Source organism: Bacillus sp. SJZ110 (assembly GCF_006715455.1).
In the GTDB taxonomy this organism is placed as follows: domain Bacteria; phylum Bacillota; class Bacilli; order Bacillales; family Bacillaceae; genus Bacillus; species Bacillus subtilis.
In genome coordinates this window covers 172,176-287,518 of sequence record NZ_VFNF01000002.1, presented here as the reverse complement: position 1 = coordinate 287,518, position 115,343 = coordinate 172,176, and the positions used below count along the sequence as shown (strand labels likewise).

At 44.7% G+C, this 115,343-nt stretch carries 115 protein-coding genes, 3 pseudogenes, 1 riboswitch and 1 other annotated feature (1 of these 120 only partly in view); of the genes and pseudogenes, 50 read left to right on the top strand and 68 right to left on the bottom strand.

What is annotated here, in order from left to right; all coding sequences use genetic code 11:
* Positions 1–10 precede the first annotated feature (10 nt).
* Together yjbM and FB592_RS06995 are read right to left on the bottom strand one after the other, a co-directional pair.
* A complete protein-coding gene (gene yjbM / locus FB592_RS07000) occupies positions 11–646 on the bottom strand; it encodes a GTP diphosphokinase (RefSeq protein WP_003245294.1) in 636 nt (211 codons plus the stop codon).
* Between the two features lie 28 nt (positions 647–674).
* The gene (locus FB592_RS06995; RefSeq protein ID WP_003232922.1) at positions 675–1,043 is read right to left on the bottom strand and encodes a UPF0738 family protein; all 369 of its coding nucleotides are present in this window, start codon (positions 1,041–1,043) and stop codon (positions 675–677) included.
* A 124-nt stretch (positions 1,044–1,167) separates the two neighbouring features.
* Here FB592_RS06995 and FB592_RS06990 point away from each other — a divergent pair, with 124 nt between their 5' ends.
* The 5 genes from FB592_RS06990 to FB592_RS06965 all read left to right on the top strand — a co-directional run bounded on the left by FB592_RS06990 (position 1,168) and on the right by FB592_RS06965 (position 4,519).
* Entirely contained in the window at positions 1,168–1,740 is a 573-nt protein-coding gene (locus FB592_RS06990; protein ID WP_103803610.1) for a CYTH domain-containing protein, read from the top strand.
* A 14-nt stretch (positions 1,741–1,754) separates the two neighbouring features.
* Positions 1,755–2,489, top strand: a complete 735-nt coding sequence (gene cwlQ / locus FB592_RS06985; protein WP_249848280.1) for a bifunctional muramidase/murein lytic transglycosylase — start codon at positions 1,755–1,757, stop codon at positions 2,487–2,489.
* A 254-nt stretch (positions 2,490–2,743) separates the two neighbouring features.
* The gene (locus FB592_RS06980; RefSeq protein WP_003232928.1) at positions 2,744–3,142 is read left to right on the top strand and encodes a globin domain-containing protein; all 399 of its coding nucleotides are present in this window, start codon (positions 2,744–2,746) and stop codon (positions 3,140–3,142) included.
* Positions 3,139–4,038, top strand: a complete 900-nt coding sequence (gene spxH / locus FB592_RS06975) for a protease adaptor protein SpxH (RefSeq protein ID WP_003245184.1) — start codon at positions 3,139–3,141, stop codon at positions 4,036–4,038. The genes FB592_RS06980 and spxH overlap by 4 nt, the downstream gene beginning before the upstream one ends.
* Positions 4,039–4,351: 313 nt before the next feature.
* A complete protein-coding gene (locus tag FB592_RS06965) occupies positions 4,352–4,519 on the top strand; it encodes a hypothetical protein (protein ID WP_003244944.1) in 168 nt (55 codons plus the stop codon).
* 37 nt (positions 4,520–4,556) lie between these two features.
* On the opposite strand, the gene pepF is transcribed toward FB592_RS06965, so the two are convergent.
* Both pepF and coiA read right to left on the bottom strand, forming a co-directional pair.
* Positions 4,557–6,386, bottom strand: coding sequence for an oligoendopeptidase F (gene pepF / locus FB592_RS06960; RefSeq protein WP_003245178.1), 1,830 nt, complete (start codon positions 6,384–6,386; stop codon positions 4,557–4,559).
* A 229-nt stretch (positions 6,387–6,615) separates the two neighbouring features.
* Positions 6,616–7,737 carry a competence protein CoiA gene (coiA, locus tag FB592_RS06955; RefSeq protein WP_237984014.1) on the bottom strand — a complete coding sequence of 374 codons (1,122 nt, stop codon included), beginning with the start codon at positions 7,735–7,737 and terminating at the stop codon, positions 6,616–6,618.
* Positions 7,738–7,810: 73 nt separating this feature from the next.
* Between coiA and FB592_RS06950 the strand changes: the two genes are divergently transcribed.
* Positions 7,811–7,933 carry a hypothetical protein gene (locus FB592_RS06950; protein ID WP_124059721.1) on the top strand — a complete coding sequence of 41 codons (123 nt, stop codon included), beginning with the start codon at positions 7,811–7,813 and terminating at the stop codon, positions 7,931–7,933.
* On the opposite strand, the gene mecA is transcribed toward FB592_RS06950, so the two are convergent.
* Positions 7,928–8,584, bottom strand: a complete 657-nt coding sequence (gene mecA, locus FB592_RS06945; protein WP_003245194.1) for an adaptor protein MecA — start codon at positions 8,582–8,584, stop codon at positions 7,928–7,930. The genes FB592_RS06950 and mecA overlap by 6 nt on opposite strands.
* Positions 8,551–8,691: a hypothetical protein gene (locus FB592_RS06940; RefSeq protein WP_119122854.1), complete on the bottom strand. Its 141-nt coding sequence runs from the start codon at positions 8,689–8,691 to the stop codon at positions 8,551–8,553. Before FB592_RS06940 ends, mecA begins: the two co-directional genes overlap by 34 nt.
* A 169-nt stretch (positions 8,692–8,860) precedes the next feature.
* On the opposite strand from FB592_RS06940, the gene FB592_RS06935 reads away from it, so the two are divergent.
* Positions 8,861–9,517, top strand: coding sequence for a TerC family protein (locus FB592_RS06935; protein WP_038828809.1), 657 nt, complete (start codon positions 8,861–8,863; stop codon positions 9,515–9,517).
* 45 nt (positions 9,518–9,562) lie between these two features.
* Here the strand turns inward: FB592_RS06935 and spx are convergent, their stop codons facing one another.
* The 8 genes from spx to oppA form a co-directional block, all read right to left on the bottom strand.
* Entirely contained in the window at positions 9,563–9,958 is a 396-nt protein-coding gene (spx, locus tag FB592_RS06930; RefSeq protein WP_014476435.1) for a transcriptional regulator Spx, read from the bottom strand.
* A gap of 180 nt (positions 9,959–10,138) precedes the next feature.
* On the bottom strand, positions 10,139–10,717 hold the full coding sequence (locus FB592_RS06925; protein WP_003224597.1) for a GNAT family N-acetyltransferase: 579 nt from the start codon (positions 10,715–10,717) through the stop codon (positions 10,139–10,141).
* 163 nt (positions 10,718–10,880) lie between these two features.
* Entirely contained in the window at positions 10,881–12,098 is a 1,218-nt protein-coding gene (locus FB592_RS06920) for an MFS transporter (protein ID WP_072175656.1), read from the bottom strand.
* 106 nt (positions 12,099–12,204) lie between these two features.
* Positions 12,205–13,122, bottom strand: coding sequence for an oligopeptide ABC transporter ATP-binding protein OppF (gene oppF, locus FB592_RS06915; protein ID WP_003239287.1), 918 nt, complete (start codon positions 13,120–13,122; stop codon positions 12,205–12,207).
* Position 13,123: 1 nt separating this feature from the next.
* Positions 13,124–14,200, bottom strand: a complete 1,077-nt coding sequence (gene oppD / locus FB592_RS06910; protein ID WP_015252358.1) for an oligopeptide ABC transporter ATP-binding protein OppD — start codon at positions 14,198–14,200, stop codon at positions 13,124–13,126.
* 4 nt (positions 14,201–14,204) lie between these two features.
* Positions 14,205–15,122, bottom strand: coding sequence for an oligopeptide ABC transporter permease OppC (gene oppC / locus FB592_RS06905; protein WP_038828814.1), 918 nt, complete (start codon positions 15,120–15,122; stop codon positions 14,205–14,207).
* A 3-nt stretch (positions 15,123–15,125) separates the two neighbouring features.
* Entirely contained in the window at positions 15,126–16,061 is a 936-nt protein-coding gene (gene oppB / locus FB592_RS06900) for an oligopeptide ABC transporter permease OppB (protein ID WP_014479444.1), read from the bottom strand.
* Positions 16,062–16,167: 106 nt separating this feature from the next.
* Positions 16,168–17,805: an oligopeptide ABC transporter substrate-binding protein OppA gene (oppA, locus tag FB592_RS06895; RefSeq protein ID WP_021479550.1), complete on the bottom strand. Its 1,638-nt coding sequence runs from the start codon at positions 17,803–17,805 to the stop codon at positions 16,168–16,170.
* Between the two features lie 470 nt (positions 17,806–18,275).
* Positions 18,276–18,490: a binding site (T-box leader), on the top strand.
* Positions 18,491–18,548: 58 nt separating this feature from the next.
* Here oppA and trpS point away from each other — a divergent pair.
* A complete protein-coding gene (gene trpS / locus FB592_RS06890; protein WP_038828823.1) occupies positions 18,549–19,541 on the top strand; it encodes a tryptophan--tRNA ligase in 993 nt (330 codons plus the stop codon).
* 33 nt (positions 19,542–19,574) lie between these two features.
* Here trpS and FB592_RS06885 read toward each other — a convergent pair whose 3' ends face one another.
* The 9 genes from FB592_RS06885 to fabH form a co-directional block, all read right to left on the bottom strand.
* Positions 19,575–20,327, bottom strand: coding sequence for a YjbA family protein (locus tag FB592_RS06885; protein WP_003239298.1), 753 nt, complete (start codon positions 20,325–20,327; stop codon positions 19,575–19,577).
* A 205-nt stretch (positions 20,328–20,532) separates the two neighbouring features.
* Complete coding sequence (opp4C, locus tag FB592_RS06880; protein ID WP_038828816.1) at positions 20,533–21,447, bottom strand: oligopeptide ABC transporter permease; 915 nt, start codon at positions 21,445–21,447, stop codon at positions 20,533–20,535.
* 15 nt (positions 21,448–21,462) lie between these two features.
* Complete coding sequence (locus FB592_RS06875; protein ID WP_015252362.1) at positions 21,463–22,413, bottom strand: ABC transporter permease; 951 nt, start codon at positions 22,411–22,413, stop codon at positions 21,463–21,465.
* A gap of 78 nt (positions 22,414–22,491) precedes the next feature.
* On the bottom strand, positions 22,492–24,120 hold the full coding sequence (locus FB592_RS06870; RefSeq protein WP_103804104.1) for a peptide-binding protein: 1,629 nt from the start codon (positions 24,118–24,120) through the stop codon (positions 22,492–22,494).
* An 87-nt stretch (positions 24,121–24,207) separates the two neighbouring features.
* Positions 24,208–25,197, bottom strand: coding sequence for an oligopeptide ABC transporter ATP-binding protein AppF (appF, locus tag FB592_RS06865; protein WP_049140722.1), 990 nt, complete (start codon positions 25,195–25,197; stop codon positions 24,208–24,210).
* The gene (gene appD, locus FB592_RS06860) at positions 25,194–26,180 is read right to left on the bottom strand and encodes an oligopeptide ABC transporter ATP-binding protein AppD (protein WP_049140721.1); all 987 of its coding nucleotides are present in this window, start codon (positions 26,178–26,180) and stop codon (positions 25,194–25,196) included. The genes appF and appD overlap by 4 nt, the downstream gene beginning before the upstream one ends.
* Positions 26,181–26,371: 191 nt before the next feature.
* Positions 26,372–27,157 (bottom strand): DUF2268 domain-containing putative Zn-dependent protease, encoded by a 786-nt coding sequence (locus FB592_RS06855; protein WP_049140720.1) that lies wholly within the window; start codon positions 27,155–27,157, stop codon positions 26,372–26,374.
* Positions 27,158–27,232: 75 nt separating this feature from the next.
* Positions 27,233–28,474 carry a beta-ketoacyl-ACP synthase II gene (gene fabF / locus FB592_RS06850; protein ID WP_003244890.1) on the bottom strand — a complete coding sequence of 414 codons (1,242 nt, stop codon included), beginning with the start codon at positions 28,472–28,474 and terminating at the stop codon, positions 27,233–27,235.
* A 22-nt stretch (positions 28,475–28,496) separates the two neighbouring features.
* Positions 28,497–29,435 (bottom strand): beta-ketoacyl-ACP synthase III, encoded by a 939-nt coding sequence (fabH, locus tag FB592_RS06845; RefSeq protein ID WP_003232971.1) that lies wholly within the window; start codon positions 29,433–29,435, stop codon positions 28,497–28,499.
* A 164-nt stretch (positions 29,436–29,599) separates the two neighbouring features.
* Between fabH and yjzB the strand changes: the two genes are divergently transcribed.
* Positions 29,600–29,836, top strand: coding sequence for a spore coat protein YjzB (gene yjzB / locus FB592_RS06840; protein ID WP_072173825.1), 237 nt, complete (start codon positions 29,600–29,602; stop codon positions 29,834–29,836).
* A 29-nt stretch (positions 29,837–29,865) separates the two neighbouring features.
* Here yjzB and comZ read toward each other — a convergent pair whose 3' ends face one another.
* From comZ to FB592_RS06820, 4 genes are all read right to left on the bottom strand, one after another.
* Entirely contained in the window at positions 29,866–30,057 is a 192-nt protein-coding gene (gene comZ / locus FB592_RS06835; protein ID WP_003224559.1) for a ComG operon transcriptional repressor ComZ, read from the bottom strand.
* Positions 30,058–30,071: 14 nt separating this feature from the next.
* Positions 30,072–31,025, bottom strand: coding sequence for a transcriptional regulator Med (gene med / locus FB592_RS06830; RefSeq protein WP_014476425.1), 954 nt, complete (start codon positions 31,023–31,025; stop codon positions 30,072–30,074).
* A gap of 90 nt (positions 31,026–31,115) precedes the next feature.
* A complete protein-coding gene (locus tag FB592_RS06825; protein ID WP_125121305.1) occupies positions 31,116–31,673 on the bottom strand; it encodes a hypothetical protein in 558 nt (185 codons plus the stop codon).
* An 81-nt stretch (positions 31,674–31,754) separates the two neighbouring features.
* Entirely contained in the window at positions 31,755–32,489 is a 735-nt protein-coding gene (locus FB592_RS06820) for a hypothetical protein (protein ID WP_003245223.1), read from the bottom strand.
* 248 nt (positions 32,490–32,737) lie between these two features.
* Here FB592_RS06820 and FB592_RS06815 point away from each other — a divergent pair, with 248 nt between their 5' ends.
* Positions 32,738–32,923: a YjzD family protein gene (locus tag FB592_RS06815; protein WP_003245236.1), complete on the top strand. Its 186-nt coding sequence runs from the start codon at positions 32,738–32,740 to the stop codon at positions 32,921–32,923.
* 45 nt (positions 32,924–32,968) lie between these two features.
* On the opposite strand, the gene FB592_RS06810 is transcribed toward FB592_RS06815, so the two are convergent.
* The 13 genes and pseudogenes from FB592_RS06810 to FB592_RS06750 form a co-directional block, all read right to left on the bottom strand.
* Positions 32,969–33,148, bottom strand: coding sequence for a YjzC family protein (locus FB592_RS06810; protein ID WP_003245356.1), 180 nt, complete (start codon positions 33,146–33,148; stop codon positions 32,969–32,971).
* A gap of 85 nt (positions 33,149–33,233) precedes the next feature.
* Positions 33,234–34,193, bottom strand: coding sequence for an ornithine carbamoyltransferase (argF, locus tag FB592_RS06805; RefSeq protein WP_021479560.1), 960 nt, complete (start codon positions 34,191–34,193; stop codon positions 33,234–33,236).
* Positions 34,181–37,273 (bottom strand): carbamoyl-phosphate synthase (glutamine-hydrolyzing) large subunit, encoded by a 3,093-nt coding sequence (locus FB592_RS06800; protein ID WP_141949402.1) that lies wholly within the window; start codon positions 37,271–37,273, stop codon positions 34,181–34,183. Before FB592_RS06800 ends, argF begins: the two co-directional genes overlap by 13 nt.
* Positions 37,266–38,327 (bottom strand): carbamoyl phosphate synthase small subunit, encoded by a 1,062-nt coding sequence (locus FB592_RS06795; protein ID WP_021479562.1) that lies wholly within the window; start codon positions 38,325–38,327, stop codon positions 37,266–37,268. Before FB592_RS06795 ends, FB592_RS06800 begins: the two co-directional genes overlap by 8 nt.
* A 70-nt stretch (positions 38,328–38,397) precedes the next feature.
* Entirely contained in the window at positions 38,398–39,555 is a 1,158-nt protein-coding gene (locus tag FB592_RS06790; protein WP_049140718.1) for an acetylornithine transaminase, read from the bottom strand.
* Positions 39,552–40,328, bottom strand: a complete 777-nt coding sequence (argB, locus tag FB592_RS06785) for an acetylglutamate kinase (protein ID WP_014476417.1) — start codon at positions 40,326–40,328, stop codon at positions 39,552–39,554. Before argB ends, FB592_RS06790 begins: the two co-directional genes overlap by 4 nt.
* Before the next feature lie 14 nt (positions 40,329–40,342).
* Positions 40,343–41,563: a bifunctional ornithine acetyltransferase/N-acetylglutamate synthase gene (gene argJ, locus FB592_RS06780; protein WP_064671231.1), complete on the bottom strand. Its 1,221-nt coding sequence runs from the start codon at positions 41,561–41,563 to the stop codon at positions 40,343–40,345.
* Between the two features lie 19 nt (positions 41,564–41,582).
* Complete coding sequence (gene argC, locus FB592_RS06775) at positions 41,583–42,620, bottom strand: N-acetyl-gamma-glutamyl-phosphate reductase (protein ID WP_141949401.1); 1,038 nt, start codon at positions 42,618–42,620, stop codon at positions 41,583–41,585.
* A 205-nt stretch (positions 42,621–42,825) separates the two neighbouring features.
* Positions 42,826–43,365, bottom strand: coding sequence for an MFS transporter (locus FB592_RS06770; protein WP_003232993.1), 540 nt, complete (start codon positions 43,363–43,365; stop codon positions 42,826–42,828).
* Positions 43,365–44,790, bottom strand: a pseudogene (locus FB592_RS06765) (FAD-binding protein). The gene FB592_RS06770 and the pseudogene FB592_RS06765 overlap by 1 nt, the downstream one beginning before the upstream one ends.
* 61 nt (positions 44,791–44,851) lie before the next feature.
* Positions 44,852–45,022 (bottom strand): YqaE/Pmp3 family membrane protein, encoded by a 171-nt coding sequence (locus FB592_RS06760; protein ID WP_003232996.1) that lies wholly within the window; start codon positions 45,020–45,022, stop codon positions 44,852–44,854.
* Between the two features lie 64 nt (positions 45,023–45,086).
* Positions 45,087–45,395: a metal-sulfur cluster assembly factor gene (locus FB592_RS06755; protein WP_003232998.1), complete on the bottom strand. Its 309-nt coding sequence runs from the start codon at positions 45,393–45,395 to the stop codon at positions 45,087–45,089.
* Positions 45,396–45,458: 63 nt separating this feature from the next.
* Complete coding sequence (locus tag FB592_RS06750; protein ID WP_021479569.1) at positions 45,459–46,226, bottom strand: prolyl oligopeptidase family serine peptidase; 768 nt, start codon at positions 46,224–46,226, stop codon at positions 45,459–45,461.
* Positions 46,227–46,346: 120 nt separating this feature from the next.
* Between FB592_RS06750 and yitU the strand changes: the two genes are divergently transcribed.
* From yitU to FB592_RS06740, 3 genes are all read left to right on the top strand, one after another.
* On the top strand, positions 46,347–47,159 hold the full coding sequence (yitU, locus tag FB592_RS06745; protein WP_021479570.1) for a 5-amino-6-(5-phospho-D-ribitylamino)uracil phosphatase YitU: 813 nt from the start codon (positions 46,347–46,349) through the stop codon (positions 47,157–47,159).
* 103 nt (positions 47,160–47,262) lie between these two features.
* A complete protein-coding gene (locus tag FB592_RS20930) occupies positions 47,263–47,415 on the top strand; it encodes a hypothetical protein (protein WP_003245103.1) in 153 nt (50 codons plus the stop codon).
* Positions 47,416–47,613: a DUF3813 domain-containing protein gene (locus tag FB592_RS06740; RefSeq protein WP_003245613.1), complete on the top strand. Its 198-nt coding sequence runs from the start codon at positions 47,416–47,418 to the stop codon at positions 47,611–47,613.
* 30 nt (positions 47,614–47,643) lie between these two features.
* Here the strand turns inward: FB592_RS06740 and FB592_RS06735 are convergent, their stop codons facing one another.
* Complete coding sequence (locus FB592_RS06735; RefSeq protein ID WP_021479571.1) at positions 47,644–48,099, bottom strand: BsuPI-related putative proteinase inhibitor; 456 nt, start codon at positions 48,097–48,099, stop codon at positions 47,644–47,646.
* A gap of 18 nt (positions 48,100–48,117) precedes the next feature.
* The gene (locus FB592_RS06730; RefSeq protein ID WP_003245017.1) at positions 48,118–48,960 is read right to left on the bottom strand and encodes a YitT family protein; all 843 of its coding nucleotides are present in this window, start codon (positions 48,958–48,960) and stop codon (positions 48,118–48,120) included.
* A gap of 137 nt (positions 48,961–49,097) precedes the next feature.
* On the opposite strand from FB592_RS06730, the gene FB592_RS06725 reads away from it, so the two are divergent.
* Positions 49,098–49,949: a DegV family protein gene (locus tag FB592_RS06725; RefSeq protein ID WP_021479572.1), complete on the top strand. Its 852-nt coding sequence runs from the start codon at positions 49,098–49,100 to the stop codon at positions 49,947–49,949.
* Between the two features lie 46 nt (positions 49,950–49,995).
* On the opposite strand, the gene nprB is transcribed toward FB592_RS06725, so the two are convergent.
* From nprB to FB592_RS06705, 4 genes are all read right to left on the bottom strand, one after another.
* On the bottom strand, positions 49,996–51,612 hold the full coding sequence (nprB, locus tag FB592_RS06720; protein ID WP_015715662.1) for a neutral protease NprB: 1,617 nt from the start codon (positions 51,610–51,612) through the stop codon (positions 49,996–49,998).
* 135 nt (positions 51,613–51,747) lie between these two features.
* Positions 51,748–52,041, bottom strand: coding sequence for a DUF3784 domain-containing protein (locus FB592_RS06715; protein ID WP_003233021.1), 294 nt, complete (start codon positions 52,039–52,041; stop codon positions 51,748–51,750).
* 19 nt (positions 52,042–52,060) lie between these two features.
* On the bottom strand, positions 52,061–52,648 hold the full coding sequence (locus FB592_RS06710; protein ID WP_046160269.1) for an HAAS signaling domain-containing protein: 588 nt from the start codon (positions 52,646–52,648) through the stop codon (positions 52,061–52,063).
* Entirely contained in the window at positions 52,645–52,992 is a 348-nt protein-coding gene (locus tag FB592_RS06705) for a PadR family transcriptional regulator (RefSeq protein ID WP_003245674.1), read from the bottom strand. Before FB592_RS06705 ends, FB592_RS06710 begins: the two co-directional genes overlap by 4 nt.
* Before the next feature lie 177 nt (positions 52,993–53,169).
* On the opposite strand from FB592_RS06705, the gene FB592_RS06700 reads away from it, so the two are divergent.
* From FB592_RS06700 to FB592_RS06690, 3 genes are read left to right on the top strand one after another with little or no spacing between them, the layout of a single operon-like run.
* The gene (locus FB592_RS06700; RefSeq protein ID WP_128747023.1) at positions 53,170–53,706 is read left to right on the top strand and encodes an SdpA family antimicrobial peptide system protein; all 537 of its coding nucleotides are present in this window, start codon (positions 53,170–53,172) and stop codon (positions 53,704–53,706) included.
* Positions 53,691–54,620, top strand: coding sequence for a sporulation-delaying protein SdpB family protein (locus tag FB592_RS06695; protein WP_003233028.1), 930 nt, complete (start codon positions 53,691–53,693; stop codon positions 54,618–54,620). The genes FB592_RS06700 and FB592_RS06695 overlap by 16 nt, the downstream gene beginning before the upstream one ends.
* Positions 54,617–55,201: a sporulation delaying protein family toxin gene (locus FB592_RS06690; protein ID WP_141949400.1), complete on the top strand. Its 585-nt coding sequence runs from the start codon at positions 54,617–54,619 to the stop codon at positions 55,199–55,201. The genes FB592_RS06695 and FB592_RS06690 overlap by 4 nt, the downstream gene beginning before the upstream one ends.
* Positions 55,202–55,253: 52 nt before the next feature.
* Here the strand turns inward: FB592_RS06690 and FB592_RS06685 are convergent.
* Positions 55,254–56,151: pseudogene (locus FB592_RS06685) on the bottom strand (CvfB family protein).
* A 98-nt stretch (positions 56,152–56,249) separates the two neighbouring features.
* Between FB592_RS06685 and FB592_RS06680 the strand changes: the two are divergent.
* The 7 genes from FB592_RS06680 (at position 56,250) to FB592_RS06650 (ending at position 63,516) form a co-directional block, all read left to right on the top strand.
* Positions 56,250–56,741, top strand: a complete 492-nt coding sequence (locus FB592_RS06680; RefSeq protein ID WP_014479415.1) for a YajQ family cyclic di-GMP-binding protein — start codon at positions 56,250–56,252, stop codon at positions 56,739–56,741.
* Positions 56,742–56,847: 106 nt separating this feature from the next.
* Positions 56,848–56,965, top strand: a riboswitch (SAM riboswitch).
* Between the two features lie 89 nt (positions 56,966–57,054).
* Positions 57,055–58,893 (top strand): bifunctional homocysteine S-methyltransferase/methylenetetrahydrofolate reductase, encoded by a 1,839-nt coding sequence (locus tag FB592_RS06675; protein WP_021479577.1) that lies wholly within the window; start codon positions 57,055–57,057, stop codon positions 58,891–58,893.
* A 90-nt stretch (positions 58,894–58,983) separates the two neighbouring features.
* On the top strand, positions 58,984–59,433 hold the full coding sequence (locus FB592_RS06670; RefSeq protein ID WP_021479578.1) for a GNAT family N-acetyltransferase: 450 nt from the start codon (positions 58,984–58,986) through the stop codon (positions 59,431–59,433).
* A 5-nt stretch (positions 59,434–59,438) separates the two neighbouring features.
* Entirely contained in the window at positions 59,439–60,287 is an 849-nt protein-coding gene (locus FB592_RS06665; protein WP_021479579.1) for a GNAT family N-acetyltransferase, read from the top strand.
* Positions 60,288–60,398: 111 nt separating this feature from the next.
* The gene (locus tag FB592_RS06660) at positions 60,399–61,667 is read left to right on the top strand and encodes an MFS transporter (RefSeq protein WP_014476404.1); all 1,269 of its coding nucleotides are present in this window, start codon (positions 60,399–60,401) and stop codon (positions 61,665–61,667) included.
* A gap of 8 nt (positions 61,668–61,675) precedes the next feature.
* Positions 61,676–62,791 carry a mandelate racemase/muconate lactonizing enzyme family protein gene (locus tag FB592_RS06655; protein WP_021479580.1) on the top strand — a complete coding sequence of 372 codons (1,116 nt, stop codon included), beginning with the start codon at positions 61,676–61,678 and terminating at the stop codon, positions 62,789–62,791.
* A 95-nt stretch (positions 62,792–62,886) separates the two neighbouring features.
* The gene (locus tag FB592_RS06650) at positions 62,887–63,516 is read left to right on the top strand and encodes a YitT family protein (RefSeq protein WP_009966972.1); all 630 of its coding nucleotides are present in this window, start codon (positions 62,887–62,889) and stop codon (positions 63,514–63,516) included.
* Between the two features lie 44 nt (positions 63,517–63,560).
* Here FB592_RS06650 and FB592_RS06645 read toward each other — a convergent pair whose 3' ends face one another.
* On the bottom strand, positions 63,561–64,319 hold the full coding sequence (locus tag FB592_RS06645) for a phosphosulfolactate synthase (RefSeq protein WP_021479581.1): 759 nt from the start codon (positions 64,317–64,319) through the stop codon (positions 63,561–63,563).
* Positions 64,316–65,002, bottom strand: a complete 687-nt coding sequence (locus FB592_RS06640; RefSeq protein ID WP_021479582.1) for a 2-phosphosulfolactate phosphatase — start codon at positions 65,000–65,002, stop codon at positions 64,316–64,318. Before FB592_RS06640 ends, FB592_RS06645 begins: the two co-directional genes overlap by 4 nt.
* Positions 65,003–65,188: 186 nt before the next feature.
* On the opposite strand from FB592_RS06640, the gene FB592_RS06635 reads away from it, so the two are divergent.
* From FB592_RS06635 to cysC, 3 genes are all read left to right on the top strand, one after another.
* Entirely contained in the window at positions 65,189–65,899 is a 711-nt protein-coding gene (locus FB592_RS06635; protein ID WP_077670607.1) for a phosphoadenylyl-sulfate reductase, read from the top strand.
* A 112-nt stretch (positions 65,900–66,011) separates the two neighbouring features.
* On the top strand, positions 66,012–67,181 hold the full coding sequence (gene sat / locus FB592_RS06630; protein WP_141949398.1) for a sulfate adenylyltransferase: 1,170 nt from the start codon (positions 66,012–66,014) through the stop codon (positions 67,179–67,181).
* Entirely contained in the window at positions 67,178–67,777 is a 600-nt protein-coding gene (gene cysC / locus FB592_RS06625; protein ID WP_003245829.1) for an adenylyl-sulfate kinase, read from the top strand. The genes sat and cysC overlap by 4 nt, the downstream gene beginning before the upstream one ends.
* 27 nt (positions 67,778–67,804) lie before the next feature.
* Here the strand turns inward: cysC and FB592_RS06620 are convergent, their stop codons facing one another.
* Positions 67,805–68,611 (bottom strand): alpha/beta fold hydrolase, encoded by an 807-nt coding sequence (locus FB592_RS06620; RefSeq protein ID WP_141949397.1) that lies wholly within the window; start codon positions 68,609–68,611, stop codon positions 67,805–67,807.
* Positions 68,612–68,815: 204 nt separating this feature from the next.
* Between FB592_RS06620 and FB592_RS06615 the strand changes: the two genes are divergently transcribed.
* Positions 68,816–69,454, top strand: a complete 639-nt coding sequence (locus FB592_RS06615) for a pentapeptide repeat-containing protein (protein ID WP_128740209.1) — start codon at positions 68,816–68,818, stop codon at positions 69,452–69,454.
* A gap of 7 nt (positions 69,455–69,461) precedes the next feature.
* Here the strand turns inward: FB592_RS06615 and FB592_RS06610 are convergent, their stop codons facing one another.
* Positions 69,462–70,916, bottom strand: coding sequence for an aminotransferase-like domain-containing protein (locus FB592_RS06610; protein ID WP_141949396.1), 1,455 nt, complete (start codon positions 70,914–70,916; stop codon positions 69,462–69,464).
* 68 nt (positions 70,917–70,984) lie between these two features.
* On the opposite strand from FB592_RS06610, the gene FB592_RS06605 reads away from it, so the two are divergent.
* Together FB592_RS06605 and FB592_RS06600 are read left to right on the top strand one after the other, a co-directional pair.
* Positions 70,985–71,647, top strand: coding sequence for a LysE family transporter (locus FB592_RS06605; RefSeq protein ID WP_072173836.1), 663 nt, complete (start codon positions 70,985–70,987; stop codon positions 71,645–71,647).
* A 49-nt stretch (positions 71,648–71,696) separates the two neighbouring features.
* Positions 71,697–72,206 (top strand): DinB family protein, encoded by a 510-nt coding sequence (locus FB592_RS06600; protein WP_101501979.1) that lies wholly within the window; start codon positions 71,697–71,699, stop codon positions 72,204–72,206.
* A 50-nt stretch (positions 72,207–72,256) separates the two neighbouring features.
* Here the strand turns inward: FB592_RS06600 and iolX are convergent, their stop codons facing one another.
* The 3 genes from iolX to FB592_RS06585 form a co-directional block, all read right to left on the bottom strand.
* Positions 72,257–73,285, bottom strand: a complete 1,029-nt coding sequence (gene iolX, locus FB592_RS06595) for a scyllo-inositol 2-dehydrogenase (protein ID WP_141949395.1) — start codon at positions 73,283–73,285, stop codon at positions 72,257–72,259.
* 211 nt (positions 73,286–73,496) lie between these two features.
* Positions 73,497–74,510, bottom strand: coding sequence for a transcriptional regulator DegA (gene degA / locus FB592_RS06590; RefSeq protein ID WP_085186303.1), 1,014 nt, complete (start codon positions 74,508–74,510; stop codon positions 73,497–73,499).
* Between the two features lie 17 nt (positions 74,511–74,527).
* The gene (locus FB592_RS06585) at positions 74,528–75,391 is read right to left on the bottom strand and encodes an AraC family transcriptional regulator (protein WP_003245539.1); all 864 of its coding nucleotides are present in this window, start codon (positions 75,389–75,391) and stop codon (positions 74,528–74,530) included.
* Between the two features lie 123 nt (positions 75,392–75,514).
* Between FB592_RS06585 and FB592_RS06580 the strand changes: the two genes are divergently transcribed.
* Entirely contained in the window at positions 75,515–76,882 is a 1,368-nt protein-coding gene (locus tag FB592_RS06580) for an MATE family efflux transporter (protein ID WP_003233074.1), read from the top strand.
* A gap of 29 nt (positions 76,883–76,911) precedes the next feature.
* On the opposite strand, the pseudogene farP reads toward FB592_RS06580, so the two are convergent.
* Positions 76,912–77,737 (bottom strand): annotated as a pseudogene (gene farP, locus FB592_RS06575) (farnesyl diphosphate phosphatase).
* 231 nt (positions 77,738–77,968) lie between these two features.
* On the opposite strand from farP, the gene FB592_RS06570 reads away from it, so the two are divergent.
* Complete coding sequence (locus FB592_RS06570; RefSeq protein ID WP_141949393.1) at positions 77,969–78,448, top strand: DinB family protein; 480 nt, start codon at positions 77,969–77,971, stop codon at positions 78,446–78,448.
* A gap of 128 nt (positions 78,449–78,576) precedes the next feature.
* Here the strand turns inward: FB592_RS06570 and asnB are convergent, their stop codons facing one another.
* Positions 78,577–80,421, bottom strand: coding sequence for an asparagine synthase (glutamine-hydrolyzing) (asnB, locus tag FB592_RS06565; RefSeq protein ID WP_141949392.1), 1,845 nt, complete (start codon positions 80,419–80,421; stop codon positions 78,577–78,579).
* 145 nt (positions 80,422–80,566) lie between these two features.
* Between asnB and FB592_RS06560 the strand changes: the two genes are divergently transcribed.
* Positions 80,567–81,148, top strand: a complete 582-nt coding sequence (locus tag FB592_RS06560) for a DUF2777 domain-containing protein (RefSeq protein WP_141949391.1) — start codon at positions 80,567–80,569, stop codon at positions 81,146–81,148.
* Between the two features lie 30 nt (positions 81,149–81,178).
* On the opposite strand, the gene wprA is transcribed toward FB592_RS06560, so the two are convergent.
* The 3 genes from wprA to FB592_RS06545 form a co-directional block, all read right to left on the bottom strand.
* A complete protein-coding gene (gene wprA / locus FB592_RS06555) occupies positions 81,179–83,863 on the bottom strand; it encodes a cell wall-associated protease WprA (RefSeq protein WP_141949390.1) in 2,685 nt (894 codons plus the stop codon).
* Between the two features lie 167 nt (positions 83,864–84,030).
* Positions 84,031–84,387 carry a YisL family protein gene (locus tag FB592_RS06550; RefSeq protein ID WP_003244937.1) on the bottom strand — a complete coding sequence of 119 codons (357 nt, stop codon included), beginning with the start codon at positions 84,385–84,387 and terminating at the stop codon, positions 84,031–84,033.
* A gap of 115 nt (positions 84,388–84,502) precedes the next feature.
* Positions 84,503–85,408, bottom strand: a complete 906-nt coding sequence (locus FB592_RS06545) for a fumarylacetoacetate hydrolase family protein (RefSeq protein ID WP_003245441.1) — start codon at positions 85,406–85,408, stop codon at positions 84,503–84,505.
* A 154-nt stretch (positions 85,409–85,562) separates the two neighbouring features.
* Between FB592_RS06545 and FB592_RS06540 the strand changes: the two genes are divergently transcribed.
* The 8 genes from FB592_RS06540 (at position 85,563) to FB592_RS06505 (ending at position 89,158) form a co-directional block, all read left to right on the top strand.
* The gene (locus tag FB592_RS06540) at positions 85,563–86,486 is read left to right on the top strand and encodes a CotH kinase family protein (protein WP_134991603.1); all 924 of its coding nucleotides are present in this window, start codon (positions 85,563–85,565) and stop codon (positions 86,484–86,486) included.
* 145 nt (positions 86,487–86,631) lie between these two features.
* A complete protein-coding gene (yisI, locus tag FB592_RS06535; protein WP_003233086.1) occupies positions 86,632–86,802 on the top strand; it encodes an aspartyl-phosphate phosphatase YisI in 171 nt (56 codons plus the stop codon).
* Positions 86,803–87,223: 421 nt separating this feature from the next.
* The gene (locus FB592_RS06530; RefSeq protein WP_003233088.1) at positions 87,224–87,445 is read left to right on the top strand and encodes a spore germination protein; all 222 of its coding nucleotides are present in this window, start codon (positions 87,224–87,226) and stop codon (positions 87,443–87,445) included.
* 14 nt (positions 87,446–87,459) lie between these two features.
* A complete protein-coding gene (gene gerPB, locus FB592_RS06525) occupies positions 87,460–87,693 on the top strand; it encodes a spore germination protein GerPB (RefSeq protein WP_003233090.1) in 234 nt (77 codons plus the stop codon).
* 23 nt (positions 87,694–87,716) lie between these two features.
* Positions 87,717–88,334, top strand: a complete 618-nt coding sequence (gerPC, locus tag FB592_RS06520) for a spore germination protein GerPC (protein ID WP_014476381.1) — start codon at positions 87,717–87,719, stop codon at positions 88,332–88,334.
* Positions 88,331–88,507: a spore germination protein GerPD gene (gerPD, locus tag FB592_RS06515; protein WP_021479597.1), complete on the top strand. Its 177-nt coding sequence runs from the start codon at positions 88,331–88,333 to the stop codon at positions 88,505–88,507. Before gerPC ends, gerPD begins: the two co-directional genes overlap by 4 nt.
* Positions 88,507–88,908, top strand: coding sequence for a spore germination protein GerPE (locus FB592_RS06510; RefSeq protein ID WP_141949389.1), 402 nt, complete (start codon positions 88,507–88,509; stop codon positions 88,906–88,908). Before gerPD ends, FB592_RS06510 begins: the two co-directional genes overlap by 1 nt.
* A 31-nt stretch (positions 88,909–88,939) precedes the next feature.
* Positions 88,940–89,158 carry a spore germination protein gene (locus FB592_RS06505; protein ID WP_003233096.1) on the top strand — a complete coding sequence of 73 codons (219 nt, stop codon included), beginning with the start codon at positions 88,940–88,942 and terminating at the stop codon, positions 89,156–89,158.
* 36 nt (positions 89,159–89,194) lie between these two features.
* On the opposite strand, the gene hlpB is transcribed toward FB592_RS06505, so the two are convergent.
* The 5 genes from hlpB to addB form a co-directional block, all read right to left on the bottom strand.
* On the bottom strand, positions 89,195–89,497 hold the full coding sequence (gene hlpB / locus FB592_RS06500) for an HNH nuclease-like protein HlpB (RefSeq protein ID WP_070548784.1): 303 nt from the start codon (positions 89,495–89,497) through the stop codon (positions 89,195–89,197).
* 13 nt (positions 89,498–89,510) lie between these two features.
* Positions 89,511–92,903, bottom strand: a complete 3,393-nt coding sequence (gene sbcC / locus FB592_RS06495; RefSeq protein ID WP_141949388.1) for an exonuclease subunit SbcC — start codon at positions 92,901–92,903, stop codon at positions 89,511–89,513.
* Positions 92,900–94,075, bottom strand: coding sequence for an exonuclease subunit SbcD (gene sbcD, locus FB592_RS06490; RefSeq protein WP_095252612.1), 1,176 nt, complete (start codon positions 94,073–94,075; stop codon positions 92,900–92,902). Before sbcD ends, sbcC begins: the two co-directional genes overlap by 4 nt.
* Positions 94,076–94,146: 71 nt before the next feature.
* Complete coding sequence (gene addA, locus FB592_RS06485; RefSeq protein WP_141949387.1) at positions 94,147–97,845, bottom strand: helicase-exonuclease AddAB subunit AddA; 3,699 nt, start codon at positions 97,843–97,845, stop codon at positions 94,147–94,149.
* Positions 97,832–101,332, bottom strand: a complete 3,501-nt coding sequence (gene addB, locus FB592_RS06480; protein ID WP_141949386.1) for a helicase-exonuclease AddAB subunit AddB — start codon at positions 101,330–101,332, stop codon at positions 97,832–97,834. Before addB ends, addA begins: the two co-directional genes overlap by 14 nt.
* Before the next feature lie 183 nt (positions 101,333–101,515).
* Here addB and FB592_RS06475 point away from each other — a divergent pair, with 183 nt between their 5' ends.
* Both FB592_RS06475 and FB592_RS06470 read left to right on the top strand, forming a co-directional pair.
* Positions 101,516–101,953 (top strand): ferritin family protein, encoded by a 438-nt coding sequence (locus FB592_RS06475; RefSeq protein ID WP_003245806.1) that lies wholly within the window; start codon positions 101,516–101,518, stop codon positions 101,951–101,953.
* 117 nt (positions 101,954–102,070) lie between these two features.
* A complete protein-coding gene (locus FB592_RS06470) occupies positions 102,071–102,397 on the top strand; it encodes a four-helix bundle copper-binding protein (protein ID WP_009966950.1) in 327 nt (108 codons plus the stop codon).
* Between the two features lie 29 nt (positions 102,398–102,426).
* Here the strand turns inward: FB592_RS06470 and FB592_RS06465 are convergent, their stop codons facing one another.
* Positions 102,427–104,154, bottom strand: a complete 1,728-nt coding sequence (locus FB592_RS06465; protein WP_141949385.1) for an SgrR family transcriptional regulator — start codon at positions 104,152–104,154, stop codon at positions 102,427–102,429.
* Between the two features lie 113 nt (positions 104,155–104,267).
* Here FB592_RS06465 and FB592_RS06460 point away from each other — a divergent pair, with 113 nt between their 5' ends.
* Positions 104,268–105,473 (top strand): MDR family MFS transporter, encoded by a 1,206-nt coding sequence (locus FB592_RS06460; protein WP_141949384.1) that lies wholly within the window; start codon positions 104,268–104,270, stop codon positions 105,471–105,473.
* A gap of 106 nt (positions 105,474–105,579) precedes the next feature.
* Positions 105,580–106,734, top strand: a complete 1,155-nt coding sequence (locus FB592_RS06455; RefSeq protein WP_038829166.1) for an AbrB family transcriptional regulator — start codon at positions 105,580–105,582, stop codon at positions 106,732–106,734.
* 213 nt (positions 106,735–106,947) lie between these two features.
* On the opposite strand, the gene ntdR is transcribed toward FB592_RS06455, so the two are convergent.
* Complete coding sequence (gene ntdR, locus FB592_RS06450; protein WP_014479382.1) at positions 106,948–107,937, bottom strand: NTD biosynthesis operon transcriptional regulator NtdR; 990 nt, start codon at positions 107,935–107,937, stop codon at positions 106,948–106,950.
* 103 nt (positions 107,938–108,040) lie between these two features.
* Here ntdR and ntdA point away from each other — a divergent pair, with 103 nt between their 5' ends.
* The 5 genes from ntdA to FB592_RS06425 all read left to right on the top strand — a co-directional run bounded on the left by ntdA (position 108,041) and on the right by FB592_RS06425 (position 113,406).
* The gene (ntdA, locus tag FB592_RS06445) at positions 108,041–109,366 is read left to right on the top strand and encodes a 3-dehydro-glucose-6-phosphate--glutamate transaminase (protein WP_128740187.1); all 1,326 of its coding nucleotides are present in this window, start codon (positions 108,041–108,043) and stop codon (positions 109,364–109,366) included.
* Positions 109,338–110,186, top strand: coding sequence for a kanosamine-6-phosphate phosphatase (ntdB, locus tag FB592_RS06440; protein WP_029317578.1), 849 nt, complete (start codon positions 109,338–109,340; stop codon positions 110,184–110,186). Before ntdA ends, ntdB begins: the two co-directional genes overlap by 29 nt.
* Before the next feature lie 13 nt (positions 110,187–110,199).
* The gene (gene ntdC / locus FB592_RS06435) at positions 110,200–111,252 is read left to right on the top strand and encodes a glucose-6-phosphate 3-dehydrogenase NdtC (protein WP_141949383.1); all 1,053 of its coding nucleotides are present in this window, start codon (positions 110,200–110,202) and stop codon (positions 111,250–111,252) included.
* Between the two features lie 71 nt (positions 111,253–111,323).
* Positions 111,324–112,544, top strand: a complete 1,221-nt coding sequence (glcP, locus tag FB592_RS06430; protein WP_141949382.1) for a glucose/mannose transporter GlcP — start codon at positions 111,324–111,326, stop codon at positions 112,542–112,544.
* Between the two features lie 664 nt (positions 112,545–113,208).
* On the top strand, positions 113,209–113,406 hold the full coding sequence (locus tag FB592_RS06425; protein ID WP_014479377.1) for a hypothetical protein: 198 nt from the start codon (positions 113,209–113,211) through the stop codon (positions 113,404–113,406).
* Between the two features lie 27 nt (positions 113,407–113,433).
* Here FB592_RS06425 and FB592_RS06420 read toward each other — a convergent pair whose 3' ends face one another.
* Complete coding sequence (locus tag FB592_RS06420; protein ID WP_003245853.1) at positions 113,434–113,961, bottom strand: MarR family transcriptional regulator; 528 nt, start codon at positions 113,959–113,961, stop codon at positions 113,434–113,436.
* 76 nt (positions 113,962–114,037) lie between these two features.
* A protein-coding gene (locus tag FB592_RS06415; protein WP_141949381.1) for a monooxygenase crosses the window boundary here: on the bottom strand, positions 114,038–115,343 show its 3' portion. Its footprint extends 191 nt past the window's final position; 1,306 of the gene's 1,497 nt are visible here — the last part of the coding sequence; its start codon lies off the right edge, out of view; the stop codon is at positions 114,038–114,040.

Genomic DNA, 115,343 nt, shown 5'->3' with positions numbered 1-115,343 from the left:
TCCCCTTTACCTATTGTTGCTCGCTTCCTTTTTTCTTTCTTGAAAAGGCAGCTTGAGCTTCCTGTACTTCACCCCTGATCTCCGACATCTCTTCATCAAGCCGGGAAGCCGCTTCAGAAGCGCGCTGAAGCCTTAGTTTTACTTTTTCAGGAATGTTTCCGCTGTATTTATAATTCAATGAATGCTCAATGGTCGCCCAAAAATTCATCGCCAGTGTACGGATCTGTATTTCTACGAGAACATGCTTTTCTCCGGATACCGTCTGCAAAGGGTACAGCACAACAAGATGGTATGATCGGTATCCGCTCTCTTTATGTTCCGCAATATAATCCCTCTGATCCACAACGGTGAAATCTTTTCTGGCAAAAAGCATCTCTTTTACGATTTGGATGTCATCGACAAATTGGCACATGATTCTAAGGCCAGCAATGTCCTGCATGGTTTCAATTTCATGCAGCGGTATGCTTTTCCGTCTCGCTTTTTCAAGTATGCTCGCCACAGGCTTGACGCGTCCGGTCACAAATTCGATCGGTGAATGGTCGTCCTCGTATTCATATAGTGTACGGATCCCCTTGAGCTTCACTTTCAACTCTTCGACAGCCTGGCGGTACGGCACTAAAAAACGCTCCCATTGTTTGTCATCCATCATACATCCCCCAATTCCGAACCAGTTTCTATAAAAACACGCGTTTCACTTTTTCTTCCATTTCTTCTCCATAGTTTGCATTATCTTTTATATTTTCTAAAAGATATTCCAGCTCCTCATGCAGGCCTGCCAGTTCAATTGTTTGGTCTCCTGCCTCTAAAACAACCGGTATTTTTTGTGCATGGGCCTGCTTCAGTTCCGGCCATACATGTTCCTTTATAATGACATATTCAAAAGAATCAGCTAATTCAAGTATGTATACAAAAGCAAAGTGGTCAGAATCAACAAGCATTTGACCTGACGGCTTGCGTTCCGCTTCGTTTCCTTCTGTCTGACAGGCGAGGCGAAGCTGATCATCCGATAATGTTGCATTCAAAATTTCGATTCTGTTTTGCATAATGCTCTCCTTTTTTAAACAAAGTACAGATTCATTTTATCATATCGAGCTCGATATTGATAAACCTAACATCTAAAGAGATAATAGTAAAAATAAGATTTACAGGGCGGAAAGGAAGAGCATCATGAGCCAGGAAATTGAAATCGAATTTAAAAACATGCTGACCAAACAAGAATTCAAAAACATAGCAGCGGCACTCCAGCTGACAGAAAAAGATTTTACAGATCAAAAGAATCATTATTTTGATACAGACAGCTTCGCGCTGAAACAAAAACATGCTGCGCTTCGTATCCGCAGAAAAAACGGAAAGTATGTCCTTACATTAAAGGAGCCGGCTGATGTGGGGCTTCTGGAAACGCACCAGCAGCTTTCAGAGATATCAGATCTCGCTGGATTTTCAGTTCCCGAGGGCCTCGTGAAGGACCAGCTGCACAAGCTTCAGATCGATACGGATGCCATTCAATACTTTGGATCTTTAGCAACAAACCGTGCGGAAAAAGAAACAGAAAAAGGCTTAATAGTTTTAGACCACAGCCGATATTTAAATAAAGAGGACTATGAAATTGAATTTGAGGCGGCGGATTGGCATGAGGGCAGACAAGCCTTCGAAAAGCTGCTTCAGCAATTCAGCATTCCTCAGCGCGAAACCAAAAATAAAATTCTGCGTTTTTATGAAGAAAAACGAAAGTCTATATAAGGTGGAATGACATCGTGAATGTAACGAATTGGGCAGCTTTACTTCAGCTTCAGGCACTACAGTCCATATCTAATGCACGCAGCAGCTCGGACAATCAGAATACGGAAAGCCCGCTTTCAAGTTTCAGTTCTTTGCTCAGCCAATATACAAACGGTCTGGCATCTCAGCAATCAGCACCTTCTTCATCGCCAAGCCCGCTCAGCATGCTGAACAGCGCGAATACAACAGCGCCGCCACTGCTTTCAGCGTATGGGCTTAACTCATATACAAGCAGCAATTCAGGTTCAATCACAAAAGCGGCAGAAAGCACTAAAACAGCTGCTGCAGATTCAGCTTCAAACAAACATGGAGCAAATCAGATCAGTTCGGGAGACTTTTCTATTGACAGTGCGATTAAAAAAGCCGCTGATAAATATGGCGTTGATGAAAAACTGATCCGTGTCGTCATCAAACAGGAATCAGGCTTTAATGCAAAAGCGGTCAGCGGAGCAGGTGCGATGGGCCTCATGCAGCTGATGCCGTCAACAGCAAGCTCACTTGGCGTTTCCAATCCGCTTGATCCGCAGCAAAATGTGGAGGGCGGAACGAAATATTTAAAACAAATGCTGGATAAATACGACGGCAATGTGTCTATGGCATTAGCGGCTTACAACGCCGGACCGGGGAATGTTGACCGATACGGAGGCATTCCTCCTTTCCAAGAAACGCAAAACTATGTAAAAAAAATAACTTCAGCTTATTACGCGTAACCAGAGGTGCTCTTTCCCTCTGGTTTTTTTGCGAAGTGAAATCTTACGCATTCCTGATTTTTATGTGATATGATATGAAATACAAACCCCGGCTGTCAGCCGAAATGAGTCATCAAACGCATAAAAGGCAGTTTGTTTGTAGAAATGATGCCTTGTTGCTAAAATAAATCTAGATGAAACAATGAAATACAGAAAATTACTTTTTGCAATAGGATTTATGATTCCTATTAGCCATATTTAAAGGAGTAGTCAACATGGGACAATCGTTTAACGCACCTTATGAAGCGATTGGAGAAGAACTTCTATCGCAACTTGTTGATACTTTTTATGAGCGTGTCGCGTCTCATCCTTTGCTGAAGCCGATTTTTCCAAGCGATTTGACAGAAACCGCTAGGAAACAGAAGCAATTCTTAACTCAGTATTTAGGCGGGCCTCCGCTTTATACCGAGGAGCACGGCCATCCTATGCTCAGAGCAAGGCATCTTCCCTTTCCAATTACAAACGAGAGAGCTGATGCGTGGCTCAGCTGTATGAAGGACGCAATGGACCATGTAGGGCTGGAGGGCGAAATTCGTGAGTTTTTGTTTGGCCGGCTGGAGTTGACAGCAAGGCATATGGTGAATCAAACGGAAGCGGAGGATCGATCATCTTGACAAACTATCAGCATGAGCTATACTTCGCCCATTGCCACGGTCATCCAAAAAAACCGCTTGAAATTTATATGTTTGTAGACCCTTTATGTCCAGAATGCTGGTCCTTAGAGCCCGTCATCAAAAAGCTAAAAATCAGATACGGACGTTTTTTCACCTTACGCATTATCGCTTCCGCAAGCCTTACCGCTTTAAATAAAAAGCGAAAAAAGCATCTTCTCGCAGAAGCATGGGAAAAGATCGCGAGCCGCTCTGGCATGTCATGTGACGGCAATGTCTGGTTCGAACAGGATCAGCCGCTTTCATCGCCTTATATGGCTGCTCTCGCTTTTAAAGCAGCCGAATTGCAAGGACGAAAAGCCGGCATGCAATTTCTCAGAAATATGCAGGAGAGCCTATTTGTTTCAAAGAAAAATATTACGGATGAAAACGTGCTTTTGGAGATTGCTGAAAATACAAGTCTCGATCTTGAAGAATTCAAAAAAGATCTGCATTCTCAAAGTGCGGTCAAGGCGCTTCAATGTGACATGAAAATTGCTGCTGAGATGGATGTTTCTGTTAATCCGACACTGACGTTTTTTAATACGCAGCATGAGGATGAAGGGCTTAAAGTTCCTGGCAGCTACTCATATGATGTATATGAAGAAATTTTATTTGAGATGCTTGGCGACGAGCCGAAGCCGTCGGAAACACCGCCTTTAGAATGTTTTATTGAATATTTCCGCTTCGTTGCCTCGAAGGAAATTGCTCTTGTATATGACCTGAGCCTTGAAGAGGTAGAAAAAGAAATGAAAAAACTGGCGTTTGCTAAAAAGGTTGCCAAAGTGGAAGCCAAACACGGAATGTTTTGGAAGTCTCTCAGCACTTATTCTGATGAATATCAATCATGTGAAAAATAGCCGCAGGCGTGCATATGCTTGAGGCTGTTTTTTTACGCCATAACCAAACATATGTTCTGTTTTTAGCACTAAAGAAACCGCGCCGGGATAAGCGCGGTTTCATATGTCTTAACGACAACAAAGGGGATGGGAGAAATTTTTCACGGTCAAACAAAGGGGTAATGTTTGTTTGTGATCAATTTCACATCCTTATGATAACAAAAGATGTCGACTTTTGACAACCTCTATGCTTAATGTTCATATTTTTGTCACAAAACATAACGAAGTGCATTCACTCATATCCTTATAAGGAAAAAGGACGAGGAGGACCGCCATGATGTCTACTTTGATCTCAATTGTGTGCATTGCTGTTTTTTTCTGCTTGAATATCTTAGGCATGATGCATATGCTGCCGCTTTATATTACCTCTCCTCTGCTGTTTCTGTCTATTTTGTTTACCCTCTACCGCTTGAATCACCGAAAAACCTTTAAAGGGTTTTAAAAAAGCCTGTGCGTCATTTCCGCACAGGCTTACTTTTTTAAGACTGCTTGACTTTCATCAGCAGCTCTTCCATTTCATCAAGTTTTTCTTCAAACATTTTGCACGCGGCTTCGATTGGCTCTGGAGACGTCATATCAACACCCGCTTTTTTCAGGACATCAATCGGGTATTGTGAGCTTCCCGCTTTCAGGAAGTCAATATAACGGTCAACCGCCGGCTTTCCTTCCTTCAAAATCTGGCTGCTTAATGCTTGGGCAGCGCTGTACCCTGTCGCATACTGATACACATAGTAATTGTAATAGAAGTGCGGAATACGCGACCATTCAAGGCCGATTTCCTTATCAATCACCATGCCGTCTCCAAAATACTTTTTATTCAGGTCGTAATAGACATTTGTCAGAAGCTCAGGTGTAAGCGGCTCGCCTTCTTGCGCCTTTGTATGGATCAGATGTTCAAATTCAGCGAACATCGTTTGTCTGAAGACCGTTCCCCTGAAGCCCTCAAGCATATGGTTGAGAATATATAAGCGCTGTTTTTCATCCTCTAAATTGTTCAGCAAATATTCGCCAAGGAGCGCTTCATTTGTCGTAGAGGCAACTTCCGCGACAAAGATACTGTAATTGCCATATGGATAAGGCTGGTGCTTTCTCGTATAGTAGCTGTGTACGGAATGTCCAAACTCGTGCACGAGCGTAAAGAGATTATTGACGTTATTATGCCAGTTCATCAAAATATACGGATTCGTGCCGTAAGCTCCTGATGAATAAGCCCCATTGCGTTTGCCTTTATTTTCGTAAACGTCCACCCAGCGGTTTTCCAGTCCTTCTTTTAGGATAGAGGCATATTCTTCCCCTAAAGGTGCAAGGCCTTTCAGCATGTAATCTTTGGCTTCCTCGTATGTCACCTTCATCCCAGCATCTTTCACAAGCGGTGTATACAGGTCATAGATATGCACTTCATCAAGCTCAAGCACTTTCTTTCTTAGCGCGATATAGCGGTGCAGGAGCGGCAAATGCTTATTAATCGTCTTAACAAGGTTATCGTAGACTTCCTCAGGAATACTGTTGTTAGAAAGCGCAGCCTCACGCGCTGACTTGTACTTTTTCACTCTCGCGTAGAAGTTGTCCTTTTTCACAGTGCCGCTAAGCGTCGTGGCCATTGTGTTTTTATATTGTCCGTACGTTTTATACACTGCGTCAAACGCATTTTTGCGGACTTCACGGTTTTCACTTTCCAAGAAATTAATAAAGTTACCGTGAGTGATCTGTTTTTCATTCCCATCTTCGTCTTTAATGGACGGGAACGTAATATCTGCGTTATTTAACACGCTGAATGTATTTGAAGATGACCCAAGTACCTCGGAAGCTTCAGCAAGCAGCGCCTCTTCCTTCTCGCTCAGCACATGCGGACGTTCCTTTGTAATCTCCTCAATCGCATGAGAGTACAGCTTCAACTCTTCTTTTTCAAGAATGAACTGCTGCAGTTTGTCTTCTTCTATGGATAAAATCTCCGGAACCAAATAAGCTGTCGCGCTTGCAGCCTGTGTATACAGGTTTCCCGCCTTGTCATTCAGCCCCTGGTAAAAGGAGTTCCCAGTATCCTGGTCTGAGCGCATATGCGCATATGTGTACAGCCTACCTAGCCGCTCCATCACTTTATCTTGATACGTAAGAGCCTCGTATAAATGATCAGCTGAATCTGCCAGCTTTCCTTTATACTTAGATAAATTCGGAATTAATTCTTTTACAGCTTGAAATTCTTTATTCCAGGCCTCATCACTAGGAAAAATATCCTCAAGTCTCCATGTGTCTTCTGCCTTTACCTCACTTCTGTCAGGCAGTTGGTTTGCTTTTTTTTCCTCAGCCATGGTGATCCCCCTCGTCTTCTTTGATTCAAGCCAATTGAAAAAACAGCTGTTTCTCAATAAACTTGTGTTGTGAATATCTTCCGGTTTTTCACTGCCTTTTGTCAAATCATATGCAGTAATGAAGAGAACGAATGCCAAAAAAGCAGTAAAAACACGAAAAACCTTTCCTTTTGTGCCTTTCACAGCCTGCCCACCACCTTTGTCTTAGGGTGAGCCAAATAAGACAAACTCATTCTATAAAACAGCTGCGGTCTCTTTCTATGAGATCCTGCATGGAGTGTATGCCGCCTGCAGGCTGATTCAGCACATATACTTCTTTCTGAGTCTCCCTTAAAAATCCCTTCTTGCACAAAAAATCAATATACTGTTTAACCGCTTCTGAAAGACACTCTTCGCTGCATTCAAACCTGAGTGCAATGTTCTTATTATGAATGTGCAGTTTGCACTGCTGCAAAACGGCTGAAAAACGAATTGGCGCACGTTTACCTCCAAGATCCGTCATAAACAAATAAAGAAACCCCTGCCACACAAAAACCGGACTCTTAAAAACTGCCCCTTTTCTAACAGGAACAAACACTTCAGTCGGCAGAAAAGAAAAAGGCGTCTGCCGTTTCTCATAAAACAGCAGCCTAAGGCGATTTATTTCCTTTGAGTTAAACCGATGGGGTTTATGGCGAAAACGGTGAATCGCTTTCGTCCAGCCTGAATATTGAATTGAGGGTTTCGGTTCAGTGAAAAAAAGATCGTCTGCACCTGCCCGATGGATAGGGATCGTTTGGACTGAGGAATAAGAATGGTTTGTGTAGAATGGAATGATGTGGCTGAGCCGGAGAAAAGAACGCCTTTCAGGACAATAACATATCAGCTCTCTGTATGGACTTGCATTGATAAACTGCCAATGAAAAGCTGAAAGCTGATAAAAGGACGAAGCAGTCCGTTTTAAGCGGCTGTATCCCATAATCCACTGCGGGATGATTCCTTCTTGTTTGAAGCCCTCTGTCCGCTTTTGAAAGACATCTGGAGCGATAGTGGCGCATTGATATTCAACAGCAAGCATATGCTCCTTGATCCTTGCCATGACGTCCGGTCTTTGGTTGATTGTCCTTATATACGGCTCCAATATTGGCGAAGCCCGTTGTGTTTTCAGCCATACATACAGCTGTCTTTTTCCTTCTAAGTGGTAGGCGCTTTCCGGTTCGATGTCTATGGAGCAGGACTTGTTCTGTTTATGGGCAAAATGCGGCGCTTTTTGAAGTCCGAGCTTCACAGCTAGCTCTCCCCCGCATACCGGACAGAAGAACCGTCTCCGCTTTAATTTCTGGTTTTGCTGAGCGCCTAGAAGGTGAAACAGTTGGCCGTCTTCAGTCACAGCACTAAACAATTGTCATCTCTCCTTTCCAGATGAAGTATACTTTCTGGAAAAGATGATCAACTCCTGTTCGCTGTATTTTCTGCTTGTCTATATGTTTTTGACTTTTCACATCTCTAAAATGGCATTTTCGTGCATAAAAAAAACCGATTTCCGGAAGGAAATCGGTTTGCTATGATGCAAAGTGTTTTTTTATCGTTTCTAGAGCATGCTCTGAAATAATCAGCTTGCCGTACTCTTCAAGACGGTGTATGCTGATTGAGGATTCAGTTGCGTACTCCAGCAGGATGCTTAGCTGATTTTCAACCTCTTCATCAGTCATATTGCAAAAATCTACATATAAATAATATCGGTTCTCAAACGAATATAAAGTCGTTTTGCTTCCGTTAACGTTCAATTTAGATAGAGAAATAACATCCTCAAAATCGCCAAATCGCAAGACAAATTGAAGCTTTTGCTCCTTCTCTTCCTGATTGACGGCTTGCTCTTCTTTCTGGAAATCATCCAGCAAGGCGTCAAGATCCTCAGATGCTGGTTCTTGCTTTTTATCCTCAGGAATCGGCAGTTCGAGCTTTTGTCCGTCTTTGGAAAGCTGGGCTTTTGTGACGATGATTTCTAATCCTTTGTCCAGTGCCTGAACTTGAATCCAAAGTGGGCCTTCCACAGCGAATTCCTCTTCTTCATGAACTTCATCCATGACTTCCCAGAAAAGTTCTTCACTGCGCTCACGGTTATACCAAATTTCTTCTCTGTCAAAACCGCGATCTTCAATATCTCCGTAAGACATATAAAATTTTACTGTATGCTCGTTAATTCTTTCAATTTCCATTTGCCAACCTTCCCTTCTATATAAGATGTTGAAGGGACATCTAAGCTCCCGATTAATTGTACTTTACTACACTTTACCCATTCCGTCCACATCTTAACCTTAACCAAGGCCAGTGTGAATTCCTTTGTATTTCTATTTTATGATAAAACAGTCACAAAAGAAATAAAAATGCACCTTTGCCTAAAAAACGGCAGATCAGGCGGCTGATATCATAAAATATGACCTGTCTCATATAGTAGTAGTACAAGCGAAGGACTGAAAGCGAGGTGCCGCTTCATGGAGCATGACTATCTGATTTCTCTGCTTGTCATTGTTGGGATTGACCTGATCCTCGGCGGAGATAACGCGGTTGTTATTGCCATGGCCAGCAGACATTTGCCGGACAAGCAAAGACAGCAAGCCATTATTCTCGGAACATTTATTGCCGTTGCCATGAGAATCGGATTAACAAGTGCAGCAGTATATCTTTTGAACATTCCGTTCTTGCAGTGCGCCGGCGGAATTTTCCTGCTGTATTTAGGATATCAGCTGCTGATTGAAAAAAAAGACACGAAACACATTAAAAGCAGCACCTCCCTGTGGAGAGCGATACGAACGATTGTGCTTGCAGATCTCTTTATGTCGCTGGACAACGTCATCGCAGTTGCGGGAGCATCACACGGTGAGTTTTCTCTCGTTGTTATAGGTTTGTGTGTATCGGTTCCGGTTATTATTTGGGGCAGCAAACTCATCCATATTGCACTAGAGAAAATACCGCTTCTGATTTACGCGGGAAGCGGGCTGCTTGCTTATACTGGCGGAGAAATGATTGTCAGAGACAAAAAGCTGTCGCTTTTTATGGCGCAGCACGACACAGTTGAAACGCTCCTCCCCATTTTGACGGTTGCGTTTGTCATTCTTGCGAGCATTTATTACCAGCAGGTTGAAAAATAATAAAAGAAGGCTGATGACTCAGCCTTCTTTTGATGATACGATCTATTAGTTTGCCAAACGCTGTGCTTCTCTTAATTGGAAAGAGCGAACTTTTCTTGGCAGGAAACGTCTGATTTCGTCTTCGTTATATCCGACCTGCAAACGTTTTTCGTCAATGATGATCGGACGGCGAAGCAACCCTGGATGCTCGTTGATCAAGCGGTACAAATCTTGCAGCGGCATAGATTCAACGTTCACATTCAGTTTTTGGAATACTTTTGAACGGGTTGAGATGATTTCATCTGTTCCATCCTCAGTCATTCGAAGAATTTGTTTTATTTCATCAATTGATAAAGGTTCAGAGAAAATGTTTCTTTCTACAAATGGAATATCGTGCTCCTCGAGCCACGCTCTCGCCTTTCTGCATGAAGTACAGCTTGGTGATGTGTATAGTGTAACCATTCATCTTCACTCCTCTAATTAGTAGGATGAACATCTATTTTATTCTTAAATTGAAATTACTCTAAAAAAGGAATCTTTACAGGTATTATACTATAAAAAAGTAAGTGTGAACAGTATCCTAAGAAAAAAATGTGTCAATCCAGCAAATTTTTAATGTTCATGATATGTTCTAATTCTCAATTAGCTTAACTGATCGAAAATATTTTTTTGTTTTTCTTCATCAATGAGTTTCAGGACTTCATCCGTTTTTTCGTACGATTCCCCGTACCATTTCTCGTCTTTATAAGTATGAATGTTTTCATATGTTTGTTTCATGGCTTCAAGAATTTCTTCTTCTGATTCTGTTTTTGGTGACCAGTACAGAATCTCCATCTTGTTTACTTCATTCGTAGCCAATGACCGGCGCCGGTACCCAATTGACTGAGCATGCTTGAAATGCTCTCTTTGATAAAACCTCAGGCGTTTTTCTGTATCAGTATCATCTTCATCCACAGGTTCCACCTCGAGCAATATGGGCTTATTTTTCTTTTTCAGCTTCGCGATCAATTTGCCGCCAAGCCCCTGCCCTCTTGCATCCTTAGACACATACAGATAATCAACGAAGATAAAAGAATCGAATTCCGCAAACATTAAAATATGATGTTTGCCTTCATCTTTATGATAAATATCGCTTCGCTCTTTCAGAAGAGCTTCCATATGCGCTTTTGATTTCATTTCTTCAATTGGAAAGTACTCGCTAAGCTTTTCATACCAGTTCATTGATTTGCTCCTTATGAGTTCGTTGTCTTCATACTTTTAGATATACCCCATTTCTTCTTGTTTAAACAGCCTTACATCTATAAAGACGTGCGAACTTCCGCCATGGTTTCATTTTTTTTCAGCAAAAACGGAGCCAGCTGCTCCGTTCATTTTGAAGTGTATCTCATTGAACTCGGTTTTCCCGCCTGTAATGAATCAGGCGGGGCTGCGCCAGTGCAATCAGAAATGTCATGATATATAATGCAGCAGCCGCGATAAAAGCTATTTTCGCACCAGCAGCATCAGCCACTAGCCCCATAATGGAGTAGGTGACGCCTGACCAAGGAGTCAAAATCGCATTTTTTGCAGCCATGATTCCGATTCGTTTCTGCTCGGGAATAACCTCCTGCAGCATGGTTTCCTGGCAAATATCACGCACCTGATAAAAAGGCCCCATTGCAGCACAAGCCAGAGCGCATAAAAATGGGACTGGAGAAAATGAAAACAAAAGGGTCAGCGCCGACATTACAAGCGAGCTGAACATAATGGCATAGCCCATATTCCGCTCAAAAAAAGAAGAAAAACGAATGGCAATCACACTGCCGACAATTGCGCCTATAAAATAGGAAGCGTTAAACATCCCCCACCACACCTCTGTTTCATGCAAAACAGCCGCAGTAAATGCGAGGAGAATAGCAGATGACCATACGGAACCCGCCAAAGCTTCTATCATGTCCATTACAGTAATGTCTCTTACAATAGGAATGATCATTAAATCCTTCCATATACTTCTGACAGATGCTGTTTCAGCAGTTCCTGCATCCTCTTCTTCATTAACATGCAGCACACTGATGGAAGCTCCCGATAGAACAAACAGGCAAATGGCAGCGCCGACAACGAGTTCAAAAGGGATGGCGTACGTCAGAAGGCCTCCAAGGCCCCAGCCTGCTGTTAAGAACAATTGATTCGAGAGGGAGATCACACCATTCGCTTTTACATATTGCTTCTTTGGAACAATAATCGGCAGCAGCGCAAATCTTGCCGGCTGAAAAAAAGCGCCCGCGAAGGAAAAACAAAACACAAACAGCAGCGTAATCCAAAAGAATGCCTGTCCGTGATGAGTGACGCTGTATGCCATCAGGGTTGTAAAGACCGCTCTCAGCAGATTCGCTCCCGCAAGCACCTTTTTAAAACCGAGAATGCGAAGCACCGGAGAGACGCAAAAGCTTGCTGCTATACTCGCAAACGACATGAACGATAAAATAAGGCCCGCCAAAAAAACGGAGTCAGTCATTTGATAGACCCGGACCATTAAAACGATTGTGGCGAGGACTCCTGCTAGAGATTGAAAAGATTGAGACAGCAATAGCGCAAAAACATTTTTGTTATGCAGAAATTGAATCGTATTTCGCCTCCGCTTTTTCCTCTAATTGTAAATGTTATCATTCTCACTTTCTATGAGGACGCAAAAAAATCCTTCAAGAGAAATCTCTTGAAGGATTGATGAATCATGAAAAAGCTTTAAATTCGGCTTCCGTGCACATCACAAAATGTCCCGGTTTGACTTCACGGAATTCCATCGTTTCCCCATCCTTTAATTGATGGACAGATGGATCATATTTCTGGCGAACGCGATTTCTCTCATAGTCCGGATCAGGAAGCGGAATCGCAGAAAGCAATGATTTTGTATATGGGTGAAGCGGATTTTCATAAAGCTCATCTGCCGGCGCAAGCTCAACCAGTTTCCCGAAATACATGACGCCAATGCGGTCACTGATGTATTTGACCATCGATAAATCGTGGGCAATAAACAGGTATGTGAGCCCTTTTTCTTTTTGCAGTTCTTTCATTAAATTCACGACCTGCGCTTGAATGGATACATCCAAAGCGGAAATCGGCTCATCCGCGATAATGAATTCCGGATCAACAGCAAGCGCTCTGGCAATCCCGATTCTTTGGCGCTGGCCGCCGGAAAATTCATGAGGATAGCGGTTCGCGTGTTCCTTGTTCAATCCCACTGTTTCCAATAGTTCATGAACTCGCTGCATCCGCTCTTTTTTCGTTTTTGCCAGCTTATGAATATCAAGGCCTTCAGCAATAATATCAGCAACTGTCATTCTCGGATTCAGGGATGCATATGGGTCTTGGAAAATCATCTGCATTTTGCGGTTGAATTCCAGCAGCTTTTTCCGCGATTTTTTCCCGTGCACATTTTCACCGTTAAACAGCACCTCACCATCGGTTGCTTCGTACAGCCTGATAATGCTTCGGCCTGTTGTCGATTTACCGCAGCCAGATTCACCAACCAGCCCTAATGTTTCACCTTTATAGATATCAAATGATAAATCATCTACAGCCTTAACGGTTCCTCTCGGCGTGACAAAGTGCTGTTTTAAATGTTTGATTTCTAATAGTTTTTCAGTCAATTCATTCACCTTCTCTCACTAAGACAGGTTTTTCATACGTATTTGCCAGTTTACGCATTTTCGCTTTTACCGCTTCTGGCGGCTCTACCTTTGGCGCGTCGGGATGAAGCAGCCACGATTTGACATAATGAGTATCAGATACCTTAAACATTGGCGGCTCCTGTTCAAAATCGATTTTCATCGCATAAGGGCTCCGCAGGGCAAAAGCATCTCCTTTTGGCGGGTTTGTCAAATCAGGCGGCGTGCCCGGAATTGCAGTCAGCTCTTCCTCTCCTGAACTTTCCAGTGTCGGCATGGATGCAAGAAGCCCCCAAGTGTACGGATGTCTCGGATCGTAGAAGATTTCGTCTACCGTACCGGTTTCTACAATCTGTCCCGCGTACATGACAGCGACCCGGTCAGCAACGTTAGCCACAACACCAAGATCGTGTGTGATAAAGATGATGGACGTGTCAATTTTCTTTTGCAAATCCTTCATTAATTCCAAAATTTGCGCTTGAATCGTTACATCAAGAGCAGTTGTCGGCTCATCGGCGATCAGAAGTTTCGGATTCGCTGCAAGCGCCATGGCAATGACAACCCTCTGTCTCATCCCGCCTGAAAATTCATGCGGAAATTGGTTCACCCGCTTTTCCGGCATTGGGATACCGACTAATTCCAGCAGTTCAACCGCGCGTTTTTTAGCCGCTTCCTTCGAGATCTTTTCGTGTTTAAAAAGCACTTCCGTAATTTGTTTACCGACCTTCATCGTTGGATTTAAAGAGGTCATCGGATCTTGGAATATCATGCCGATCTCTTTTCCCCGGACATTTTGCATTTCTTTTTCAGACAGCGGCACCAGATCCTTTCCTTCAAACAGGATCTCACCGCGTTTGAAATAACCCGGAGGCATTGGAATCAGCTTCATAATCGCTTGAGAGGTTACACTTTTTCCGGAACCTGATTCGCCGACGATAGCCAGCGTCTCCCCTTTATCCAGATGGAAATTCACTCCGCGGATCGCCTGGACCTCTCCGCCATATGTTTTAAATGAAATTGCTAAATCTTTTACTTCTAATAGGCGTGTCACCCGTATCACTCCCTTATTTACGTAACTTAGGATCCAATGCGTCTCTTAATCCGTCGCCGACAACGTTGAAACCAAACATTGTAATGCAGATAAATCCGGCAGGGAAGAATAAACGCCACGGATAATAGGTCAATGCAGGCAATCCGTCAGAAGCCATCGTTCCCCAGCTTGCCAGCGGAGCCGGAACACCAAGTCCCAAATAGCTTAAAAAGGCTTCTGTGAAAATTGCAGTAGGAACTGTCAGTGTCATCGTGACCAAAATAGAACCCATTGCGTTTGGCACGATATGTTTAAACAGAAGACGGGATGTTTTTGCACCCAGTGTCTGTGATGCAAGCACATACTCCTGATTCTTCAGCTGCAGCACTTGTCCGCGCACGATTCTGGCCATATTAATCCAGCCTGTAATCGTCATGGCAATAATAATCGTAAATAGACCTTTCGGAAGAACAACCATCAGTAAGATAACCATTAATAATGAAGGAACTGCCCAAAGGATATCAGCGATACGCATCATGATTTCATCCGTTCTGCCTCCGCGGAAGCCTGAAATGCTCCCCCAAATGACACCGATCAGCAAATCAAGAACAGCGGCTGCGACACCGATAAAGATTGAGATTCGCGCTCCTACCCATGTACGGACGAAAATGTCCCGTCCAAGATCATCTGTGCCGAACCAGTGATCTTTTGAAGGCGGCTTATCCGCATTTAAGAGATTAGTAGTTGAATAATCATACCTTGAGAACATCGGCGCAAAAATTGCCATAAGGACAATGAGCACGATAATGATAAGCCCGACCATTGCAAGCTTATTGCTGCGGAAGCGAAGCATCGCATCTTTCCAGAGGGAAAGGCTCTTTTTACTTATTTTTTCTGCATCGCCGGCATTCGCTGCGGCTGGTTCAAACATGTTTTTCGGAATGTTCTGCATGGCCTAGGCTCCTTTCTTTGCTTTGGAAAGCTTGATTCTCGGATCAATAATGCCGTAAAGCACGTCTACGATTAATACACACAATAGCAGGATGACACTGAAGAACACCGTTACACCCATAATGACTGTATAATCACGGTTTGTAATACTGTTGACGAAGTGTGAACCAAGACCCGGGATCCCAAAAATCGTTTCAATGATAAAACTTCCCGTTAAGACCTGGGCGGCCATCGGGCCCATGTATGTAACAACCGGCAAAAGCGCGTTTCGAATGGCGTGCCGCACAGTAACTGCTGGACGAGACAGCCCTTTCGCTTTCGCAGTGCGGATATAATCACTGTTTAACACTTCGATCATGCTTGAACGGGAAAGTCTGGCAATGAACGCCATCGGCATGGAAGCAAGTGCGATTGAAGGCAAAAAGGTGTATGCCCAGGACTCCCACCCCGCGACCGGAAACAGCCCAAGCTTCATGGAGAACACATATTGCAGAACAGCCGCCATGATAAAGCTCGGAACTGAAATACCAAATATCGTTAAAATCGCGACGGTATAATCCTGCCACTTATTATGGTAAAGAGCTGCAATGACTCCAAACAATACACCTAACGCTAAAGCGAGGAGAATAGCTTCTGCTCCAAGAGTGAATGAAACGGGGAAACCTGAATTGATCAGGTCGTTAACACTCTGACCTTTATATTTAAATGATGGTCCGAAATCCCACATTGCAACTGATTTCAAATAACTGACGTATTGTACAAACAGCGGCTTGTCCAAGCCATAGTGCGTATTTAAGTTTGCTTCAATTTCAGGCGGAAGCTTTTTCTCACCTGAAAATGGCCCGCCCGGTGCTGCTTGCATTAAGAAGAATGTCACAGTTACAATCACAAATAGTGTGATAATCATATAGACTAAGCGTCTTCCGATATATTTTAGCAAGGGGGAACACCTCCATGGTTTTTACTTTTTTATATTCCTCAGTAAGAAAGGTATATGGGAAATAGGTCCCCATATACCTTGAGGTTATTGTTTTCACAAATAAGACTTATTGAAAGTACGCGTTTCTGAAGTAAATTTCTCCAGTTCCAGTAATAATAGTTCCTTTCAGATTTTCGTCTTGTACCCAAGGAATCGTATAAAAATAAATTGGAGCTACCGGCATTTCATCAATGAAAATACCTTCCGCTTTTTTCAGCAGCTCTGCACGTTTGTTTTGATCTGTTTCAGTTTGTGACTGATTCAGCAATTTTTTGAATTCTGGGTTTTCCCAGCCTGTATCGTTATTTCCTCCGTCTTTGTCACGGAACAATTCTAGGAAGTTGATAGGATCGTTAAAGTCCCCAAGCCAGCCCATACGGCCGATTTGATAATCTTGGCTGTGGAGCTTATCAATATAGACATTCCATTCTGAGTTATCAAGCTCAACATCAACGCCTAAATTTTTCTTCCACATTTCTTGTACAGCTTGAGCGATTTTCGCATGTGCATCATCAGTGTTATAAGACAATTTGATTTTCGGAAGGTCAGATGCCTTGCTTAATCCCATTTCTTTTAGGCCTTTTTCAAGGTATTCTTTTGCTGTTTTGACATCGTTGTCTTTGTAGTAGCCTTCTTTGTTATCCTCAAATCCCTTCATTGTCGGCGGCACCGCAGCCATAGCCGGGATTTGTTCACCTTGCGTAATGTTTTTAACAATCGATTGACGGTCAATCGCATAAGATAATGCTTTACGGATATTGACGTTGTCTAACGGCTTAGCTTCAGTGTTGAATTTGTACCAATACACACCTGCCATCGGCTCAACATGTAAAGAACCGTCTTTTTTCAAGGAAGGGAGAGATTCTGTCGGAAGCTGCCCGAGCGGCAAACCGGCCCAATCAAGTTCGCCAGCTTGGAATTTTTTCAGTTCCGTATTGTTATTGTTGATCATAACCATATCGATTTTCTTCAGTTTGACTTTGTCTTTATCCCAATACTGATCATTTTTTTCGAGAGTAATAGAACCGCTGTGTTTCCATGCCGTCATTTTGAACGGCCCGTTTGATACATAATCATCTCCGGCATTTGTATTCCACTTTTTATTTTTCTCTGCAATTTTTTTATTGATCGGCATATACGTATAGAACGCAGTTAATTCAGTGAAATATGGCGTCGGGTTATTTAATTCAACCTTCAGCGTTTTGTCATTCACAGCTTTTACTGCCACATCATCTAGGCTGCCTTTGCCGGTATTCGCCGCTTCAGCACCTTTTATGTAGTAGAGCTGGTAAGCGTATTGTGATTCATTATTAGGGTCAAGCGCCCATTTCCAAGCATATTCAAAATCTTGTGCTGTTACAGGGTCTCCATTAGACCATTTCACACCATCACGAATAGTGAATGTATATGTTTTACCGTCCTTGCTTGTTTCGATTTTGGATGCCATGCCTTCTTCAGGCTCCCCATCTGCATTGATGCGTGTCAATCCTTCAAAAGTCTGACGGATGACACCGCCTGATACTGAATCATTTGCCAATCCCGGATGTAAGGAGAACGGCTCAGTTTTAATATTAATGTTAAGTGTCGTCTTTCCTTTACTGTCCTTTTTCCCTTCACCGTTTGATCCGCTGCCGCCAAAGCCGCACGCGCTCAGCACGAGAGTGAAAATGAGCATCAACGTGACAATCGACCAACGTTTTTTCATATTCGCAAACCCCCTAATAATAATTTTCAGCTCCTTACGGCTAAATCCTCAGAAATATCAGACAAATGAACCTGAGTTTCCACAACTTTTATTCTGTTCCGTCTTTTCTGATTATTTTTGTAAAAAAGCTGTAACAATAGAGTGAACAAGTTCATTATAATGAAACAAATAATTTATTGCAATATTATTTTATCAATTTAAAATATTTAAACTTCGTTAGTTTTTCTTCCATGAACATAATATCCTTCTACCATTTAAAGCATAAATTGATTAAAAACTTTTTCATGTGTTTTCTGCCCATATTGCTTTTTACATATAATATCTGCCTGTTTTTACGCTGATAGCAGTTATCATTTAAGGATTTTACAGCACCCGTGTTATTTATATTATTACAATTTTACTGGAAAAAAGAATGTTTTTTCATGATGACAATTGGTTATAATTGATTTATAATGAAGCAATCAAAAGAAAAGCGTGCTATGAAAAAGAGTAGTACACATTTCACCTGTTTGAAGAGAGTCTGCGGTGCTGGGAGCAGATAACGGGCAATGTGGAATGGACTTTGGAGCAGCTGACCGAACTGGAAAAAAGTAGGCTCAGCCGGAGCAGTCTCCGTTACAAACGTCAGAGTGATTTCATTTTAATGGAATAATCAGGGTGGTACCACGGTTCATTCGTCCCTTTTTTACAGGGGAAGAATGAGCCTTTTTTATTATGTTTTAAGAAATGAGGTTGATGTTTTCATGAAACAAACGATTTTTTCAGGCATTCAGCCAAGCGGCTCAGTGACGCTCGGCAACTATATCGGTGCAATGAAGCAGTTTGTCGAACTGCAGCATGATTATAATAGCTATTTTTGCATCGTGGACCAGCATGCGATAACTGTTCCTCAAGACCGGCTTGAGCTTAGAAAGAATATCCGCAATCTCGCAGCGCTTTACTTAGCTGTCGGACTTGATCCAGAAAAAGCAACATTGTTTATTCAATCAGAGGTCCCCGCGCATGCGCAGGCCGGATGGATGATGCAGTGTGTCGCATATATCGGCGAGCTTGAGCGGATGACTCAATTTAAGGACAAATCCAAAGGCAATGAAGCTGTCGTCTCCGGCCTGTTAACATATCCGCCGCTAATGGCCGCTGATATTCTGCTGTACGGAACGGATCTTGTGCCTGTCGGTGAGGATCAAAAGCAGCACCTTGAGCTGACGCGGAATCTCGCAGAACGCTTCAACAAAAAATACAACGACATCTTCACGATTCCGGAAGTGAAAATTCCAAAAGTCGGTGCACGCATCATGTCTCTGAATGATCCGCTGAAGAAGATGAGCAAATCTGATCCGAACCAGAAAGCTTATATTACCCTGCTGGATGAGCCGAAGCAGCTTGAAAAGAAAATCAAAAGCGCTGTAACGGATTCTGAAGGCATTGTCAAATTTGATAAGGAAAACAAACCGGGCGTTTCCAACCTTCTTACAATTTATTCAATCCTCGGCAATACGACCATTGAAGAGCTTGAAGCAAAGTACGAAGGAAAAGGCTACGGCGAGTTTAAAGGTGATTTGGCAGAAGTCGTGGTGAACGCATTAAAACCGATCCAGGACCGCTATTACGAGCTGATAGAATCTGAAGAATTAGACCGGATTCTTGATGAAGGTGCGGAACGAGCGAACCGGACAGCAAACAAAATGCTGAAAAAAATGGAGAATGCCATGGGTCTTGGAAGAAAAAAACGCTAATCAAAAAACCGCTCTTTGCAAAGAGCGGTTTTTTTAGTTGACCTTTGATTCGTTTTCCATTTCCCAAAGCTTTTCGAAAAAAGGCTGTCCTTTTATTAGGTTTTCGCAAAAAGCTAGGTGCTTGTCCGACCAGCCTTCAATTGTTTCGTTATACAGCATGTCCCAAATCTCTTCAAAGCTCATCCTTTTGATTTGTTCATACATATGCGGATTCCACTCTGTGTACCAGTAGCCAATTTCCGCTCGGTTTTTCAGCCCTTTTAATTGGTCAAGCGCCATAAACATCAGCTGCTTAATTTGCCGTTCTTTTCTTGTCAGTCCTCTGACATGTTCTGGTGCTAATGATAAGATGTGATATTCCTTGGAGGATTCCAGCTTCTTTGGCTCAAATTCATATGTTTCAGGCTCTACATCTTTTACCATTTCATAAACGAGCTGCTCCTGTCTTGGGATCAGACGGCTTTTTCTGACAGGGATCGTGTAGCCGATCGTGTCGACAGCTAAAATGCCGATTCCGTCTGTTACGACAAAACAATACTCAAGCTTTGTCCGCTCATGATTTTTCCGAATGTACGATTTCTGATGTACGTCTTCAAGCAAACCTTTCGGAAGCTCTGACAAATCGTTTTCTATGTAATGAAACAGTACTGACGGCACCCTTAACAGCGGCACCTGATCCAAAAGCTCAACCGTATCTTCCTTGCGCCATTCGTGAAAGTGGCATACATTGTAGCCATTTTCTTCCCCTTCAAACCAATTGACCCACACATCATGAAGAAATAACATCTCTAACCCCTCACTTTTATAAAAACTGTTGTCCACAGTATAGGCAAGGGATAGAGAAATTATTCCAAAGAGATTGAGGAAATCTGGAATCACTGGTTTTATGCAAGAATCACAAAAAGCAGATCTCTTTGTATATTTTCTGACAAAAGGAGACCTGCTTTTTTTCTGATTTGGTGATATTTTATAACAGATATGATATTCATTTTTATTTAATATTTTTCGGGTCAAGCGCATCCCGCAGGCCATCACCGACAAAGTTGAAGCATAAAACGGTCATTAAAATAAATAGCCCGGGAAATAACGGGTACCACCATGCTTGAATCATTAATGTAAAGTTTTGAGCATCCTGAAGCATGTTTCCCCAGCTAGCGATTGGCGGCTGGATACCGAAACCCAAATAGCTTAGCGTTGATTCAGCTAGAATGACACTCCCTACTTTTAGAGTAGCGGAGACAATAATTGGTCCAATACAATTCGGTAATATATGCGAAAAAATAATTTTGTGATTTTTTGTGCCTATTGTTTTAGCAGCCAATACAAATTCCCTTGACCTTAGAGATAAAAACTCACCTCTGACTAGTCTCGCTGTTGTAGTCCAACCCGTCAAAGAAAAAATCAAAATTAACTTATCCATTCCGGGTTGAAAAATTGTAACCAAGGTAATAAGCAGAAAAATATCAGGAATAGATAAGACTACGTCGACAGCCCTCATTAATACAGCGTCTACTATTCCTTTAAAGTACCCTGCTACAGCTCCAACAACCGTACCTATAGTAATCGCACCAATTACTGAAGCAAAACCGACTAATAAAGACACACGAGCTCCATATAACACCCTTGTAAATATATCTCGCCCAAACTTATCCGTCCCCATTAGATTTTGAGTGCTTGGCGGCTTCAGTTTGTTTAAAAGTGATTGACTCTCAGGCGAGTAAGGCGCAATAAAAGGAGCAAAGACCGCCATTAAGATGATAACTGTTAAAATTATACCCCCAACAACAGCAAGCTTATTTTTGAAAAATTTCTCAAAAAAGATCCTAGTCATTGTTTCTGGTTTTTTTCTAATATTTTCTTTTAGCTTTACCTCATTAGAGGGAGCCGCAGTGTTTGGATGTGCCATATGTGTCTCCCCCTTTTAATATTCAATTCTCGGATCAACTAATGCATACAAAATATCTGCAATCAAGTTCCCCAGTACAACCAAAACAGCAGAAATTACAGTCATGGCCATAATAACCGGATAATCTCGAGAGAATGCCGAATCAATAAATAACTTCCCTAATCCCGGCCAAGTAAAAATCTGTTCAACTACTACAGCACCACCAATAAATGAAGGGATCATCAATCCGAAAATTGTAATAACAGGAAGAAGGCCATTTCTCAAACCATGTTTGAAAATCACTTTATTTTCTTTAAATCCTTTGGCTCGAGCTGTTCTTATATAATCTTGCTTTAATACATCAAGCATACTTGATCTTGTATAACGAGTAATACCTGCCATATCCGCAGTTGCTAAAACAAATGCAGGCAAAATTAAATGATGGAGCCTGTCAAAAATGTTAAAGTCAGCGTTTAAAGTGCCGACACCTCCCGTAGGAAACCAGCCGAGATTTACGGAAAGAACCATAATAAGAATTAATCCGAACCAGAAATTTGGTATTGCCAGCCCTAAAAATGACGTGACAGTTATACCATAGTCAAGCTTAGAATAAGGGCGTTTTGCAGAAAGAACACCGAAAGGAATTGAAATCAGAAGAGCAACAAGAGTTGAAAAAACCATAAGCACCAGAGTATTCGGTAAACGTGAAAGGATTAGATCGGAAACTGGTGTCCCCTTTTTTACAATAGATGTCCCAAAGTCGCCTTGGAGCATATTTCCTAGCCATTTTAAGTATTGAACAGGTTCTGGATCATTGAGTCCGTACTTCTCAATAAATTTCGCTCTGTCAGCTTGGCTGATTGTCGGATCCATCATAAGTGACATCGGATCACCTGGCGCCGCTTTCATTATCGCAAATGATAAAATTGTAATGCCCAAAAGAATTGGCAGAGACATTAATGTTCGACGAACAATATATGTAACCATATTCTTGTCCCCTTTTCTAAAATAGGATAAAGAGGAAAGGATGCTTGCTTGATCCTCCCCTCTCTAGGGATTTAATTATTATTGTTCAAGCCACCATTTTTCAATATGATATAAGTCATTTTTCGGATGGAATACATAGCCATTCATGTTTGTCGGGATTGCCCTATGATAATTGTAATAAAACAGGAATGAATAAGGCTGATCCTCAGCAATCAATTTATAGATTTCTTCATATTTTTTCTGATATTCTTTTCTGTCTGTAATAGACTTAGCTTCTTCTAAAAGTTTATCGACTTTAGGATTCTTATACCATATGTTGTTTAATCCGTTCTTAGATTGACTGGAGTGGAAAATCGAAAATTGATCTGGGAATGTAGCCAAACTCCAACCGAGCAGTAGTGCATCATAATCCCAATTCGGTGCGCTTGTTTGTTCAATAAGAGCACTAAATTCCACAATTTGCGGTTTTGCTTCAATTCCTACTTCTTTAAGTTGCTGCTGAACAACAACTGCTAAATCCTCCCGAATCTTATTACCCTGGTTAGTTTTAATGGTAAATGAAAATTTCTTTCCGTCCTTATCAAGGTAACCGTCTCCATCTGTATCCTTCCATCCTGCTTCTTCCAAGAGCTTTTTAGCCTTTTTAGGATTGTAATCAAATGTAGGTACATCACCTTTTGGATAGTTCCAAGAAAGCGGACTTTCAGGAACATTTGCAACTTTACCATCACCGTTTAACACCTGATCTACCATTGCTTTTCGATCAAGTGCATACGTAAGAGCTTGGCGGACTTTTTTGTCTTTAAATAATTCGTTTTTTTCATTCCATCCAATATAGCTGTAGTTCAAACCAAGATCTGATTTAACTTGCACATTATCAAATGTTTTAACTGTCTCAAAGTCTGTGCCTGGTACAACAAAGAAGTCAATATCTCCAGCTTTTAATTGTGCAACAGCTGCATTAGAATCAGGAATCGTCTTAACTGTCACTGTATCTAAATACGGTCTTCCGCCATAATAGTCATCATTTGCTTCAAGTTTTACATAATCGCCCTTCTTCCATTCAACAAACTTGAATGGACCCGAACCAATTGGATTCTTCCTGTTAAATTCATTTTCTCCTAAATCTGCAACTGGCACTTTCCCTAAAATGTGTTTAGGCAGAATACCGTAACTGTCTAAAACAACATTGTAAAAATACGCATCCTTTTTCTTTAATTTAAATTCAACTTCATAATCACCTTTTTTTGTAACAGATTTTAGTGATTCAAAACCAGAACCGCGTTCACCATTATAGTCCTTGTTTAAAGGGATGCTATAAGTGAAAACAACGTCATCGGCTGTAAGTTCTTTTCCATCATGGAATTTTACACCTTTTCTAATTTTGACATCATAAGTCAGGCCATCTTTGGATTCCGTTACTTTCTCAGCTAAAGCAGGTTTCACATTTAGTTTTTCATCCGTTTCTAATAATGTACTATAGATCATCCCTTCAATATCTGAACTGGAAACGTCTGTAGAATAGAGTGGATTAAATAACGTTGGCTCTCCAGTTGAACCAACAACCAAATCCCCGCCTTGCTGCGGTTTGCCTGCTGATTTTTTCGCGCTGCTGTTGCTTGATTTTGATCCCGAGCAGGCTGATAAAAAGATGGCCAGAACCATCAATACACTTAGCATCATTAGTGCGGTTTTCCGTCTTTTCATTAGATATTCCCCCTCTTGAAATGTTCGTTCTTCTCAGCTGTTGTTTATGTAGTGTGCATACCCCCTCTCAAAGCTGTGCGGGCAACATTAGCTATAAAGGTGACAAGCCACAAAGTGGCTGGGAGCAGCTTCCTTAAATTCTGGTATTTGTTCCTTGCATATCGATTTTGCAACAGGACATCTTGTGTGGAATACGCAGCCTTTTGGCGGGTTGGCCGGACTAGGCAGTTCTCCCTTCAGGACAATGCGTTCACGTTTGACAGATCCTCTTTTTCTTGTAACCGGAACGGAGGATAAAAGCGCTTGGGTATATGGGTGAAGCGGGTTGTCATAAAGCTCATGCTTGCCAGTCAGTTCCATCATTTTGCCAAGATACATTACTCCGACTCTGTCGCTGATATGGCGTACGACACTCAGATCATGAGAGATAAATAGATACGTAAGATTAAATTCTTCCTGTAATTCCTCCATCAAGTTAATCACTTGGGCCTGAATGGATACATCAAGTGCGGAAACCGGCTCATCTGCAATGATCAGCTCTGGATTCAATGTGAGTGCTCTGGCAATGCCGATCCGCTGGCGCTGGCCGCCGGAAAATTCATGGGGATAACGGCCGGCAAACGACGGGTGAAGCCCTACTCTTGCAAGCAGCTCTTCAACTTTTTCGTTTCGTTCACGCATGGTATACATGTTGTGCGTATTAAACGGCTCCTTTATGATGGAACGCAGGGTCTTTCTCGGGTTTAACGAAGCAAATGGATCTTGGAAAACCATTTGAATATTTTTGCGGACATTCTTCCGCAGCTTCTCCTCTGACAGATTGGAAATATCCTGCCCTTTAAAAAGAATTTGGCCCTCTGTCGGTTTGTACAGTCTGATCATCGTTCTGCCGGCAGTCGATTTTCCGCAGCCCGACTCTCCAACGATTCCGAGTGTTTCTCCTTTTTTTAACGAAAATGAAACACCATCCACCGCTTTTACATCACCGACTTTTCTTTGAAAAAGGCCTGACCGGATCGGAAAGTATTTTTTTACGTCACGAAGCTCTAAGATTGTTTCTTGATTAGCTGCTGTCATGATTGTTCGGCACCCTCTTCCTCATATAAAAAGCATCTCACCGTTCTTCCGCTTTTGTGTGTCAAAAGCGAAGGCTGATTTGTCCAGCACTTATCCATAGCTTTCGGGCACCTTGGGGCAAAACGGCATCCCGGCGGCAGATTATCCGGTGTAGGCACACTGCCTTTAATCGCATTTAATTTATCAATCTCTCCATCTATAACAGGAATTGACGTAAGCAGGCCTTCTGTATACGGATGAAGCGGTTCTAAAAATAAGTCATCAACGGTAGCGTTTTCTACGACTTGTCCGCAGTACATGACAATTACTCTATCGGCAGCCTCAGACACGACACCTAAGTCGTGTGTGATCAGAAGAATCGATGTATTGAACTTCTGACAGAGATCTTTCATGAGCTCCAGCACTTGGGCTTGTATTGTCACGTCCAGCGCTGTCGTTGGTTCATCAGCAATGAGCAGTTTAGGATTACAGCTCAGTGCGATGGCAATCATCACCCTCTGTCTCATACCGCCGGACAGCCGATGCGGGTACTCTTTCATAATTTGCTCCGCCCGGGAAAAACCGACCAGCTGCAAGAGTTCAACAGCTCGTTGACGGGCTTCTTTTTTATTCATGTTTTTATGGTAAATCAGCACTTCGGTAATTTGTTCTCCGATTGTTAACACCGGATTAAGGGAGGTCATTGGTTCCTGAAAGATCATGGATACTTCGTTACCGCGGATTTTGCAATAATCGTTTTCAGTGAATGAGGTGAGGTCTTTGTCTTCGAGTTTAATAGAGCCGTCCATGATTTTTCCGCCTGAGCTTTGGACGAGGCCCATAATTGATAAAGAAGTAATGCTTTTTCCGGAGCCCGATTCACCTACAAGCGCGACGGTTTCGCCTTTGCTGATGTGAAAATCGACTCCGTCAACCGCAGGGATCGGCTCCTTTTTCCTGAAAAAATAAGTCTTTAAATTATTCACTTCTAAAAGTGTGCTCATGCTAGCTCCCCTTTCCCCCCTCTTGTTGTCAAACGTTTTCAAGAGAAAGCAATCCCTTTATTCAGAAATAATAAATAATATTGAATTATCGAAAAATTTTATAGTTGTATATTATTACAATCATTTTGCAAAATCAAGAATTTTTTAGGATAAATGTAATATTATTAATGAAATTCCATTATTTTATCCTTTTAAAGCATTGCATCCAAAAAGGTCTCAGCAGGAATGGACAGCCCGTCTGCGGCGCTTGCCTTGCTGGCGGTTAAATATTTTTTTACAATATTGAATCCAACTGCGTATCCAAGCATTTTTGGCTGATATCCTTTGCCGAATAACAGCTGGGGAAATAATCGATTATCCCGTTTGATATCCCGATGGGGCGCAATCTTTTTTTCATATAAAGCCTGAAGCTGCTCCGGTGTATACCAAGTCGTCCATTCAGCCGTTTGACTTCGGCCGAACCTCTCATAAACAGCATATTCCGCCAGCCCTTCCATGATGATTGTATCAAGTAATGTGACATCCTTTTCCTCTTTTGTCAGATGACCTAACCGGCAAACGTGATGATACTCATGCGTCATAAGGGCAGATACTGACCCAAAATCTAAATCTGACGAAAGAAAAAGGAACATTTTGTCTTGAAAGGCGAGTCCTGATTTTGATCCGAACTCTAAACGGATTCTCCTGTTTCGTTCATCAACCGGCAGCGTGACAATTGGTACATCAGGACCTTGCCATTTGTTTTTGAGGTACTGTTCTTCCTTTTGGATATGTCCGTAAAAACCTTTTTCCTTCAGCTTGGAAACAGTCTGAATACCCTCTTTTATGTTTTTAAACATCCCATGATGCTGAAGGTGTCCCAGAATGCCCTTCCAGTTCTTTTTCTCCGCACCTGAAAAAAGCGGGATAATGTAATGCGCCAAATCATCTATTGAATCAGCCTTCCTGAGCCAGCTATATGTTTGTTCTACACTCATGTGATCGCCTCCTCTTTTAATCCTATGCACACAAAAAAAACCGGCTACCCTTTAAGGGCAGCCGGTTTGGCTTGATTATGATTGATATTTCTTAAAGATTAATGTTGCGTTGTGTCCGCCGAATCCTAATGAGTTGCTGAGAACATAATTAAGTTCCTGTCTGCGGGCTTCATCAGGCACATAATCCAAATCACATTCTTCGTCAGGTGTTTGAATATTGATTGTCGGCGGAATCACGCCTTCTTTAATGGCCAGGATAGAGAAAATGGCTTCAATACCGCCGGCTGCTCCTAAGAGGTGGCCTGTCATCGATTTTGTAGAGCTTACCGCAAGTTTATGCGCATGCTCGCCAAAAACAGTCTTAATCGCCATTGTTTCGTATTTGTCGTTGTAATACGTGCTTGTTCCGTGAGCATTGATGTAATCAATTTCCTCAGGTGCAATGCCTGCATCTTTAATGGCTTCTTGCATCGCTCTCGCTCCGCCTTCACCGTCTTGGGCCGGCGCTGTGATATGATAAGCGTCTCCGGTTGAGCCGTAGCCGACAATTTCTCCGTAAATTTTAGCGCCGCGGGCCAGGGCATGCTCAAGTTCTTCAAGAACGATAATCCCTGCACCTTCCCCCATGACAAAGCCATCACGGTTTTTATCAAACGGGCGGCTCGCTGTTTTCGGATCTGGATTAGTAGACAGCGCTTTGTTGGCACTAAAGCCGGCGAATGACATTCTTGTCAGCGGCGCTTCTGTTCCGCCTGTGACCATCACGTCTGCATCCCCGCGCTGAATAACCTTAAACGCGTCACCGATGGAGTTCGTTCCTGTAGCACATGCTGTAACCGTACAAGAGTTCACCCCTTTTGCTCCTAATGCAATAGAAATCTGGCCTGTCGCCATGTCAGGAATCATCATTGGCACGAAAAACGGGCTTACCCGTCTTGGGCCTTTTGTTAAGAAGATTTCAAATTGAGACTCTAGTGTTTCAAGTCCTCCGATACCGGAGCCTACCCAAACACCGACTCTCGGTGCGATCTCATCGGTAATGTTAAGATCTGCGTCTTCAACCGCCATTTTCGCAGCCACAACCGCATATTGTGTAAAGCGGTCCATTTTTCTGGCTTCTTTTTTATCCATATAATCTTCAACATTAAAATCTTTTAATTCAGCGGCAACTTTTGCCGGATATTCTTCAGCGTCAACACGAGTGATCGGACCGATTCCGGACACACCGTTGATTGCGTTATTCCAACTTGTATCGACGTCGTTGCCAAGTGGAGATAATGCTCCAAGTCCTGTAACAACTACTCTTTTTTTAGTCATCTTGTGTGCACCTCACCTTTTTTTATCGGCCCCAGCGGATTGCAATGGCGCCCCATGTTAGTCCTCCGCCGAACCCTACCATAACGACCACATCGCCGTCTTTGATTTTACCGGCTTCCAATTCTTCTACAAGAGAGATCGGAATGGATGCGGCAGAAGTATTTCCATATTTATGAACAGTTTTAGACATCTTTTCGACAGGAAGCTCTAAACGCTCGCGAGCAGCTTCCATGATACGGATGTTCGCCTGATGCGGAATCAAAAAGTCGACATCCTCTTTTGAAAGTCCGGCTTTTTCAATGACATTTACGCATGATTCTCCCATTTGGCGGACTGCAAATTTGAAAACTTCTCGTCCATTCATGATTGTATGTCGTTTTTCATTCAGATACAAGTGCTGACCGCCTGTGCCGTCGGCTCCTAGTTCAAATGAAAGGATTCCTCTGTCATCACTGACTGGCCCGACTACCGCAGCGCCTGCTCCGTCTCCAAACAGAACGGCTGTATTGCGGTCTTCCCAGTCGGTAATGCTTGAGAGCTTCTCTACACCGACAACTAGAACATGCTTGTAGGTTCCGGATTCAATAAATTGTTTACCGGTTACAACCCCGTACATGAAGCCCGCACAAGCTGCGCTGATATCCATAGCACACGCTTTCTTCGCGCCGAGCTGTTCTTGAATCATACAAGAGACCGTAGGAAATGACTGATCAGGTGTAACAGTTGCAACCAAGATCATATCCAGATCCTCAGCAGCCACTTCAGCTTGTTCCAGCGCATTTTTCGCTGCTGCAACAGCCATATGTGATGAAAACACATCATCTGCTGCGATTCTTCTTTCTTCTATTCCTGTTCTTGTACGAATCCACTCGTCAGAAGTTTCAACCATTTTTTCAAGATCATGATTTGTTAAAACCTTCTCAGGAATGTAACGTCCAACACCAAGTATTCCAGCTTTCATAAGGGAAGACTCCTTTATATCTTAAATTTAGAAGATCAATCAGGTTGTGATCAATTATTAGTATCAGGTACTAATTCTATCCTATTTTTTTTCACATGGCAATATATTCGTCTAAACTATCAGTTCATCTTACTCATAGAGTATGGTATATGGAAAGGAGGCGTATGCAGTTGGATGTGTTTTCAAGAATGATGTTCGGCGATGCAGCAAAACCAACAGAAGAGAAGGAGGAACAGCAAGAGGAGGTTTCTCAGGTTTCTCAGACAAACGACGAAGAGACGATTCATTACATGCATATTATGGACCAAATCGGTTCAATTATGAACTCTCTTGATCAAATCAAGCCCGCTTTAAAGGAGCTTGCGCCCATGCTCTCCGCTATTAAAAAGAAAATCATGTGAAAAGCCACTTTCAAAAAAGTGGCTTCTTCTTATTCTGTTTCAGATTTAGCGTCAGACTTGCCAAGCTCATAAGCTTCCGCCATTACCGTTGTAAATAGATTCATAAACGGCTGGATGGCCTCCATTGAGAGCTCAATGCCTGATTTCTCAAGCTGTTCTTTCGCTTCAGGGAGATATTTCATGGCAATTTGCAAGAATTCAAGTGATTTTTCGTGCTGCATGTGACGTCACTCCATTATTCGTTTTTTGGCAGCTCGCCTGTTTTGTTGTATGTTTTGATCAGCTTGGCGATTCTTTGCTGAAAGTCTTTATCGACGAGCGGGCTGAATGTCCCCATCTCAACGACTCCCGTATTCAGGTCGTAGTAATGGTCGCCGCCCTCAAGGGTGCCTTTGTTAAATTGTTCAGCAATGATTTCATAGGCCTTGTCCACATTTTGCACCGTGCTGGTTAATACGGTATTCTCGCCCAGATCCGATTGATCTGTGACGTAGCCAATGGCATAAAGACCGTCTTTTTTGATTTGCTGAATAACAGGAACATTATACCCGTCTCCGGCGGGATACACAACATCCGCGCCTTCGTTCTTCATTTTCTGATAAAGCTTTACTGCTGTTGTATCATCATCCCAATGATCCGTATATTTCGTATTTACCTCTATATCCGGATTTTCATACTTGGCCCCTTTGATAAAACCATCAACCTCAGGCTGCCACGTAAAGGAGGCAATTACACCGACCTGATTCGTTTTCGACATATGGGCAGCAGTCATTCCTCCAAAAAAGCCCATTGCTTCCCCGCTAAAATGGACACTCGTTACATTATCAGCTTTCGCTTTCGCATTGGAAATGACGAATTCCATATCTGGATAATCTTCGCCGACCAAGTTAAACACCTCAGCATATTCACTCCCATGGCCGTAGAGCAGATTGACGCCCCTCTTATGAAAATCCTCAATCGCATTTATGATATCTTCTTCTGTTTTAACGCCTTCTTTATAATAGACGTCCACATTGTATTTGGATTGTATATTCAATAATCCTTTATACCCTTTTGTGCCCCATACGAGGTCATTAATCGTATCAGGAAAGAGCATGCCGACCTTCTCAATTTTTCCTTTGAACGGAGTTTGTCCACATCCACTCAATAAAAGGAGGACAGAAAAGATCATGACAAGCCTTGTGATCAAGTCATGTTCAACTCCTTTTGACAAGCTATAACATGTATTATTTTTATACGTTTATTGTATCTAGAAAACTCGAAACATGGAAGGTTTTTCTTAATATTTGTCGAAAATTGATGAAAATTGTCTTTTCCACTCGATAATTTTTGTTTTTGCTTCTTCTTTTGAGGTTTTCTCTGTGACTTGCAATTCAAAAAGCTGATCTTTGCTATGACGGTTTGGTTCTAACAGGAATCTCAGCAACTCGTCAGCCACGTCGTTTGTGTAATAGCCTTTTCCCTCTGTTTCTTCTTTCCATGGCCCATACATTTTCGGCAGGATCACGGTTTTTTCCGAGCCTGTTTTTTCACGTTTTTCCCATTCTTTTCGGTCTTCTTCATATACTAAAATATAAGGAGAATCACATTGGTCTAAAGGCAAAAAACTTCCGAACTGGATACAAATTGTATCATACTTTTGATCTCCAATGTGCTCAAGCTGGCGAAAGAGTTCATTTCTCCCAAGCCACATGAGTCTTTCTTCTAAGTACATTTGTCTCATTTTATCTTCTGTTTCCGCCAGAACAACGTCAACATGTATGCCTTCATCCATCATTCGCTCACATAATGAAAGGCCGAAAAATTCGTCCGCACCTACAATCAGCGTTGATTCCATTGCATCTGCCGCCCTTCCGGTTTTTCATTTCCCAAAACAAAACAGCCTCCGCAAAAGAGAAGGCTGTTGTCATTATATTCTCTATAATTCTTTTTCATGACTGTGAAAGAATTTGCAAATTGATGCATAAATTCTGCTTGGATGCTCAAATAAATGAAATGTCATGTCGACCGGTGAGCCTTGCTTTTGCTGTTTTTCCTTGAAAACTTCCGCATGTACACTGTAGGGATATGGAGCTCCGGTCATACGCTGCCATATATGAACCGGTACGCCGCTCGGGTAGCTTTGAATTGTTTTATAACGAATCGCTTCCGCTTCTTTTTCAGAAATTCCGTAGCTTTTCGATACTTCTTTCAAAAATTGCTTATAGAAAAATTTATTTTCTTTTTCCGATTCATAATGTGCCTGAAGATCGAGACAAGGATTCAACATTGCGGCTGAGCGGATATGATCCGGGGAAAAACGAAGCAGTTCATCGGCCACGAGAGCACCCATGCCTTCTGCTAAAATATGAATCTTCGGATTGAGGATTTCCTGCTTCAGCACAGAATGTATCAGCTGTTTGGCATAGGTGACTGCTTTTTCCGCCCCCCAATGCCTTCCGAACAGATTGCTGTTAAAAAGAGTGTATCCTTCATTCATCAACATGCTCAGAAGCTGATTTCTGCCATAATGCTGCTGCCAAAAGCTTGAATCATGTCCGACAAAGTGGGTTCTGTCCCCCAAGATAAAGATGCCGAAGCCGTTCGGGCGATAGGGCAGATGAATGACATTATGCTCCGTTCCCAGTTGAAAGTATCTTTCCGTTATTCCCATCGCTTGCCCGCCTCCTTTCACACTTCATCTCACGCTATCTTATGTAAATAGAAAAGAAACGAATAAGGTAAAGTCCTAGCCTTTTACATTTTTGGCTATTATACTGATTGACGTTTTATATTTTACCATTAAAGTGTGACGAATCAGACTCTTTTGTCACCTCACTTTCTGCTAAAATTGGATTCCCCCTTCGCTTTTTGTATGGTATGATAACTTTTAGAATAGAATGAGAAGGACGAGGTGGAAACGTGCGATATATTATTGCCTTTATTTGGACGTTCCTTTTATCACATATGGCATGCTACTTGGTTGCAAGCATGAACAGCGTTACGTATAATTTCAAAACATCATCTGTCATTGCTGTTGTACTGTATGTCTTAATCATGGTTTTAGCAGAAATCATGCCTATGAACAAAAATGCAAGCCAGCATTAAAAAGCCAAAAACCCAAAACATTTATTGTTTTGGGTTTTTTAGTGGTCACGGCTTTCTTTTGTAGGTCCACAGCCGGTTGTGGTTTGATGTTTCGGGAAACATTTCCCCTGCTGACAGATGGACCTTTTGAGGGTTTTTAACCATGCTCCCTGTCTCGCCGATTTCTACGTAGACACCGTTATTAGGCGCTTTCTGTCCGGGCCGGAATTGGTGCTGCTGTCCCACTGTTTTTCCTCCTTTTCCTTTTTGCTGTAGTATGCGCCTAAGCGGCTGTGAATATGTTGCCATCAAAAAAACTGCTGAGTTTGGCTCAGCAGTTTTTTGATGATTCCCCTTTGTATAAAATGGCCTTCAGCAGTGCTTTTTGCACATGAAGACGGTTTTCCGCCTGCTGGAACACTGCAGAGTTCGGCCCGTCAATAATCTCCGCAGTCACTTCTTCCTCACGATGCGCAGGGAGACAATGTAAAAATGTATAGTCAGGCTTGGCATGGCTGACAAGCGCCGCATTCACCTGATAAGGCGCAAAGACAGCAAGACGTTCTTGCTCTTCCGCTTCCTGCCCCATGCTTGTAAACACATCAGAATAAATCACGTCTGCGTCTTTTACAGCTTCAATCGGATCATCTGTCAGCGTGATAGAAGAGCCGGATTGAAGTGCATATGTTTTTGCCGCTTCAGCTGCTTCATCTAACACTTCATATCCCTTTGGCGAAGCGATCGAGATATCACAGCCCATTTTCGCGCAGCCGATCATCAAGGAGTGCGCCACGTTATTTCCGTCACCGATGTATGCGACTTTTACGCCTTTAAGCTTCCCTTTTATCTCCTTAATCGTCAAGAGATCCGCCAGCGCCTGGCATGGGTGGTATTTATCGGTAAGTCCATTGATCACCGGAATGTCAGCTTCTTTGGCAAGTTCCTCCACCTTTTCATGTTCAAAGGTCCGGATCATGATGGCATCCACATAGCCTGACAGCACTTTTGCCGTATCAGCGACAGTCTCACCGCGCCCCAGCTGCAGATCTTTCTGGCTTAGAAAGAGGGCGTTCCCGCCAAGCTGCGCCATGCCCGCTTCAAAAGAAACACGTGTCCGCGTTGATGATTTTTCAAAAATCATCGCCAAGGTTTTGCCATGGAATATAGGCTGAATTTTGTTTTGTTTCAGCTCACCGGCCTCTGCGAGCAAGGCGCTTATATCCTCTTCACTAAGGTCCTTTAACGTTAATAAATCTTTTCCGTATAAACTGGTTTGCGTCACTGTGTGCATGATGCCACTTCCTTTTTATAGAGGTCTTTGAGAGATACAGGCTGCGGATGGCCAGAACCGCTTTGTAAAAACGCCCGCACAGTTTCTTCTTCTGTAAAGACGGGGATGCCGTGCGTCATGGCTTCCAAACGTTCTTTGCGTGCTTCTTCAGAACCGCTCAGATTAATGTGGAGCGATTTTCCTTCCTGTTCCATCCATGAGGCAAATGTTCCTTCATGTATTGTAAAACCTGCGTTTTCTGCTAACTCCTTCACATCTTCCGGAACGTTTTGCAAATAAATGCTGCCTTTTTGACTCCAGACTCTTGTATAGATTTTTTTCAAGGCACTGTTAGCATCATATGCGACACACATGCCTTCTCCCGTTGATTTCATTTCCGGCCCAAGCTTGACATCCACATCCTGGATCGCATGAGAAGAAAAAACAGGGAACTTCACGGCAACTCCATGATGATTTTGAACTGCCGGATTTAGATCTTTTAAGGACGCTCCCGCTAGCAGTCGTGTGGCGAGCGGAATCATCGGAACGCCCATTACTTTGCTGACGACAGGAACCGTGCGGCTCGCTCTCGGATTCACTTCAAGAACGAGTATGTTTCCATTGTCGATCACAAATTGAATGTTCATGATGCCTTTAAATGAAAGTTTTCGGGCAATTTTTTGTGCCGCATCTTTCATGCCCTGCTGCAGCCCGCTCGTGATGGACGGTCCCGGAAGAATGGCAAAGCTGTCCCCCGAATGGACACCCGCCCGTTCAATATGCTCGGTATATGTCGGGATAAAGACATCCTCGCCGTCGGAAATCAAATCAATTTCGACTTCCTTTCCAGATACATACTGATCAATCAAAATCGGGTATGGCATGCTGTCCTCATCATTCAGCAGCTGAGAAAGCTGGGCTTGCGAGTCAACAATGATCATGCCCATTCCGCCGATAACATAAGATGGGCGGATTAACACCGGATAGCCGATCTCACTCGCTTTTGAAGCGGCTTCTTCTTTTGTATAGGCAATTTCTCCTTTTGCGTGCTTCAATCCCAGCTCATCAAGAAGCTGATAGAATTGATCCCGATCCTCTAACACATCGAGCGTTTCAAACGAAGTGCCGAGAAGGGTAATGCCGGCTTTTTCGAGTGCTTCAGCAGCATTGATTGCAGTTTGGCCGCCGAATTGCACGATTGCAAAATCAATATTCTCCTGCTCCGCCACGTTTACAATATGCTCCGTTGTCATCGGTTCAAAATACAGGCGATCCGCAATTTCATAATCGGTGCTGACCGTTTCCGGGTTATTGTTAATCATGATGGTTTCGAACCCAAGCTCTTGCAGTGTCAGCACACCGTGAACAGCACTGTAATCAAATTCAACGCCTTGGCCGATCCGAATCGGGCCTGATCCGATAATGAGCGCGCGTTTTTTCTCTTTGCGGCTGATGTCTCCATCGGTCTCTCCGAAATATGTGGAGTAAAAATAGTTTGTTTTCGCATCAAACTCAGCCGCGCATGTATCTACGATTTTAAAGGAAGGCGTAATGCCCATCTCCTTGCGAAGCGCGCGCACCTCTTCTTCTGTTTTGCCGATCAGCGAGGCAATGGTTGTGTCTGAGAATCCCTTTTCCTTTGCTTTCTTCAATAATTCAAAAGAGAGATCGCTCCCTGCTTCCATCAGGCGGTTTTCCAATTTGATGATGTTGTCAAAGGTATGAAGGAAAAACGGATCAATTTTTGTTTTTTCATGAATGTCATCAATCGAGACGCTGCGGCTCAACAGCTCCATGACAACGAAAAATCTGCGGTCATCCGGAGTGATTGCCAAATCCCATAGCGTATCAATTGAGAAGCCGCTGAGCTCTGGAAGGTGTGTCCCGATATTTTTTAATTCAAGCGACGCGGCTGCCTTTTGTATTGCCGCTTCTAAATTCCGTTCAATCGCCATCACTTCACCGGTGGCTTTCATTTTTGTGCCAAGCTTGCGGTCTGCATTTTTGAATTTATCAAACGGCCAGCGCGGAAATTTGACGATCACATAGTCCAGTGCCGGTTCAAAGCTTGCGTAAGTCGACCCTGTGAGCGGATTTTTCAGCTCGTCAAGGGTGTATCCGACTGCCAGTTTCGCAGCCATCTTCGCAATCGGATAACCGGTCGCTTTAGATGCGAGAGCCGATGACCGGCTTACACGCGGATTCACTTCAATGACGTAATATTGCTTGCTGAATGGATCAAGCGCGAATTGAATGTTGCAGCCGCCTACAACATCAAGTGCTGAGATGATCGTCAGACTTGCTGTCCGCAGCATTTGATAGTCTTCGTCTGTCAATGTTTGTGACGGCGCCACAACGATAGAGTCACCTGTATGCACGCCGACCGGATCGATATTTTCCATATTGCAGACGGTAATGCATGTGTTATTGCTGTCACGCATGACTTCATATTCAATTTCTTTAAAACCGGCAATGCTTTTTTCGACAAGGCATTGATTGATCGGGCTTGCTAATAGCGCCTGTTTAATCATAGCTGTAAAGGCTTCTTTATCAGGGGCGATTCCTCCGCCCTTTCCGCCTAATGTGTAAGCCGGTCTGATAATAACAGGAAAACCGATGGATTCCGCAAAATGGAGGGCATCAGCCTCGTTATCAACAATTTCACTCTCCGGCACGGGCTGTTTTAATTCATTCATTAACGAACGGAATTTTTCCCGGTCCTCTCCTTTTTGTATCGTTTCAACGGATGTGCCGAGGAGTTTGACGCCGTGCTCTTTTAAAACACCCGTTTCGTCAAGCTCCACCGCTAAATTCAACGCGGTCTGACCGCCTAAATTGGCAAGAAGCCCATCAGGCCGTTCTTTCTTAATGATGGCTGTCAGGCTTTCTGCTGTCAGAGGCTCAAAATAAATTTCATCAGCGAAGGCTTCATCAGTCATAATTGTCGCCGGATTGCTGTTGACGAGAATGACCCGGTAGCCCTCCTCCTTCAGCGCGATGCACCCTTGAGTGCCTGAATAATCAAATTCTGCCGCCTGCCCGATGATGATCGGGCCTGAGCCGATTACTAATATGCTTGAAATACTGGTGTCTTTAGGCATGCGCGATTTCTCTCCTTGCTGGTATCACATTCTTTAGATAATCATCAAAAATCCATTCGCTTTCCGCAGGTCCGGGATGGGCTTCCGGGTGGAATTGAACACTCATGACAGGCAGTTTTTTATGGGCAAGCCCTTCAACTGACGTATCATTGACATGATGAAACCTGATGGTGAGCTCTTCTTCATTAATCGACTGTTCATCAACCACATAGCTGTGGTTTTGGCTTGTCATAAAGACCCGTTTCGTCTCACGGTCGATGACCGGATGATTAGCTCCCCTGTGCCCGAATGGCAGCTTAAAAGTATTCCCTCCAAACGCGAGCGCGATCAGCTGATGTCCGAGACAAATGCCTAGAGTCGGAAAGCGGCTGATGATGCTTTTGATCTTTCCTAAATATGGATGGATTGCTTTCGGATCTCCAGGTCCGTTCGATAGCACAATGCCATCGGGTTTGATGTTGTATACGGCCTCCATTTGCTGGTATGGCACCACGGTAACCTTGCAGCCTCGTTTGACAAGTGATGATGCGATTGACTTTTTATAGCCAAAATCAATGAGAGCGATATGTTTATTCCCGTCGCCAAATGTGCTGATTTCCTGGGCGGAAGCCTGCTCTGCCACATTCTCTGGTTGAAGGGCAATCTCAGCTCCTTCTTTAGAGGCTGTGACTGTCGCACCCATCGTCCCGTTTGCCCGGATTTTCTTCACGACAGCCCTCGTATCAACATGGGTTAACAGCGGAATGTTCCATTTCTGTAGATACTCCTTGAGGCTGTATACCGCTTCATAATGAGAAAAGTGATCACACGCCTCATAGACAACCGCGGCTTTTACTTGCGGTTTCTTGCTTTCAAAATCCTTTTCATTTATGCCGTAGTTGCCAATCAGCGGGTAGGTAAATACAATAATCTGTCCCTTATATGATGGATCTGTCAGCACTTCCTGGTAGCCTGTCATTCCTGTGAAAAAAACAGCTTCTCCCGTACAGTTTTCATGACCGTCCAGCTCGCCGCTGAACGATGTCCCATCTTCTAACACTAAATAACCTTCCATCTAACAGCCCACCTCTTGATGAATAATTAATTATAAAAATGAATTTTTATGCCTTTATATCGAAAAAAAATCACTGGTTTACAGCGGAATGATGAGCGATTGCCTGTTTCAGCTTGCTGACGGCTTCTGCTATTTCATCCTTAGTCACGGTGAGCGGCGGCAGCAGCCGAATCACGTTCGGGCCGGCCGGCAATACAAGCAAGCCTAATGTCTGCAATTCAGAAATAATGTCAGCAACCGGGCCATCACACTCAATTCCAAGCATTAATCCTTTACCGCGGATTTGTTTAACAAAAGGGCTCTTTAGCTCTGCCTCAAGCTGTTCTTTTAAAAACGCCCCTTTGTCAGCAGCCTCTTGCAGAAAGTCAGGCTGGAATACAATTTGCAATGTGGCATTCACAGCAGCCATCGCCAGCATGTTTCCTCCGAAAGTCGTTCCGTGAGAACCAGGGGTAAACGCTTCTCCAAGCTGTTTCTTTCCGATGACAGCGCCGACCGGAAAGCCGTTTCCCAATCCTTTGGCGACTGTAATGATATCCGGTGAGAGTCCGAAGTGCTCATATGCAAAGCCTTTTCCCGTCCGTCCGATGCCGGTCTGAATTTCATCAATAATGAGAAGAGCTTGCTTTTCCTTGCAAAACGACTGTACGGCTGATAAAAATTCAGCGCTCGCCGGATTGACTCCTCCTTCTCCCTGCACTGTTTCAAGCATCACCGCGGCAATATCGCCTTCCTCCCCAAGAGCTTTAAAAGCAGAAGGATCATTGTATGGCAGGTAGTGAAAGCCTTCAAGCATCGGGCCGAAGCCTGTTTTGATTTTATCCTGTCCGGTCGCAGCCATCCCTGCATACGTGCGGCCATGGAACGACTGAAGAAAAGTGATGATTTTTGTTTTTCCAGTTGCTTTTCTGGCAAGCTTTATCGCACCTTCATTCGCCTCCGCGCCGCTGTTGCAGAAAAAGACAAGATCTCCCGCACTATGCGCTGCCAGCTTCTGCGCCGCTTGCTCTTGGATACTGTTTTGAAACAGGTTGGATACGTGCCATACGCTGTCAAGCTGTTTTTTGACTGCCTCTGTCACCGCTTCATGGCAGTGTCCTAGATTTGATACCGCAATCCCCTGAATGAAATCAAGGTACGTTTTGCCGTTTTGATCCTCAACGTACGTTCCCTTTGCTTTTTTGATGTCAATATCCCAACGGCCGTAGGTTTGAAACAAGCTGCTCATGAAACAGCCTCCTTTGCTTTGACGATTTTTGTCCCTTGAAAGGTTTGTTCTGCGAAGAATGATCCTTTTCCGTTTACGATCATGACTTCAGACACCTGATCTGATAAAGCTGACAAGGCTGAATTGACCTTCGGGATCATCCCTCCTGTGATCACTTCCTGCTTGATCAGCATCTGAATCTCCTTAGGGGTCAGGACGTCCAGACGCTGCTTTTCCTTCATGATTCCATCGACATCCGTGACGAACATCAGCTTATCGGCTTCAAGCGCTCCGGCGACTGCTGAAGCAGCCAGATCAGCATTTACATTCAGCGTTTTGCAGTCGCTTGTCATAGACAGCGGCGCAATAACGGGGATGATGCCATTTTCCATCAGCGCGTTCACCATGGACGCATCGACTTTTTTGATTTCTCCCACTTCTCCGTATGTTTCCGGATCTAGATAATCAGCCTCCAAAAGACCTCCATCCTTACCAGAAATGCCTGCGGCTCGCAGTCCGTGTTTGGCAAGCTCAGCAACGAAAAATTTATTGACAGAACCGGATAAAACCATTTCCGCCACTTCCAGCACCGGCTTCGTTGTTTTCCTCTGTCCGCCCGAAAACTCTGTCTTGATATTTAACCGTTTCAGCATATTCGTGATTTCCGGTCCCCCGCCATGTACGATCGCCAGCTTCCAGCCTGACGCCATCAGCTCTTTCAGATTTTGAAAAAATTCCTCCGACAGCTCACGGATGACGCTTCCCCCGCATTTAAAAACGATTGTTTTCTTCATTTCGCTCCCCTTTATTACGTGCGATAGCTCGCGTTAATTTTGATATAGTCATAGGTCAGGTCACAGCCCCACGCTCTCCCGTTTCCGTCCCCTTCATCCATCTTGATGACAATGGTGATTTCATCTCCTTCAAGGTATTCCTTGGCGAGAGATTCAGAGAATGGCTGAGGCTCGTTATTCTTAAACAGGCATTGGCCGCCAAGATAAACCTCTACTTCTTCTGCCGTCACTTGAGCTGCGGAGTGTCCAATGGCTCCGATGATCCGCCCCCAGTTGGCATCTGTTCCGTATACTGCCGTTTTCACGAGACTTGAGCCGACAATCTTTTTGGCAATGACGTTTGCATCAAGATTGTTTTTCGCTCCCTGTACTTGTGCTTCAATTAGTTTTGTCGCGCCTTCTCCGTCTCTGGCAATCTCTTTAGCCAGATCCTCACAAGTGAGCAAGAGCGCTTTTTTAAAGACCGGCCAGTCTGGGTGGTCTTCTGTCAGGCACTCGTTTTCAGCGCAGCCATTCGCCATAACTAATACCATGTCGTTCGTGGATGTTTCTCCGTCAACTGTGATTTGGTTAAATGAAACGTCAGTGATTTCCCGAAGCGCCTTTTGCAGCGCTTTTTCTTCAATTGCCGCGTCAGTTGTCACAAATCCCAGCATCGTGGCCATGTTCGGGTGTATCATCCCTGAGCCTTTGGCCGCTCCGCCGATCGTGACTGTTTTGCCGCCGATTGCCAGTTCATAGCACGTCTGCTTGATCACCGTATCAGTTGTTAAAATCGCTTCCTCAAAATCGCCTGATCCCGCAGGTGTTTCTTTCAGCAGCTCGATCCCCGCGTGGATTTTTTCCATGTCTAAATGCTCGCCGATGACACCCGTTGATGAAACAGCGACAAGCTCCGGCTCAATGCCAAGCTGTGAAGCAAAGCTCTCCCGCATTGTGTATGCGTCCTTTAGGCCTTGTTCTCCCGTGCAGGCATTGGCAATGGCACTGTTGACGATGACGGCTTTCAGTGTCGGTCCGTGCTTTAAGCTGTCTTGTGTCACTTTGATCGGAGCAGCCTGAAAGTGGCTTTGGGTATAAACTGCTGCGCTCACAGCCGGTGTCTCGCTGATAATGACGCCGAGGTCTTTTTTCGAGTAGCGCAGCCCGCAATGCACACCCTTTGCCTGAAACCCTTTTGGCGAGGATACATCCCCTGTTACTTTAACAATTTGATCTTCACTTAACTGAATCATGGTTCGATTCTCTCCCGTTCTATGGATAAATTGGCGTGATAGTGAGTCCAGTTTCTTCATTCCAGCCATTCATCAAATTAAAGTTTTGCACTGCCTGACCGGCGGCACCCTTCATTAAATTATCGATTACCGAGACGATCGTGACTCTGTTCGTTCTCTCATCGAGGGTCACGGCGATATCACAGAAATTGCTGCCGTACACTTCTTTCGTTTGCGGGTACTGACCTTTTGGCCTCACTCTCACAAAATATGAATCTTGGTAAAATTTCGAATATAAATCATGCAGGTCATCTGCTGATAGATCACAGGTTAATCTGGTATACATCGTCGCCATGATGCCCCTTGTCATCGGAACCAAGTGAGCCGAAAATGTAATGGGCCCGAGGCCTGGCTGCCATTCATTCAGCGCCTGCTCAATTTCCGGCGTGTGCTGATGTTCATTGACTTTGTAAATTTTAAAATTGTCGTTCAGCTCAGAAAAATGGGTTCCCATGGATGCTTTTCTTCCCGCTCCGGAAACACCCGTCTTCGCGTCAACGATAACGAAAGATTCATCGAGCAGTTTCTTTTGAGCCAATGGCGCGAGGCCAAGCAAAACAGCTGTTGGAAAACAGCCTGGATTGGCAATGAGTTTCGCCTGTTGAATTTGCTGTTGATTCAGTTCTGCCAGACCGTATACCGCCTCTTGAATCACCGCCTTCGGTGCCGCTGTCCGTTTATACCATTTTTCATATTCAGCCGGTTCTTGTATCCTCAGATCACCTGACAGATCAATAACCGGAATTCCCGCGTCTGCCAGCTTTGGAGTCAATTCACTTGATACTCCGGGCGGCGCAGCGAGAAACATGATATCTATTTCGTGTTTGATCGTATTCATATCAATCGGCTTCAGCTGCTGATCCGCTAAGCCGGTAAGATGAGGATAACCCTCGCTATAGACATTCCCTTCTCCGCTGGATGAATAAAGTATGCATTCCTCTGCATGAGGATGTTGCGAAAGAATCCTGACAAGTTCGGTGCCTCCATATCCGGTAGCACCTACAATTCCTATTTTCAAAACAAGTTCACCCTCTTGGTCTTTGTGAAATTATTTAACATTATAACATGAATAAAAATTAATTCAATCGTATATTTAATATTTTTATTCATTTATAAATTTTCTGTTCAATGGAAATTCCGCTCAAAAAAATCAGCATGACTTCAGCACAAAAACGTTGATGCGGCGCCGCATTTCAGCCGCATAAAAAAACAGGCTGACCGCGTCAGCCTGTTTTCATCATCATCAATCCACTCAAAAAATATAGAATAGAGCTTGCATAAAAAATCATTTGCACTGTAAAAAAGTCAGCGAGAAAGCCCCCGAGCATAATGGCTGCTGCTGAAAAGACAGCTGTCCAAAAATGGTAATTCCCAATCTTCTTTCCACGCTCTCCGCTGTCTGTAAAATTAGCGATCAGCACTTTTTCTCCATGCTTTTGCATCGCTCCAAAGAGCCCTAACAGCACTTGGACGATGTACACTTGAACGACGCTTCCGATATGCGGGACATATAAAAGCAGAACAGCCATCCCCCACGAGTTCAGAAGCAGAAAATAACGGCTGTCAAACCTTTCAGACAGCCGTCCGAGGAGCGGGTAAATGAGCGCTCCGCTCAACCCGAACAATCCGTAGGAAAAACCGAACTGTGTGTAGCTTGAGCCGATATTTTTCACAAACAGAATATAAAACGGAAAGATTAAGCTGCTTGCGAAAAACACGCTGCTTTGTGATAATGTCAGCCATTTTAATTTGTTTTTCCCCATTATTTATACCTCTGATAAAAGTAATTCATAAAGCGCTCATCCGGGTCATAGGTTCGTTTTTTCTGAAAAAACGCTTCACTTTTCGGATATGCCTGTCTCATTTGCGCTTTTGTCTGGTAGGTCATATAAGGCAGATAATAGCTGCCGCCGTGCTTGATGGCAACTTCTGTCATGCGCCTGATGATTCGGGCAGTATCTGCCTGGTCTTCTTTTGAAAAGCCCTCGTTTATTAATAGTACGAGCGAAAACATATCGTCCTTCGCATAGGAAAGGTCGGCCTTTTCATTTTTCTGCACGTAGCGGATCGTAATGTTCAGCAGGTTCAGATCTTCGTCCGACAGCGTTTGTCTCAGGTCATCAATATAGGACCCATACTCCTTCACGGGCACAAAGTATTCTTGCAAAACATCTGTGTTGTCATTGTTTTCATACTCAAGAAACTTTGATTCGGACCGCATGACGTTATTGCGTGAAATCTCTGTGCCGTTTTGGCTCAGGAAATAGGATTGCTGTGTGTCCCACAGCCAATTCCTGCCCCATTCATACCGTCTTGACAAACCGAGTGCAAACTTTGTGGCTCCCGTATACTCATCTTCTTTGAGATCGCTGTATGATGGCAGTTGATCCTGATGATCAGCCAATACGTAATTCGTGACATACATGTCTTTCAGAAATCCTTTTTTCGCTGTTGAAATTCGCGCCAGATGCATTCGGACATCTGGATTTCCTTTTACATGCTTTGAAAAATAGTCTGAGTATGTGCTGTAATTTTTCTGTCTTCATGACATACAGCTCATCATCTGTCAGCTCAAGCGTTACATCAAGAATCACGCCAAAAAGGCCGTACCCTCCGATGACCGCCGTAAACAAATCATCTTTTGGAGTGACAGTGATAATCGTCCCGTCAGCTTTTAAAAGCCGAAATGATTTGACTGTATCAATCAGCGAGCCGTAGCGAATATCACGTCCGTGTGCATTTGCGCTGAGAGATCCGCCGATTGTAAAAATGTTTTGTGACTGCATGACTTTTACCGCGAGTCCGTATGGATTCACGTATTTCTGGATATCATTCCACGTTGCACCGCTTTGCACCCTGATGGTTTTCTTCTCTTGATCGAGTGACAGGATTTTGTTGTAGCCCGTCATGTCGAGAACGATGCCGTCCTCATAATATGTATGGCCGCCCATGGAGTGCTGGGCACCGGCGATTGAAATTTTTATGTTTTTTCGATTTGCCTCTTTGACTGTGTCAATGAGCGTTTCCTCTTCCTGCCCTTTCACTGTCTGCTTTATTTTTACAGGCATCAGGCGGCTGACATCCGTCATCTCGCTTGTGGCTGTTTTTTGCTCTGGGTTCACAGAGTACGCAAACAGGGCCGCATACGCGCCAGTACAAAGCGCGAATGCAAGCAATTTCTTTTTCATAGTGCTCTCCCTGCTGTTTTTTATGACCATTATACCATGACTGCGTCCTCATTTTTCCAAATTATCTTCTTGCCCGTTTTTCGGCACGGCGGTCGGCGACGATAAAGCAGGCGTGAATCGCGCCCGGCAGCCAAAAGATACAGGTCAATATGAGATTCAGCAAGGCCTGAAACGGTTTTCCCGAAAACAAAACAGCAAGCGGCGGGCATAAAACTGCCAGCAGGTACATCATTTCCTTTCACTCCTTTCAGCTGTAAAAAAGGACAGCCTCACATATCAGGCTGTCCTCTTTTGTTTTATTGAATGCCAAGCGCAATTTTTGCGTATCTGGACATTTTATCCCTAGTCCAAGGCGGATTCCATACAATGTGAACCTCTGTGTCTTTCACTTCAGGAAGGTCCGCTAATGCTTTTTTGACCTCATCCACGATAATCGGCGCTAAAGGGCATCCCATTGATGTTAGCGTCATGGTGATGTGCGTCAAGCCATCTTCATCCATATCAACGTCATATACCAAGCCGAGGTTCACGATATCAACGCCAAGCTCAGGATCGACAACCTGTTCCAGGGCGCCCATGATGTTTTCTTTTAATGCTTCTTCCACGTTCCCTCACTCCTTTTTTCTACAGTATAACGTAAATTCAGCTCTTGTTAATAACTTCGTGCTTTATAAGTACGTTTCAAACCATTCAATCGTTTTTAACACAGCTGCCCGCGGGACTTTATGGTCAGCGTTTTCATCTCCGATAAATTGCAGGCGTTCCGGCTGCTCGCTGTAATGGGATTTAATCGTGTCATAAAATTTCCGGGTCGGCGCGTAAGGCACAACTTTATCTTTTGCGCCGTGCCAAAATAAAAGCGGGCGCTGTTGCAGTTTCTCCGGCTGAAGGCTGAGATCCCGCAATTCGAGACGTTTCATCAGCTGCTGTACCTTCTCTTCCGGCACATCGATTTCAATGCCCTGAGATTGAATATGGTCAATCTGCTGCTGAAACAGCTCCACGTAATTGGGGCTTCCCATCAGGCTGACGCCGGCTTTTATCCAATCATATGCAGTCAAAGCGCCAAGCGTTGTGATGCCGCCCATTGACGTGCCTGCGAGACCGATGCGGCCGCCGTCTACCAGGCCTACTTTTTCAAAATGGTTTTTAAGCACGCCGATCTCTTCAATCTCGTTTAGGACGATGTCCCAAAAATGGCCCGCCAGCTCTTCGACAGCCATTTCTTCTCCCCGTTCCCCATGGTGCAAAGCCTCCGGTAGAACGGCTCTAAAACCCTTCTCCGCAAGCAGGTAAGCAATATGAAGGTTGTGTTCCTTCGCGCTTGTAAAACCATGGATAAAGATCACGAGAGGAACAGCGCGGTGCCTGTTCTCTTCCTTTACAATATGTAAAAATGGAATACCGGAAACGGTTTGATTCTCAATTTGTATCACAATGTGCCCCTCCTTAGGATAACCATAATCATAAGTGTAACATGTAGACAATAAAGATGGTAAAAAGCTACACTGTAAGTAAGGCAAAACAAGCAAAATCTAAGGTTAAAGGAGCTTTTCATGGAGACAAAACCCTATTTAATCGCATTAGATTTAGATGGAACATTATTAAAGGATGATAAAACCATATCTGAAAACACCCTTCAGACGATACAGCGCCTAAAAGATGACGGGCATCATGTCTGCATCTCAACAGGCCGTCCGTATCGTTCAAGTTCCATGTACTACCAGCAGATGGAGCTGACAACGCCAATTGTCAATTTTAACGGAGCATTTGTCCATCATCCGCAAGACGACAGCTGGGGACGGTATCATACGTCACTGCCGCTTGATGTTGTCAAACAGCTCGTGGATATCAGCGAGAGCTACAACGTACATAACGTGCTTGCTGAAGTGATTGACGACGTATACTTTCATTACCATGATGAGCACCTGATAGATGCCTTTAACATGAACACAACAAATGTAACGGTCGGAGACTTGCGGGAAAATCTCGGTGAAGATGTGACGTCCGTACTCATACATGCAAAGGAAGAGGATGTGCCGGCAATACGCTCATATTTATCGGATGTGCATGCCGAGGTGATCGACCATAGAAGATGGGCCGCTCCGTGGCATGTCATTGAAATTATCAAAAGCGGCATGAATAAAGCGGTCGGCCTGCAGAAAATCAGCGATTATTACGGCGTGCCTAGGGAGCGGATCATTGCTTTTGGAGATGAGGATAACGATTTGGAAATGCTTGAATTTGCAGGCTGCGGCGTTGCAATGGGAAATGGAATTGACGCGGTCAAGCAGATTGCCAACCGAACTACGGCCACAAATGAAGAGGACGGCGTGGCAAGGTTTTTGAAAGAATATTTCTCACTTTAAAGAAGGTCCGTATTAATTTTTCCCACTCATAAACCTTACTTTACCCCACCATACTATTGAAGACGACTCATCTCGTCAAAGTATGGAAGGGGGCAGTCTCAAAATGGGTAAACGAAGCAAATCCAGAAGGTTTATTCAGCAGGGTAAAGACTCCATCGGGCTACACGCCGCAAGATTTCCATATCGGTCTACTTTAGAAGAAGCTCACCAGCATGCCGCGGCACGAGACTCGGCTGAAAGGCAGTATGAATATTAAATGAGAAATGAACTGTTTCAGCAGGCAAAATCATTTGTTCAACAGGCGGTCATGGTGACAAACGGCTTTGAGGAAGGCGATCAGGAGCAAGCGATTCTGAGAGCCAAAAATGCTGTATCTTCTGCGTATGCCAATTCGACAGATGCGGAACGTCAACAGTTGCATCAATTTCAAAATCAGCTGGACAAACTGCAATAAAAAAAGGCTATGGCGACTCGCCATAGCCTCTTATTTGACTTCAAACTGCTGAAAAGCCTGAACCTGCTTGAGATTTTCCGCCCTGCCCTTAAATGTCACCTTGACCTCATAGGTTCCGGGCTCAGGGACTTCCTTCCACACATCAGAGAAATCATATGTTTCTCCAGATTCAAGCGTCAGGTTTTGAAAAGCCTGCGTAAACATTTTGTCTTTCGAATAACGGTATCTTTCTTTGTGCTCAGAATCATACACGACAAGTTCAAATTTTTGCCCTGTGCTGAATTGAAACTCAATAGCACGTTCGCTTTGGTTCTTCAGCGACATGTTAAACTTGATTTGTTCAGGCTCCTGAATTGCGTCAATAGATAAAACAACCTCTTGATTCTCCATTCCGCCTGATACCTCCTTATCGGGTTCTGTCTGCTCATCTTTCCCGCAGCCTATCAAAAGCAGCACGGGGAGGAGCATCACAAGCAGCCGTTTCACGACTTCCACCTGCTTTCGTCAGTCTTTTCTAAAGAAACCAAAAATCCCTGTCGTTTGAACGATGTTCGTAAATGCTTTTGGATCAACTTCTTTGACGATCTTTTCTAAATCGTACAGTTCATACCTCGTGATGACGATAATCATCATTTCTTTCTGTTCGTTCGTAAAAGCTCCTTTTGCCGGAACAGTTGTGATGCCGCGCACCATTTTTCCGTAAATGGCTTCCTTGATTTCGTCCGCTTTTTTCGTCACAATCATTGCCGTAAGCTTCATGTGGCGAGTGTGAATGGCGTCGATCACCCTCGTTGTCACATATAGTGTAACCAGGGTATATAATGCTTTCTCCCAACCTTGCAATAATCCTGCCGTCAAGATGATAATCCCGTTCAGAATGAAGAAATACGTGCCGACGGGTTTATCCTTCCACTTTGCAAGTACCATGGCGACGATATCAAGCCCGCCTGTCGAAGCTCCGTATTTTAATGTTAAGCCGATACCGACTGCGGAAATGACGCCGCCGAACACCGCGTTCAGCAAAATGTCATGTGACAGGCTTGTTTCCGGCAGGATCCCCATAAACAGAGTAGTGAGTGCGACACTTAAAATGCTGTACACTGTAAACGATTTGCCGACCTTCAGCCATCCTAAAATACCGACCGGAATGTTTAAGAGGAACAAGAGCGTTCCCGTCGATATGTAAAAGGGGGCATATTGATCAACGACGCTTGATAAAAGCTGGGCAACACCTGTAAATCCGCTGGCATATACATCTGCAGGTATCAAAAATAAGTTCAGCCCGGCAGCATTGAGTAAAGCGCCGATGATGACGATGAGTAATTTTTTTGTTTGATCTAGTACCATGGCATGTTCCTCCGCTCTTTCTTCTTTATTATGTTTTCCCTTAAAACAAATATTTGAACACGATTTTGGCAAATTAATATGATATAGTTGGCTTAACTCTCTTGATAACGAGCGATAACGGAAAGAAGGGAAGCAATATGACAGTTCATCTCATCGCTGACAGCGCTACTGATTTGCCTCGTTCTTATTTTGAAGAAAAAGGCATTGGCTTTATTCCGCTCAGGGTTTCTCTCGGCGATAAAGAATTCGAAGATGCAGTCACAATTCATGCGGATCAAATATTTGAAGCGATGCAAAATGGAGAAACCCCTAAGACGTCCCAAGCCTCACCGCAAACGATTAAAAATGTGTTTTTGCAATATGCCGAAACAGGTGATCCCGCTCTTTACATTGCCTTTTCCTCAGGTCTCTCCGGCACGTATCAGACAGCTGTAATGATCGCCAATGAATTGAAGGAGGAATTCCCCGATTTTGATTTGCGGGTCATTGATTCCAAATGCGCTTCATTAGGATACGGTCTGGCTGTCCGGCATGCTGCCGATCTCTGTATCAACGGGAATACAATACAAGAAATTGAAACGTCTGTAAAGAACTTTTGCAGCCAGCTTGAACACATTTTTACCGTTGATGATTTAACATATCTCGCGAGGGGCGGCCGGATATCCAAAACGTCCGCTTTTGTCGGCGGCCTGTTGAATATTAAACCGCTGCTTCAGATGGAGGACGGCAAGCTTGTGCCTCTGGAAAAAATCCGCGGACAGAAGAAACTTTTCAAACGGATCATCGAGCTTATGAAAGAGCGCGGGGATGATTGGAGCGATCAAACCGTCGGGATCAGCTACGCCGCGAACAAAGAAAAAGCCACGGACATGAAACACCTGATTGAGGAAGCGTTCAAGCCGAAAGAAATCATTATGCATCCAATCAGTTCAGCAATCGGCTCGCATGCCGGTCCAGGTACATTGGCGATATTTTTTTTAAGAAAATGAGCAAACAAAAACAGTCAGGACACAGAGTCTGACTGTTTTTGTTTGCTCATAGAATTCCGACAGCCTCATACGCCTTTTCGACTGAAGCTGATTGCTTCGAGCCTTCACCGTATAAATCATTGGCAGCTTCAATCGCCGCTTGCTTCATCATGCTGAAATCTGTAGATGCCGTTACATAATATGTTAAAGCCCGATAGTAAATTTGTTCACTTGCTTCACGCCCAATCCCTTCAACCTGTACACCGTGGTGCACGCCTCCTTCTGCAAGAAGATAAGCTGCTTTATTGTGAATGGACGAATTGATATGGACTCCGCCATAATCCTCTGTTCCTGTGTAGCGGTTCGAGTAATGATCTGGATTTCCCTGCTTAGATGGGTCCTCCAATGACCGCAATGAATCTCCTGCAATACCAGGAGTATAGACATCTTCGCCGATCTCCCAATCATCACGGTCAGCCATCGCGCCCATAATGTCAGAAATGGACTCATTTAATGCACCGGGTTCTCCTTGATATAAAAGACCGGCGGAATACTGTGTGACTGCGTGTGTGATTTCATGCGCGACAATGTCGAGCGATCCAGACAGCGGCTTAAATTTCGAACCGTCTCCATCCCCGTATACCATCTGGACACCGTTCCACGCAGCATTGTTCCATTGTTTGCCGACATGCACGGTAGACGTAATCCTTGCTCCGTTTTGATCAAAAGAATCACGGCCAAATGTCTTGCTGTAATAATCGTAAACGGCTTGCGCATTTGCGTGTGCGTCTACAGCCGCAGGTTCATTAAATACGGACGTGCCGCTGACTATTTCTTTGCCCGTATACCCGATTAGTTGAGACAAAAGCGTAAACAAGGTTTCGTTCAGGTTCTTCGCGTCAAATGTATTGATCCCTTTTCCCCTTGTTTCGTCAGCCAAATAAAAGCGCCCATTTTGTTCTGTGACGTCAAAGCTTTTTTCATCACCTGATACGCCGATTCCTGTACCTGCCGCTTCATGAATGGCATTAAAGGACTCAATGACCTTTCCGTTTTTGGCATCGATGAAATAATGCCAATAGCCAGGATCAGGTTCAGATGTCGAGAGTCTCACAAGGTAGGCGAGATCATATTCACCGTCGTGTGGATAGATATATAATTCGCCTTTTGGTTCCCCATCAAGATATTCGATTTTTCCAATGGAAGCCTCGAGCTCACGCCTTGCTGTATGTATTGCTTTTTTCTCAGAAATAGACGGTGTGATGGAGACGTCCTTGATTTGCGGATGCACCTTTCCAAAGAAACTTTTCACTTGTTTGTTTTCCTTCATCGCGACCGCTTGTTCAAAGCCGTAAATCGGAATTCCTTTGTAAACCTCCGTTAATTTAAAAAACGTTTGTTTTGTTTTTGGATCCTTTATGGTTTTCGAAATGCGAAAATGACTGTTCGCATTCCCTTTGAGCTTAAACTGCGTTTGATGCTTGTCAAGATAGGAAAATAGCGATTCTTTCTGGGTTGTGTTTTGTACCGGCTTCTGCGATGACTTTTCGATGATGTATGAAGGGGTTTGATACGTATGGTCGTATTTGATGCTTTGATCAGCTGAGGCATGTGTTACAAAAACCATTTGGGCCGCCGTGCATAAGCCGGCCAGTAATAGAGATGTCTTGGTCAGGTTGCGCAAAACACCACATCCTTCCTATTTTGGAATCTACCATTTTTCTTCATCCTATCAAAAATACAAAAACTTGTATGTGGTGCTTCGTTCTTATTTTCCCAAAAAAGAAGGGCGGAGATATTTCGCTCTGCCCTTCTTTTTCTACTCTACTAATTTTTTATTGACATAAATAATAACCCCTGCTCCATATGCCAGTATAAGCGGAGGTATGAGCTGCTCCTGACCTTGAAATGAGATAAAACTATTCAGCAAAATGAACAAACCGGAATTCAAGAAAAAGTAGCCTGCTATTCTGGCCAGCCGGTCTTTATCCCGTATACGCGCCTCGTTAAACCCAGCCAGCATCCAGGTTTGTTTTTTGATTCCGACAAAATAGGCAACCACAAAGAATAAAAGCGCGATGACAATTAATAGATAATTGATGCTGATTTCCATCTTACAGCCTCCTACAAGATTACTTGATGTTAAGAAAAAGAAAAAAAGCGGCGCAGCTTACTGCAATCAGCAGCAGGACGACAAGCGCATTGAGGAACGGGCTCAAAAGAAGCAGCACTGCTAAAAACAGCAGATAAACCGCACCGACTCGCGAAATCGTAACAATCTCCTTTTGAGAGCGCATTTTGTTTTTTCTGACACCTGCAAACATCATCAATTTTTTTCGCTTCCATACATATCCGGCGAGCACCATTAAATAAACAGCCAGCGGCAGCTGTCTGAAGTCGGACGGCAGCAGCGGCAGGGCGATAATCGTGACAATGAGAAGGACCGAAAGCCAGCTTTTGCCCAATAAAGACCTCCTCCTTTTCGTCTCTCCCCCATCACCCATCATCAATTCGGCAAGCTCCTTCGGATGAGAAAATTCAGATTCAACAGCTTCCTGCAGTTCCTCTTCACTAAGGCCGGCTTTGATTCTGTCTTGAACGAAAGCGGTGATATGCCCCTTTAATTCGTCGATAGCGTTTTCTCTCTCTACATCAGGCATATTCGCCAGCTCTGCATTTAGTTCCTCCATGTATCGGTCAATGATAAGCTGTCCATTCATAGCAAATCCCCCGATAAAGACAGTAAGGCTTGATGGGTTTCCAGGTATTTCTCCAGCCGTTCTTTTAACATTTCTTCTCCTTTTTGCGTCATTTTGTAATACTTTCTTTTCGGGCCGTCCAGTGAATCTTCCCAAAAAAATTCGATCCATCCCTTCTCGGTCATACGTTTCAAAATCGGATAAATCGCTCCCTCTGAAATAGCCAGCGCCGAGGTGGTTTTTAAGGATGACGTCAGCTCATAACCGTACATCGGTTTAGAACGCAGAAGGGATAGGATGGCCAGCTCGAAAATCCCTTTTCGAAATTGAACAATCCAGCGGTCATTAACTTGATTCGTTTTCATGGTTTAAATATATCGAAAAAACCACTATATATCAATCACATATAGCAGTGTAAAATGTCCTGTTTTTTCTTTTAACAAAAATGGAATTTCTCATACTTTTTAACCTTTTTATTACATAAATGTTTTTATATTATGAAAAGTGTAAAAACGATTCTTCAGGTTAAAAGGAGCAGTCGAATGCAGAAATCGATATCATTTTTTGTCATTTTTTCAATCCTTTGGGGTTCGCTATTTCTGTTTTCTATTATTGGCAGCTTAGGGACAACCCCGATTCCGCTGACAAAGGACTCCAAATTTCTCATGTCCAGCATCCTCCCTCAGGGCTGGGGCTTTTTTAGCAAAAATCCGCGTGATACTGCAATCGGCTTATATGAGGCTGAAAATGCCAGCGCCAAGGTCAGATGGCCCAATATGAGGGCTGACAACCTATTCGGCCTGTATCGGTATGGGCGGTCACAAGGCGTTGAAATGGGCGTGATCTACAGCCAAGTCGGCAAGGAACAGTGGACAGCATGTAAAGAAAAGGACCTCGGCGCATGCAAAAGCAAAGCCAAAACCGTGCAATTAAAAACACCCTCTCCCCGCCCGCTGCTTTGTGGCAGCTACTATTTGACGAAAGAGGATATTGTTCCTTGGAGCTATTCTAAATACACCCCTTCGTCTTATCAGGTAAAAAGCATAGTCAAGGTTGTGATCTCATGCTCGAAAACATAAAACAGACCATCACCAGATGGGACGAAAGAAACCCGTGGACAAATGTATACGGCCTCGCGCGAAGCATCATTGCGCTATCCAGCCTGCTGACGCTGCTCATCAATCACCCGAGCCTCATTATGAAGCCAGCCAGCGGGATCAGCAGCTATCCAGCTTGTAAAATGAATCTCAGTCTCTTTTGCCTCGGCGAAAATAACTATATGATGTTAAATCTTTTCAGATGGGTCTGCATTGCCATTCTGGTGCTTGTTGTCATTGGCTGGCGCCCCAGAATCACCGGGGTTCTGCATTGGTATGTCAGTTACAGCCTGCAGTCATCGCTGATCGTCATCGACGGAGGCGAGCAGGCAGCAGCCGTCATGACCTTTTTATTGCTTCCCATCACGCTGACCGATCCGAGAAAATGGCATTGGAGTACGAGACCTATAGAGGGCAAAAGAACACTTGGAAAAATAACAGCTTTTATTTCTTATTTTGTGATCAGAATCCAAGTGGCGGTGCTTTATTTTCACTCTACCGTCGCTAAGCTGTCTCAGCAGGAATGGGTGGACGGAACGGCCGTCTATTATTTTGCCCAGGAAAAAACCATTGGCTTCAACGGCTTTTTTCAGGCGTTAACGAAGCCAATTGTAACAAGTCCGTTCGTGGTGATTCCGACATGGGGGACGCTGCTGGTTCAAATTGTCATCTTCGCGGCGCTGTTTGCGCCGAAGAAGCATTGGAGATTGATTTTGATCATCGCTGTTTTTATGCATGAGATTTTTGCAGTCATGCTGGGCCTCATCAGTTTTTCCATTATCATGGCCGGCATTTTGATATTGTATCTCACTCCTATCGATTCCACGATTCAATTTACATATATTCGCAGACTGTTGTGGAATAAAAAACACAAGAAGGGAGAGGTTTCAGTTTGAAGAAGGCGTTTCTAGTATTTTTGTCGGTTGTATTGGTGACGACTGTGTTTTTGGTGAAGCAGCAAGAAAGTGTGGCACAGGCAAAGCAGCTTGAGTATTCAGGTGAGGAAATTTTTAAAGGCTTTGTGTTTGCCCAAGGGGAAGTTGGCAAACAGCTTCCAGAGATCTTTAATAAAGCGATGACAGACAAACTCAACACAAAACAGGCAAAGGCTTTTGCCAATCAGGTTGTCGCTGATATTAAAAAAGAGGATGCTGACTTTTTTGATAACCTGAAGAAAGCTGTTTACAGCAAAGATGCATTGAAAGTGGATGAACTGCTGAAAAAAGCAGGTCAAATCGTTGAAGAAAAAGTAGAAGCAGCAAAGGAAATCGCCGCTTCCAAGGATGATACATCCAGAGTTCAGGCCGAGCTTGTCAACACTGTTGATACCGCTAACTATTTCTATTATGTTTCTTATGTTGCTGCAGCAGGTGCCCTGATTCTGATCATTCTCGCCATTGATATTACGCCGATTGCGATTTCAGACAATGTGGATCGCGAAATGGCAATCAGAACGCTGGTTGATGAATTAAACTAGACATAAAAAAACGGCTCGCTCCGCAGTCTGCTGCAGGCGAGCCGTTTTCATGCTATTTTTTCTCGTATGTCCATCCATTTTCCTGATACACTTTTCCGTTTTTCATCAAATGGCCCAGCGCGCGTTTAAAGGCGGCTTTGCTCATATTAAAACGTTCTCTGATATCATCAGGCTGGCTTTTGTCACTGTACGGCATGGCACCGTTTCTCATTCTCATATACGTTAGAATGCACTCAGCATCAACAGACATTGCATCCTGTTTTCTCGGAAGCAGCGACAAGTTGACTGAACCGTCTTCTTTCACTTGAATCACCCGGCCTGTGACTCTTGAACCCAGTCTTGGCTCCTCTTTTCTTTCTGACGGGTGAATAAAACAGCGGGTACCGTCATCCGTGATCACGAATGAACCCGATGCGATCAGCCTGTACACCGTACCTGTCAGCTCTTTATTCATCAGATCTTCTGAAGCGTCGGTAAACAGTTCGCTGATGATATCTTCCGGCGCTGGTTTCGCAAACATGCGCCCCCGGTTCGTCACCTTCAGCATACAGTAAAGTTTGTCCCCTTTTTGCGGCCAGACATCTTCGTACGGCGGCAAATGCTCAGTTGCGACTAGTGCGTCCTTCGATAAACCGACATCAACGAAAACGCCCATATCTTCCACTTTATCCACCACTTCAACCCAGCCATATTCATCCGCGCTGATGACCGGAATTTTCATCGTGGCCGCAAGCCTTTCCTGCTGGTCGACGTATATAAAGACTTCTACTTCGTCTCTGTCCTCGATATCCTCAGTCATTTCACTGTTATGTAAGAGAATCGTATCTTCCCCATCGGTTAAAAAGTAACCGAAGTCGGTTTGGTGATCTATACTCAAGGTTAATTGCTGCCCTGGTCTCATGCTATCGTCCTTCCTGTTCCGCTTATTCCTCTGCGGATTTTGTTAACATTTTTTCCAATCATCACAAATTGATTCTTTGTTCTGTTGGAAGTTTCTCTTTATTCTACTATAATCAACACATAAGTTAAATGTTATGGAGGTTTTCATATGGCAAAAGAAAGCTCATTTGATATTGTATCCAAGGTGGAATTGCCTGAAGTGCAAAACGCAATCCAAATCGCACTGAAGGAAATCAGTACCCGATATGACTTTAAAGGCAGCAAAAGCGACATTTCTTTAGATAAAGAGGAGCTGGTCCTCGTTTCCGATGACGAATTCAAATTAAGCCAGCTGAAAGATGTGCTGGTCAGCAAATTGATTAAACGAAACGTACCGACAAAAAACATTGAGTACGGCAAGGTTGAAAACGCGTCAGGCGGAACGGTGCGCCAGCGTGCAAAGCTTGTTCAAGGCATTGACAAGGACAACGCAAAAAAAATCAATACGATCATCAAAAACTCCGGACTGAAAGTAAAGTCTCAGGTGCAGGATGATCAAGTGCGTGTCACCGGAAAAAACAAAGATGACCTGCAGCAGATTATCTCAGCTGTGCGGGGAGCAGATCTGCCAATTGACGTTCAATTTATAAATTTCAGATAAATTTTCTGATTCCTATTGATTATTGTCTTTATTTTCGGTAAATTTGGAGAAAGGGAAAAACGCCAGGTATCTTTTGGCACTTCCTGACACGAAAATTTCATATCCGTTCTTATCAAGAGAAGCAGAGGGACTGGCCCGACGAAGCTTCAGCAACCGGTGTAATGGCGATCAGCCATGACCAAGGTGCTAAATCCAGCAAGCTCGAACAGCTTGGAAGATAAGAAGAGACAAAATCACTGACAAAGTCTTCTTCTTAAGAGGACTTTTTTTATTTCTCTTTTTTCCTTGCTGACGTGAATAAAGGAGGCAGACAATGGGACTTTTAGAAGATTTGCAAAGACAGGTGTTAATCGGTGACGGCGCCATGGGGACACTCCTCTACTCCTATGGCATTGACAGGTGTTTTGAGGAGCTCAATATTTCAAAGCCGGAGGAAATTCAGCGCATACATAAAGCGTATGTTGAAGCGGGAGCCAACATTATTCAAACGAATACGTACGGGGCCAACTATATTAAATTATCCAGACACGGTCTTGAGGATGACATCAAAAAAATGAATCAGGAGGCCGTAAAGATCGCGCGGGCTTCAGCAGGCGATGCATACGTGCTTGGAACGATGGGCGGCATACGGACATTTAATAAAAACGCGTACAGTCTTGACGAAATTAAGCGCAGCTTCCGCGAGCAGTTGTATCTGCTGCTGCATGAAGAGCCGGATGGCTTGCTGTTAGAAACATATTATGATTTGGAAGAAGCCCGTGAAGTGCTGAAAATCGCGCGCAAAGAGACTGATCTTCCGATTATGCTCAATGTCTCCATGCACGAGCAAGGCGTATTGCAGGACGGAACGCCGCTTTCTGACGCATTGCGCTCGATTGCGGATCTCGGAGCTGATATCGTCGGCATTAACTGCCGCCTCGGCCCTTATCACATGATTGAAGCGCTCAGCGAAGTGCCGATTTTTGATGACGTATTCTTATCCGTTTATCCGAACAGCAGTCTCCCTTCGCTTGAAGAGGGACGGCTCGTCTATGAAACAGACGACACGTATTTTCAAAACAGCGCGTCAGAATTCCGTAAGCAAGGCGCGCGGATTATCGGCGGCTGCTGCGGGACAACGCCGAATCACATCAGGGCGATGGCGGAAGCGGTTGGCGGGCTGGTTCCGATTACAGAAAAAGAAGTCAAAACCCGGGCGAAAGAATTCATTTCTGTTCATCACGAGCGAACCGAGCCCGGCCTGGATGAGATCGCAGCGAAAAAACGCTCTATTATCGTAGAGCTGGACCCGCCGAAAAAACTAAGCTTTGACAAATTTCTATCGGCGGCTGCTGAATTAAAAGAAGCGGGAATCGATGCCCTGACACTCGCCGACAATTCTCTGGCGACCCCGCGGATCAGCAATGTTGCCTGCGGTGCCCTTGTCAAGCAACAGCTCGATATGCGTTCCCTTGTCCATATTACGTGCCGTGACCGTAACATTATCGGCTTACAGTCACATTTAATGGGCCTTGATACGTTAGGGCTGAATGACGTGCTTGCTATTACAGGTGACCCTTCTAAAATCGGGGATTTTCCTGGTGCGACGTCTGTATATGATTTAACATCTTTTGATTTAATCAGGCTGATCAAACAATTCAATGAAGGTCTGTCTCTGTCTGGAAAACCGCTCGGCAAGAAAACGAATTTCTCAGTTGCCGCCGCATTTAATCCTAACGTCCGCCATCTGGATAAAGCGGTAAAACGGCTTGAGAAAAAAATAGATTGCGGCGCAGATTATTTTGTTTCTCAGCCTGTCTATTCCGTGCATCAGCTTGTCGATATCCATAACGAAACAAAACATCTGAAGACGCCGATCTATATCGGCATCATGCCGCTGACAAGCAGCCGGAATGCCGAATTCATCCATAATGAAATTCCCGGCATTAAGCTGTCTGATACGATTCGCGAAAAAATGGCCCATGCCGGTGAAGATAAAGAAAAGCAAAAGGCGGAAGGCCTTGCGATTGCACGCTCCCTGCTGGATACGGCATGCGAGCTGTTTAACGGCATCTACTTGATAACGCCTTTCCTCAGATCTGACTTAACCGCCGAGCTCACTTCCTATATTCAGCAAAAAGATGAGCAGCGCCAAAATATCTTTTTGCATTAATCCCTTAAAAGACTGTCTGATCCAATCGGGCGGTCTTTTTCAACGGGATTCGTGTTACGATATAGAAAAACAGTCATGAGGAGGAACATTATGCTCGAAGTCAAAACCATTTCCGCGGAAGATACATATGAAATCCGGCACCGCATTCTGCGTCCCCATCAATCCATTGAACAATGCAAATATGAAGAGGATCATGCAAAAGGCTCCTTTCATCTCGGCGCATTTTTTGAAGGAAAGCTGATCAGCATCGCTTCTTTTTCCCCGCAAAATCAGCCATTAATAACAGAATCCCCAGCATATCGGCTGAGAGGCATGGCAACGCTTGAAGGATATCGCGATCAAAAAGGCGGGAGCACGCTGATCAAACACGCGGAAGAGAAACTGGCAAAGAACGGCGTTCAGGCAGTCTGGTGCAATGCCAGAAGCCATGTGAAAGGCTACTATTCAAAGCTTGGGTGGGAAGTACTCGGCGAACCGTTTGAGATTCCCGGCATAGGCACTCATATCATCATGTATAAAAAACTCGAAACAAGCAGGTGATCTGTATGAGGGTAATCGATAAGCTGATTAAGCTTCATGAAGAACATATCCCTAGTCTATTGCGGCTTTGCAGGCAAGCCGGGTGGCCGGATTACGGCGAACAAGAGCTGGCACTGCTTGTCCAGCAAGGACGCTTTTTCGGCTATCAAAATGTCAGCGGTGATATTATTTCCTGCATCGGCTTGTTTTTGTTTGGCCGGCTTGCTTCTATCGGCCTCGTGATCGTGGACAAAGAATATCAACGGCTCGGCCTCGGCCGGCGTATGGTAAACGCCTGTATCCCCCAAGCGGGTGAAAACACCGCCATCAGGCTTTGCGCCACAAAAGAAGGTTTGCCGCTTTATGAAAAAGCAGGTTTTCATACGGCAGGTTCAGTGCGAAAGTACAGCTGTCACAGTTTTCAACCTTATACAAAAAAGCTTGATGCTGAACTGACATCCTTTAGAGAACAAGACTTTCACGACTTAACCGCGGCGGATCTGGAAGCCTTTGGCGGAGATCGATCAAATCTTTTGCAGCAGCTTATTTCTGCTTCATGCGAATGTATCATCGCCAGAAATCATGACGGACAGCTAATTGGCTACGGACTTTCTGTACAGACACCGGCCAATTTGAAATTCGGCCCTATCATCGCTCCATCATCAGATGTTGCAGCACAAATAATTAACAGGCTGGCGGCCGGCAAACAAGGGCCGATGCGAATCGATATACCGAGTGAACACACGTCTCTGCATGACAGCCTGATAGAAATGGGATTTCGTAAAGATGATGAACCTCCGCTTTTGTTCTTTCAGAAAAAAGCGCCTATTCAAAATGGACACTTATATGCTTTGATTTCACAGGCTCTCGGTTAACCCTCTTTTTTCCCGAACAGGTATCTTCTGTTCGGTTTTTTGCTGTCTGATCGCTGAATAAACGAAGCCATCAGGGACATTCTAAGCAGAAGAAAAGGAGTGTGCTCTGAGATGGAATCATCAAAACAAAATAATGGAATGACGGTTGTAGCAATCGGTTCAATCCCTTTAATATTAACCCTAGGAAACTCGATGCTTATTCCGATTTTGCCAAAAATGAAATCTGAACTTCATTTATCACAATTTCAAGTCAGTCTCGTGATCACAGTATTTTCCTTGATTGCAGCATTTGCGATTCCGATTGTCGGTTATCTCGCAGACCGATTCTCAAGGAAAGTCATCATTATTCCCTGCTTAATTTTGTATGGTGCCGGCGGTTTGTTAGCCGGGTTTGCGGCAGGTTTTTTTGACAATGCCTATCCTTGGGTCATGGCAGGACGAGCGTTACAGGGAATCGGGGCAGCCGGAACCGGCCCAATTGCCATGGCACTGACGGGAGATCTGTTTAAAGGCGCCCAGGAGAGCAAGGTGCTCGGCCTTGTTGAAGCTTCAAACGGCATGGGGAAAGTGCTATCGCCGATCATTGGCTCGCTGATCGCCCTGCTTGTCTGGTATGGCGCGTTTTTTGCCTTTCCTGTGTTTTGTATCATTTCGATCGTACTGACTTGGATTTTTATTAAAGAAAAGAAAAAGGAAAAAGAACCGCCACCAATCGGAAAATATGCAAAAGGGCTGTTAAGTGTCTTTAAACATGAAGGCAGATGGCTGTTTACCGCTTATTTAGCCGGTGCGACCTGTTTGTTTACTTTATTCGGCATCCTGTTTTATCTCTCAGATGTTCTTGAAAAAACATACGACACCGACGGCGTGAAAAAAGGCTTGATTTTAGCGATCCCGCTTTTGGTTATGTGTGTGACGTCCTATACAACAGGAAGCAAAATCGGGCAAAAGCAATCGTTAATGAAAAAGCTGATCGTACTTGGATTGGCGTTCATGACCGTATCCTACGCGGCACTGTCATTCATTGAAAATCTTGTCCTTTTTATCAGTGTTCTTGTACTGAGCAGTATAGGCTCAGGTCTTGTCCTTCCTTGTGTGAACAGTTTTATTACCGGGGCTGTCGGCAAAGAAAGACGGGGATTTGTCACCTCGCTGTACGGCTCTGTACGTTTCTTAGGGGTAGCGATCGGTCCTCCGATTTTCGGCCGCCTGATGCAATGGTCCAGACCCGGCATGTTTTTAAGCATCGCGGGATTGACTCTCGTTGTCGGGATTCTTGTGATGATGCTCATCCATGTGAAGCAAAACAATGAAGAAACAAAAGAAAAAGAAGACCCTAAAATGGCTGGCAATCGGCTCCAGCCCGCTGAGGAAAGGTAGCACCCAGTGTGAAAATTGTACGGATTGAAACCTTTCCGCTATTTCACCGATTAGAAAAGCCATACGGAGATGCCAATGGGTTTAAACGATATCGGACTTGTTATCTCATCAGGATTATCACCGAAAGCGGGATAGACGGCTGGGGAGAATGCGTTGATTGGCTCCCTGCTCTCCATGTCGGTTTTACGAAGCGGATCATCCCATTTCTATTAGGAAAACAGGCTGGCAGCCGCCTGTCATTAGTGCGCACGATTCAAAAATGGCACCAGCGGGCGGCCTCCGCTGTAAGCATGGCGCTGACAGAGATTGCAGCCAAAGCTGCGGATTGTTCGGTATGCGAATTATGGGGCGGGCGATACAGAGAGGAGATTCCTGTGTACGCGTCTTTTCAATCGTACTCAGACTCCCCGCAATGGATCAGCCGCTCAGTCTCCAATGTTGAAGCCCAGTTGAAAAAAGGTTTTGAGCAAATCAAAGTCAAAATTGGCGGGACTTCATTCAAGGAGGATGTCCGGCACATCAATGCGCTGCAGCATACAGCAGGCAGCTCCATTACGATGATTCTGGACGCAAACCAAAGCTACGATGCCGCTGCGGCTTTTAAATGGGAGCGCTATTTCTCCGAATGGACGAACATTGGCTGGCTTGAGGAGCCTTTGCCCTTTGATCACCCGCAGGATTACGCTATGCTTCGAAGCCGTTTGTCTGTTCCTGTTGCCGGTGGAGAAAACATGAAAGGCCCGGCGCAATATGTGCCTCTCCTTTCACAGCGCTGTTTGGATATCATTCAGCCCGATGTCATGCATGTCAACGGAATTGATGAGTTTCGGGACTGCCTCCAGCTCGCGCGTTATTTCGGCGTCAGAGCATCCGCCCATGCATATGACGGATCGCTCTCACGACTCTATGCTTTATTTGCACAAGCCTGTCTGCCCCCATGGTCTAAAATGAAGAACGATCACATTGAACCGATCGAGTGGGACGTCATGGAGAATCCTTTTACAGATCTCGTCAGCCTGCAGCCTTCAAAAGGAATGGTCCACATCCCGAAAGGAAAAGGCATTGGAACAGAGATCAATATGGAGATCGTCAATCGCTACAAGTGGGATGGCTCAGCATATTAAGCTGGGCCATTTCTTTATTTTGAGACATAAATAATGGACAGCCTCATAAAATGAAAACAGCGGACAAGTCTTTTCATAAAGGAGCAAATGACTTAATGGCTGAACTGCTGATGAAAGCAAAACTTACGTTTATGATTGTCGTAGGCGGCGTACTACAGGGACTCGGCATGTCCTTGTTTTTATTTCCGCATGATATTCCAACAGGCGGTGCAGCAGGTATTGCGGTGCTATTGCATTATCTGTTTCAAATCCCCCACGGATTTTCAGTGTGGGCTGTGAATGTATCAATGCTTTTTACCGCTTTAAAATGGCTGGAGATGAGAACATTCACCGGCACCCTCGCTTCTATCACCGTCACCTCTGTCTCGGTATTGATCTTTGATGCGGTTTTTCCGGATATCACATCTAATCTGTGGCTTGATCTGGCAAGCGGCGCAGTGTTATTGGGACTCGGCATCGGACTTTTATACAAATATAAAATTTCAAACGGAGGGTTCGGAGCACTTGCTCTGATGATTTCTATCTACCGCGGCGGGAATCCCGGAACGATCCTGCTCATCATGAATTGCATCATTTTTATGGTCACCGCGTCTATTATTGACTGGGGCATCGTCATTCAAGCCCTCATATGCCAAGTGATATCGACAAGAGTCATCGACTTCATCTACAACATCCGTCTGACCTCACTTCCCTATCTCACGCCTATGTACCGCCATAAAAAATAATAGGCAGAGGCTCTCTTCACGACGAGAGCCCCGCAGCCGCTGTTTTACAGAAAAAAGGTATCGGATCTTAGCCCTAAACGCAGCGTCTCCAAAGCGATAGCATCATGAAATGGAATATTGGCCAGATTCACATTCGGCCCGATTTTTTGAATAAACCCTTGCTGAAGCGTTTTGTTAGGCGCTTCAAAAATCAGCCTGTTGATATCAATATCCGAGGAAATGATGTCGTCAACAATTTGAAACCTGACATCGCCGCTGCTGGAACAGATCCCTCCCGTTCCGCTTTCTCTGGCTTCTGTAATCACTTTTTCCGCGCCCGCTTCCATATCCTCAACGATATATTCAAGCCATTCCTCAGAGCTTTGCCGGCTTGCTAATTCCGCATCCTTGCTGCCCACCTCACTGAGCACAAGAAATTCATCAGAAAAATCGGCAATGAAAGCCGCTTTCTCTTTATTTGTCATCGGGAGCGTACCGTTTGAAATCTCAATATATTCACAGCCGAAATAGGTGCAGTACCGATGAAATTCATTCACTTTTTTCTGGCTTACGTACTTTTCGAACAGTGTGCCGCCAAAGAAAAATGTAATGTCATGTTCTTTCAGTGTGCTGATTTTTTCTTCAAGATCTTTCGTAAGTAATGATGTGCCCCAGCCGAATTTCACAAAATCAATATAGTCGGACGCTCCGGCTATGACATCTTTGAAAAATTGCAAGGGATAGCCGTTATCAATTAAAATGGACTGCCCGGTTTCTCTCGGCTTGTTTGTTCTCACTGGCAATTCTAGTGAAAAATCATTCATATTATGACCCTCTCTATCGTTGGAACTTCTCCATCTTGTTTCACTTTCATCACGAAATCGCCCGTCAGTTCTTTTGTACAGTAAACGATGTCTTCCGAATCAAACAATGGCTGGCGGCTGTCAAAAAACTTCTCCGCAACAGAAGAGCGTTTTATTCTTTGAATCGCCTCCTCAGCCGTTACCGCATTTGTCCCTTCAATGATGCCTTTGATATACTCCGCACACGCCATATCGTCATCACCGGATGGATGGGAAGCCACTATGTTTATGACACAATCGTTTGCGGCCAGCTTTTTCACATGCTCTGCCGTTGTTTTGGCATTGGAAAATCCAGTTACGAACAGATGCTTTGCGTTCAGCGCCCCCAATGCTGCTGTGACGCCGTTTGTTGTTTTCTGGATTAGGCGCTTATCCGCCATATCCTGCCCAGCCATACGTTTTGGAGAATTATCTAAATCAAATCCGCTGATACCGACCCCCTTTTCCTCTCCCGTCAAAACATAATCCGGATAGGTGTCTTTCAGCGCAAAGGCTTCATCAGCTGTTCTGACCAACAAAATCTCTTTCGCCCCGCCAATAAACGCATAATGGGCGACCGTAAAAGCTCTGATGACATCAATGACGATGTTAATGTCCGCCGGGGCAAGCGAATGATGATGCCCCTGATAAATGGCAATCGGCATACTACCTCTCCTTGGGCATAAAACCATTTTGCTAAAAAGCATATTCAGCCGGGCTCTTAATGGTTCCGCACCTCATTTTAGGCGGGCGCGGCACGTAAAAACCCTGAACCTTTATGCAAAAAATGAATAGTCTGCCTATAACTCGATCAATAGATAAAAAAAGCAGATGCAAACGGGGGGAAAACATTGAACGAAACCATCACATATGACACTTGGAACGACATGCTGTCCAAACAGATAACGGATCAATTGATCGATGAGCTCGATGTGTTGAAGTGGGCTTACCGAACGTACGGAGAAAAGATTGTGTACGCATGCAGCTTTGGCGCAGAAGGAATGGTGCTTCTAGACTTAATATCAAAAATCAACAAAAACGCACACATCATCTTTTTGGATACCGGGCTTCATTTTCAGGAAACATATGAGCTGATCGAGACCGTCAAAGAGCGATATCCGGGATTTGCAATCCAGATGCTCGAACCCGATCTGAGCTTAACAGAACAGGAGACGAAGTACGGCGGAGAGCTGTGGAAGCATAACCCGAACCTCTGCTGCCAATTGCGGAAAATTGAACCGCTCAATAAGCACCTGTCCGGCATGACAGCTTGGATTTCAGGACTGCGCCGGGAGCAGTCGCCAACGAGAAAGCATATTCAATACGTAAACCTGGACCAGAAGTTTAAGCTCATCAAAATTTGCCCGCTCATCCACTGGACATGGGATGACGTTTGGACGTACATCCGCCTGCACAATTTGCCTTATAACAAACTGCACGATCAACATTATCCGAGCATAGGCTGTGAAATGTGTACATTGCCTTCCCCGGACCCGAACGATGAGAGGGCTGGAAGATGGGCCGGACGGGAGAAAACAGAATGCGGCCTGCATCAAGAATAGCGGACGGCAGGTTCTTGATGTGAGAATCGAAATGATGTTGAGACGCTGATGTCAAACTTTCATTAACTGCAGAAAAGAAAACAAGGAAACGTATAAATGGAGGTTGAACACGTTGAATGGAAACGAACCCCACGGAGGGGTATTAATCAACCGCTGTGATCCCGCATGCCATTTTGAAGGGTGCGCGTGCCAAGCAGAGCTGGATCAGCTTGCACTGAGTGATCTGGAGCTTATCGCGATCGGCGGATACAGCCCGTTAACAGGTTTTTTGGGAGAAAAAGATTATCATCGTGTTGTGAAGGAAATGAGGCTGGCAAACGGCTTGCCGTGGAGCCTGCCGATTACGCTGCCTGTCGGAGAAAAAACAGCAAAACAGCTGTCTGCCGGAGATCACGTCAAGCTTACAAAAGACGGTGTTACCTACGGCATGATCACAGTCACCGATATATACCAGCCTGATAAAACACAAGAAGCACTGTCTGTTTTTAAAACAAACGATCCTGCCCACCCAGGCGTAAAAAAATTGCTGGCGCGCCCGGATTACTATATCGGAGGGCCTATCACGGTCAGCCGCCTGCCTGACAAATCTTTCGAACAGTTTTATGCAACGCCCGCAGAAACAAGAGCGGCCTTTCAAAAACTCGGCTGGAAAACGATTGTCGGCTTTCAAACCAGGAACCCTGTTCACAGAGCGCATGAATACATTCAAAAAACAGCGTTAGAAACGGTCGACGGTCTGCTGCTTCACCCGCTTGTCGGAGAAACAAAGTCAGACGATATCCCAAGCGATATCAGAATGGAGAGCTACCAGGCTTTGCTTAATCACTATTATCCAAAGGATCGTGTCATGTTATCAGTTTTCCCTGCCGCCATGCGTTATGCAGGTCCGCGGGAAGCGATTTTCCATGCGCTCGTCCGAAAAAATTACGGCTGCACCCATTTTATTGTAGGCCGTGATCACGCGGGTGTCGGCAGCTACTATGGAACATACGACGCCCAAAATATTTTTCAATCATTCACAGAGGAAGAGCTGGGCATCAAGCCGATGTTTTTTGAGCACAGCTTTTATTGCCGAAAATGCGGAAACATGGGCACCTCCAAAACATGTCCGCACAGCTCAAGAGACCACATCCACTTATCAGGCACAAAAGTGAGAGAGCTTCTCCGCCAAGGCAAAAAGCCGCCTAAAGAATTCAGCCGGCCTGAGATCGCAGCCGTGCTGATCAAGGGACTTCACCAACAGCCTGTTGCCATCAAGCAAAACAGCGGGGAATTGCAATGACACACAATCCGAACATCATTTGGCATCCCGCTGCCATCTCAAAGTCTGACAGACAGTCCTTAAACGGACACAAAAGCTGCGTCCTCTGGTTTACAGGTTTGTCCGGCTCCGGAAAATCGGTGCTGGCCAATGCAGTCGATGAAAAGCTTTACCGCAAGGGCATTCAGAGCTACGTACTTGACGGTGATAATATCCGCCACGGCTTAAACAAAGACCTTGGATTTCAGACTGGTGACAGGATTGAAAACATCCGCCGGATCGGAGAAGTGGCGAAGCTGTTTGTCGACAGCGGGCAAATGATTTTAACGGCTTTTATTTCACCATTCAGAGAGGATCGGGACATGGTTAGAGCACTCTTTCCTAAAGGTGAGTTCTTCGAAATTTATGTGAAGTGCCCGCTGCATGTTTGTGAACAGCGCGATCCAAAAGGGCTTTATAAAAAAGCGCGAAACGGAGAGATCAAACATTTCACCGGGATCGATTCTCCGTATGAAGCGCCGCTTTCACCCGATTTCATCATTGAGTCAGACCAGACCTCTATTTCCGATGGAGCTGATCTCATCATTAACGCACTGCAAAACAGGGGAATTATATAAAAAACCCGATCAATGTCGGGTTTTTTCTTATGAGTTGGAGAACTGCGCAATCAAACTGTTGATCTTCTCTTTTTCCTCATAAAATGCTCCGTGCCCGCTGTTTGCAAACGGAACCAATTCCGACTGTTTGATGCCGCGCTTCAATTCTTTCGCAAAATCAAACGGCGCAATTCTATCCTTTCTCCCGTGCAGGATCAGCGTCGGCACCTTGATTGCAGCAAGTTCCTTTCTGAGATCTTCATCTCTTAATGCGATGCCCGAGTGGATCGTCCCGTAGGAGGAGGCCTCCAGCATCAGATTGAGAAACCACTGTATAAGCTCTGGAGACACTTTTTTCTCAAAAAACTGTTTTCCTAAATCAGCAAGCGTTTTTGGCCGATCACTTTTGAATAGTTCAATCATGTCGTCAATATCCTGCTTCCTCATCCCGTACGGATATCCCGGACGTTTTGTAAATGCGGGCGCCGCTGCAGACAATAAAATCAGCTTATCAACATCGGCTCCTTCATGCCTTGCCATATAACGGATTGCAATGGCGCCGCCCATTGAAAAACCGGCAAGAATCGCATTCTCAAGCTGCAGCGTATAAATGACTGCTTTCACATCATCAGCCATCGTGTCATAATCGTAGCCTTCCCAAGGGCGGTCAGATTGCCCATATCCCCGTAAATCAACGCCGATAAAACGAAATCCCCTTTTCGGAAGCTCATTCATTTGATATTCAAATATCTTATGATTCAACGGCCACCCGTGCAAAAAGATGATCGGCCTTCCATGTCCGATATCCTCTACAAACAGTGTCACATGCTCCTCGGTTTTGACGTAATGCCCCATTACGCATTCCTCCTGTTCCCTTTGGCTTTTTCGGCCTGTAAACGCCTTGACGTATAGGAAGCTTTCCATTTATGCTTACAAAACAAGCGGGCTGCTGTACCAAGAAAAGGCTCTTCACGATTTACTATATGTATCAATTTCCTTAACGATCTATTAAATTGAACCCGGAAGCCTCGTTTTTCGGGCAGCAAAGGATGTCATCACATGAATAAAATCGCAATTCAAAAACCGAACATACCGGAAAACCTGCAAACCACAGATTTTCATGATGCCGTGACGCAGGATGATGTAATCAGCATGCATTTGTTTGAAGATTGTACAATCTGCGGAGAAGATATCGAAAGACTCTGTGTTGAAAAAACGGTATTCAGAAATGTCGTCTTTATCGATGTGTCTTTTCGGCATATTGAACTGACCGATGTGATCTTTGAAAAATGCGATTTATCAAACGCCGATTTCAGCGGGGCTGTCATTCACAGAACTTCTGTTAAGCAGTCAAAAATGGTTGGAATGAATGTGGCGGAAGCAACGCTGCGGAATGTTTCATTCGAGGAATGCCACGGACATTTCAGCTCATTTTCGTACTCAAATATGAAACAAGTTCGATTTGATCACTGTGCTCTTATGCAAAGTGAATGCAGCAATACGGTGCTCCAGCAGACACACTTTGACGGATGCGAATTGGAAGGCGCCAGCTTTACCGGCACGTCCCTTCAAAACATGGACATCAGCACGTGCCGTTTTGAACAGCTTCATGTCTCCCTCGACAAATTGAAAGGCTGCAAAATCGCACCTGAGCATGCGATTGCCTTCGCCAGGGCACTGGGAGCTGTCATCGTATAACCAAAGCTTAGAACATCATCAGGCGGCGTGCTGTTTCAGCTGCCGCTTTAATGCCAGTTTCCAAATCTCCAAGAGATGCATAGGAATATGACAGCCTGATGCTGTTTCGGTCTTCACCGTTATAAATGTAGCCGGGATTCACAAGCACCTGCCGTTTCAGCAATCCATAAAAGAAACGGCTGACAGGCAGGTTTTTGTGAAATGTCACCCAAATATAAAAGCCGCCTGCGGGAATCCGCCACGTGGCAATGTCCCCGGCATACCGCTCGAGAAAATGAACGGCGGCGTCTCTCCTTTCTTTAAGCTTCCTGCGTACCCAAGTCAGATGCTCTTCATAATATCCCTGTGACAGCCACTCGGCAGCCGCCCACTGGGACAGGCCGCTTGATCCGTAGTCTGTCTGCATTTTAATGTCCGCCAGCCTTTCAATAACCGGCTCCGGACCGGCAAGCCAGCCGATTCGCAGACCGGGGCTAACCGTTTTTGAAAACGTGCCCAGATACAGAATATTGCCCTCATGATCCATTGCTTTCATCGGCTGCGGCGGTTTTTCTTCAAACCATAAATCACCGTACGCATCATCCTCAATGATGGGCAGCTGCTCTTTTTTTGACAGGCTGATGATCTCTTTCCTTCGCTGCTCTGACATGACTGTGCCTGTCGGATTATGAAACGACGGAATCGTGTAAAGCAGCTGTCCTCCATATTGTTTTCGATTAGAAGAAACAAGCCCCGCTTTGACCCCTTCATCATCCATCGGCCAGCCGCGAAGCCGCATCCCAGCTGATTGAAATACATGCAAGGATTGAAGGTAGGACGGCTTCTCCGTCAAAATGACAGAATCTCGTTTTAAAAGTCCAATTGAGATGAGCTGAAGTGCCTGAAGTGCACCGGACACAATTAAAATTGCAGACGGTGACACATGGATCTTCTTTCCTTTTAAATGGTCGGCCACTGCCTCCCGCAGCTGACGGTTTCCTTTCGGCTGCTCATATCCTAAAGACAGGACGCCCGGATTGATTTGCTGAAACATCCGTCCAATTGTGTCAGCAGGCACAAGATCCGGTGAAAGTTCTCCAGTTCCTAATCTGATGATATCCGCTCTTGGTTCGTTCTGATTAATAGCTTGAATGATGGAAGAATTGGCGCGATGAATGCCCGAACGGACGTAATCGCTCCAATCAAGCGGAGGCTCAGCCGCCAGCACGCTCCAAGTACTGTTTACAACCTTCGTACCGCCGCCTCTTCTTCCCTCTAACAAGCCTTGAGACGTGAGTTCATCTATGGCTGCTGTGACTGTGCTGCGGTTGACTTGAAACATGTCGGCCAGCGTTCTCTGTGAGGGGATTTTCGTCCCTACAGCCCACTCTCCGTGAAGAATCTTGTCTTTCATATATTGTTCGATCTGCCGATGCAGCGGAACATCCGACTTTCGGCTTGGCTGCCATTGCGACAAGGTCATGCCCCCCCCTTTTTTACACATTATACATTTGGCTGGTTCCTAACCCAACCAAATGGCTGGAGACTTTAGTGACAATCTCTCTTATGATTGAAAAAAAATGTGAAGGGAGCTTTTTCAGCATGAATGCAATCATTCACGGAATTGTGCTCGCGTTTGGCTTAATTTTGCCGCTGGGAGTGCAGAATGTGTATATTTTTCAGCAAGGCGCGTGGCAAAAGCATATTTGGCGGGCTCTCCCAGCTGTCATCAGTGCTTCAGTCTGCGATACCCTGTTAATCGTATTAGCCGTTGCGGGCGTGTCTGTCATTGTGCAGGAGCTGCCTGTGTTTGAGACAGTCATGATGGCCGGCGGATTTTTATTTTTGCTCTATATGGGCTGGGTGACTTGGAACAGCCGTCCGAACACAAGCCAAAACGAGAAACATACGTTCACACCAAAAAAGCAAGTTGCATTTGCGGCCGCTGTTTCTCTTTTAAACCCGCATGCCATTCTGGACACGATCGGCGTCATCGGCACGAGCTCTCTTCAATATTCGGGGCTTGAGAAATGGCTCTTTATGGCCGCCTGCATCGCTGTGTCTTGGATTTGGTTTATCAGCCTTGCAATAGCGGGCCGGTTGTTTCAGACGATAGATACGAGCGGCAGGCTTATGCTGATCGTAAACAAATGCTCTGCAGCGGTAATGTGGGCAGCGGCAGGATATTTTGGGGTGTCACTCTTTTGCAATTGAAGGAGAAACAGATGAAAAAAACGAATTTCTTAGAAAAGGGGGCATGCTTATGACTGATGCAAAACAGTTTTATGACTATCATTCTTGGGCAAACAAGAAAATATTTACCCATATCGAAAACCTGCCGGAGGAAACTGCCTATCAAGAAGTAAAGAGCGTATTTCCTTCTGTCAGCGACGTGCTGCTTCATATGTGCAGGGCTGACTACATTTGGCTGAATGTTCTTTCTGGAGTGGCCTACCAAGAGATTATAGACAGCGCAGGCAAATTAGAGTCCGCGCAAGGTAATATGGCAGCGATTAAACAGCACGCTGCCGAGCTGGAGTCACAGTATCATGATTTCTTCAGCCGCCAGACGGACTTAGAACAGACCTTCACAATGCAGCATCCGAAACTAGGTACACTGGAATCAACCTATGCAGACACCATCCTGCATGTCGTCAATCACGGCACTTACCACAGAGGGAACGTAACCGCCATGCTGAGACAGCTGGGCCATTTAGGCGTACCTACTGATTATATGTACTATTTATATGAGAAAAGAGAAAGCAAGGGCTAAAATGTCCTTGCTTTTTTTTGCGGAAAGCCTCAAATGCAACATATTAGCTTTTACATACCTGTATAAGCGCGCTTCACATCTAGCTGTACCGGCCTGCCGCTTCGAAAGGAATTGGTTGCGGCGATACCCACTTCTAAATTGATCGTCGCATCAATATCTGTCACAATCGGTGTTTTTCGATCACGGACACACTCGGCAAAATGCTGAAGCTCCAAGCAGTAGGCTTCATGAAAACGAGTTTGAAAGTCTGGAATGATATCATAACTGCTCCCTTTAGCCGATAGGATGGTCACATGTTGATTTCTCAATGTCCCTATGAAAATACTGCCCTCTGTCCCGATCACCTCCGCCCGGATGTCATGTCCGTATGGAGAGGTTCTGCTTGCCTCGACGTCCCCCGCTGCGCCGGAGTCAAATTCAATATACGTCAGCGCCTGATCCACATCACCATACTGCTCCATAAACGGATTGTTCAGAATCCTGCCGTGTCCTGAAACAGAAGTGATTTCCGCCCCTAGCAAATAACGGGCAATATCATAGTCATGGATGGAACAGTCAATAAAAATTCCACCGCTGTGTTTGATAAATTCTGCGGGAGGCGCGCCTTGGTCGCGCGTAAAGCCTTTATAATAGATAGGTTTGCCGATTTCTCCAGCGTCGATCCGCCGTTTGGCATCTGCGTATGCTGGATCGAACCGTCTCATAAAGCCGACTTGGCAGATGACACTTGTCTCTTTCACTTTTTCAGAAACTGCTCTTGATTCCTCAAGGCTTAATGTCAGCGGTTTTTCAACGAAGATCTGTTTGCCGTTCTCGGCTGCTTTGATGATCATATCACCATGTGTGCTTGTCGGCGTTACGATAATGACAGCGTCAATGCCGGGATCTTCTAACACTTCATACGGGTCCTCTGACCATTTTTTGATACCGAGTTCTCTGGCAACCTGCTCCGCTCTCCCTTTTAACAGATCACCGACACTAACCAGCTTTGCCCCCGGCACACTGGTGACGAGATTTTTCGCATGATAATAACCGAGCCTTCCTAATCCCAATACTGCACATCTTACTTGATGTTCCACGTCCCATCCTCTCCTTTATCTCATTTCAGGCTCGCTTTGAGAAAGCGCTTTCTCTTAACAGCTAAAAAAACAGCGGTTCAATCCGCTCTGCCATTTTGCGCAAGCGCTTTCTCAAAAGATGGTTTCATTTTACACTGCCATTGGTTTACACGCAATATGTTTTTTTTTTTGCTTCAACTGTCATAATGAAAAAACCCGCTCATTAGCGGGCTCATGTGTTGAGCGGTGATGTAGAATGTCTGACTACAAGCTCAGGCGGGAGCACTATTTTTTGTTTCGCCTTTCGTTTTCCCTCTATTGCTTCTGCCAGCAGTTCGATGACGCTCCGCCCCATTCCTTTTATCGGCTGGGCTACGGTTGTCAGGGGCGGAGCCGCCATTTCTGCGAGTATCGTATTATCAAAACCAATGATGGAAAGATCATCCGGCACTTTTATGCCTCTTATTCTCGCAGCTTGTATGGCGGCACAAGCCAATACGTCGTTGAAGGCAAAAATAGCAGTCGGAGCGTTTCTGTCGAGCAATTTTCCCGCTTCTTCCTTGCCGCTTTCCAAGGAAAACCGCGTCTGGATGATAAGTGATTCATCAATGGGCACGCCCGCTTCCTCCATCGCCTGACGGAAGCCTTTGATTCTATTTTTTTCGCCTGTCGTTGACCCGTCTCCGATAATGCAGGCGATGTTCGTGTGGCCGAGTGACAGAAGATGCTTGGCAGCCTCATATCCGCCACGAACGTCATCTATCACAACAATATCCATCGGAAGAAGCGGCTTATCCTGAGAAATCATGGCAATCGGAATTTGTTCACTGGCGATTTCCTCCAAAGCAGACATACTGTCATGGCTTTCAATCCCTGTTGCAAAAATAATGCCATCCACCTTTTTCTGTTTCAGCACAGAAAAATACTTTGTTTCTTTTTTTGGATCGTAATCGGTGCTGCAAATCAACATTTGAAAACCGAGCTCATCCGCTCTTTCCTCAATGCTTTTGGCCAGTTCGCCGTAAAACGGATTTGAAATATCAGGCGCCACGAGAGCAATCATATTCGTTCGTTTTCCCGTTAACGCCGCGGCGTGGACATTGGGCGTGTATGCCATTTCATTCATGACATTCATGACCTTCTGCCGTGTTTTATCGCTGATTCTCCCCGTATTGTTTATCACACGGGACACAGTTGTGATCGAGACACCCGCCGCCTTTGCCACATCGTAAATTGTTGTTTTCATGTTCATCCCTCGTCTGGTTATTGAACTTTCCGGCTGACAATTTTCCGGTATTCAATTGGTGAAATGCCTTCTATCTGCTTAAAGAGTTTTGAAAAGTATGTCGGATCTTCCATTCCGACCGTTTCCGCAATAACGCCCATTTTATCATTTGTAGAGGATAAAAGACGCTTCGCTTCCGTCATTCTCACCCGGTTCGTGTATTGTGCCGGAGTTACGCCGAGCACCTGCTGCATGCAGCGGCTCACATAATCCTGATGATAGTGAAGGGCGAGCGACAGATCCTTGATTGTCGTCTTTTCCTTATAGTGCTCCTGTAAGTACCGGGCCGCCTCCCAGGCTACCCGCTCTTTCGCAGACGGTATTTGGAACGCTTCTTTTTGAAGATGCAGCATCAGCTCCTCAAATAAAATTTGCTTTCTGAGCGGCAAATCAGAGTTTTCCGCGGAGTAATCGATCAGCTTTTCAAACTGCTGCGCCATAAACTGCGGGCGCTGCACCTTGCCTTTTCTCGGCAAGGCCAATCCGTAGCGGGCCGGCTCTTCGAAGCTCCCTTTTTCCTGCTGAAGCTCAGACCAGTTGCTGCCTCCCTTTGCCGTAAATTCATATCGATGTTCATCGAAGTGAAGCCAATAGTAGGAGGTTGCTTCATCACTGCCCTTCGTCCCGTAGTGTTCAAGACCGGGAGAAAGCAAGATGTACTCGCCGCCTTCAACAGAAAACGATGTTTCATTTTCCGTTATATATAACGTTCCCTGTTTGACATATATCAGATCAAACACGGAGAATACACGTTTCACATGGGTTTCTCCTTTTTTAAAAACCCCTTCCCCAGCTGCGATAAATACCGGAAAAGGCGGGACTGTAAACAGGATGCGAGGCATTTGAATCATCCTCCTTTTTAAGTCGGATTTTTACAAGAAGTATCGTTTCTATCCCTTTTTATTATAAGGAAATGGAGGTACACTTTAAAACGTTGATTTTATTTACGAAAGGGGTTAGACACTATGAAACAAGCTGTCTTCAAATCAACTGCTTTGAAAAAACCCGCTGACAAAACGTTCTCATTATTTTCGCTTACTTGGCCGATCTTTATTGAGGTCTCATTATATATGTTTATGGGTAATGCCGATACACTGATGCTCAGCCAATACTCGGATAACAGCGTGGCAGCAGTCGGCGTCAGCAACCAGATTTTAAATTTAATTATCGTGATGTTCAGCTTTATCGCAACAGGAACGACCGTTATCATTTCACAATTTCTAGGCTCACGGCAAAAGAAAGAAGCCATGGAAGTCGCTTATGTGTCAATCGGCGCCAACTTCTTCATCAGCCTGGCCATCAGCGCCGTCGTCTTTTTCGCGGCTGTCCCTCTGCTTCATATGATGGGATTATCAGACGCACTGATGCCTGATGCGAAAGTCTTTTTACAAGTTGTCGGAGGTCTGTCCTTTATTCAGGCTTTAATCATGACATTCAGCGCGATCTTAAAAAGCTACGGCTACACAAAAGATACAATGTTTGTCACTATCGGCATGAACATTTTAAACATTGCCGGAAACTTTGTTGTGATTTTCGGTTTGTTCGGCTTTCCTGTTCTCGGCGTTGCCGGTGTGGCCATGTCCACATCTATCGCCCGCGTCATCGGATTAATCGCGATGATTGTGATTGTCAACAAACGCATCCAGCTGAAGATGTCGCTGAAAAAAGTCTTTCATATGCATAAAGAGCATTTGCGCAAGCTGCTGAAAATCGGCATTCCTTCTGCGGGAGAGCAGCTTTCATACAACCTTTCGCAAATGATTGTCACGTATTTTATCGCCATCATGGGCGCGCAGGCGTTGACAACAAAAGTGTATACGCAAAATATTACGATGTTTATTTTGCTGTTCGGCACTGCGATCAGCCAGGGTACACAAATCTTAATCGGCCGTTATATCGGCGGCAAACAATTTGATGCCGCTTATGAGCGCTGCATGAAGAGCTTATATTGGGCACTCGGAATTGCTGCGGCTACCTCTGTTTTGATGACGATCTTTTCAAAAGACCTGATCGGACTCTTCACACAAAGCCCTGACATTATAGCAACTGCAAGCCTATTGATTGCCATGACCATTATCCTTGAACCAGGCCGCTCGTTTAATGTCATTATCATTAACTCTCTGCGGGCTGCGGGGGATGCGAAATTCCCGGTTTACATGGCAATGATTTCAATGTGGGGCATCGGCCTCCCGCTTGCTTATCTTTTCGGCATCCACCTCGGTTTCGGTCTTGCCGGCATTTGGATTTCTTTTATCGCGGATGAATGGGTCCGGGGAATCTTAATGTACAGAAGATGGCGCTCACGTATCTGGATACAAAAAGGTATGGCGTAACACCCGGCTCAATCAAGGCCGGGTGTTTTTTAGATATCAGACAGAATCTGCTTCACTTCGGTCTCTGTGAGAGCGAAGTGATGTTGAAATACATCGTGCTTGTTCGCCCGGATTTTTTCTAAAACAGCCCGGTGCAAATGAAGGGCGGCTTTCACCGTTTTTTGAGAATACTGCGGAAATAGCGGCAAGGCATCCTGACACTCTTCAAGGTAGGCTTCTGCTTCAAAAGCGATATACTCCCACGTCATTGTGAACGCCTTATTCACGACGCCCTTTTGAAGGTCAGCCTCTGTATAGCCGAATTGCTGCATTACCTGACGGGGAATGCGGTTTTTTTGCTGATCTGTGCCAAGATCACTTAAGAAGCGAACCAGCTGTATGGCCAAGCCGAGAGAGACGGCTGCTTGTTTGAGCTGATCTTGTTTTCGGCGTGTCAGTATCGGCAGCAGCATCAATCCGGCAGAACCGCCCGTCCGATATGCGTACATGAGCAGTTCATCAAGGTCATCATACGGCTTGGCGTCTTCTTTTTGTGCGGCAATAAACTCCCGAAAAGGTTCGCTTTCCAATGTAAAGGTCCGATACGCATGATCAAAAGCCTTCCATAGATGTTGATTACCGTTATTTGTCCTTTGGTAAACATGATCAGCTTTAGCTTCAAATGCGGGCAATACCTTTTCGTCTGCACTGGCCACCGTGTGGCAAAACGACAATACTGCCCAAGAGGCTTGTCTTTGCTTTAGCGGGAGATATGATAATGCTTTGAAACAGGCTGGCGCGTATTCGCCAACAATCTGTCCGCATTGCTGGTAAGCTTCTTTTATCTCTTTCATTTTTCTCACTCCTATGTATCACTGCTTCTTCAAGTCTAGTATGTTTTTTCCTAATTGTATATGAAGAAAATGCCGATTCTTACTTTGTAAAAGTAACAAGACGTACAGCATCATCGACGAGATATGCATTATTATTTTTAATGCCATACAACAGGTAGAATGTAAACATTTCTCAATCATCACTTCAATAATAGAGGAATCACGGAAAAAAGGGCTAATTGTTATGATACATGATAGTATTGGAGTGAGTTCAGTGATAAAATTTTTTGAATATAACTGGCAGGTTAGAGATCAATGGTTTACTTGGTGTCATCAACTAACCACTGAAGAATTACTTAATAACCGTCTTGGCGGAGTAGAGAATATTTTATATACCCTTTTTCATATTATTGATGTGGAATATAGTTGGATTCGTGCTATCCAAGGAAAAGAAGATATCGCTGTTCAGTTCGCTGATTATAAAACACTCAATAAAGTGAAATCTCTCTCAAATACATTCCGAACTGAAATAATTGATGTTTTACAAACACATTCAGATCAAATAAAAGATGAACTTGTAAGCGTTCCTTGGGAGACAGGTGTTTTATATACGCGAGATGAAATATTACACCATATCATCGCTCACGAAATTCACCATATTGGTCAACTTTCTGTATGGGCTAGGGAATTAAAGTTAAGCCCGGTATCAGCTAGTTTTATCGGCAGAACATTAAAACCTATTCATTCTTATTGAAGGAATGCGGGGGCAATTCGATAGTGCGTTGTACAAAAAAGGATAGATAGAGCATATATTTCCCTGCTCATCTATCCTTCTTATTTAAATCTATACATCTCTGGATTTTAATCACATTTGCATTGAACCTACCTCTCGTCAATATCAATGCGATACGCTTCAAACCATGTATGAATTTGAGCAAGATGGGCGATTAGCTGAGGCCCCTTCATGAGCTGCCCGAACCACGGCACCTTGAAGGAGGAGCCTTCCGTTTCTAAAAGCTGATCTAATTGTTTTCTGTCTAGCAAGGTATGGAGCACGGAGTCCTTTTGGCTTCTGATCGTTTTCAGCCATTCGCTGACGCCTTTTGTATATTCCGGATGATGGGTTTTCGGATACGGGCTTTTTTTGCGATACAGAATGTCATCAGGCAAAATACCTTCAAGCGCTTTGCGTAAAATGCCTTTTTCCCGATTATCATGCATTTTCATTTCCCACGGAATATTCCAAACATATTCCACAAGCCGGTGATCGGCGAACGGCACCCGCACTTCCAGGCTCGCCCCCATGCTCATGCGATCCTTCCGATCCAAAAGGTTCGTCATAAACCAAAGCATATTTAAATAGAACAGCTGTCTTCTTGCTTTATCCACACCCGTTTCACCATCTAATAATGGCGTTTCTGCCAAGGTTTCTTCATATTTGCCATTTACGTATTCTTTCAGATTCAATTTTTTCTGCCATGAGTCAGAAAGCAGCTTGATCCGCTCCTCCGTTGATCTCATCCATGGAAAGCCAGACTCAACATCTGCCGTATGGAACCACGGGTACCCGCCGAAAATCTCATCCGCGCACTCTCCCGATAGGCTGACGACAAAGTCCTTTTTGATTTCCCGGCAAAACCACAGCAGGGATGAGTCGACATCCGCCATTCCCGGCAAGTCTTTGACCAGTACAGCTTCCTCCAAATGATCAACGAGATCTTTTTGGCTGATGACGCATTTGTGGTGCGTCGTGCCGAAAGTCTCTGTCATTTTTTCAATCCATGGTCCGTCATCATTCGGCTGAAATGCGCTTGCTTGAAAAAATTTATCGTTCTCTTCGTAATCAATCGAATAAGTATGAAGCGGTGCTTTTCCTTCCTTTTCAAAATGGCCCGCCGCAATCGCTGTAATCGCGCTTGAGTCCAGACCGCCTGATAGGAATGTGCAAACAGGCACATCCGACACAAGCTGCCGCGTCACCGCGTCCTGAAATAACGATCTGACATTGGCAACCGTGTCATTAAAACTGTCCGTATGTTTTTCGCTTTCAACATTCCAATAACGCCAAATATTAAGTCCGTCTTTGGAAAATGTCAGCGCATGAGCCGGGCGGATTTCTTTTATGCCTTTAAATATGCCAGTGCCCGGGGTTCTGGACGGTCCAAGACCGAAAATTTCAGAAAGTCCCGTTCTGTCCACTCGCGCTTTTATATCAGGGTGCGCGAGGATTGCTTTGATTTCCGACCCGAAGAGAAATGAAGAGCCTTCCTTCGTGTAAAAAAACGGCTTTACGCCGAGACGGTCTCTCGCGGCAAACAGCAGATTACGCTTTTCATCCCACACAGCGAAAGCGAATATGCCATTGAGATGGTCGACACAGTCTTCCTGCCATTCGATGTAGCTGTGCAGAAGCACCTCGGTATCTGACGTACGTTCGAATTGATGGCCCCGCGCCCGCAATTCTTTGCGCAAATCTTCCGTATTATAAAGCTCGCCATTGTAAATAATGGTGTACGTATCCCCTTTATAGGTACACGCCATCGGCTGGCGTCCGCCTTCAATATCAACAACCGCAAGTCTTTTATGTCCGAATAAAACATGGTGCTCCCCCCAAACGTTTGAATCATCAGGCCCTCGTTTGGAAAGAGTGTCTGTCATTCTGTCCATCGTTTGTTTTTCCTGGACGAGCTGCTTTTTAAAATCGACCCAACCCGTAATTCCACACATGTGATATCAGCTCCAATCCCGTTTCTGTCGTAACAATTTCGTTTCTTTCAGCACCTTAGTAAGTTTATGCATCTATAGGCAGATAGTTGATTTGTCCATAAAAGAGTTGTATGGGACAGGCTTGAATTGGAAAGAAAAGAGAGGAATGAAGAAAAAGGAGACAGCATGGATGAAACGGAAACAATTGATATATACAGAGGAACGAAAATGGGAATACGGCACCATCCTCATCGAAGACGGCATCTGTTTAATCGAAAACGGAGAAGGTGATATACTTTTGGCGGACACTCTCCAACACAGCCCAATCTGGGTCCATCATAAAGGAAAGTGGGAGCAAGCCGGCTTCCAGGATCAATTGGTTCTGGCATGCGGTGAAGAAAACATCTCCCTTTCCGGGGGAGAACGCATCCGCTATGAGAAATCAGTCAAGCGGCCGCTTATGGCGCTTTTGGATTCGCTTGACGACGAAACCTTTCTCGCATTTCTGCAGCACTTGCACAGCTTCGGCTTATCGGTATTCGATTGCGTCTTTTCTTATAATAAAGGAGTCTTTTCGAATACTTCGGCGGGGCAGGGTGTGTCCTTTTATCACTTTTCAAATGACACCGCACAATGCGCGATGCAGCATCACTACAGCAACGAAGGGACAGGAGACCGTTTTGAATGGACGGATTCAAACGGAAAGCGATCCATTATGTATTCAGCAGTCCAACGGGGGCGCAAATAAAAAAGCGGTGCATCGAGCACCGCTTTTTGGTTACTTTTCAACAACAACTTTTGCTTCCTTGCTTTCTTTTTTATCTGTATCCGCAGCCGTGACGTACAGCACCGTTCCGGCTTTTTGTTTTTTGATTTTCACCGAAAACGTTCCTTTTGCGTCAGCTTTGGCAGAAGCAATGACTTTCTTTGATTTGTTTTTCACTCTGATCATCGCTTTGCTGTTTGCCTTCCCTTTTACTGCCGTATCCTTCGTTTTCACCGCGTTTACTTTCGGTGTGCCGGAAGGTTTTCCTTTGACGACGACAACTTTATACGATGTTTTCGCATCGCCTTTTGTTGCTTTCACATACAGTACTTGATCCTGTTTTTGAGGCGCGATATTAACCTTGAACGCATTGTCTTTTCCGGCTTTGGCGCTGCCGAGTTTCTTTTTGCCGTTCATCACCTCGATAAGTGTGCCTTCCTTCGCGTTTCCTCTGACAGCTGTTTGAGTGCTTTCCAGCTTGTTGACCTTAAGCTGTAAATCAGCTGCGCTGACAGCCTTCATGACGTTCAGCCGCCCGTAGCCTGAATGCCAGTCTACACCAGGTGTCTTCGGAATTTCAATCGGATCGCCATAATCGTCATACAACTCTTCTTCTCCGCCATCGACACTTTCAAAGGAAATATCATCTGCCGTCTTTTTCAACATATCCTCAACTTCTGTTCTTTTCAGCTTAGGATTTTGAGCAAACAGCAATCCTGCAGCAGCGGCAGCATACGGCGTCGCCATAGACGTTCCGCTCATGTACGTGACATTTCCGTTCGGCACTAAGCTCGGGATATCAGACCCTGGAGCAGAGATGTCCAGACCTTTTCCATAGTTAGAGAAATCAGCGGTCATATCCATGCGGTTCGTTGCGCCGACTGACATCACATATTTAGAAGATGCAGGATAAGATAAGGCATTTTCTCCATCATTCCCGCTGGCTGCGGCAATCAAGACATTTTTGTCAGCTGCGTACTTCAAAGCAAATTCAAGCACGCGGCTGTAGCCTCCGCCTAAACTTAAATTAATCACCTTTGCTCCTTTGTCAGCAGCATATTTGATGCCGAGAGCAATTTGTTCAGTATCTCCGGAACCTGCGGAATCAAGCACTTTTACAGGGATGATTTTTGCTTTGGCATTCAATCCAGTCATTGAATAGCCGTTATCGCTTTGGGCCGCAATAATGCCTGCGACATGCGTCCCATGCCCCTGATCATCCATTGCATTGTTATTCCGTCCGACAAAATTGTGTCCGAGATCTGTTCTTACTTTTCCTTTTAAATCAGCAAGCGTGCTGTCTACGCCTGTGTCTACTACTGCAATGAGTGTATCGTTAAGCTTGCGTTTGGACAGCAATGTGTTGGCAGGCTCATATTTCACATCCGCATTTTTGACACCGCCGTTTTCACCGTTGTTTTTAAGCGGCCATTGATAAGGGTACTGAATATCGTTTGCCAGGCTTTTGTATTCCTGCACGGGTTCCGCAAACTCTACATTGGACATCTTGGATAGTGTCGCAGCAGCGCTTTTGACCCTTTTGGCGCTTGCCGTATATGCGCCGTTCTGTTTCTCGTCTTTCGGAAGTTCAAATGAATACAGATTGTCAAACAGTTTCTTTGCCTTTTTCACATTGGATATGTCTTTTTTCGATTGCGCGCTTGCAGAAAAGCCCTTCATTTCATTATGTACGGATGAGAGGCTTTTATTGTCCTTCACCTTGAAAATAACCTTTGTTGTCTGAATTTCACTTTTTGCTGCAATATTGTTTTCTGTTAAAATGGCTCCGGCTGTTTTGCCTTGCAGCTGCTTCATATTTAGTCGGTCCGCTTGTTTCTTTATCTCCTCTTTAAGGAATGACGGGACTGATTGTAAAGCTTTATCATATAGCCGGTTGATTGCTTTTTGATCCTTTTCAGTGACCTTATACGAAGATGATGCTCCGTTTTCTGACACATCGTCAAATAACGGCTTTAATGTCACAAGATCCTGATAGATTTCATTTCTTGCTGTTTTATTGAGTGCGAGTTTTGCAACGATAAACGGTGCTGCTTTGTAATAAAGACTTGTCAGTTCTTTGCCTTCTGCTGTTTGGCTCAGCTGCTCATCACGAATCGCTCTCAACTTATCCAGGATGCCTTTTCCTGATTTCTTCTGATCGACACTCATTTCAACCGGACAAGCTTCTTCCTCTTCTAAATCTGACGGCTGTTTTTTGGTGCCTTTATACCCAATCGTATACTTGGCTTCTGCAGCTGCTTCTGCCGTTCCGTCGTCCTCTGGCTCTTCTTCTCCGAGGTATTCAACTTTTACATAGTAAGGGCCGCTCCACGCGTATGGAAAGATGACTTCGCTTTTTCCATCCTCCGCTGTGAAAGAACGGTACATCTCAAACGTCTCATCTTTAAGCGCTTTTTCCTTACTTGGATATACAGATACATTCAGTACTGAATCACTCTTTACGGTCAGTGCCATATGTGAGTTTTTCTGAATATCCGTTGCTCCCGGGGTCACTTTGTACCATTTCACCTGTTCCGGCTCCTTCATGGCGCCTGTCTGCTCTTTGCCGTTTTCCAGAGCAGCCGCCTGATCGATCGCGCCGGCCGCTGCAGCTTTGGTTCCCGGAGAAAAAAGGCTGAAAATCAGTGCAAAAATAAGCACTGCCGCCACAACCGAGCTGAATTTTCTGCGTTTCATGTTATCCCTCCTGCAAAATAATGAATCTCCTTGAAGGTATCATAATTTCATAGGACGAGATACCGCTTACAGGGAATTTTAAGGTTATTTTAAATGATTTGGAATATGAGGGGATAAATATAAAAAAACCCAGCTCTATCAAAGAGCCGGGTTCATAGGTTTTTCTATTAAAACAATTGAAAACCAATTGGCAAATGCAGACCGAGCAGCACTGTCAGCAAAAGGACAATGACGAAGCCGACCCACAGGCCTCCTGTTGATTTTTCTTTTTTCTTGCGGATGAGGAGCATTTCCATCAGGCCGATGGTGATAATGCCCAGAATCATTTTGCCGGCGTATTCTCCGTTCCAGTTGGCGAAACGGACAAACAGCTCAGCTCCTGTCAAAATAATAAGGATATAGAATAACCGCAGAATCATATGAGTGATTTTTGCGCCCTTTGCACTTCCTGACGAATACAGCGAGTAGCTGACGAAAAGCAGAATCAGCGCTACCACCCATGTCGTAATATGTAGGTGTGTCATATATGTTCCCCCTATCAGATAAATTACCCCACTTATAGTACCATGAACTTGTCCTCTGTCACAAAGATGATTATCAGAAAAAACGGGCGGGTCCGGGTCCGCCCTCCAGTTTTATTCAGCCAATTTGGTTTGACAGCGTTCCGATCGGATCAATTGTAATATCAATTTTGTCACCTGACCGCAAGAATTTTGGAGGCGTAAACCCCTTGCCGACACCAGACGGCGTACCGGTGGCAATAATGTCGCCCGCTTCAAGCGTCATCCCCTTTGAGAGGGTTTCAATTAATTCCGGAATGGAAAAGATCATATCGCTTGCCGAACCGGATTGGCGCAGCTCGCCGTTGACTCTTGTTTCAACCTTGAGGCGCTCTGGCTCCTGAATCGATGATTTATGTACAAGCACGGGCCCCATCGGACATGTCGTATCCAAGCTTTTTCCGATAAAAAACTGCTTATGCCTTTTTTGCAGATCACGCGCCGTGATATCATTCACAATCGTATATCCGAAAACATGGTCATATGCATCTTCTTTTGAAATGCGAGTCCCGCTTTTTCCGATCACGACAGCAAGTTCTCCCTCATAATCAAGCTGAGAGGTAACCTCTTCATGGCTCTTTACGATATCACCATGCCCCGTAACCGTTACCGGCGATTTTGTAAATACCATCGGATGCTCCGGAATATCAGCCTCGCTCCCCATTTCAATCGCGTGATCCCGGTAGTTTTTGCCGATGCAGATGATATTTTTTGATGGCTTCGGAATGGGTGCATGGAGCTTCACCTCAGATAATGAATACATAAATGATCCCAGCTCATCATTCGGTTTCTTTGCCCACTCGGCCAGCTGCCTTGCATGCGCAACGAATTTATCCCCTTCTGCGATACATTCAATCAGCGATCCCGGAATCGTCTCAAGTTCAAACAGTTTTTTTTCAGCCTTCTGCAAATCCATAATTTTCTCATCGTCAATGATCAGGCCGACAAACATTCGGTTGTAAAGTTCCCCTGTCGCAAATTTCATGTTATTCCTCCATCATCTTTTAAATCAGAATGCTCCTTCATGTATTCTCTGTCGAATGCTGAAATCCCTTTTTCTCAATTCCGTTTTCATTTCGTTTCAGGACGGGCTTGCTCTACATATCATACAAATGTCGTTTTGAGAAGGAGGAAAGAATATGGAGCGCGTGCATTTATTTTTTCATCGGGAGCAGCTGAAAAGGAAAGGTACAGCCAAGGGGCTTTTCGTAACAGATCGATCTGTTTCTCCCATTCTTCTCACACAGCGTGACAGAGCGGAAAAGGCATCCTATGAAATCAGCTGGGAAAAGTCTCTGCTTGGTGAAAGGACACTTTTTTTGAATGCAGAACAGGATGATCCGTCCCTGATGCGGCGCAGACTCGCCTATTGTTTTTTTGACCAGATCGGCGTACCTGCTCCCGTTGCCTCGTACAGCTTTCTGACCATCAATGGCCAGCCTGAAGGCATTTATTTGAACATCAAGAACCATCAGCCAGCCGGTAAAAGGAGTTACGGAGTGAAGACGGCCGATCCAAGGGTTCCATTGTCCCTTTTTAACAATGATTCCTCGGCATTCTTACATGAATTTTTCATACTGATCCGCACAGCCGGAGATGACGAATTGGCTGAAAGGATTAAATTGTATCTGGATGTCAAGCTGTTTTTTTTGTGGCTGATCGGCAACGCCTGCACCAATCAAGGCTTTTACTACACATTTTGTTTAAACGAATCCGGTCGGCTTTACGTTTCCCCGATGGAGACAAGATCGCTTGCCGTACAAGAATGGTATGAAGAAGACCCGCTTCTGACAAAAGGAAAGACGCTTTCGTCAAGGCTTCTATCCATTCCCGCCTTCAGGTCGCAATATCACACCTTAATGAAAAACGTGCTGAAGCGGTCGTTTACTATTGAACGATTATCTCCTCTCATCAACGAATGGCACCTTGACATTTGTCAAAGTGCTGCTGATGATCCTTTTATCAAAAAAAGCCCCTTTCAGATCGAAAAGGAGCAGACCAACATACTTAGAGAAATTGAGGAACGGCAGGACTTTTTGCAAGCACACTTAGCAAGACTTTAGTCCTTTCTCCATTAAAAAAGGCCGCAGCAAAAATTGTCGCTTTTTTAGTCAAATTGACGAAAGGCAACCTTTTGAGCCAAAATAGGTTATACTAACGATATCCTGTATTTATATCAAAATAAAATCTAGAATTGGAGATAGCGTAATGAACAGTAAAATTGAAGAAATGAGGATCACACTAATTGAAACCGCACAAAAATACGGCATGAATTCAAAAGAAACGATTCAATGCAGCCAAGAGCTGGATATCCTGCTGAATACCCGGATTAAAGAAGAAATGATTTTTGGGAGATATCTTGAAAACTCCCGTATGTAAATCATTTTCTATAACAATTAGAATACACCACATGTAACTCCGATTTTTGCTCAGCACTTCTGAGATATACCTCAGGGCGAGAATGTGCCCGCCCAAAAATCGAATACCGCAGCACGACATACTCCAAAAAGCATTCTACACGCAAAAACACCAAAGAAATAAACAAAAATCACCATAGGCGGATAGCGGCATCCTTCGCCGCATTTCCGCTCAATTTATACCCAACATCCTCTTTTACCATGTTTAAACATAACGGCCCAAAAAATAAAACGCTTTCATCAAAAGCCGATATATCCCCTTTAAATTTCTCTCACACATATGTGCGTTTGTCATAAGCTATCGTGAATAGCCCAATTGAAATCAGAATTGTCATTTCACTTTACCTGTCTTTTTTCAATTTTTCAACAAAGGATGTGCTCGTATGCCGGCCATTGTCGGAGCGTTTAAAATTAATGCGATTGGTACGAGCGGAGTCGTTCACATCGGGGACTGCATTACGATTTCTCCTCAGGCTCAGGTCAGAACGTTTGCCGGTGCTGGCAGCTTTAATACCGGCGACAGCCTCAAGGTGATGAATTATCAAAACGCGACGAATGTGTATGACAATGATGCGGTTGATCAGCCGATCGTGGCCAATGCGTAAAAGGAGTGAGGCTCATGAACTTCTATATTAATCAAACCATTCAAATCAACTATCTCCGGCTGGAATCAATCAGCAACTCCTCCATTCTGCAAATCGGGAGCGCCGGATCAATCAAGTCTCTGTCAAATTTGTATAATACAGGGAGTTATGTAGAACCGGCACCAGAAGTTTCTGGCTCAGGGCAACCGCTCCAACTGCAGGAGCCCGACACAGGTTCATTGGTCCCGCTCCAGCCTCCTGGCCGTTAATCATATGAAAGAGGTGAAAGAACATGTATGATCAATCTGTTTCCTCTTACCTGCAAAACTTGAATTCCTTCGTTCAGCAGCAGGCGATTCACATTCAGCAGCTCGAACGTCAGCTGAAAGAGATTCAAACTGAAATGAATACGATGAAACAGCGGCCGGCCACTACCATTGAGCGTGTGGAGTATAAATTTGATCAGCTGAAAATTGAAAGGCTCGACGGGACTTTGAATATCGGCTTAAATCCGACTGACCCGAACAGCGTCCAAAACTTTGAAGTCAGCCAGTCGACACCGCAAATCGGGATGATGCAGCAGGAAGAGAGCGCTCAGCTCATGCAGCAGATCCGCCAGAATGTCGACATGTACTTAACCGAAGAAATCCCAGATATTTTGGAACAGCTTGAAAACCAATATGACAGCAGACTTGACGATACAAACAGACATCATGTTATTGAAGACATCAGAAAACAAATGGACAGCCGGATTCACTATTATATGTCCCATATCAAAAAAGAAGAAAATACACCGCCTGCACAATATGCAGAACATATCGCTGAGCATGTGAAGCGTGATGTCATCCGCGCTGTAGAACACTTTCTGGAGCATATTCCATCAGAAATGAAAGGAGATGAGCAAGCATGATCTTTACAGTCATCAACCGCAGCTTGGAAGTCGGGGACATCCGGATGAACGGTGTGTCCAGTTCCTCCGTTTTCCACATCGGAGACACTGAATCCATCTACCTGTCTTCTATTTTTGATACACCGCCTGAATCTCTTATTATCGGGCCGTTTGCTCCGATTACGCCAGAATAATGCTTAAACGCATATCACGCATCAGACTAGTTAAGTGTAATTCCCTCGGGATCGCAAGTGTGTTTCAAGTTGGCGACACAAATGAAATCGATATGAGTGTAAAAGTATTTGCTGTTCAGCGTTCTCTGTCCACGTTTTACAATAATGAAGGCTCATTTAACAAAAAGGAGTACCAAATCTTTCAGCAGCAGGCAGTGAAGCCGATTCGCGAAACAGGTGTACAAAGCGCATTTTGCCACGAGGTGCCGGCTATTTATGTTCGCAGCATCAAAATTCAAGGGGTGTCCGCCTCTTCTGTTTTACATGCTGGTTCAGCTTCGCTTATCTGCGGTGATGCGAGAATCAAACATATCAGACAGATTCAGTCTCCGCGCTCACAATCGCCCGCCAAGAACATATAATAAACAGAGACTTCGATAAAGGGTGTCGTTTATGCCAGCAATTGTCGGGCCTATAGCTATCAATTCCATATCGGGCGGAGTCGTAAACTTTGGTGATTCCTTTTACCTTTCTCCGAAAAGCTCTTCAAAATCTGCGCTCGGTTCGGGAGCAGGAAACACGGGAGATTTCCTTCTATTAAATAATGCAGTCAACGCGACAAATTATATAGACCCCGATGTCAACGATCAGGATATGGTTGGAAACGGATAAAAGCAGCCGCTCTGCAAAGAGAGGGCTGCTTTTTAGTCATTTTTTCTTTTTTCGTTCATTTGATTTCTTAGTTTTGATCAGCTTCTCAGGCGGCTGTTTTCTGATCCATTTGACAAACCGGGCAAGCTCTGGATCGCTTCTGAGTTCAGCCATTTTGTTTAAACGTACAGCGAGCTCTTGATTGGTATATAAGGCATGAATCTGTTTATGACAAGGAATACAGAGCATCGCTGTCGGCAAAAACGTTCCGCCTTCCTCTTTCGGTGTGAGATGATGCTCTGTCAGCTGGACATTGCTCCGGCCGCACAGCTCACATATTCCGGCAGTCTGCTTTGCCATATCCGCTCCTCCCTTACATCAACTCAAGTGATACCCGCGTACCGCGGCCGCTCGGTTCAGCCGGATGGACAATCAGCTTTTTCGGAAGCCGTGCACGCAGTTCCTGCACATGGCTGATGACACCGACAGCCAGATTGTCTGACTGAAGTTTTTCCAAGGCCGTTACAACCGTATCAAGCAGATCTTGATCCAGTGTGCCGAAGCCTTCGTCTAAGAAAAAGAACTGAAGCGGGTATTCCCCGCGAAGCTGGATCTGCGCAGACAGCGCAAGAGCAAGTGAAAGCGAGGTGAGGAAGGTCTCTCCTCCAGACAAACTGGAAACCGGGCGTCTTACGCCTCCATTCGCGTCATCCCGCATCACGAAGCCGCCTTCTGAATCTACTTCGATGGCATAGCGCTGTCTTGTCAGCATACTGAGTCTTGCTGAGGCGTCCCTCGCAACGCTTTCAAGCTGCTCCTCAGCTAAAAATTCGACGAAGGTATTGCCTTTAAACACAGCTTGCAGCTTATCCAGCCTGTCGATATGCGTCTGCCATTTTTTCAGTTCAGCTTCAATTTCATTAAACCGTTTATGATGGTCGCGAATGACAGCCAGTGCTTTTGCGGCCGCGCCTTTTTCCTCTATAGCAGCGCCAAATGCGTCCTCAGCTTCTTGTAATGCTGCAACGGTTTCGTTCCATTCGCTCTCTGATAATGCTCTGCCGGCAAGTATCTCTGCTACTCGTTTTAAGTTTGCAGCATTTTGCTTCAGTTTATCCATAAACTGGTCTATGCCGGTTTTCATCTTTTCAAGTTCATCGGCTGGGATGAGACTTTGTTCAACCTCCTCAGTCCGGGTAATGGAGGTGTTTTTTGTATGCTCAAGCCAAGCAGCTTTTGCTTTTTCCAATCTGCCCTTCGCCTCTTGAAGAGTGAGCTCGCTTGCCGAAGCGCGGCTTTTCGCCTGGTTGAGCTTCATTTGGGCGCTTTGCAGTTCTTCATATAAAGATTGTTCTTTTTCCTTTAACAGCTTTAGATCCTGCTGGACAGAGCGGAGTTTGATTTGAATCGAATCTCCTTTTGCATAATCTCCGAGTTCGTGCTCATAATCAGCTATCACGCTCTTGATGCGTTCAGCCGCATAATGAAGCTCCAGCTTTTCCCGCTCAAGCCGGTGTCCCAATTCCCGCAGTTTTTCCTTTTGTGCTTCATGCTCAGCAAGAAACGCGATACTCTTCTCAATTCGTTTTTCACATTCTTCTGCAGCCCGGTCCTTTTCTTCAATGGCTTGCTGCCATTTTTCTGCTTCGTCCACAGATTGATTCTGAAATGCTTCTTTAAACATGTTCAGACTGCTGTCCATTGAGGATTGAAGCTCGCTGATGATGCTTTCAATACGGTCAGCTTCTCTTTTTTCAAAACCGATTTTTTCATTAAGCTGCTCGGCCTTTTTTAAAGACTCCTGATAGGCGCCGATCATTTGTGCCATTCGTGTCTTAACAGAAAGAATGTCCTGCTTGATTCGTTTCCATTCGAATTTGGCAGTTTCAAATGCTTCATACACCGGCTGATGTTCGAAGGAAGCTGCCGCTTCAAGGTTCTGCGCTTGAATTGTCTGCAAAAACGGACACTGTTCAATAAAGCGCGCGGACTGTTCTTCAAGCGTAATTTTGGCTGAAAGAATCTCCTGGCTGAGAACTGCAGCTTCCGTCAATAACACATCTGTCCGTTTGATGTCCTCTTCAAGATGGCTGTCGGCTTCATATGTTTCATGTACTGAGGCAGATGGATCATGATCGGTTGAACCGCATACCGGGCAAGGCTTTCCGGCAGTCAGCTTTTGGGCTAACTCTTTTGTCAGCAGTGCCACCCTTGCTTTTTCACGCTGTAAATGAAGCGTGTGTTGACTCTTTCTAGCCTCTTCCGTCATACGTGTTAATGAGCGTTCCGTTTCGCACACCAAATGATACACAGTTTGAACTGCCTCATATGCCTGAATGATGTTGTTTTCTTCCGCTTCCGTCTTTTGAACGAGTGTATTCTTCTCTTCATTCATCTTCTGCAGCACGAGGTTCAATTCTTCACTTCGTTTTTTCTCTTTTTTGATTTGCTCCTCGGTTTGTCTGATGCGCAATACCATTTCTGCGGCCTGATGGCAGCTTTTTCGCTCATTGGATGTCACCTGCAGGGATTTGAGCTGCTGTTTCAATTCTGTCTGTCTGTTTTGTCCCCGCGTCAGGCGGTCTGTTACCGTCTCCAATTCATTCATGACAGATTGAAGAGCCTCTTCTTTCTGCTGGAGTTCAGTCTTTTTGCGCTCTTTCTCTTGCTTGGCCTCACTCAGTTTGATTTCGATTTCCTGCAAGCGTGAAAGCTGTTCCTGCTCAGTTAAAAGCTCAGGCTCTTTCTCGCTTTTATGCTGGCGCCACGCTTCATACTCTTCATGTTTTTGCTGAAAGAAAGCTGTCCGGTCTGCTAAATCCTTTTGGGCTAGCGTTTGTTCCTTTTCAGCTTGTTCCTCATGCTGGATCGCTTCTGCGTACCGGTCCGCATAGGGCTTAAGAGCTGCTGCTGTTTCTGCTTCCAGCAGGCGTTTTTGCATGCTGTCTATATGCGGCTGTTCTTCTGCGAGACGTTTTTCCTCTTCTTCATAAGCGGATTTTTCCTTTTGGACATTCCATATCTCCTGATGCTCTGTAAACCGCTCCTTCGCCTGATCACGGTTCTTCCTCATCGCTTCCAGCCGGGCTTCAGCTTGTTCGAGAGCCTTTTCAGCCTGCTCAACTGCCTCTGAGCTCGCCTCACCGAGACCGGACTGTTCAGCAAGCATTTCATTTTTTCTCGCATTGGCTTCCTGCGCCTGCCGTCTCAGCTTTTTCACAAGCCTGTCTCCATATTGCTCCAAATTAAATAAACGCTGAAGCATATGCCTGCGCTCTGCCCCTTTTAAAGACAGAAATTCAGCAAATTTCCCTTGGGGCAACACCACCGCTCTCGTAAAATCGTCGATCGTCAGCCCTAAGAGCTCCTCAACTCTTTTATTCACTTCGCTGGCTTTATCAGCCAGCACCGTATGCTCGTCCTTGATTTCGATGAAGCGGCAAAGTGCCGTTTTTACCTTCATTTCATCCGTTCTCTTAAACACACGCTCGACTTTGTATGAGATTTGGTGATTCGTCTGAAGCGCAAAGGTAAAGGAAACAGACAGCGTATCTTCCGCCTGGTTTAAGATACCGTGCGTATTATTCGCCGCCCGTTCCACCTTTCCGTATAAAGCAAGCGTCATTGCGTCGAGAATAGAGGATTTACCGCTTCCTGTCGGGCCGAAAATGCCGAAAACACCAGCACCGGAAAGGCCTTCAAAATCTATCGTCTGCTCCTCTCTAAAGCTGTGGAGCCCCTTAATGCTTAAGGCGATCGGCTTCATTTCGCATCCTCCTCTTCAACGCCTGATGCAAGCTCTAAAAACAGCTTCACCATTTCTTCATCCGGCACCGCACCGCCAGTTTGTTTTTCATAAAATTTCTTAAAGCGGTCCTCGATTGAGACATGTTTAACCTCGATCCGTTCCCGGTCTTTGTTCCGTTCTTCAAAAACCGGCCTGATATGGATAAAGCCCGGGTGCGCCTTCCGCAGCCTGTGAATCTCTTCAAGTGACAGCTGGTCCGCGACACGGATTTCCAGGTCAATCCAAGCATTCTGATCTCTGTCTTCATCCAGCCAGCTGTACACCTCACTCAATCCATTTGCCGCTTTCCACTTCACAAGTGGCTTGCCGCTTGATAATAACACCTCTTGCCAAGTGGCCTCTTCCCCAGGCTTTGCGTCCACAATCGTCACTGATTTAGCGTAGCCCGCTTCAGAAAAGCTGTAGGCGAGCGGAGATCCTGAATAACGCGCAAGCGTCCGCGCCCGCTTGATCGTTTGCGGGCGATGCAAATGGCCGAGCGCAACGTAAGCGGCATCTGCCGGCAGGCTTTCAGCAGCCACCGTGTATGCACCGCCGACTTCAATCGGCCGCTCTGAATCGGTTTGGTTTCCGCCTGCCACATAAATATGGCTGGCGGCAATCTTCACTGCATCGTTCCGGAACCGGCTTGTCATATGCTCAAACGCCTGCCTGATTTTCACATCATAGTGATCACGGAGCAGCTTTTCATCAAACGTATCGGATAGCACTTCATTTAACCGCGCTTCAGATGGGTACGCCAGTGCTCCAACCGCCAAAAGCTCTCCTGCTGAAGGCACTTCAATATGAATCGGCTCTGTTGTCGGATAACCGATTAAATGAATGCCGTTTTCATGTGTCAGCGGTGAAGCGGCGGACAAACGGTCAGGATTATCGTGGTTTCCGGCAATGACAACGATCGGGCGCTTTCCTCTGTCGCTAAGCGCAGACAGGCTTTCATAAAACAGCTGCTCGGCTAAAGCTGGCGGGTTTACGGTGTCAAATGCATCCCCCGCCATTACAATGGCATCGATCTGCTCATCCTTTACAATCGTATTCAGTTCATCCAGCACATCGGCCTGTTCACTCAGCCTGCTTCTTCCTTCAAGCGTTTTTCCAAGATGCCAGTCAGCCGTATGTAAAATCCGCAAATACTTTCACCTCTCTTTTATATAGAAAACGAGACCCGCTCCGCCTGAAATTCCGGAGCTTATGGATCTCGCTATAATGTCAGAATGTGCCCTCCGTCAAAGAAATAAAGCGCACATCCCTTTACCTTTGTTTTTGCAATTTGCTCCACTGCCTTCGTGTACAGCTGAATTTGCGTTTCATATCGTTTCTTCAAGATCGGGGCCGCTCCTTCAAATCCATGCTGGAATTTGCCCTCAATCCGGTCCGACTTATAATCCAATAGATATAATCCGTCCTCAGTTTCATAGAGACAGTCAATGATACCCTGCACTAAAAGCGGCTCATCTGCCTCCTGTGCATCAGGATAGATCTCCTTGGCCGGAAGCGCTAAGCTGAATGGTATTTCCCGGTCCTTCCACTTAGCACCGATCAGCTGTCCGCCGATTTCTGTATGGAAAAATTGCACGATTTCTTCTATATCAATAGCGTCTTTTTGTTCTTCAGAGAGAAGCTCTTTTTCATAAAGCCTGTGAACCGTCTGCTCAGCTTCTTCTATCGACGGCACATGTGACAGCGGGATATGCTGCATAACCGTATGCATGGCAGTCCCTTTCTCTGCCGCTGTCAGGCCTTTTTTCATCATAAAAGCGGGACGTCTGTACAGAATGCTTCCATCAGCCGGTTTTACAGGGGCCCTGCCGCTGTATTCATCCTCGTACTCTCTTTTTCTTTTGATCTCAGAAACCGATTGCTTTGTCCGAATTTGCGTCACCTCGTGATGCGGGTATGTCCAGCTCAGCTGCTCGCGGGCTTTTTCATCAAACGCAAACGAGCCAGGAACTGGTTCACCTCGGCGGATCGCTTCTAGGCGCTCGCTTTTTTCTTCCATTCTTTCTTCCAGATCATCATCAAGCAAATCATAGGAATGGATCATTTGAACGGCAAAACGAGCCGGGTGGCCTGAGATGTCAGCGTGTGCTGGCACACCAGCCAAATCCCCCAAGTCTCTGTGCCTGGCAAGAGCCGGGCCGATGAAATCTAGATACGTTTTCGCCTGATAGCGGTCAAATTCCGGCAGAAGCCAATCAGTTTGGGACGCGGATGCCTGCCATTTTGCAAGCTGTTTCTGATGATCCTTACATGAGCCAATCAGAAACAGCTTTTCCTTCGCTCTCGTTAATGCAACATAGAGCACACGCAATTCCTCTGACAGCAGCTCCCTGCGCATTTTTTTCTTCATCGCAATGAGCGGAAGTGTCGGATAGCTGATGCGTAATTGCGGATGAATATACTTCGTGCCAAATCCGAGCTCCTTATCCAGCAGGTACGATTTATTTAAATCCATCATGTTGAAATTCCGGCCGAGACCTGCTGCAAACACGACTGGAAATTCGAGCCCTTTGCTGCTGTGGATCGTCATTAAGCGGACAACATCCTCCTGCTCGCTGAGCGCTCTCGCCGTACCAAGATCATCGCCCCGCTCCTGCATGCGTTCGATAAACCGCAGGAAACGGAACAAGCCGCGAAATGCCGTTGATTCATATTGACGCGCCCTGTCATAAAGAACACGCAAATTGGCCTGGCGCTGTTTTCCGCCCGGCATGCCGCCGACATAATCCATATATTTGGTGTCGCGGTACACTTCCCAAATCAGCTCAGATACTGAGTGGTTTTTCGAAAACGCGCGCCATTTTTGCAGATGTCCGTAAAACGTATTTAACTTTTGATAAAGCTCATCGTTCCGGTCACCAGCAGCCAGGTAGTCTTTCATCGCCTCATAGTACGGCGCTTTTTTATTTTCAAGCCGGATCAAAGACAGCTCGTTTTCATCTGCTCCGACAATCGGTGAGCGCAGCACAGAGGCAAGCGGTATATCCTGATACGGATTATCGATTACCTTCAGCACAGAAAGCGCGACGGCGACTTCGACCGCTTCGAAATAGCCTGACGTTAAATTGGCGTAAACCGGTATGCCCTGTGCTCTCAGCTCCTCCATGATTTGCGGAGCCCACGGCATCGAACGGAGCAAAATCACGATATCTCGGTATTGAATATTGCGATGTGTTTTCTTTTTTCCGTCATACACCTTAAACGGCGATGAAATCAGCTTACGAATTTCCTTAGCGATGGCTTTTGCCTCAAACTGCACCGTTTCAAGCTCTTCTGCTTCCTCGCTTGCATCCGTATCTTCTGCGTTGTCGATCAGCAGCAGCTCTGTTTCCGTCTCGTCATTGTCCGGATACGCTGCACCAAGCTTCAGCTCAGCCTGCTCGTCATAATCGACCTCACCGATTTTGCCGCCCATCAGCTGTTTAAATAAAAAGTTTGTGCTGTCTAAAATATCAGCCCGGCTTCGGAAATTTTTATTTAAATCGATTTTCCGCCCCGTGCCTTCTCCGCTCTCTGTAAACCGTTTGTATTTAGAGAGGAAAAGAAGCGGCTCGGCAAGCCTGAATCGATAAATCGACTGTTTGACATCTCCTACCATAAACAGGTTACCAGTCTCCTCCGGCCCGCTTGTGACGAGCTGCAGAATCGATTCCTGCACGAGGTTGGTATCCTGATATTCGTCAACGAGCACCTCATAAAACTGTTCCTGATAAAACCTCGCAGCCTCGCTCGGCCCACGTTCACCTTTGTCATTCTCAGCTGTCAAAATCGCTAAACAGTAATGCTCCAAATCAGAAAAATCAATGATTGATTTTTCCTGTTTCGCAGCTTCGAATCGTTTTCCATAGCTGATGACAAGCTGTACGAGCGTTTCAATGACAGGCTTCATCTCGGCTAGGCTTTTCAAGTGCTGTTCAGGACTTCGCGTGAAGTAGTCGTTTTTGAGCTTTTCAAGCAGTTTTTTTGCACCGTTTCTCAAATCTGTCGCCTCATCAAGGAGCGCTGGATCGAACTCATCCCCTTTTACTGCTTTGGCACGCTTAAAAGAGACGGCGGGCACCCGCTTATATAGTTCACTGAAATCGTCCTGATGCTGAATCAGTTCATCAATCTGCGCAAGATCATCAAGAAAATTGTCAGCACGCGGCGCCGGGCCGCCCGGCGCTTTCGTCAGCTCAAGCGCGCGCAAGAGCTTTTCCTTCGCCCCGTTAAGCACCATTGCAATATCTTCTTTGACATATTGATAAAACGGCAGCTCCTCGATGGCGCTCTTTTCTGATACATCATACAAATGAACAAAACTTTCCAGCCACGCCTCCGGGTTGGGATGGGATCGGGAATACTCGTACACCTGTTTAACGAGAAATTGCAGATCCAGATCGTGCCGGTCTGTCGTATAGCGGTCAACAAGCTCAAAAAATGCCTTTTCACCCTTTGCATATTCGTCTTCAAACAGCTCGTCAAGCACTTCATCACCGAGCAGCTCGCCTTCCGTCTGATCAGCTATCCGAAAGCCCGGATCAAGATCGATCAAGTAGTAATATTTCTTCAGCACTTGCAGGCAAAAGGAATGAAGCGTCGAAATGCTGGCCCGGTTTAAAAGAGACAGCTGGCGTCTGATATGCAGCGAGCCGGGGCGCTGTACAAGCTCTTTTTCCAAGGCTTCTGCGATTCGGTGCTTCATCTCTGCCGCTGAGGCGTTTGTAAATGTCACAACGAGAAGACGGTCTACATCTATTGGGTTTTCCTCCGCGGTGATTTTCCGAATCATTCGTTCAACGAGCACAGCAGTTTTACCAGAGCCCGCAGCCGCTGCCACAAGAATATCCTGGCCGGTTGAAACAATGGCATTCCATTGGTCATCTGTCCATGTGCTGTCTACCGGTTTAGGAATGTTCATTGCCATCCGCCTCCTTTTTTATCCACTCAAGTATCGTCTTGTCCTTTTCAGCCTTTAATGGGCGATACTCGTTTTCTTCCAGTGATTCATCAAATTGGCATACTGATTTGAACGCACAGTATGTGCACGGCGTCTTGTTCTTCATTTTGTACGGCTCAATGGATACGCGTCCGTCGGTGATTTGTTCGCCCGCTTCCTGGAAGGTGCGGCGCACATGCTTTGTCAAAAGATCAAATTCCTTTTCACCGACTGCGGCCGAGTCTGATCTAAGAGATCCGTCTTTTTTCAAGCCGGCGTTTATGATATTTGAACGTCCCTCTTGAAGGGTTGTATCCATGAGGCGAACCACTTCCTGATCACCGAGGAGCAAGCCCTTCATTTTAAATTTCTTAAAGATCTCCTGTTCAATCTCGTCAAGCCCAAGCGGGAGATTAGATTGAATCATCGGGTCATGAATATGGAAATACAGCACTCCGGCAGGCGTCGCCCTCATCCCGAGCCAGTCAGCTGAATGTGTAATCGATAAATCAAGGTACGTCAGCATTTGCAGTGCCAATCCGTAATATACTTCCGCTAAGTCAAGGCCTTTGTCGCTTGATTTATAATCGACAATCCTGAGGAGCAGGCCTTTTGAGCTTTCAGCCTTATCAACACGGTCAATTCGCCCGACGAGTTCCATCGTACAGCCGTTTTTCAGTTGAAAGGTCAGCGGCGGAAGCGGCCCTTTTCCTCCAAAGCCCAGTTCAAGCCCGATCGGTACGAATCCGCTCGCTTTCGCATGCACGCTTAAAATGCCGGACACACGTGTCACAATTTTTTGCAGTTTTTCCTTCACATAATAATGCCGGTTTGAGCTGAGCAGAATTTCCTTTTGCAGTTTCGGTGCCAGCCGTTCTACCGCATCATAGGAAAACAGCTCGCACTGCTCCTTCGTTAAATCGCGCCAATCCAGCTTTTGCTCACGCAGCCTGTCAGAAATCAGCTTTAAGCTGGAATGAAACAGCTGGCCGATATCCGGTGCTTCAAGCTTGAAGAATTGCCGTTCCTTCAAATGCAGCCCGTGTGACGCAAAATGGGAAAACGGGCATGCGTTAAAGGTTTCCATTCTCGATACACTGCCCTGAATGCGTTCACCATAGAGCTGTCTCGACACGCTGCGTTCAAGCTGCTTCACTTCATTCCGGAAAAACAGGCTTGAGAACAGCTTTTTCGATTGCAGCCTGTCCGGCTCACTCATCAGCACATTGTACGTGCTCCACCAGACGTCGCTGATGTCGTATTCCCGGGTCCATAACCTGAGCTGGCTCGCGGTAAAGGACTGTGCCACGCTTTTATTCACGACATACATCAGCTGTTCCTCATCGCTGACCTGTTCAGGTTCATTTGTTAACAGGCGCTCCTTATGATGCGGAAACAGTTCTTCCAGCCGCTTAACGATCATCGACGGCAAAAGCGTTTTTCCTTCCGCATCAGCAATCGGATACGATACGTAAAGCCGGTCAGACGGACTTGAAAACGCCATGTAGATGAGGAAATGCTCATCAAGCAAACGCTCCCGTCCGCCTGAGGATAGCTCAACCCCAATCGTTTTCAGCCATTCCCGGTCATCATCCGACAGGACCCCGTTTTCATCAGGGCGTGCCGGCAGAACGCCGTCGTTTGCCCCGAGCACAAAGGTGCAGGAGGTGCCATACATTCTGGACAAATCCATATTGCCGACAAACACCTGGTCAAGCGCAGGCGGAATTAGAGAAAATGTAAGCGACTCCGCGCCGGCTTCTATCATTTGCTGAAACAAATCAAGAGAAATCTCATCATCTCCCATCATTTCAACAAACTCCTCAAGCAGCTGAATGACTGCGTCCCACGCCTGCTGATGCTGCTGCGCTTCAATGATTCTGCCGCCATCCTCAGCACGCTGCCTTTCCTGATCCAGCTTCAGCGGCACATCCGTCTCTTCTAAATAACGATAGAGCGCCTCCGCCTTCTCTTGAACCGTCTTCGCTTTTTTCATGCGTTTTTGAAGCTGAAAAAGCGGCGGAACAATCCAATCGCGGGTGTCATTCAACATGTTTTCCATTTCGATTTCCTGATCAGTCTGCGCAAAATCATCATCCAATGACACAAAACGCCTGTATTGGAAACGATCGCCCTTTGTCCAGCGGTCGCCTTTAATACCATAGGCGATACAGTAATTTTCGAGCTGATCGACCTGTTCTCTCACTTTGGCCTTCGGTTCATTGAGCGGGAATAGCAGTTCGGTTTTCACGCAGCGAAACACCGCTTCATAACGCCAATTCCCTTTCAGAACATCAAGGCTTGACCGGATAAATTCAATTAACGGATGGTTCAGCATAGATGCTTTTCCGTCAATGAAATAAGGAATCTCGTAATCTGCGAAAACTTCCTTCACCATATCCTTGTAGTCTTCCGGCTGGCGCGCAAGAATGGCTACATCCTTATAGCGATATCCCTTCTCTCTGACTAGGGCGTGAATTTCCCGGGCAATGCCTTCCAGCTCAGCCCGTCTGTTTGCGGCCTGCATCACAGTAAGGGCTTCTTGTTTTTCTGCGTATGGAACGGCCGGACGCGCTTCATACTGTGCCTCTAGATGCGCCAATTCCGGCGTCTTTGTATGCCGCTCAGTCCCGCTCAGCTCTTTATACGTAATGTCCAAATTCAGTTCCTTCGCCTTCTGATACAGGCGGTAATAGGTTTTCCCCGTCATTCTGAACAATTCCAGTTCATGCGGCTCCCGCTCATATGACGGCTTGTCCGCTGTGAGCGAAAACGTGATATGCTCCGCATGAACCATAAGCTGCTCCAACACCCTGAATTCCTGCGGGGTAAACTGATAAAAGCCATCCACATAGATATGGGCGCCTTTTATATCTTCCGCAAGCGGGATATGCTCTGCCAGCAATGTCAAATAATCCTCAGAGTGAAGATATTGATCTGCGAGGCTTTTTTCCATTTGCTGATACAGAATTGATAAGTCATGGAGCTTTTCAGATAAAACTCGTTCTCCGCGATACTCAGAAGCCGTTCCGCTTTCCGCCATCCGGCGGATATCCTCCGGTTCCAGACAATAGCGCTTAAACTCTGTCAGCATCCGCTCAACCTGTGCGGTAAACCCGCTTTTGTCACTCGCTTTTTGATAGACTTTGAACTCCTGTTTATGCTCCTCAATGAGCTTCCGCAGGAGCATTTGTACGCCGGTGCTCGTCAGAAACGGCCTGCTCATTCCTCCCGTATGCTGGAGGATGCGCCAGGCCAATCGTGAAAAACTGAACACTTGAGCGCGTATCATCCCGCCCATATCTGGCGTTTTAGCAAGCTCGTATTCCATTAAAAACGTCATTTGATCCGGGACTAGAAAAATGATCGGCTTCCCGAATGGAGCCCGGCGCAATTCATCCTGAATGCTGTCGATGATCAGCTTCGTTTTTCCACTCCCGGACCTGCCTACTAAAAACTCTGCTCCCAAATTAGAAGACCCCTCTCTTTTTATCTCTATATATTTTATCGAATGTTGACGAAAATGACCAATCTGATCTATTGGTAAAAACGGCCTTTTCACATATAAAAAGCTGATTATCTCCGCACATCTCTCCCTGCCCAACATATACTTTTACAGAAGCCCAATTCCTAAGAATGGAGTTGAATCCCCTTGCATTACAGCTACTATCCCTATCCGGTGCCATACAGGGAAGATCCTGTTTTGATTCGGAATTTGCAGAAGGCCATCAACGGAGAATTCAGTGCCATTCAATGCTACCGCAAGCTTGCCGAACTCGCCCACAGCGATGAGGTCAGAAAACAGATTGAAGAAATCAGGCGTGACGAGATTCGCCACCTCCGTGAATTTTCCACACTGTATGGTTCAATTACCGGCAAACACATCATGCCGAAACAAACGGAAGAATGCCCGGACAATTTCACAAGAGGACTGGACGCCGCTTTTAAAGATGAACAAGAAACCGTCGACTTTTACTTGCGTGCGGCCGAGGAAACGTCAAACTTAAAAGCGAAAGGCGTCTTTACGCGCGCAGCACGTGATGAACAAAATCACGCTGTCTGGTTCCTATACTATCTGATGGAACGTTAGATATACCCATTCAGGGTATATGTACATATCCCCTTAGCTAAAAACACACTCCCCTGTTTTTTTCAAATGCAGCCGGGAAACATAAAACCATATACTGTCATACAGGGGGAATCAACCATGGAGCAATATTCTGAAGCTTGTATTGAGGCTTGCATCGATTGCATGAAAGCTTGCAATCATTGTTTCACTAAATGCTTGGAAGAAAGCGTGCAGCATCATCTCAGCGGATGCATCCGGCTTGACAGGGAATGCGCGGATATTTGCGCGCTGGCGGTCAAAGCCATGCAAACGGACAGCCCGTTTATGAAAGAAATTTGTGCACTTTGCGCCGATATTTGTGAAGCATGCGGCACTGAATGCGGAAAGCACGATCATGATCATTGCCAAGCATGTGCGAAAGCCTGCTTCACCTGTGCTGAACAATGCCGCAGCATGGCAGCGTAAAAAAGAGGGTTCAAAATAGAACCCTCTTTTTATTTGGACAGCCATACGGAGTACAAATCAATCCATCCCTCTTCATCAAGCACCAGGCCTTTTACATTTTTACTTGATGTCACCTGGAGCACATTTTGATACAGCGGGATCGCGTTCAGCTCCTGTATCATCTGCCGGTCAATGTCACGCAGGATGTTGATTCTCGAACAGCGATCAGGCATGGAAAACATCCGCTCTGTCATTCCTGAGCAAATCTGTGTCAGCTTTTCAGATAGATGCTGATACAAGAAACTGTTCTCCGACAGCAGCAAATGCAGAAAACCAAACTCGCTGTCTTGATAAAACGTCGCACTGTCATGAATGATATCCGCCATCTGCACGGTTTCCGGCCGTCGCAGATCAGCAGCATCACAGAATTGAAGTGTAAGCCTGATACCGTGCTGGGCGCAAATATTTTGAATCCATTCGGCGTCCTCACGATGATCCGTTTCCGAAAAGGTATAAAGCACGATTGTTTCGCCCTCGTATCCGCTTTTCTTCAACAATTCAGATGGCGAAACGCCCTCCCACTCAAAAGAACTCGGATGCAAAAAGGACGTAACCGGGATTCTTCGGTGCCCTCCCGCTTCACGAACGAGCCGTTCAGAGGAAATCAGCAGCCGGAGCGCTTTTCTAAAGCTTCGGTGCTGAAGAGGCCCCTTCTTTTTCAGATTAAGCGACAAATACTGAACATGCCGCTCATCAAAGACAGTTTGCTGCTCAGGACTTGTTTGTTTTTCTTGAATGGTAAAACCGTTCATCTCTCCGGCTTGCTCAGAAAACACAAACTCAACGCGATCCAAATAGGGGCGTCCCTTGAAGTAGCGCTCATTGGCTTCAAGCACAAGCATCCCGCTGTGTTGCTGATTCACCTGAAAAGGCCCTGTTCCATTTTTCCCGCCGCCCTGTTCTGCCGGCAGTATGGACAGCCGTTCATCACAAAGAGCATACGGCAAAAGCGCATTCGGCCTATCGAGTATGAGCGCCACACAATAAGGGCCCTTTTCTAAGACTTGTTTCACTCCGTGCAGAAGCCATTTATACGGGTTGTCACCCAGTTCCAAAAAGCGCTGAAACGTAAACGCAACGTCCCGCGATGTCAGCGGCTGTCCATTATGAAATGACACACCTTTTCGAAGAAAAAATCTCCATTGTTTTTTTCCGGCCTCTTCCCATCCATGAACCAAATGAGGCTTTGGCTCCTGCATATCCGAATCAAACGTGAAGAGTGTATCAAATATCTGTTTGACGAAATGGCCCTCAGACCGCAAAAATATGTGGCATGGATCCAAACTGCTGACAGATTCGGGCGTAATGAACAGCCGCAGAACATCCTTCGCCCCATTCTCGCCTGTCTCCGTCACAAATCCGAATACCTCTGAAAGCCACATGTTATATTCGTTTTGAAGCCCCGGAAACGCGGACTGATACTGCTGAAGCAGCTCCTTTGCCTTTTTAAGCTTTCCTGACATGGTATATTCCTTTGCAGTTTGAAGAAGCAGTTCCTCAGGCCTCCGAAGAAACGCGATTTTAGATTTGCGGCCGCGCCCCGCCCCGCTTTCCCGGATAATCCAATTGCTGTTCTCCAGCTTATGTAAAATGAGCTTTGCATTTCTTTCTGTACAAAATAAACAGTCGGCAATCTCAGTGAGCGTCATTTCGTTCATTTGTCCATACTCGGCGCAGCCTGTTTTTACAAGCGCCACGTAGTGCTCTATCAGCTTCAATCCCCGCACCTCCCGACAAAAGGGGAACTTTTACCTCTTCTTTTCTTCACTTTTTGGGCCGCCGCCCCTTCTATACACTACTACTATATCAAACAGCGAAAGGCGGCGATCACATGTTGACCAGTTTTCACTCTATAAAATCGAGATATACCGCTCCCGTTCGGCTCCGCTTTTTCGGCGAATTGCTGACAAGCCTGACAGGTGCAATGATGGGACCTTTTATGGTGCTGTATCTGCATGAACAATTAAACGGCAGTATCATGATGCCAATGCTGATCATCAGCCTTCAGCCATTTGCTGATATTTTCCTGACGCTCGCTGCAGGAAAGGCGGCGGACCGGATTGGGCGGCGCACAGCGATTTTGACCGCATTGCTTCTTCAATCAGCGGCAATGACAGGGTTTATATTTGCTGAGCATGCGTATGTTTTCGCTATTCTCTATGTCATGAATGGCATCGGAAGATCGTTGTACATTCCCGCTTCCCGCGCCCAAATCGCTGAAAGCACGCCGGAAAGCAGACGTTCGGAAGTGTTTGCGGTCATCAATGCGATCTATTCAGCGGGTCTGACGGCAGGACCGCTAGTGGGGATGCTGCTGTACAATCATAACCCCGTGTGGATATTCGCATTAGATGCTGCGGCATTGTTTATCTACTTTCTGATCGCTGCACTGAAACTGCCTGAGACAAAGCCGCTACACCCAGCTGTTACCCCGAAAATGTCCGCGAGCTTTACGATATACAGGCCTGTCCTGCTTCTTTTGGTGCTTTCTCTCCCCATCAGCATGTTATATGCACAATCAGAAACAACATACAGGCTGTTCAGCAAAAACATGTTTTCTGATTATCTGTCCATGCTGACCATCTATTCAGCAGCAAAAGCTTTATTCAGCTGTGTTCTTCAAGTACCTCTTGTCAAAGGGACCGAAAAGCTTTCAATGAAAACAATCCTTTTCATTACTTATATTTGCTACTCCCTTGCGGCTGCCGGTTTTGCATGCTCAACCTCCCTGACAATGCTTTTAGTGACGGCAGCGGTAATGACGGTTGGCGAAAGCATCGGGCTAACCCACATCCAGACCTTCATATCGAAATTGGCGCCGCCTCATTTGCTGGGCCGGTTTTATGCTGTCTATGGTCTGCATTGGGATATATCCCGCTCAATCGGACCGCTGGCAGGCGGGCTGATCCTGACATCATTTGGCGGAGAAGTGATTTTTTACGCTCTTGCCGTGTGTCTGCTGACAGCGGGTTTATCTCTGACTTACACAATAGAAAAGCTCGAACACAAGGTCATAAGAAAAGTGAATCGCTTATAGAAAATAATTCATAATTTCTTTATCAACAAAAATATACTATAGTAATAAATACATTCACTACGTGAACAATTGGAGTGTTACGTGAAAAAGGAAGAAGGGTTTTACATTGAAGAAAGACGAAAATCTCCTCAAAGATCTATGGTTTATCGCAATCAGTGCAGCCGGGGGGTTTATTCTTTCATTAACCGGAATATCAATTGGATGGATGATCGGAACACTGATTGTCGCCTGCTGCCTCGCCATGATACGGCCGGCATGGCTGATGATGGCACCAGACCAAAAAGGAATTAACCGACGATGGCTCGCCCTCGGGCAGATGATCCTCGGCATCGAATTGGGCCAAAAGCTGAATTTATCCGTTCTCTCTGTTCTCAAAGACCATTGGTTTTCAGTCGGCGTTATGCTGATATTGTCTATCCTGCTGGCCATGCTGTCAGGATATGTGCTTTGGCGTTTCAGCAAAACGGATATGATGACTAGCTTTGTCGGCACCGCTCCCGGCGGACTTTCCGCCATGCCGAGCATCGCACAGGAAGTAGGCGCCAATACCGCTATAGTCAGCCTCGTTCAAATGATGCGTGTGCTGCTCGTGGTGCTTTCCATTCCGTTTTTAGTCATTCTGATCTATACAAAACAAGATCGTACCGCAAGTGCCGCAGCAGAGACAATTTCTTCTGCAACGACAGATTTTAGGCTCGCTCCCGTTTTGTGGACCGTCATTCTTATTCTCGCTGCCTGGGGAGCTTGCAAAGCTGCGAAATTTTTAAAATTTCCAGCTCCATGGCTGCTCGGCAGCATGCTCGGTGTAGCAATTGTACATGTTGGCGGAGCTGCGGTGACAGGGCACGACATGATGGCATGGTGGCCGTCACAAGCTAACCATGTATCACAAGTATTTCTCGGGGCAACGATCGGCTCTAAGATGTACAAAAGCATGTTTGCCGGCGTCACCCGTATTATCATCGTCGGGTTTGTCTCTTCCGTCGGTTTAATCGCAGCAATGTTTTTGAGCGCCGTGATCGTTTCTGAGCTGACAGGAATTTCGCTCATCACTTCTGTACTGGCATTTGCGCCCGGCGGGATTGCAGAGATGGCGACGACGTCAGTTACCTTACATGCTGATTCCACCTTTGTCGTTGCGGTTCAGGTCATTCGCGTCATTCTGGTTATTGCCCTGCTGCCGCCGTTTTATCGCCTGCTTCACCATCTTCATGGTGAAAAAAAAGACAAAAAGAGCTCAATCAGCGGCAGTAGTGCCTAGTTGAAAAAAGGGTTCAAGAACTTTTAATTCGCAAACCATCGAGATGAGGAAATATAAGCGGATATTTCGTTGTTAATGGATCAGGTTTGAAGTGAGTGCTGCCAGAGGGTGAAATGAAAGAAATAATTGACGACTTACGATTGAAAAAGAGGTTAAAATGAATAACCTCTTTTTCTTATATAAAGATATAAAATGATAAAGGGAAATCTATCGTTACGTTGATTCTCTTATAATAAGCTTTGTTGGCAGTTTAATAATTCTTCTGTTTAAAGTGGCATTACCCGAAATGGACTCGATGATTTTCAACACAGCCTGTTGACCTAATTCTATTACGGGGATATCAATTGTTGTTATGGTCGGAGTAACGACTTGGCAAATCAATTGGTTGTCAAAACCAATTACAGCTAAGTCTTCTGGAACTTTAAAGCCATTTTTCATCGCCTGTTTAATAATCCCTGCGGCGACTTGATCATTTCCTGTAAATATTGCTGAGGGTCTGTCCTTTAGATCCTTTATCTTATGAAAAACACGAAAGCCATCCTCGATATTAAACATTTCGCCGAATATCCATTCGCTTCTATGATGTAAATCGTAATCTTGTAAAGCTTTCAAATAACCCTCTTTCCTCTGACATTGAGCTTCGCTATATGGAGTATCAAAACAAAACCCAATTTTTTTATGCCCTCTTTCAATTAAATGTACTACCCCCATGTATGTAGCTTCAAATTCATCATACCCAATTATCGTTATGTCCGCTGAGTGATGATATTCATTACATAATAAGATAGGACCATACTTTAAGAAAGGGGATATCTGATCCCATTCATTTTCTAAAGTTCCAAGAATAATACCATCCACTTCTTTATGCTTCAATAACTCTAACAATTCTAGCTCTGTCTGTTTGTCATAAAAGGTCTGAAATACAATTACCTTGTAATTCTTAAACAGTGCTTCATGTGAGACCCCTTTTATTAATTGAGCAAAAAATGGATGGTCAATACTCGGAACCGATAAAGCTATCGTTTGTGTCTTATTTCTCCTAAAATTCCGAGCTAAATAATTGGGAGTGTAGTCAAGTTCGTTAATTGCCTTTAAGATCATATCTCTTTTTTCTTTCGACACATACGGATGATTATTCAATACTCTTGACACTGTGGTTTTAGACACATTGCATAATTTTGCTATTTCATCAATTGTAGGCATATTTTCCCTTCCTTAAAAAAGTTGTTGACATGTTACCGATTTCAGAAATTAGGATAAATTTGTAATAAATTTTTAGATTATAAAATCATTGGAGGTACTGTTCATGCAAAAACAGGTTAAGATTTCAGGTAAAAGCAAAGAAAACATGTCACTATTAAAACACTTAAAAGGTGACGTACAAGGAAAAGAACTTGTTATTGAAGACAGTATTGTAAACGAGCGGTGGAAACAAGTATTAAAGGAAAAGATAGATATTGAACATGATCTTTTCAACTATCAAAAAAATCGTGAAATCAGTAAAGTCCCTTTTTTGCCTGTAGACAGATTAATAACCAATGATGAAGTGGAAGATATCTTAAATACATTAACTGAAGTTTTGCCAACTGGAAAATTTACGAGTGGTCCCTATTTAGAGCAATTCGAAAAAGTTTTATCTACATATTTACATAAAAGGTATGTAATTGCAACCAGCAGTGGAACCGATGCTATTATGATAGGTTTATTGGCTTTAGGGTTAAACCCAGGGGATGAAGTTATCATGCCGGCTAATAGCTTTTCAGCTACTGAAAATGCTGTGTTAGCTTTGGGAGGCGTTCCTATCTATGTAGATATTAACCCACAAACATTCTGCATCGATCCTGACAAAATTGAAGAAGCAATAACTTCTTATACAAAGTTTATTCTACCTGTGCATTTATACGGAAAACATTCAGACATGCAGCATATCCGTCAAATCGCAAATCGTTATAAATTAAAAGTAATTGAAGATGCCTGCCAAGGAATTGGACTGACAGACTTAGGAAAGTATGCAGACATCACTACATTAAGTTTTAATCCCTATAAGAATTTTGGTGTATGTGGCAAGGCTGGGGCAATAGCAACTGATAATGAAGAACTCGCTAAAAAATGCATTCAATTTAGTTATCATGGTTTTGAAGTAAATGTAAAAAATAAGAAAGTCATCAATTTTGGATTTAATTCAAAAATGGACAATTTACAGGCAGCAATTGGTTTAGAGAGAATGAAGTACCTTTCATTAAACAACTTCAAAAGACTGTTCTTGGCGGATAGATACATTACCCAATTAGCAGAGTTGCAGAATAAAGGCTTTATTGAATTACCAGAATTAAGTGAAGATCATGTATGGCATCTGTTTCCTATTAAGGTGAGAACAGAAGATAGAGCAGATATCATGACTAAATTAAATGAAGATTTTGGTGTTCAAACAGATGTATATTATCCAATACTGTCTCATATGCAAAAAACTCCTTTAGTACAGGACAAGTATGCAGGACTCCCATTGGTTCATACGGAAAAGGCTCATAGTCAGGTACTGCATTTGCCTTTATATCCGTCATTTACTTTAGAAGAACAAGACAGAGTAATGGAGGGACTGTTTCATGTTATTAAGCAAGAAATCGGAGTATAAAACGTTATCCACGGTTGAACATCCTCAGTATATTGTTTTTTGTGATTTTGATGAAACGTATTTTCCGCATACAATCGACGAACAAAAACAACAAGACATTTATGAACTCGAAGACTATCTAGAACAAAAAAGTAAAGATGGGGAACTAATAATCGGATGGGTTACAGGGAGCAGTATAGAATCTATTATCGATAAAATGGGACGAGGAAAATTTAGATATTTTCCGCATTTTATAGCTAGTGATCTTGGAACTGAAATTACGTACTTTTCAGAGCATAACTTCGGTCAGCAAGATAACAAGTGGAACAGTCGCATAAATGAAGGGTTTAGTAAAGAAAAGGTTGAAAAACTTGTGAAACAGCTGCATGAAAATCATAACATTCTTTTGAATCCTCAAACTCAATTAGGAAAGTCACGGTATAAGCATAACTTCTACTATCAGGAACAAGATGAAATAAACGACAAGAAAAACCTATTAGCAATTGAAAAAATCTGCGAGGAATATGGCGTTTCAGTAAATATAAATCGGTGTAATCCCTTAGCAGGCGATCCAGAAGACAGCTATGATGTAGATTTTATCCCCATAGGGACAGGAAAGAATGAAATTGTAACGTTTATGTTAGAGAAATACAACCTAAATACCGAAAGAGCTATCGCATTTGGGGATAGTGGAAATGATGTTCGTATGTTACAGACAGTAGGGAATGGATATCTGCTAAAAAATGCAACACAGGAAGCCAAAAACTTGCACAACCTTATAACTGATAGTGAGTACTCAAAAGGAATTACTAATACCTTAAAAAAATTAATTGGATCATGAGGAGGAAATTAAAATGAAGAAGATCGGCATCATAGGTGCAGGTGGTATTGCAAGAGCGCATGCAACTGCTTTATCTACAATAAAAAATGCAGAGTTAGTAGGGGTATATGACATAAATCAACAAAATGCAGAAAGCTTTGTGAAAACTTTCGGCGGGAAGTCATTTGAAAACGCAGATGAACTAATTGATGCCTCAGAAGGTTTAATTGTAGCATCACCAAACTTTTGCCATAAAGAACATGCTTTGCAAGCATTAGGAAAACATAAGCATGTATTGTGTGAAAAGCCTATGGCTATTTCTCTTGAAGAAGCAAGCATAATGAAAGATACCGCTGAAAGGTTGAGCGTAAGAGCCAGTATGGGATTTAATTATAGATATTTATCTTACGTAAATATCTTAAAAAGCTTAATTATCAATAATGAACTAGGTAACATCCTGTCCATAAAAGTACACTTCAAGAAAAATAGTGCACTTAGACGCAAGAAATTTACTTGGAGAGATGACGCTAACAGTAAGAAGACGAGTGGTTCATTGGGGGATCTGGGTATTCACCTTATCGACATGGTATGGTATTTGTTTGAGAGTGATTTCATCACAGAATCAGTAAGGGCAAAGATGAACACAAATGTAAAAACAAAAGAGGATAAACAGGTACTAGTAGATGACTATGCAGAAATTTATGGCCAGCTGAAGAACAAGGTATTTGTAAATATCATCACATCAAAATGTTCTGCACCTGAAGACTGTGGTTTTAGCATTGAGGTAGTTGGACACAAAAAAGAGTTTAAATACCACACAGGTAATCCTCACGTTTACAAGCTCATAGATGGCTTGAACGTGGTAGACTGCCCAGTACCGCAAAGCCTATTAAACGATCCGCCAAACGAGTTTTATGGATGGGCTGATTCTTTTAGAAGCGAGTTAATCAATTGGATTGCATCAACTCAGAATGATTGGGTTGAGATCCCTTCTTTTAGTGATGGTTTTAGATCTCAGGAAGTGTTAGAAATGTTCTTTGAGAAAGACAGCAACTCTCAACCAATGTCTGTTTCAGCAGTCAACTAGTATTTCAAAGAGAGAAGTTACTAAAAAAGCAGGAATTTACTTTCCTGCTTTTTCATATAGGGGTGTAATGAATGTTAAGAGGGACATATTTATTCGGATATGCTTTCTTTTTTACAGTAGGTATTATCCATATATCAACAGGGAGTTTGACACCATTTCTATTAGAGGCTTTTAACAAGACAACAGATGATATTTCGGTCATAATCTTCTTTCAGTTTACCGGATTTCTAAGCGGAGTATTAATCGCACCGTTAATGATTAAGAAATACAGTCATTTTAGGACACTTACTTTAGCTTTGACAATAATGCTTGTAGCGTTAAGTATCTTTTTTCTAACTAAGGATTGGTATTATATTGTTGTAATGGCTTTTCTCTTAGGATATGGGGCAGGCACATTAGAAACGACAGTTGGTTCATTTGTTATTGCTAATTTCGAAAGTAATGCAGAAAAAATGAGTAAGCTGGAAGTTCTCTTTGGATTAGGCGCTTTATCTTTCCCATTATTAATTAATTCCTTCATAGATATCAATAACTGGTTTTTACCGTATTACTGTATATTCACCTTTTTATTCGTCCTATTCGTAGGGTGGTTAATTTTCTTGTCCAAGAACCGAAAGTACGCTAAGAATGCTAACCAACAAGTGACCTTTCCAGACGGAGGAGCATTTCAATACTTTATAGGAGATAGAAAAAAATCAAAGCAATTAGGCTTTTTTGTATTTTTTGCTTTCCTATATGCTGGAATCGAAACAAATTTTGCCAACTTTTTACCTTCAATCATGATAAACCAAGACAATGAACAAATTAGTCTTATAAGTGTCTCCTTTTTCTGGGTAGGGATCATCATAGGAAGAATATTGATTGGTTTCGTAAGTAGAAGGCTTGATTTTTCTAAATACCTCCTTTTTAGCTGTAGTTGTTTAATTGTTTTGTTGATTGCTTTCTCTTATATAAGTAACCCAATACTTCAATTGGGCGGTACATTTTTGATTGGCCTAAGTATAGCGGGCATATTTCCCATTGCTTTAACACTAGCATCAATCATTATTCAGAAGTACGTTGACGAAGTTACAAGTTTATTTATTGCTTCGGCAAGTTTCGGAGGAGCGATCATCTCTTTCTTAATTGGATGGAGTTTAAATCAGGATACGATCTTATTAACCATGGGAATATTTACAACTATGGCGGTCATTCTAGTAGGTATTTCTGTAAAGATTAGGAGAACTAAAACAGAAGACCCTATTTCATTTGAAAACAAAGCATCAAAAACACGTGTAAATGAAAGATACTAATAGACATATCGTAAGTAAGAAGAGGACTTAATGTCCTCTTTTTACTTTTCAAATAAAAATAAAACAAATGAATGAATTGAGGTAAATACATGTACAAATTTATATATATAGAAGATACATTGAGTGAAAAAGATCAGTGGTTCCAATTATTAGAAAGTAAAATCACAAGTTACTTGGGTATTCTAGAGATCTCTGACCAATTTCAGAATAGGTTGATTCATAACGAATTGTTGGATGGTACGGCATCTCTGCAGAAGATATTGGCAAGTTAACAACAGACTTAGCTGAGAAATGACAGGGTCTATTAAGTGGGGGTACGAAAATTCTTATGCGTGAAAATGAAACAAGTATTACATTTGTTGATTCTATGGGAGTATTAGCCGAAATAGAAAGTGAGACATTCCTCCCAAGAGGAAATAAAAGGACTAAATAGGTGGCTTGCTACAGAAGGTCTTTCCTTGTTTATATGGAGAAAACAGTGTTTTAGCAAGGGAGATAGTAGATGATAGAAGTGGGCAGAGCTATCAGAAAACATATCTGTAAAAAAATAATTCTAAAATTCCCTCGAAATATTTTGAGAGCATCAAAAGCCAAAGAGCAAATTTTGAGATGAACCGAAGATGCATGTAAACTAAAGGGAAATCCTAAAATTTATAGGGGCGATATGATGAAAAAGATTATTAAAGGAAGTTTGCTGCGCGACAATCCCGAGAAGGCAATGCACTTATATTATGGAATATGTTTAGGAATCTGGCTGATTTATAATTTGGTGACATCCGGCTCCCCTGGACTGCCGCTTATGATTTTAGTCGGAGGAAATCTGATTTACGTTACAATCTTGAAAAAGAAAGAAGAAACGTGAAAAACACGCACCGCAGTGCGTGTTTTTTTATTTAAAAATGCTAGGAAGCCCCCCTTCAATTTCTTCTGACGACGGATACCATTTTGTCACCAGATCCCGAAACAGCCGTTCCGCAAAAAGAATCTCTTCCTCGGTATAGCGGTCAAAAAATGACAGAAAACGCTGTTCAGCCTTCTGATGATAATATTTGTGCAAACTGTGCAGCTTTTTTCCAGCAGGCGTCAATCGGAAGTAGACCTCCTTTTTATTATCGCTGAGCTGTGTTCTGTGAAGGAAGCCTGCGCCGAGCAATTTTGTGCTGATGCGTGATACAGTCGCTTTTGTCGTATTCATTTTTTCTGCTATCGACGTGACATTAATTGGTTCATTGTCCCCGACACAGGATAGAACATGAATTTCTGTCATCGTCAATTGAGATTTACTCCCGTGCTCTACATCCAGCTTCCTCAATTCGTCAGATAAAAAGGCTTTAATAAGCCCCTCCCATTTCTCCTGTTGATGAATGAGCTCCGCATACAATTCAAAAAGATTGCGTTTCGTATGATCTGTGTTCATCGGGTTTTCCATCCTTTTTCATTCGATTGTTTCTTCTATCATACCGTTTTGTTACAGATGAAACAATCGAATTGAATTATACTCGGCTGGTGACGGAAAACCAGCGGCTGATCCCTTTTTGAATCACCTCGGAACAATCGGGCGCTGATGCATCCACCGCCCAGGCTACATGTCCATCGGGACGAATCAATATGGTATGCACATCCCGCAACTTTTCATTCGGTTCTGCAAGCGAGGCGGTTACCGTACGTAAGCCTTTCACTTCGATATGATCATCAGCTTCCTGCCTCAATGACAGCAAAACGAATGTCCCGTTTTGGAGAAAGCTGTACAGCCGTTCCGAATTGCCGTCGGAAAGAATCAGCTTCATGTCAGGGAGCCTTGCCCCATTCAAACGATTCGGCGGCATGGTACGATCAGCTTCATATCTGACATCGAGTGCAGAAATTTGCCCTGCTACATATCGATTCACATCAGGGAAGGCCAGCAGCTCCGACATCATGCTTCGCAAATGGAGGCCTGCTTGAGTGAAATCGATCAGCTTTGTCTGTGCCTCCGTGTTTCTGAGGAGCCCTTCAGCTGCCGGGTGCCGCTCGTCATGGTAGCTGTCCAAAAGCCATGAAGGCGCAGAGCCTTTGATGGACGCCGCCAGTTTCCACCCAAGGTTCATTGCATCCTGAAGGCCGACATTCAGCCCTTGCCCGCCCGCTGGAAAATGAATATGCGCGGCATCACCCGCAAGAAAGATTCTGCCGTCCCGATACCGTTTCGCTTGGCGCGCGGCATTCCCGAACCGCGACATCCACGAAGGGTCGGTTAAACCAAAGTCAGTTCCGCAAATTCGCAGGAGATCAGCTCTCAGCTCTTCCTCAGTCACAGGCACATCTTTCGGCATTTGTGTGCGATAAGGACTGATCACAACGACACGGTATCGGTCTGAAGATAACGGAACAATCATAACACCGCCCTCTTTTGTGCAAAGGGACAGCACGCCTGACGGCGGCGGAGAAAGGAGCACCACATCCCCAAGCGCAGCGGTGACAGTGCTGTCTGTTCCCGGAAACTCAATTTTTGCCTGTTTCCGGACGGTACTCCCGGCGCCATCTGCCCCAACGGCAAACTTGCTTGTGATCGTCCGTACACTGCCGTCCCGATCCTTAAAAATCGTTTGGACCGCTTCCCCGTTTTGCGTAACCGACAGCGCCTCTGCACCCCGAAACACCTCTGTTCCCAGCCTTCGTGCATGATCTTCAAGCAGCTTTTCTGTTTTGGACTGCGGGAGCAAAAGCGTGTAAGGACAGCTCGTATCCAAGCCTGAAAAATCCAGACGGGTATCCAGCATTGAAAAATGTCCGGAAGGTATCTTGCTTCCCTTGGATACG

Excerpts from the sequence above, each read along its gene's own strand:
- yjbM (WP_003245294.1), bottom strand. The coding sequence starts at position 646 with ATGGATGACAAACAATGGGAGCGTTTTTTAGTGCCGTACCGCCAGGCT.
- FB592_RS06995 (WP_003232922.1), bottom strand. The coding sequence starts at position 1,043 with ATGCAAAACAGAATCGAAATTTTGAATGCAACATTATCGGATGATCAG.
- FB592_RS06990 (WP_103803610.1), top strand. The coding sequence starts at position 1,168 with ATGAGCCAGGAAATTGAAATCGAATTTAAAAACATGCTGACCAAACAA.
- FB592_RS06980 (WP_003232928.1), top strand. The coding sequence starts at position 2,744 with ATGGGACAATCGTTTAACGCACCTTATGAAGCGATTGGAGAAGAACTT.
- FB592_RS06965 (WP_003244944.1), top strand. The coding sequence starts at position 4,352 with ATGATGTCTACTTTGATCTCAATTGTGTGCATTGCTGTTTTTTTCTGC.
- pepF (WP_003245178.1), bottom strand. The coding sequence starts at position 6,386 with ATGGCTGAGGAAAAAAAAGCAAACCAACTGCCTGACAGAAGTGAGGTA.
- FB592_RS06950 (WP_124059721.1), top strand. The coding sequence starts at position 7,811 with ATGATCAACTCCTGTTCGCTGTATTTTCTGCTTGTCTATATGTTTTTG.
- mecA (WP_003245194.1), bottom strand. The coding sequence starts at position 8,584 with ATGGAAATTGAAAGAATTAACGAGCATACAGTAAAATTTTATATGTCT.
- FB592_RS06935 (WP_038828809.1), top strand. The coding sequence starts at position 8,861 with ATGGAGCATGACTATCTGATTTCTCTGCTTGTCATTGTTGGGATTGAC.
- spx (WP_014476435.1), bottom strand. The coding sequence starts at position 9,958 with ATGGTTACACTATACACATCACCAAGCTGTACTTCATGCAGAAAGGCG.
- FB592_RS06925 (WP_003224597.1), bottom strand. The coding sequence starts at position 10,717 with ATGAACTGGTATGAAAAGCTTAGCGAGTACTTTCCAATTGAAGAAATG.
- oppC (WP_038828814.1), bottom strand. The coding sequence starts at position 15,122 with ATGCAGAACATTCCGAAAAACATGTTTGAACCAGCCGCAGCGAATGCC.
- oppA (WP_021479550.1), bottom strand. The coding sequence starts at position 17,805 with ATGAAAAAACGTTGGTCGATTGTCACGTTGATGCTCATTTTCACTCTC.
- trpS (WP_038828823.1), top strand. The coding sequence starts at position 18,549 with ATGAAACAAACGATTTTTTCAGGCATTCAGCCAAGCGGCTCAGTGACG.
- FB592_RS06885 (WP_003239298.1), bottom strand. The coding sequence starts at position 20,327 with ATGTTATTTCTTCATGATGTGTGGGTCAATTGGTTTGAAGGGGAAGAA.
- opp4C (WP_038828816.1), bottom strand. The coding sequence starts at position 21,447 with ATGGCACATCCAAACACTGCGGCTCCCTCTAATGAGGTAAAGCTAAAA.
- FB592_RS06875 (WP_015252362.1), bottom strand. The coding sequence starts at position 22,413 with ATGGTTACATATATTGTTCGTCGAACATTAATGTCTCTGCCAATTCTT.
- FB592_RS06870 (WP_103804104.1), bottom strand. The coding sequence starts at position 24,120 with ATGAAAAGACGGAAAACCGCACTAATGATGCTAAGTGTATTGATGGTT.
- appF (WP_049140722.1), bottom strand. The coding sequence starts at position 25,197 with ATGACAGCAGCTAATCAAGAAACAATCTTAGAGCTTCGTGACGTAAAA.
- appD (WP_049140721.1), bottom strand. The coding sequence starts at position 26,180 with ATGAGCACACTTTTAGAAGTGAATAATTTAAAGACTTATTTTTTCAGG.
- FB592_RS06855 (WP_049140720.1), bottom strand. The coding sequence starts at position 27,157 with ATGAGTGTAGAACAAACATATAGCTGGCTCAGGAAGGCTGATTCAATA.
- fabF (WP_003244890.1), bottom strand. The coding sequence starts at position 28,474 with ATGACTAAAAAAAGAGTAGTTGTTACAGGACTTGGAGCATTATCTCCA.
- fabH (WP_003232971.1), bottom strand. The coding sequence starts at position 29,435 with ATGAAAGCTGGAATACTTGGTGTTGGACGTTACATTCCTGAGAAGGTT.
- yjzB (WP_072173825.1), top strand. The coding sequence starts at position 29,600 with ATGCAGTTGGATGTGTTTTCAAGAATGATGTTCGGCGATGCAGCAAAA.
- comZ (WP_003224559.1), bottom strand. The coding sequence starts at position 30,057 with ATGCAGCACGAAAAATCACTTGAATTCTTGCAAATTGCCATGAAATAT.
- FB592_RS06825 (WP_125121305.1), bottom strand. The coding sequence starts at position 31,673 with ATGGAATCAACGCTGATTGTAGGTGCGGACGAATTTTTCGGCCTTTCA.
- FB592_RS06820 (WP_003245223.1), bottom strand. The coding sequence starts at position 32,489 with ATGGGAATAACGGAAAGATACTTTCAACTGGGAACGGAGCATAATGTC.
- argF (WP_021479560.1), bottom strand. The coding sequence starts at position 34,193 with ATGCACACAGTGACGCAAACCAGTTTATACGGAAAAGATTTATTAACG.
- FB592_RS06800 (WP_141949402.1), bottom strand. The coding sequence starts at position 37,273 with ATGCCTAAAGACACCAGTATTTCAAGCATATTAGTAATCGGCTCAGGC.
- FB592_RS06795 (WP_021479562.1), bottom strand. The coding sequence starts at position 38,327 with ATGGAAGGTTATTTAGTGTTAGAAGATGGGACATCGTTCAGCGGCGAG.
- FB592_RS06790 (WP_049140718.1), bottom strand. The coding sequence starts at position 39,555 with ATGAGCAGCTTGTTTCAAACCTACGGCCGTTGGGATATTGACATCAAA.
- argB (WP_014476417.1), bottom strand. The coding sequence starts at position 40,328 with ATGAAGAAAACAATCGTTTTTAAATGCGGGGGAAGCGTCATCCGTGAG.
- argJ (WP_064671231.1), bottom strand. The coding sequence starts at position 41,563 with ATGATTCAGTTAAGTGAAGATCAAATTGTTAAAGTAACAGGGGATGTA.
- FB592_RS06770 (WP_003232993.1), bottom strand. The coding sequence starts at position 43,365 with ATGGGGAAAAACAAATTAAAATGGCTGACATTATCACAAAGCAGCGTG.
- FB592_RS06760 (WP_003232996.1), bottom strand. The coding sequence starts at position 45,022 with ATGATGTACCTGCTGGCAGTTTTATGCCCGCCGCTTGCTGTTTTGTTT.
- yitU (WP_021479570.1), top strand. The coding sequence starts at position 46,347 with ATGGAGACAAAACCCTATTTAATCGCATTAGATTTAGATGGAACATTA.
- FB592_RS20930 (WP_003245103.1), top strand. The coding sequence starts at position 47,263 with ATGGGTAAACGAAGCAAATCCAGAAGGTTTATTCAGCAGGGTAAAGAC.
- FB592_RS06740 (WP_003245613.1), top strand. The coding sequence starts at position 47,416 with ATGAGAAATGAACTGTTTCAGCAGGCAAAATCATTTGTTCAACAGGCG.
- FB592_RS06730 (WP_003245017.1), bottom strand. The coding sequence starts at position 48,960 with ATGGTACTAGATCAAACAAAAAAATTACTCATCGTCATCATCGGCGCT.
- FB592_RS06725 (WP_021479572.1), top strand. The coding sequence starts at position 49,098 with ATGACAGTTCATCTCATCGCTGACAGCGCTACTGATTTGCCTCGTTCT.
- FB592_RS06715 (WP_003233021.1), bottom strand. The coding sequence starts at position 52,041 with ATGGAAATCAGCATCAATTATCTATTAATTGTCATCGCGCTTTTATTC.
- FB592_RS06710 (WP_046160269.1), bottom strand. The coding sequence starts at position 52,648 with ATGAATGGACAGCTTATCATTGACCGATACATGGAGGAACTAAATGCA.
- FB592_RS06705 (WP_003245674.1), bottom strand. The coding sequence starts at position 52,992 with ATGAAAACGAATCAAGTTAATGACCGCTGGATTGTTCAATTTCGAAAA.
- FB592_RS06700 (WP_128747023.1), top strand. The coding sequence starts at position 53,170 with ATGCAGAAATCGATATCATTTTTTGTCATTTTTTCAATCCTTTGGGGT.
- FB592_RS06695 (WP_003233028.1), top strand. The coding sequence starts at position 53,691 with ATGCTCGAAAACATAAAACAGACCATCACCAGATGGGACGAAAGAAAC.
- FB592_RS06680 (WP_014479415.1), top strand. The coding sequence starts at position 56,250 with ATGGCAAAAGAAAGCTCATTTGATATTGTATCCAAGGTGGAATTGCCT.
- FB592_RS06675 (WP_021479577.1), top strand. The coding sequence starts at position 57,055 with ATGGGACTTTTAGAAGATTTGCAAAGACAGGTGTTAATCGGTGACGGC.
- FB592_RS06670 (WP_021479578.1), top strand. The coding sequence starts at position 58,984 with ATGCTCGAAGTCAAAACCATTTCCGCGGAAGATACATATGAAATCCGG.
- FB592_RS06665 (WP_021479579.1), top strand. The coding sequence starts at position 59,439 with ATGAGGGTAATCGATAAGCTGATTAAGCTTCATGAAGAACATATCCCT.
- FB592_RS06660 (WP_014476404.1), top strand. The coding sequence starts at position 60,399 with ATGGAATCATCAAAACAAAATAATGGAATGACGGTTGTAGCAATCGGT.
- FB592_RS06650 (WP_009966972.1), top strand. The coding sequence starts at position 62,887 with ATGGCTGAACTGCTGATGAAAGCAAAACTTACGTTTATGATTGTCGTA.
- FB592_RS06645 (WP_021479581.1), bottom strand. The coding sequence starts at position 64,319 with ATGAATGATTTTTCACTAGAATTGCCAGTGAGAACAAACAAGCCGAGA.
- FB592_RS06640 (WP_021479582.1), bottom strand. The coding sequence starts at position 65,002 with ATGCCGATTGCCATTTATCAGGGGCATCATCATTCGCTTGCCCCGGCG.
- cysC (WP_003245829.1), top strand. The coding sequence starts at position 67,178 with ATGACACACAATCCGAACATCATTTGGCATCCCGCTGCCATCTCAAAG.
- FB592_RS06620 (WP_141949397.1), bottom strand. The coding sequence starts at position 68,611 with ATGGGGCATTACGTCAAAACCGAGGAGCATGTGACACTGTTTGTAGAG.
- FB592_RS06615 (WP_128740209.1), top strand. The coding sequence starts at position 68,816 with ATGAATAAAATCGCAATTCAAAAACCGAACATACCGGAAAACCTGCAA.
- FB592_RS06610 (WP_141949396.1), bottom strand. The coding sequence starts at position 70,916 with ATGACCTTGTCGCAATGGCAGCCAAGCCGAAAGTCGGATGTTCCGCTG.
- FB592_RS06600 (WP_101501979.1), top strand. The coding sequence starts at position 71,697 with ATGACTGATGCAAAACAGTTTTATGACTATCATTCTTGGGCAAACAAG.
- degA (WP_085186303.1), bottom strand. The coding sequence starts at position 74,510 with ATGAAAACAACAATTTACGATGTGGCAAAGGCGGCGGGTGTCTCGATC.
- FB592_RS06585 (WP_003245539.1), bottom strand. The coding sequence starts at position 75,391 with ATGCCTCGCATCCTGTTTACAGTCCCGCCTTTTCCGGTATTTATCGCA.
- FB592_RS06580 (WP_003233074.1), top strand. The coding sequence starts at position 75,515 with ATGAAACAAGCTGTCTTCAAATCAACTGCTTTGAAAAAACCCGCTGAC.
- asnB (WP_141949392.1), bottom strand. The coding sequence starts at position 80,421 with ATGTGTGGAATTACGGGTTGGGTCGATTTTAAAAAGCAGCTCGTCCAG.
- FB592_RS06560 (WP_141949391.1), top strand. The coding sequence starts at position 80,567 with ATGAAGAAAAAGGAGACAGCATGGATGAAACGGAAACAATTGATATAT.
- wprA (WP_141949390.1), bottom strand. The coding sequence starts at position 83,863 with ATGAAACGCAGAAAATTCAGCTCGGTTGTGGCGGCAGTGCTTATTTTT.
- FB592_RS06550 (WP_003244937.1), bottom strand. The coding sequence starts at position 84,387 with ATGACACACCTACATATTACGACATGGGTGGTAGCGCTGATTCTGCTT.
- FB592_RS06545 (WP_003245441.1), bottom strand. The coding sequence starts at position 85,408 with ATGAAATTTGCGACAGGGGAACTTTACAACCGAATGTTTGTCGGCCTG.
- FB592_RS06540 (WP_134991603.1), top strand. The coding sequence starts at position 85,563 with ATGGAGCGCGTGCATTTATTTTTTCATCGGGAGCAGCTGAAAAGGAAA.
- yisI (WP_003233086.1), top strand. The coding sequence starts at position 86,632 with ATGAACAGTAAAATTGAAGAAATGAGGATCACACTAATTGAAACCGCA.
- FB592_RS06530 (WP_003233088.1), top strand. The coding sequence starts at position 87,224 with ATGCCGGCCATTGTCGGAGCGTTTAAAATTAATGCGATTGGTACGAGC.
- gerPB (WP_003233090.1), top strand. The coding sequence starts at position 87,460 with ATGAACTTCTATATTAATCAAACCATTCAAATCAACTATCTCCGGCTG.
- gerPC (WP_014476381.1), top strand. The coding sequence starts at position 87,717 with ATGTATGATCAATCTGTTTCCTCTTACCTGCAAAACTTGAATTCCTTC.
- gerPD (WP_021479597.1), top strand. The coding sequence starts at position 88,331 with ATGATCTTTACAGTCATCAACCGCAGCTTGGAAGTCGGGGACATCCGG.
- FB592_RS06510 (WP_141949389.1), top strand. The coding sequence starts at position 88,507 with ATGCTTAAACGCATATCACGCATCAGACTAGTTAAGTGTAATTCCCTC.
- FB592_RS06505 (WP_003233096.1), top strand. The coding sequence starts at position 88,940 with ATGCCAGCAATTGTCGGGCCTATAGCTATCAATTCCATATCGGGCGGA.
- hlpB (WP_070548784.1), bottom strand. The coding sequence starts at position 89,497 with ATGGCAAAGCAGACTGCCGGAATATGTGAGCTGTGCGGCCGGAGCAAT.
- sbcC (WP_141949388.1), bottom strand. The coding sequence starts at position 92,903 with ATGAAGCCGATCGCCTTAAGCATTAAGGGGCTCCACAGCTTTAGAGAG.
- addA (WP_141949387.1), bottom strand. The coding sequence starts at position 97,845 with ATGAACATTCCTAAACCGGTAGACAGCACATGGACAGATGACCAATGG.
- FB592_RS06470 (WP_009966950.1), top strand. The coding sequence starts at position 102,071 with ATGGAGCAATATTCTGAAGCTTGTATTGAGGCTTGCATCGATTGCATG.
- FB592_RS06460 (WP_141949384.1), top strand. The coding sequence starts at position 104,268 with ATGTTGACCAGTTTTCACTCTATAAAATCGAGATATACCGCTCCCGTT.
- ntdR (WP_014479382.1), bottom strand. The coding sequence starts at position 107,937 with ATGCCTACAATTGATGAAATAGCAAAATTATGCAATGTGTCTAAAACC.
- ntdA (WP_128740187.1), top strand. The coding sequence starts at position 108,041 with ATGCAAAAACAGGTTAAGATTTCAGGTAAAAGCAAAGAAAACATGTCA.
- ntdB (WP_029317578.1), top strand. The coding sequence starts at position 109,338 with ATGTTATTAAGCAAGAAATCGGAGTATAAAACGTTATCCACGGTTGAA.
- ntdC (WP_141949383.1), top strand. The coding sequence starts at position 110,200 with ATGAAGAAGATCGGCATCATAGGTGCAGGTGGTATTGCAAGAGCGCAT.
- glcP (WP_141949382.1), top strand. The coding sequence starts at position 111,324 with ATGTTAAGAGGGACATATTTATTCGGATATGCTTTCTTTTTTACAGTA.
- FB592_RS06425 (WP_014479377.1), top strand. The coding sequence starts at position 113,209 with ATGATGAAAAAGATTATTAAAGGAAGTTTGCTGCGCGACAATCCCGAG.
- FB592_RS06420 (WP_003245853.1), bottom strand. The coding sequence starts at position 113,961 with ATGAACACAGATCATACGAAACGCAATCTTTTTGAATTGTATGCGGAG.